The following is a 114,058-nucleotide window of genomic DNA, read 5'->3' as shown; positions in this document are numbered from 1 at the left end:
GTTGGCGGTCTCGATCTTGATGCCCGCGTTGAACGTCTTGTCGACGACCTTGCCGCTCAGCACGTGCTTGAGCTTGGTGCGCACGAAGGCAGGGCCCTTGCCCGGCTTGACGTGCTGGAACTCGACGACGGTCCACAGGCCGTTGTCGAGGTTGAGGACCATGCCGTTCTTCAGATCGTTCGTGGTAGCCACGGGCGCGCTTACTCCTGCGATATAGCTGTCAAGGAACCAAGGGGTGCGCGCCTGTCCCGGCCGGGAGACCCGGCGGTCACAGGGCGAGGAGCTCCTTGGTGGTGATGGTGAGCAGCTCGGGCCCGCCCTCGGCAACGGGGCGCACGACGAGCGTGTCCTCGATCCGGACCCCGCCGCGGCCCGGAAGGTGAACCCCGGGACCAACGGTGACCGGCACGCGATTGTCCAGTTTACCCGTCTCGCTCGGGCCGAGCTGCGGCGCCTCCCGGGCTTCCAGACCGATGCCGTGTCCGAACGGCCTGGGCCGGTCCTCCTGGTAGCCCGCCGCACCCAGCAGCCGGCGCGCCGCCTGGTCCGGCGCGCTGCACGGCACGCCCGGGGCCAGCGCCTCCCGGGCCGCCCGCTGGGCCTCGAAGACCAGGCGGTGCAGCTCCACCTGCCAGCCGGCCGGCGCCGCGCCGATCACGAAGGTCCGGGTGCTGCGCACGGTGTAGCCGCGGTACTGCGCGCCGAGCGAGACGGTCAGGAAGTCGCCCTCCTCGACCCGCCGGTCGGTCGGCCGGTGGTCCACCCGCCCGGAGTGGCTGCCGGTGCCGACCGAGACCGGGAAGCCGGCCCGGTCCGCGCCGTGGTCCACCATCCGGCGCTCCAGCTCCATCGCCAGGTGCCGCTCGGTGCGCCCCACCAGGATCGACTCCAGCAGCTCGCCCAGCGCCTGGTCGCCGATCTCGGCGGCGATGCGCAGGTCGGCGATCTCGTGCTCGTCCTTGACCACCCGCAGCCGCTCCACGGTGCGGCCGAGGTCGTGCAGCCGCACCCCCGGTGCCCGGTCGGCGACCTCCCGGTACCTGCGCACCGTCAGATCGTGCTCCTCCACCGCCAGCTCGCCCACCCGGGCGGCGGCGGCCGACATCGCGGCCAGCTCGGCGGTGTCCTGGTCGGCGGCCGCACTCTGCTGCGGCAGGTCCACCGGGTAGACGTACTCGCCGGTGTCGTCCGGCGGCAGCTCGGCGGGGAAGGTCAGCAGCGCCCGCTCCCGGGTGACCAGCAGGCTGGCGCCGCAGGGGGTGCAGCCGGTCAGGTAGCGGACGTTGGCCGGGTTGGTGATCAGCGCCGCGTCCATCCCGGCAGCGCTGCAGTGCTCCAGGAGCCGATCCCGGCGGGCCGCGTGCGCATCGGACATGTCTTTCAGCCTACGAAGCCCGCCGCACCGGCGCCTGTCGGGTGCGCCGGGCGGGCGCGGGGCCGGGTGCACCGGGCGTGGTGGCCCGGTCGGTGTGGCGCAGGGTGGTGAGATGGGCGCGTGGAGTGGTTCACCGCGCCCGGGTACGCGCTCAGCCGGCTGGTGCTGCTGCGGCTGCTGGCCGCCGTCTACCTGGTCGGCTTCCTGACGGCGGCCCAGCAGTTCCGGGCCCTGCTGGGCGAGCACGGCCTGCTGCCGATCCCCCGCTACCTGCGCTACCGCGGCTGGCGGGAGGCGCCGAGCCTGTTCCAGTGGCACTACTCGGACCGGTTCTTCGCCACCGTGTCCTGGGGCGGCGCGGCGCTGGCCGCCGCGGTCTGCGCCGGGCTGGCCGACCTGGTGCCGCTGTGGGCCTCGATGGTCCTGTGGGCGCTGCTCTGGGTCCTCTACCTGTCGATCGTCAACGTCGGGCAGACCTGGTACTCCTTCGGGTGGGAGTCACTGCTGCTCGAGGCCGGCACGCTGGCGGTGTTCCTCGGCAACGCCAAGGTGGCGCCGCCGTTCGTGGTGCTGCTGCTGTTCCGCTGGCTGCTGTTCCGGGTGGAGTTCGGCGCCGGGCTGATCAAGCTGCGCGGCGACCCCTGCTGGCGCGACCTCACCTGCCTGAAGTACCACCACGAGACCCAGCCCATGCCAGGCCCGTTCAGCTGGTACTTCCACCACCTGCCGATGCCGCTGCACAAGGTCGAGGTGGCCGCGAACCACGTGGCGCAGCTGGGCTTTCCGGTGCTGCTGTTCACCCCGCAGCCGGTGGCCTCGGTCGCGGCCGGGGCGATGGTGGTGACCCAGCTCTGGCTGGTGGTGTCGGGGAACTTCGCCTGGCTGAACTGGCTGACCATCACCTTGGCCTTCGGTGCCCTGGAGCTGCCGGGCGGGGCCTCGGGCGGCCGGTCGGCGCCGATCTGGTTCGAGGTGCTGGTGCTGCTCTTCACCGCCATGGTGGTGGCGCTGAGCTGGTGGCCGGCCCGCAACCTGCTCTCCCGGGGCCAGCTGATGAACTTCTCGTTCAACCGGCTGCACCTGGTGAACACCTACGGAGCGTTCGGCAGCATCAACCGGATCCGGTTCGAGGTGGTGGTGGAGGGCACCGACGACGCCGTGCCGACGGCCGACAGCGTCTGGCGGGAGTACGGGTTCAAGGGCAAGCCGGGGGACGTGCGCCGGCGCCCGCGCCAGTACGCGCCGTACCACCTGCGGCTCGACTGGCTGATGTGGTTCGCCGGCATCTCGCCCTCCTACGCCCGCCCCTGGCTGCGTGCCTTCGCCCAGCGGCTGCTGGCCGGGGACCCGGCGACGCTGCGGCTGCTGCGGCACAATCCGTTCCCGGACCAGCCGCCTCGCTGGGTCCGGGCGGTGCTCTACCGCTACCGGTTCACCACTCGGGCCGAGCGGCGGGCCAGCGGGGCCTGGTGGCACCGGGAGCCGCTGCAGACGTACCTGGCGCCGATGGGGCGCTCGCTGTCCTGACCGGCCGGCCGGGCCCGGGGTGCTCCGAGCCACCTCGGCCGGGCCCGGGGTGTCCGAACCGCCTTGGCCGGACTCGGGGTTGTCCGATCCGCCTCGGCCGAGCCTGGGGGTCTCCGATCCACCTCGGCCGGGCACGGCCTGTCCGAACCGCCTTGGCCGGGCCCGGGGTGCTCCGATCCACCTCGGCCGGGCCCGGGATGCTCCGAGCCGCCGACCGGGTGCGGGCCGAGCCGGTCAGCTGACGCGTAGCACCGGCTTGCCGAGCACCGCCCGCCACTCCAGCAGGGCCACCGCCTCGGCGGCGCGCTCCAGGGGGAACTCCACCGAGACCGGGCGGATCTTCTCCGCGGCGAGCAGCCGCCACAGCTCGGCGCGCACCTCGGCGACCAACTCCGGGCGGTTCCTGGCGAGTTGACCCATAGACAGCCCCGTGACGGTGGCCATCGAACCGAGCACCGCACCCGCGTCGAGGGTGCCGCCGTACCCCGCCATGGTGACCAGCCGACCGAACGGGCGCAGTGCGGCCAGCGCCCGGGGCAGCACCGCACCGCCGGCGCCCTCCAGCACCAGGTCGACCGGGGCACCCCAGTCCTGCCGGTCGTAGCCGACCACCTCGTCGGCGCCCAGGCCGCGCAGGAAGTCGCCCTTGCGCTCGGGCGCCGATGTCGCGGCCACCACCCGGCTCGCGCCGAGTGCCTTGGCCAGCTGCACCACCAGGTGGCCGACCCCGCCGGCGGCGTTGGTCACCAGCACCTCCTGGCCCGGCTCCAGCTCGCCGACCCGCAGTGCGGCGAGGGCCACCAGGCCGCCGTGCACCAGCCCCAACGCCTCGGCGGCGTCGACCCCTTCGGGCACGGGGGTGATGGTCGCCGGCACCGCCACCAACCGGTCCGCGAACGCGTCGGCCGCGATCCCGCCCACCCGCAGGCCCGCACGGTAGCCGGTCACCTCACTGCCCACCGCCTCGATCCGCCCGACGAACCCTCCGCCGGGCGAGCCGGGCAGCGGGGCGCCGCCGGCCGCGTCGAGCATCTTGAGGATCATCAGGCTGACGCCCGCCACCTCGGTGCGGACCAGCACCTCACCGGGCCCGGGCTGCGGTTCGGCCACCTCGTCCAGCCGCAGCACCCCGGCCCCGCCGTACTGGTGGAACCTGACCTTGCGCATGGCGCGCCCCCTTTCGTTGGTGTGCCCAACGATATCACCAGTCATTGGGATCTCCAACGGTTTTAGGATGGCCGCATGACCGACGCCCCGTTCACCCGCCTGCAGACCCTCCCCAGCTGGTTCCTCGGCCGGGCCGGAGCACTCGGCCACCGGCTGGTCGCCGACGCCCTCGCCGAGGAGCGGCTCAAACTCGGCCACCACGCCGTGCTCTGCGCCGTGGCCGAGTTCGAGCCGCTGGCCCAGGCGGAGCTGTCCCGCACGGTGCGGATCGACCCCAAGGACATGGTCGGGATCATCAACGACCTGCAAGCCCGCGGCCTGATCGTGCGCGGCAAGGACCCGCGGGACGCCCGCAAGAACGCCATCACCCTGGCGCCCGAGGGCGCGGAGTTGCTCGCGCGGGTGCGATCCCGGACGGACGCGGCGAACGAGGAGTTGCTGGCACCGCTCGGCCCGGCGGAACGCGAGACGCTGCTGGCGCTGGTGGCCAGGGTGATCGAGGGGCGCACGGGCTGAACCGGCCCGAGTCGTCGAGGACTCCCGGGCGCCCGTACCGGCCGCCGAGGAGGGCGCCCCCGGGATGCCGGCGGTGCTCCGGGCCAGCCTGGGCCAGGTCTATCTCGATATCAAGTATCTTGACATCGAGAATCTACTCCGGAAGGCTGCTCCGTGAACGATGCGAACGGGGGTAGCCATGCGCGCGAAGAACGAAGGACTGCTGGCCCAACTGCGCCGGCCGCCGGGCGGACGGGACGCCCGGCTGATGCTGACCGCGCAGGCCGTTGACCGGACCGGCACCGGCGTCTGGGCGGCGGCTTCGGTGCTCTACTTCACCTTCGTCGCCCACCTGGGCGCCCGTCAGGTGGGCCTGCTGCTCGGCGTCGCCGCCGTGGCCGGGATAGCCGGCTCCCCCATCGCCGGGCGCCTGGCCGAACGCCAGCCCGTGCGACGGCTGTTGATGGCCGGCCACCTGCTGCGGCTGGGCACCATGGTGCTGCTGCTGGTTGCCCACGGCTTCGGTGCGCTACTCGCCCTGGTGGCGGTCACCAGCCTGGGCGAGCGCTCGGCCAAGACCCTGGAGATGCTCTTCGCCACCCAGGTCGCGGGCGAACGGCGGGCCGTGTACCAGGCCCTGTTCCGCAGCGTCGCCAACGCGGGCTACGCGGTGGGCGCGGGCATCGCGGCGATCGGGCTGGCGGTCGGGACGGTCGGCGCCTACCGGGCGCTGATCCTCGCCAACGGGCTCTCCTACCTGGCCGCGGCGCTGCTGGTGCGGCTCACCAGCGCCAACCCCGGGCTCCGTGCCCACGCCGCCGCCACGCCCGAAGGAACCGCACCGCAGGGCCCCAACCCCTGGCGTGACCGCGGCTACCTGCTGTTCGTGGCGCTCGACATCGTGATGAACCTGGACGACGCGGTGCTGAACGTCGGCCTCCCGCTGTGGCTCATCCACCACACCCGTGCCCCGCACGCGTTCGTCCCGGCGTTCCTCGTCATCAACACCGTCCTGGTGGTCGCCCTCCAACTCCGCTTCTCCACCTGGGCCTCGCGCACCAGCCGCCGCCCCGCCGACTCCGTCGCCCTGATCGGCGTCGCCATGCTGGCCTGCTGCCTGATCCTCGCCCTCACCACGGGCGCCGACGCCTGGACGGCCACCATCGCCATGACGGCCGCCGCCGTCCTCACCACCGTCGCCGAGCTCCTGCGCTCCATCAGCTCCTGGGAGTTGGCCGTCTCCCTCGCCCCCACCCGGTCCCGCGCCACCTACCTCGGCGTCGCCGGCATGGCCCAGTCCATCGAGAAGGCCGCCGGTCCGCTGCTGCTCACCGGCGCCGTCTTCGCCGGCGGCCCGGTCGGGTGGCTCGCCCTGGGCGGTGCGCTCGCCGGACTGGGCGTGGTGCAACGGCGGGCCTGCCTGCGGCGGTTGGGGGCGATGGGCGGGGTGGCCGCGGACCAGCCGGTAGCGGTGCGGGCGTAGCGGTGCGCGCCGGCCGGTCAGGTCGGGGAACGGCTTGCGCAGCGCGTCCGTTCAGTGCGCCGGGCCCCCGCCGCCGCCACGCCTCACCCCGGCAGCGAGTCCATGAACGAGCTGACCGAGAACACCGCCTTGCCCGCACCCGCCGGCCCGTAGCCGGGCGGTGAGGAGAGGCCGAACTCCGCCAGCGTCGCCCGGTAGGTCTGCAGCAGGCGGATGTGGTACTCCAGCGGCGCACCCTGCGGGTTGGCCTTGCCCAGCGGAGTGGTGGGCTCGGGGCACCAGGTGGTGAAGCGCGGCACGATGCCGTGGGACATGAAGAACCGCAGCCCCTCCCGGGTGGAGGCGATGGCCTCGTCGACCGTGGTGAAACCGAAGGGCTGGGCCATCTCCACGCCCGCGACGAAGTTGGGGATCACGTTGGAGGCGCCGAACACCCCGGCCGAGTCGAGGATCCGGCGGTGCCACTCCTCCCGGCCGACGTAGCGCTCCTTGCCGGGGCAGTACAGCTCGAACAGCCGCTTGTCCCACACCTCGAAGTTGGGGTGGTAGATCCGCACCCCGTAGTCGTGGAACCGCTGGACGTCGTCGCGCGGCAGCGCCTGCGCGACCACCTTGCCGATCCACCGCCCGGGGAACCGCTCCTCGATCGCCTTGGCGTACTGGCCGTAGAAGTCCGCCTCGTCGCGGCCCCCGACGTGGGAGGTGATCGAACCGCCGGTGAGGGTGTATGCCTGCGAGGCGCGGGCGGTGTCGTGGCGGTCGATCAACTCCAGGGCCTCCAGCACCTCTTCGACCGGCTTGACCCCGGTGTAGGGGCGGCCGGCCGCCTTGTGCTGGCGCCAGTTGTGGTTGATGTCGCAGTACTGGCACTCCTCCTTGGCGCCGAAGTACTGGCAGACCCGGAAGACGGTCAGGTAGATCAGGTAGCCCCATTGGATGGTCGGGGCCACCTCCATCACCGACTTGCCGTTGGCCAGGGTGTGCCGGTAGTAGCCCGGCATCGGGGGCAGGCCCACGTCGGCGATCCGGACACCGTCGAGGTGGAGGCCGAGCGTGCCGTCCTCCCCCGCCCCCACCCGGTAGGGCGAGGCCGGGTTCACCCGCACCGACACCACCGTGCGGCGCAGCCCGTAGGGCCCGCCGGTGAGCACGATCTCCTCCGGCGGCCGGTTGAGCGCGGCCGCGCCCAGCTCGGGCAGGGTGCGGTGGTCGAAGGAGAAGATGAAGTACGACTTCGGCTTCACGTCGCCCGCGCCGGCCCCGTCGGCGCTGCCGCTGAGCGCGGACTCGTCGAAGGCCATGCCGCCGCGCAGCAGGTCCTCCTTGATGACGGCCTCCCGGGGCACCTCCGGGTAGCGCTCCATCAGGTCCTCGACGAGCGCGGTACGGCTGCGGCCCTGTTCCTCCAGGTGCCCCGGACGGATCTCCATGCGCTGAACTCCCCACTCACAGAACTCGGTTCATCCTGCCGACCAGCACTGCGCCGCGCCTCGGCCGGTGGTCCCGAACCACGCTACGCCCCCGGTCCTAGGCACCCACCGCCAGGGACACGCCGGCGACCAGCATCGTCGTCGCGACCACACCGTCCAGGACCCGCCAGGACGACGCACGGCGGAAGAAGCCGGCGAGCAGGCGGGCACCGAAGCCCAGGGCGGCGAACCAGCAGAGGCTGGCCAGCGCGGCGCCGACCGCGAACTGCCACCGGTGTGCGCCGTAGCCGGCGGAGACGGCGCCGAGCAGCAGCACGGTGTCGAGGTAGACGTGCGGGTTGAGCCAGGTCATCGCCAGGCAGGTCAGCACCGCGCGGCGGCGGGAGCGAACGGCCGGCCCTGCGCTTTCCAGCACGGCGGTGCCCAGCACCCGGCGGGCGGCGACCACCGCGTAGCAGAGCAGGAAGGCGGCGCCCACCACGCGCACCGCCGTCAGCGCGGCCGGCCACGCCGTGACGAGGGCACCGAGCCCGCCCACTCCACAGGCGATCAGCACCGCGTCGGAGGCCGCGCAGATCGCGACGACCGGCAGGACCGCCTCCCGTCGGACGCCTTGGCGCAACACGAAGGCGTTCTGCGCCCCGATGGCGACTATGAGTGACATGCCGGTCCCGAATCCGGCCGCGGCGGCGGTGAGTGTGCTTCCCATGCGGGCCACCGTAAGGAGCAACCGCAGCATAAGACCAGCTGATGTTTTTTACGTATCCTTAGTGCTCGTGAAGACGGAACTGCCCCACGACCTGGTCCGCACCCTGCTGGCGGTGGTCGACGAGGGCACCTTCGACGCCGCCGCGGCCGTGCTGCACGTGACGCCCTCCGCCGTGAGCCAGCGGATCAAGGCCCTGGAGCAGCGCACCGGGCGGGTGCTGCTGACCCGGACGAAGCCGGTCCGGCCGACCGAGTCCGGCCAGGTCGTGGTGCGGTTCGGGCGCCAGCTGGCCAGGCTGGAGGGCGACGCCCGCAGCGCCCTGGGGATGGCCGACGGCGGAGCCGAGGACGAACCGGCGGGCCCGTCCTGGCTGCCGATCGCGGTCAACGCCGACTCGTTGGCGACCTGGTTCGTGCCGGCCCTGGCCGCGCTCGCCCGGCAGGCCCGGGTCCACGTCGACCTGCGCCGGGAGGACGAGGCGCACACGACCACGCTGCTGCGCTCGGGCGAGGTGATGGCGGCGGTCACCTCCTCCCCGGAGCCGGTGGCGGGCTGCTCGGTGCGCCGACTCGGCGCGATGGAGTACCTCCCGCTCGCCACGCCGCAGTTCGCCGCCCGCTGGCTGGACGGCGACCCGGCGCGACTGCTGCCCCGAGCACCCGTGGTCGTCTTCGACCGGCGCGACGATCTGCAGGACGCGTTCGTACGGGAGTTGACGGGCGGTCAGCCGGCCAGCCGGCTGCGGCACTACGTCCCGTCCTGCGAGGGCTTCACGGACGCGGTGACGACCGGACTCGGCTGGGGCCTGGTCCCGCGCATCCACGCCACCCCGCGGCTGCGCACCGGCGCGCTGGTGGAGTTCCTGCCGGGTCGCACCGTCGAAGTCCCGCTCTACTGGCAGCAGTGGCGCCTCGACTCGCCCGCCCTGGCCGCCGTCGCCACAGCGGTCGCGGCGCAGGCGGCACGGGCGCTGGGGTGAGCAGCTGCTCGACCTCTGGGCAGGCGCTCGATCGGTGAGCAGGCGCTCGAGCACTCGCTCACATCAGAAGCGCACCGGCAACGCCAGGACTCCCCGGGCCCGGATCGACGGCCGGTGGCGGACGGCACCGGCCGCCTCGTCCAGGGCCAGCGCCGGGAACCGGGTCAGCAGGGCGGTCAGCGCGACCTCGGTCTCCATCCGGGCCAGCGGTGCGCCCAGGCAGTAGTGGATGCCGTGGCCGAGGGCCAGGTGTGCGTTGTCCGGACGATCCAGTTCGAGCCGGTCCGGCGCGGCGAACCGCGCCGGGTCCCGGTTGGCGGCGGCGATGGCGAGCATGACGGTCTCGCCCGCCGGCACCCGGACGCCGCCGATCTCCACGTCCTCCCGGGGGAACCGCCGGATCGCCAGCGGGGCGGGTCCGTCGAACCGGGCGAACTCCTCCACCGCCGCCCCGATCCGCGTCGGATCGGCACGCAACGCGGCCAGCTGTTCGGGGTGCTGGAGCAGCGCCAGGACGGCGTTGCCGATCAGGTGGACGGTGTTCTCGTAGCCGGCGAAGAGGATCACGAAGGCGAGCGAGGTCAGCTCGTCCTCGCTGAGCCGGTCCTCACCGGTGGCGGTGGTGGCCGCATCCTCGTCCCGGACGGCGATGAGGGCGGAGAGCAGGTCGTCACCGGGCTCCGCGCGCTTGCGGGCGACCAGTGCGGTGAGGAAGTCCAGCAGTGCGACGACGGCGGCCTTGGCGTCCTGCGGCCGGCTCGGGTCAGGTGCGACCAGGCTGTCGGTCCAGCTGCGGAAGTCGGGGCGGTCGTCCACCGGGACGCCGAGCAGGTCGCAGATCACCGTGATCGGCAGCGGTGCGGCGTAGGCGGCGAGCAGGTCGGCCCGGCCGAGCGGTTCGATCGCGTCGAGCAGTCGGTCGGCGATCCGCTCGACGCGGGGACGCAGCCGCTCGATCCGCTTGGCGGTGAAGGTCTGCGAGACCAGGCGGCGGATCCTGGTGTGGTCCGGCGGATCCATGTTGAGCAGGTTGGCGTCGAGTGCGGGCGGCAGCGAGAAGCCGCGGTAGTTGCCGGGCAGCGCGTGCCGCCGGTCGAGCGCGAGCCGCGGGTCGGCGAGCGCCTGCCGGACGTCGGCGTAGCGGGTGACGAGCCAGACCGGCAGACCGTCGGGCCCGGCGATCCGGTGCACCGGGCCGGCCTCGCGCAGCGCGGCGAAGCCGGCGTGCGGGTCGGTGCGTAGCAGCGCGGCGGCGTGCTCGGCCGGACCGGCACCGGCCTGCCCGGCCGGACCGGCGCTTGCCTGCTCAGCCGGACCGGCGGCGGTGCGGTCTCGGATCGGCTCGATGGAGGACATCCCGCCAGCTTACGGGCCGTCAGGAACTCCCCGGCACGGTGACCGCCCCTTGTGCGCCACGGCCTGGCCGAGGCTGTTGGTTCGATACTTCCCGCCGGAGAGCCAGGAAACCGGACCATCCATTCACCTATTGAACACACGGGATGCACCGATGCCCGATTTTCCCGGCTATGCTCAGCTCGATCAGTTGATGGGAACAACGAAGTTGCCTGTTGCGTTCACTGCCTGAACGACATGAACGACATAAGCAGCCTCATGTTCGTCACGCACAAGGAGTTCAGGTGAGCACCAGCAGCGCTCCGGTGCGGTCGGCCGGCAGGCCCGCCGCAACGGACCACCTCGGACACGTCATCTTCATCACGGCGGCGGCCGCGATGGGCGGGTTCCTGTTCGGCTACGACAGCTCCGTGATCAACGGCGCGGTGGCCGCGATCCGCGAGAAGTACCAGGTCGGCTCGGGGACGCTGGCCCAGGTGGTCGCCGTCGCGCTGATCGGCAGTGCGATCGGCGCCGCCCTGGCCGGCCGGATGGCCGACCGGCTGGGCCGGATCCGGGTGATGCAGATCGCCGCACTGCTCTTCACCGTGAGCGCCGTCGGTTCCGCGCTGCCGTTCGCGCTCTGGGACCTCGCGCTGTGGCGAGTGCTCGGCGGCATCGGCATCGGCATGGCCTCGGTGATCGGCCCCGCCTACATCGCCGAAGTGGCCCCGCCCGCCTACCGCGGTCGGCTCGGCTCCTTCCAGCAGGCCGCGATCGTGATCGGCATCGCCGTCTCCCAGCTCGCCAACTACGGGATCCTGCAGGCCGCCGGCGGCGACCAGCGCGGTCATGTGCTGGGCCTGGAGGCCTGGCAGCTGATGCTCGGCGTGATGGTGGTGCCGGCCGCGCTCTACGGCCTGCTCTCCTTCGCCATCCCGGAGTCACCGCGGTTCCTGATCTCCACCGGCCGGATCGACCGTGCCAAGGCCGTCATCGCCGAGGTCGAGGGCGCCGACAGCGACCTGGACGCCCGGGTCGCCGAGATCGAGCACGCGATGCGCAGCGAGCACCGCTCCACCTTCCGCGACCTGCTCGGCGGGCGCATGGGCCTGCTGCCGATCGTCTGGGTGGGCATCGGGCTGTCGGTCTTCCAGCAACTGGTCGGCATCAACGTCGCGTTCTACTACTCCTCGACGCTGTGGCAGTCGGTGGGCATCGACCCCAGCTCGTCGTTCCTGTACTCGTTCACCACCTCGATCATCAACATCGTCGGCACCGTGGTCGCGATGGTCTTCGTCGACCGGATCGGGCGCAAGCCGCTGGCCGTGATCGGCTCCGCGGGCATGGCCGTCTCGCTCGCCCTGGAGGCCTGGGCGTTCTCCTACCGCCACGGCGCCGACGCCGCGCTGCCGCACGGCCAGGGCATGCTGGCGCTGATCGCGGCCCACGCCTTCGTGTTCTTCTTCGCCCTCTCCTGGGGCGTTGTGGTCTGGGTGATGCTCGGCGAGATGTTCCCCAACCGCATCCGCGCCGCCGCACTGGGCGTGGCCGCGGCCGCCCAGTGGATCGCCAACTGGCTGATCACGGTGACCTTCCCCACCCTGTCGGACTGGAACCTCTCGGGCACGTACGTCATCTACGCCGTCTTCGCCGTGCTCTCCATCCCGTTCGTGGTGCGGTTCGTGCGGGAGACCAAGGGCAAGTCGCTGGAGGAGATGGGCTGACCCGCCACCGAGACCGATCCGCCGCCGAGGCTGACGCGCCACCGAGGCTGATCGACCACCGGGCGACGGCAGGCGCTCCGGGCCGGATGCGGCCCGGAGCGCCTTTTCGCTCAGCGCTGCTGGCAGGTGGGGCACCAGAAGAGGTTGCGGGCCGCGTGCGCCTCGGTGCGGACCTCGGTGCCGCAGACCAGGCAGGGCAGCCCCGCCCGGCGGTAGACGTACACCTCGCCGCCGTGGTCGTCGACCCGGGGCGGCCGGCCCATCGCCTCGGGGGTGTGCTCGGGGCGGACGGTGTCGATCCGGCCGATCGCCGCGCCCTCGTGCATCAGCTCGACCAGGTCGCGCCAGATCAGCTCCCACTCGGCGCGGGTCACCTCGCGGCCCGTGCGGAACGGGCTGACGGTGTGCCGGAACAGCACCTCGGCGCGGTAGACGTTGCCCACCCCCGCCAGGACCTTCTGGTCCATCAGCAGGGCGGCTATCGTGCTGCGGCTGCGGGCGATCCGCTGCCAGGCCCGCTCCGGGTCGGCATCGGCGCGCAGCGGGTCCGGGCCGAGCCGGGCGTGCACCGCGTCCTTCTCGGCCGGGGTGAGCAGCTCGCACGTGGTCGGGCCGCGCAGGTCGGCGTAGTGCTCGTCGTTCGCCAGCCGGAGCCGCACCATGCCGACCGGCGCGGGTGCCGGTGCCGCGCCGAACCTGAAGCCGCCGTACAGGCCCAGGTGGATGTGCAGCCAGCCGGCCGGGAAGCCGAGGAAGAGGTGCTTGCCGTCGGCCTCGGCCTGCTCCAGCGGCTGCCCGTCGAGCAGCTCGGCGCCGTCGGCGAACCGCCCCTGCGGGCTGGAGACGTCGACCGGGCGCCCGCCGAACAGCCGCCGGTTCTCGGCGGCGAGGCGGTGCAGGATGTGGCCTTCGGGCATGACGGGCGAAGCTCTTTCGGTCTACGGGTGCGGGTCAGCGGACCGGCTGGCCGGCCAGGCGGGCCGAGATCGCCCGGTCCAGGGCGGTGGCCGTGGCGGCCACGTCCAGCTGCGAGTTGTCGATGATCGGCAGACCGGAGTTGAACCAGCCCGCCATCCGGCCGTGGATCAGCGCCACCTGTTCGTCGCTCAACCGCCGGTTGCCGGAGCGCCGGGCGTTGCGGGCAAGCACCGTGTCCAGGCTGGGCAGCAGCACCACGGGGATCATGCCGGGGCCGATGTGCCGCTTCCAGCCGCCCAGCCCGATCGCCGGCCGGTCCGGGAAGACCGCGTCGTCGATGATGCAGGAGATGCCGTTGGCCAGGTAGTTGCGGCAGGCGAAGCCGCAGGTGCGGCGGGCCAGCCGGTACTGCGCCTCGGTGGCGCTGCTCCAGCCGGACTGCGGGTTGGCGAAACCCGCCTGCACCCATTCGCGGACGTCGTCCAGGCTGATGTGCGCGGTCGGCACCGCCCGGCGCTCGGCCCAGTGCCGGGCCACGGTGGTCTTGCCCGCGCCTGCCGGGCCGATGAGCAGCACGGCGAGCGGCCCCGCGCTCTGCGCCAGGCTGGCCGTGGGGAGTTGCACGGGGGCGCCGGTGGGCAACACGAAGTGGCCGGTACTGCCCGGCGGCACCGCGACGCTGGGCGCGCTGGGGCGGCGGAGGGGGGTGAGCGCCGGGGCGGGCGCGAAGGCGCGGGCGGGCACGGGGGCGAGCGCCGCCGGGGGAGCCGCGGTCCGGGCGGGGGCGGCCGGCCGGGCCGGAGCGGCGACGGGAGCCTGGGGCGCGGCGGCAGCCGGAGCCGGCGGTACGGCAGGAGCCGGGGCTGCGGCAGCAGCCGGGGCTGCGGCAGCAGCCGGCGGCGCAGCGGGGACCGGGGCCGGGGCCCCGGCGACCGGCGGGGCGGGCGCCGCCGCAACCGTAGCGCCCGGGCTCTCGGACGCTGCAGACGCGGTCGGCGCGGTCGGCCCGGTGCCGAGTGGAGGCGGCACCGTCGGCTGACCCGCCGACAGCTGCCCGCCCTCCGAGGGCAGTGCACCGACCGAGGGCGGAGTGGCAGGCGGCGCCGGGGGCACCGCCGGGGCGGCGGGCACGGGAGTCGGCCCCCCGTCGCCGGCGGCACCGGTGGCCAGGGGCAGTACCGGGAGATCGCGCAACGTTGGCGGCCCCTCGTCACGCCCGGCAGCCGGCGCCGGCTGCGGCGGGTTGTTCGGGGCGGGCGGCTGGGGCTCGGCGTCCTTGCGCGGCGGCATCGGCGGCGGACCCGCCGGACGCGGGGGCACTCCCCCGCCGTACTGCTGCGACACGACACGCACCTCCCGGTGGGGAGACTACACGGCGTCACGGCAGCGAGCCCAGTCCGCCTCGGGGCAGCCGCCGTGCCACCGCGGTCGGCGGGCCGCGGGTCCGCCCGGCTCAGCCCCGGCCGACCGCTGCCCGCCGCCGCGCCCGAGCCTCCCGGCTCGGCGTCAACGCTGCGCCGACTTCCCCGTCAACGCTGCGACAGCTGCTCGGCCAGCGCCCGCAGCGCCAGCTCGTAGGAGCCGATGCCGAAGCCGGCGATCGTCCCGGAGGCGATCGCGGCGATCACCGAGGTGTGCCGGAACTCCTCGCGGGCGTACGGGTTGGAGATGTGCACCTCGATCAGCGGGGCGGTGCGTTGGGCGGCGGCGTCCCGCATCGCGTACGAGTAGTGCGTGAAGGCACCGGGGTTGAGGACCACCGGGGTCTTCTCATCGGCCGCCCAGTGCAGCCATTCGATCATCTGCTGCTCGGAGTTGGTCTCCTTGACCTCCACCTCGAAACCGAGCTCGCGGCCGAGCTTGGTGCAGCGCTCGACCAGGCCGGCGTAGGAGGTGGATCCGTAGACATCGGGCTCCCGGCTGCCGAGCCGGCCGAGGTTGGGGCCGTTGAGGACCAGCACCCGCTGACCGAAGGGCTGCGTCACGACGACACCTCCGCGTAGGCGGCGACCAACAGCGACGGGTCCGGCCCCTCCAGCACCGAGGTCTTGGCCAGACCGTCGAGCACGATGAAGCGCAGCAGGTCGCCGCGCGACTTCTTGTCGACCTTCATGGCGTCCAGCAACTTCGGCCAGGCGTCCGCCCGGTAGCTGAGCGGCAGGCCCACCGAGGCCAGCACGGTGCGGTGGCGGTCGGCGGTGGCGTCGTCCAACCGCCCGGCCAGGCGGCCGAGTTCGGCGGCGAACACCATGCCGATCGAGATCGCGGCGCCGTGCCGCCACTTGTACCGCTCGTTGCGCTCGATGGCGTGGCCGAGGGTGTGGCCGTAGTTGAGGATCTCGCGCCGGCCGGCCTCCTTGAGGTCACCGGAGACCACGTCGGCCTTGACCTGGACGGCTCGCCGGATCAGCTCCACGGTGTGCGGCCCGGCGGGGGTCTGGGCGCCCTCGGGGTCGGACTCGATCAGGTCGAGGATCACCGGGTCGGCGATGAAGCCGCACTTGATGACCTCGGCCAGGCCGGAGACGTAGTCGTGCTTGGGCACGGTCTCCAGGGTGGCGAGGTCGGCGAGCACACCCACCGGCGGGTGGAACGCGCCGACCATGTTCTTGCCCTCGGCGATGTTGATGCCGGTCTTGCCGCCCACGGCCGCGTCCACCATGCCGAGCAGCGTGGTGGGCATGGAGATCCAGCGGACCCCGCGCAGCCAGGTGGCGGCGACGAAGCCGGCCAGGTCGGTGGTGGCGCCGCCGCCCAGGCCGACGATCACGTCGCTGCGGGTGAAGCCGGTCTGGCCGAGCACCGACCAGCAGTAGGCGGCGACCTCGGCGCTCTTTGCCTCCTCGGCGTTGGGCACCTGAAGGGTGATCGCCTCGTACCCCTCGGCGGCCAGGTCCTCGCGGATCGCATCGCCGGTGGCGGCCAGCGCCTCCGGGCAGATCACCGCGACCCGCCGGGCCTGCGGGCCGATCAACCCGGCGAGCTCGCCCAGCAGTTGGTGCCCGACCAGCACGTCGTAGGGGTCGTGGCCGGCCGAACCGCCGACGTGGATGGTGACGGTGTCGCTCATGCTCAGTTCAGCTCCAAAGATTCCAGCACGGCCTCGGCGACCTGCTCGGGGGTGCGGCCCTCGGTGGTGACCACCGCGGCGGCGACCTCCAGGTAGAGCGGTCGGCGGCGCTCCATCAGTTCGCGCCACTGCTGGCGCGGGTTGACCGCGAGCAGCGGGCGCGGCGCGTCCAGCCCGACCCGCTTCACGGCGTCGGCGAGCGCGACCTCCAGGTACACCACCGGTCGGCCCTTGAGCAGCGCCCGGGTGGGCTCGGCCATGACGGCCCCGCCGCCGAGCGCCAGCACTCCCCGATGGTCCGTCAGGGCGCCGGCGACGGCGGCCCTTTCCAGCTCGCGGAAGTGCGGCTCGCCGTCGTCGACGAAGATGTCCGCGATCGGCTTGCCCGCGGTGGCGACGATGTCCTCGTCGGTGTCCCGGAAGCCCACGCCGAGATGGTCGGCGAGCAGTCGGCCGACCGTGCTCTTGCCGGCACCGGGCGGCCCGACCAGGACGACAACCGGTCCACCGGTCATCGGATGACCAGGTTCTCGAGGTAGCCCCGCACATTGCGGCGGGTCTCGGTGACGTGGTCGCCACCGAACTTCTCCAGCACCGCGTCGGCCAGCACCAGCGCCACCATCGCCTCGGCGACGATGCCGGCGGCCGGCACCGCGCAGACGTCGGAGCGCTGGTGGTGCGCCTGGGCGGGCTCGCCGGTGCGCACGTCGACGGTGCGCAGGGCGCGCGGCACGGTGGCGATCGGCTTCATCGCGGCGCGCACCCGCAGCAGCTCGCCGGTGGACAGGCCGCCCTCGGTGCCGCCCGAGCGGCCGGAGGTGCGCTTGACGCCCTCGGGGGTCGGGACGATCTCGTCGTGCGCCTGGGAGCCGGGGATCCGGGCCAGCTCGAAGCCGTCGCCGACCTCGACGCCCTTGATCGCCTGGATGCCCATCAGCGCGGCGGCCAGCCGGGCGTCCAGCCGGCGGTCCCAGTGGACGTGCGAGCCGAGGCCCACCGGCACGCCGTAGGCCAGCACCTCGACCACGCCGCCGAGCGTGTCGCCGTCCTTGTGGGCCTGGTCGATCTCGGCGACCATCCGCTCCGAGGCGTCGGCGTCCAGGCAGCGCACCGGGTCCGCGTCGAGCCGGGCCTCGTCGGCGGGCAGCGGCAGCACCCCGGCCGGGGCCTTGGCGGCGCCGAGCTCCACCACATGGGAGACGATCTCGATGCCGCAGACCTCCCTGAGGAAGGCGCGGGCGACGGTGCCGAGCGCCACCCGGGCGGCCGTCTCGCGGGCGCTGGCGCGCTCCAGGATCGGGCGGGCCTCGTCGAGCGAGTACTTCTGCATGCCGGCCAGGTCGGCGTGGCCGGGACGCGGCCGGGTGAGCGCCTCGTTCCGGGCCAGGCCCGCCAGCACCTCGGGGTCGACCGGGTCGGCGGCCATCACCTGCTGCCACTTGGGCCACTCGGTGTTGCCGACCATGACCGCGACGGGGCTGCCCAGCGTCTGGCCGTGCCGGACACCGCCGAGGAAGGTCACCTCGTCCTGCTCGAACTTCATCCGCGCGCCGCGACCATAGCCGAGCCGGCGGCGAGCCAGCGCGTCCGCCACGTCGGCGGTGGTCACCGGCACACCGGCAGGCAGGCCCTCCAGGGTGGCAACCAGGGCGGGACCGTGCGACTCTCCCGCCGTCAGCCAGCGCAACGTACCCAAGGGTGCTCCTTCATCAGCGATCCGAGCCCGAGCCCTACGCCCGGCCGGGCTCCTGCGGGCTCCTGCTCCGAGCCCGGTCCGATCCTTTCACGTTCCCAGGGGCGGAAGTGCGCTGGTCCGGGTGGCGGACGGCTTGTCCGGGTGACGGACGGCCCGGCGCTCATGTGGTGATCAGGCGGGGGCGGGCAGCGGACATCGCCCCGGCGTTCGTCGCACCGTCGGGCAGAATGGGACGTGGACCGCCATCCTGCGGCCACCGGACGAGACGCGCCGTACCCGGACCGACAAGACGACGCACCCGTCGGGAGGATGCCGTATGGAACAGGTCGTTCAGGTCTTCGGGTCGATCCTGATCCTGATCCCGTTCGCGCTCGCCCAGTGGGGCCGGATCAGCGCGCGCTCCAAGCCCTACCTGCTGCTGAACCTGGGCGGTTCGGTGATCCTCGCGGTGCTCGCCGGGCTCACCTCGCAGTGGGGGTTCCTGCTGCTGGAGGGCGTCTGGGCGCTCGTCTCCGCGCACAGCCTGCTGGCGGTGGTGCGCGGCCGGGAGCCGAGCGCACCGCACTGACCGCCGTGGCGTCAGCCCTCCCCCAGCGCCGCCTCGCCCGCCGCGCGCATCGCCGCCAGCGGGCCCCGGGGCACCCCGGTGAACCGCTCGAACTGCAGCACCGCCTGGTGCACCAGCAGGTCGAGACCGCCCAGCACCGTCCCACCGCGGGCCGCGCAGGCCGCGGCCAGCGGGGTCGGCCACGGGTGGTAGAGCACGTCGAAGAGCGCGCCCGGGGTGGCGGTCAGCCGCTCGGCGAAGGGGTCGGTGGCGCCCACCGGAGTGGTGGACACCGTCAGCGGGGAGTCCAGCGCCGCCGCACCGTCCGCCCAGTCCGCGGTCTGCACCGCGAGCCCCAGACGGTCCCCCAACTCCCGCATCTCCCGTGCTCGTTCGGGTGAGCGCAGGTACACCGTCACCGGGCCGTCGGTCAGCTGGGCGAGTGCGGCCAGCGCCGAGGAGGCGGTCGCGCCCGCGCCCAGCACCGCGGCGTGCGTCACCTTGTCGATGCCGCGCTCCCGCAGTGCGGCGACCAGGCCGGGCACGTCGGTGTTGTCCCCGGTGCGCCGCCCGTCGGCCTCCAACACCAGGGTGTTCACGGCGTCCACCAGCAGCGCGGTCTCGCTCACCTCGTCCAGCAGCGGCATCACCGCCCGCTTCAGCGGCATGGTGAGCGAGAACCCGGCCCAGCCCGCCGGCTCCAACCCCGCCACGAAGCCGGGCAGGCCGGCCTCGTCCACCTCGAACCGCCGGTACTCCCAGTCGTCCAGCCCCAGCGCCCGGTAGCCGGCGTTGTGCAGCACCGGGGAGAGCGAGTGCGCGATCGGCGATCCGAGCACGGCGGCGCGGTGGTGGATGGTCACGGTGTGCCCACTTCTGTTCCGGCGTCTGCTACTTGGACTTGCAGGTGGTGCTGCCCGCGTCGAAGGCCATGTTGTTCTGGGCGCAGTACTGCTTGACGTTGTTCGCGAAGTCCGCCTTGTTGTCCGAGAAGCGGGTGTCGGTGGAACTCATCGCGATCCAGTAGACCCAGTTGCCCGCAGGCGGGTTTAGCACCGCCTTGAGCGCGTCCTCGCCGGGGTTGGAGATCGGCGTCGGCGGCAGGCCCGGGTTGATGTAGGTGTTGTACTTGTTGGACCCGTCGTGGATCTGCGCGTCGGTGAGCTTCTTGGAACCCACCGAGTACTGCAGCGTGGTGTCCAGGCCCAAGGTGTGGTTGGGGAAGTTGGTGCCGCTCAGGCGGTTGTCCATGGCCCGGGCCATCTTGCCGAAGTCGGCCACGTTGTTGCCCTCGGCCTGCACGATGCTGGCCTCGGTGATCACGTCGTAGGCCCCCTTCAGGCCGACCTGCTGGGCGCCGGCGTCCAGACCGAGCTGGTTGTACTCGTTGACCGCGTTGGTCACCATCTGCTTCAGCAGGTCCTCGGGCTTCATGCCCTGGCTGACCGAGTAGCGGGTGGGCCAGAGGAAGCCCTCGATGTTGCCGCCGGCGTACTGCGGCAGGCCGAAGTTGTTCATGTTGGCCTTGGCCGCGGCGGCGGTGGTGCCGTCGGCGAGCTTCAGCTTCTTGTCGACCATCTTGTAGATGTCGGCGGCGGTCTTGCCCTCCGGAATGATCAGGGAGTCACCGCCCGCCTCGCTGACCATCTCCGCCACGGCGGCGTCGCCGGACATCTGGCTCGCCATGATGTAGTAGCCGGGCTGCAGCATCTTGCCGGCCCGGTTGTAGGCGGCGGTGAACGCGCCGACGCTCTTCACCACGCCCGCGTCCATGAGCACCTTGCCCATGTCGGAGGCGGTGGCGCCGTCCTGGATCTGGACGTTCACCTTGCCGGTCCCGCTGCCCTTGTAGTCCGGCGCCGGGCCGAAGTTGCTCTGGTAGAAGCCGTAGCCCCACCAACCGGCGCCACCCAGGCCGCCGAGCAGCACCAGGGCGACCAGCAGGCAGGCGCCGCCGTTGCGGCGGCCGGACTTCTTGCCCTTCGCCTTGCGCTTGGCGTCGGCCTCGTCGCTGTCGTCCTCGGCGCCGAAGAACGAGGAGCGCTCCTCGTCCCCGTCCGTGAACTCGCCGTCGACGAACCCGTCCTCGGCGTAGTCGGTGTGCTCGCCGGTGAACTCGCCCGCGGAGTACGCGGCGGCCTCGTCGTACGCGTCGTCGGCCTCGGCCGGGTCGTCCAGGGCGGCGGCCTCGGCCTCCCAGTCGATGCCGTCCGGGCCCGGTCCGGCGGGTGCGGCCTGCTGCTCGGGCAGCTGCTGGTGCTGCGCCGCCTGACCGGGCACCTGGCTGGGCATGCCCTGCTGGCCCGGCATGCCCTGCTGACCGGGCATGCCCTGCTGGCCCGCCATCCCCTGCTGACCGGCCATGGGCAGGTGGCCCGGCATCGGCTGTGGGTGCGTCTGGTCCGGATAACCGGCCGGCTGGGGCTGCATCGGCTGCGGCGGGAACGGACCCTGCGGCGGCAATCCGCCCTGGTGCAGGCCGCTCTGCTGGACCATCGCGTCCTGGTGCGGCATCCCGCCCTGCTGCGGGTAGCCCGGCTGCTGCGGGTAGCCGGCCGGCTGGGGATAGCCGGGCTGCTGCGGATAGCCGGGGACTTCCTGGTACTGCTGGTAGCCGCCCTGCTGCTGCCCCCACTGCTGTTGCTGCTGGGCGTGCGCGTACGGATCCATCGGCACATAGGCCTGCTGCTGCCCGTACGGGTCGACACCCTGGACTGGGTACTGACCACCCTGACCGTACGGCTGCTGCTGCTCCGGCTGTCCCGGGTAGGCCGTTCCGTCCTGGGCCTTCGGCTGCTGTGGTTGCTCACCGTAACCGGGATCCCCGGAGTGCCACGGCTGGGAGCCGTAGCCCCGCCCCAGATCAGTCATCGAATCCCTTAGGCCGACGGAGACGGACGATCCTGATCAGATGATCGGACCGGCCATCCGGGACGGCGTCCCGGCAGTACCTCGAACCGGCGTGCTAGCGCAACGCCTGAGGGGAGACGTTACCGTACCGCACTGGTTGCCCGAATTTCCGTGCACACGGCCATCATTCGGTGTGATCACCGTGTGTCGGTTGTGATCAACATTCGTCGGGTCGCGCGGCACGGCTGTGCGCCCACTGGGAGCTGTTGCTCGCCCCGACTCGCACCGCTGCCGCTCACTGCCCGTGAAGCGCTCCGGTCATCGTCACTCAGCGGAGCCACCCCGGGTGGCGCTCCGTGGAGCGCCGGAAGGGGCCCGGCCGGACGCGTCCGGCCGGGCCCCTCTCCAGCACGCTAGAGCAGGATGATCAGCTGATCGGTTCGACACCCTCACCGGGCGCTCGACCGCTCACCCGTTCGGTCTCCAGTGCGGCCTGGAGGATCACCACGGCGGCGGCCTGGTCGATCGCCGAGCGGCCCTTCTTGGCCTTCACCCCGGAGGCCCGCATGCCGGCGGCCGCGGTGACCGTGGTCATCCGCTCGTCCACCAGCCGCACCGGCACCGGCGCCAGCAGCGCCGCCAGCCGACCCGCGTAGCCGCGCACCTTGGCGGCGGCCGGCCCCTCCTTGCCGCTCAGCGAGCGGGGCAGGCCGACCACCACCTCGATGGCGTCGTACTCCTCGACGATCTCCTTGAGCCGCGCCTGGGAACGGCCCCCGGCGGGGACCGTCTCCACCGGCGTGGCGATCAGCCCGTCGGGGTCGCAGGCGGCGACCCCGATCCGGGCGTCACCGACGTCGACGGCGATCCGGCGCCCGCGCCGGAAGGCCCGCTCCTGCTGCTCCATCAGGCGGCGCGCTCCGCGACCAGGGCCCGCACGGCCGCGATCGCCTCGCCGACGGCGGCCGGGTTGGAACCACCGCCCTGGGCGACGTCGTCCTTGCCGCCACCGCCGCCGCCGAGCGTCTTGGCCGCGGTGCGGACCAGCTCGCCGGCCTTGATGCCGCGGGCCCGGGCGTCCTCGTTGGTGGCGATGACGGTGAGCGGACGGTCGTTCGCCACCGTGAAGGCGGCGACCACGGCCGGGCGCGAGCCCAGTCGCCCGCGGATGTCCAGCACCAGCTTGCGCAGCTCGTCCGCACCGGTGCCGTCGGCCACCTGGGCGGCGACCAGGGCCACGCCCCGGACGTCCTCCGCCGCACCGGCCAGGCCCGCGGCGGCGGCCAGCACCTTCTCGGCGCGGAACCGCTCGATCTCCTTCTCGGCGTCCTTGAGCTTGGCGAGCATCCCGGAGATCTTCTCCGGCAGCTCCTCCGGACGGCCCTTGACCAGCTCGGTGAGCTGGGAGACCACGGTGTGCTCACGGGCCAGGAACCGGTAGGCGTCCACGCCGACCAGCGCCTCGACCCGGCGCACGCCGGAGCCGATCGAGGACTCGCCGAGCAGCTTCACCAGACCCAGCTGGGCGGTGTTGCCAACGTGGGTGCCACCGCAGAGCTCCTTGGAGAAGTCGCCGATGGTCACCACGCGGACCTGGTCGCCGTACTTCTCGCCGAACATCGCGATGGCGCCCTGCTTGCGGGCCTCGTCCATCGTCATCACCTCGGCGGTGACGTCGAGTTCGCGGCCGAGCACCTCGTTGATCTTCTGCTCGACGTCGGTCAGCACGCTGCCGGGCACGGCGGCGGGCGAGCCGAAGTCGAAGCGGAAGCGGCCGGGCGCGTTCTCCGAGCCGGCCTGGGCGGCGGTCGGGCCGAGCGCGTCCCGCAGCGCCTGGTGGGTCAGGTGGGTGGCCGAGTGGGCGCGGGAGACGGCGCGGCGGCGGTCGGTGTCGATGGTGGCGTACGCGGCGGCGCCGAGCACCACCTCACCGAAGAGCACCCCGCCGGAGTGCACGATCACGCCCGGCACCGGCTGCTGCACGTCGCGGATCTCGACGACGGCACCGGAGTCCAGCCGGATCCGGCCGTGGTCGGCGAGCTGGCCACCGCCCTCGGCGTAGAACGGGGTGCGGTCCAGGATCAGCTCGACCTCGTCACCCTCGGTCGCGGCCGGGGCCGGCGAGCCGTTCACCAGCAGGCCGACCACGGTGGCCTCGCCCTCGGTGGCGGCGTAGCCGGTGAAGACGGACGCACCGGCCCGGTCCGCCACCTCGCGGTAGGCGGCGACGTCGGCGTGGCCCATCTTCTTGGCCTTGGCGTCGGCCTTGGCGCGGTCCCGCTGCTCCTGCATCAGGCGGCGGAAGCCGGCCTCGTCGACGGCCAGGCCCTGCTCCTCGGCCATCTCCAGGGTCAGGTCGATCGGGAAGCCGTAGGTGTCGTGCAGCTTGAAGGCCTGGTCGCCGCTGAGCACCACGTGGCCGCCCTGCTTGGCCTCGGTCACGGCGGCGTCCAGCAGGTTGGTGCCGGCCCGCAGGGTCTGGAGGAAGGCGGTCTCCTCGGCGACCACGACGGTCTCGATGCGCTTGCGCTCGGTCTCCAGCTCCGGGTACTGCGGAGCCATCGCCTTGATGGCGACGTCGATGAGCTCCTTGGCCACCGGCTCGGTGGCGCCCAGCAGGCGCATGTTGCGGATCGCCCGGCGCAGGATGCGGCGCAGCACGTAGCCGCGGCCCTCGTTGCCGGGGGTGACGCCGTCGCCGACCAGCATCAGCGCGGTGCGGATGTGGTCGGTGACCACGCGCAGCGAGATGTCCGCCTTGTGGTCGTCGCCGTAGCGGTGGCCGGTCAGTCCGGCGGCCCGGTCCAGGATCATCCGGCTGGTGTCGATCTCGAAGAGGTTGTCGACGCCCTGCAGGATGGCGGCGAGGCGCTCCAGGCCGAGGCCGGTGTCGATGTTCTTGCTCGGCAGGTCGCCGAGGATCTCGAAGCCGTCCTTGCCGTCGCCGTGGCCGCGCTCGTACTGCATGAAGACCAGGTTCCAGATCTCCAGGTAGCGCTCGCCGTTGACCGCCGGGCCGCCCTCCTCGCCGTAGGCCGGGCCGCGGTCGTAGTTGATCTCCGAGCACGGGCCGCACGGGCCGGGCACGCCCATCGACCAGAAGTTGTCCTTCATGCCGAGGCGCTGGATGCGCTCCGACGGCACCCCGATGACGTCGCGCCAGATCTGCTCGGCCTCGTCGTCGTCCTTGTAGACGGTGATCCAGAGCTTCTCCTTCTCCAGGCCGTAGCCGCCGTCCGCGACGGGAGTGGTGAGCAACTCCCAGGCGAACTTGATGGCGCCTTCCTTGAAGTAGTCGCCGAAGGAGAAGTTGCCGCACATCTGGAAGAACGAGCCGTGCCGGGTGGTCTTGCCGACCTCCTCGATGTCCAGCGTGCGCACGCACTTCTGCACGCTGGTGGCGCGCGAGAACTGCGGCTTGACCTCGCCCAGGAAGTACGGCTTGAACGGCACCATGCCGGCGTTGACCAGCAGCAGGGTGGGGTCGTCGGCGACCAGGGACGCCGAGGGAACGACGGTGTGGCCGCGCTCCTCGAAGAAGCGCAGCCAGCGGCGGCGGATCTCTGCCGACTCCATGAGTGGTCCTTCCGGTTTAAGGGTGCTGGCCCCGGCGCTGTTCCAGCCGGCGGGGCGTTGACGCGATGATCTGGGGGGTGGGGGTGGTGCGCGACGGAGGCAGGGCGACCGGCCGGGAGGCTCCCGGGGCCGCCTTGATAGCTCGGCCCTGCAGTGCCCGGTCCTGCTGGGCCCGGCGACGCGGCGGCTCCACCACCGCGGTGCCGTCCAGGCCGAGGTCGGCCCGCAGCTGGTCCTCGCGCTCGGCCATGCCGGCGCGCACGTCCCGGGCGAACCGGCGGGCGGCGTCGCCGAGTTGCAGGGCGCCGCGCGCGGCGGTGCCCGACAGGCTGTCAGGGGTGAGCCGTTGGGCGGCCTCGTTGGCCTTGTTCATGGCCCAGACGGCGGTGCCGGCGCCGACCGCCATCCAGAAGATGCGTCGTACCACGGTGCGTCAGCCCTTCACTGCTCGGCGGACCCGGCTGAGCAGTCCGCGCCTGGGAGCCGTGGCGGCCTTCACCTCGGCACGGATCAGCCGGGCCAATTCCTCACGTTCCGAAGTCTGTTGGGGCAGCGTCAGGGCGCCCTGCCGCCGGTTGACGGCCTTGCGGACGCCGTAGCTGAAGGCGGCCATCTTCACCAGCGGGCCACCCAGGGTGGCGGCGACCGTGGAGGAGAGCGCATTGGCGTTGGCGGCGGCGTCCTGCACATTGGCGGTGATGTCGTCGACCCGGACCAGCTGCTCCTGGGCGCTGTGCACCGCGTCGGCGGCGTCCTGCAGCAGCGGAACCGCCTGCTCGGTGACGGCGCTGACCAGCACCGTGGCCTCGCGGAGCACCTTGGACAGGCGCACCAGCACCACGGCCAGCAGCGTCACCAGGACGACCCAGCCGACGGCCACCAGCAGCCCGGCCAGCTCTGAGACGGACACCGCACGCTCCCTTCACTCCTCAGATGGAAACCCTATCGCGCCCGCGCCCCGACTCCCGACCGGATATATGCGCTGGCGAGGCGGTACGCGGCCCGGCGGCCGGCGTAACCTACCGGCCGGTCACCTCGTTGGGCCGCCCGGGGCACCGGACGGCGGGCCCGGCGGACTTGGAGGGCCGGTGGCACAGCAGAGCACCCTGCGGCGCGGGAACCTGCCCGCGGAACTGACCAGCTTCATCGGGCGGCACGCCGAACTCACGGCCCTGGCAGCGCTGTTGGCCGGTGCGCGGCTGGTCACCGTGACCGGTCCCGGCGGGGTCGGCAAGACCCGGCTGGCGCTGCGCGCGGCGGCCACCGCCGCCGACGACGCCTACCTGGTGGAGGTCGGCGAGCTGCAGGATCCGCTGCTGCTGGGCCATGCGGTGCTTGAGGCGCTCGGGCTGACCGACGGCACCGCCCGTCCGCCGCTGGAGGTGCTGGTGGAGCAGCTGGACGGGCGGCGGCTGCTGCTGGTGCTGGACGGCTGCGAGCACCTGGTCGCGGCCTGCGCGGAGTTGGCGGGCGCGCTGCTGCGGGCGCTGCCACAGCTGCGGGTGCTGGCGACCAGCCGGGAGGCGCTGCGGATCGGCGGTGAGCGCCTGCTGCCGGTGGCGCCGCTGCCGGTGGTCGCGCCGCCGGGGGCGCGGTCGGCGGCGGTGCGGCTGTTCTGCGACCGGGCGGCGGCGGTGCTGCCGGGCTTCGAGCCGCGCACCGAGCAGCAGCGGGCCGAGGTGGGCGCGCTCTGCCGGCGCCTCGACGGCATCCCGCTGGCGCTGGAGCTGGCGGCGGGCCGGCTGCGCTCGCTCTCGGTGGGGCAGATCGCGCTGCGCCTGGACGACCGGTTCGAGGTGCTGACCGGCGGGGACCGCGGCGCGCCGCCGCGGCACCGGACGCTGCGCACCGCGATCGGGTGGAGCCATGAGCTCTGCACCATGCAGGAACGTTTGCTCTGGGCCCGGCTCTCGGTCTTCGCCGGCTCCTTCGACCTGGAGGCGGCCGAGCACATCTGCTCCGGCGACGGGATCGAGGCCGAGGAGGTGCTCGACCTGCTCCACGAACTGGTGGTCAAGTCGGTGCTGCTGCGCGAGGAGCACCTGGGTGCCGTCCGCTACCGGCTGCTGGACACCCTGCGCGACTACGGTGCCGGGTGGCTGCGCGGCGGCGGCGGCGAGTACGGACTGCGCCGCAGGCACCGGGACTGGTACCTGGGGCTGGCCGCCTGGGGCGAGGTGGAGTGGTTCGGGCCGCGCCAGGCCGAGACCGCCGAACGCACCGCCCTGGCGCACGGCAACCTGCGCGCCGCGCTGGAGTTCTGCCTGGGCGAGCCGGGCGAGGAACAGGTGGCGCTGCTGCTGGCCGGCACCCTCTGGTACTTCTGGGTGGGCTGCGGGCACCTCGGCGAGGGCCGGCACTGGCTGGAGCGGGCGCTGGCGCTGGACCGGGCGCCCACCGCGGCCCGGGCCAAGGCGCTCTGGGTCACCGGCCACACCGCCACCCTGCAGGGCGACCGGGCCCGGGCCGAGCCGCTGCTCCAGGAGTGCCGCCGGCAGGCGCTGGCCACCGGCGACGACCGGGCACTGGCCCATGCGCTGCACCGGCTCGGCTGCTCGGCGCTGATCGGCGACGACCCGGCCCGGGCCGCCGAGCTGTTCGAGCAGGCGCTGCGCTACTACGAGACGGCCGGCGAGCTGAACAGCAATGTGCTGATGGCGATGTTCGAGCTGGGCCTGGCGCGGCTCTTCCTGGGCCGGGTGGCCGAGGGCGAGGAGTGCGTGGCCAAGGTCCGGGCGGTCTGCGAGGAGCACGGCGAGCAGTGGGCCTACGCCTACGGCCTCTATGCGCGGGCCTACTCGCGGTGGCTGGTCGGCGAGGCCCGGCAGGCGCGGGCCTTCGCCCGGGAGAGCGTCCGGCTGCACTACGGCTTCCGCGACCTGGTCGGCCTGGTGCTGGGCCTGGAGCTGCTGGCACTGCTGGAGGCGGACCGCGGCGAGTTGCGCGAGGCCCGGGTGCTGCAGGGCGCGGCGCACCGGATCTGGCAGGCGGTGGGGGTGCCGCTGTTCGGCTCGGCGGACTTCAACGCCCCGCACCACGAGTGCGCGCGGCGGGCCCGGGCGGGGCTGAGCGAGCAGGAGTTCGGCGCGGCCTTCGAGCGCGGCGCCCGGCTGGAGCTGGCGGAGGCGGTGCACCGGGCGCTGGACCGGGCCGCCGAACCGCCGACCGAACCGGACGAGGACGGCGGGTCGGACTGCGCGCTGCTCGACCGGGTGAGCGAGCCGCGCGGTCGCCGGTCCTGAGCTCCTGGACGGAACGCGGCGGACCCCTGCCGCCCGGGGGCGGCAGGGGTCCGTGGCGCGAAGGGCGCTACCCGCGGATCAACGCGAGTAGTACTCGACGACCAGCTGCTCGTCGCAGATCACGGGGACCTCACGACGCTGCGGCAGGCGGTCCAGGCGGAAGGCCAGGGCCTTGAGGTTGACCTCGAGGTACTTCGGGGTCTGGCCCTCACCCGCGTAGCCACCCTCACGGGCGACCTGGAACGGGACCTTCTCCTTGGACTTCTCCTTGACCGTGACGACGTAGCCCGGCTTCATCTGGAACGACGGCTTGTTGACCTTGCTGCCGTTGACCTGGATGTGGCCGTGCACGACCATCTGGCGGGCCTGGTAGATGGTCCGGGCGATGCCCGAACGCAGCACCAGAGCGTCGAGACGGGTCTCGAGCTCGGCGACCAGCACCTCACCGGTCTTGCCCTCGGCCTTGCGGGCGCGGTCGAAGGCGCGGGCCAGCTGCTTCTCGCTCAGGTCGTACTGGGCGCGAAGACGCTGCTTCTCGAGCAGACGGACCTTGTAGTCCGAGTTCTGCTTGCGGCCGCGGCCGTGCTGGCCGGGCGGGTACGGGCGGGCCTCGAAGTACTTGACGGACTTCGGGGTCAGCGGAACGCCCAGGGCGCGAGCGATCTTGACCTTGGGGCGCTTCTGGTTCGCCATGGAACCGGAACCTCTTTCGTTCTGTGAATACGGCTGTCACCAGGTGTTGACGGAGGTCGCCTCTCGCGGCCCGGAGAAAACCATCCGGGGATGGTCAGCCGCTCTCCGGGAGCCGGGCACGATGTGCTTGCACACGCACCACCGGGTGGTGCGTGACACCGAAAACGGTGCGCGACGCTCCTGGTGGCACCGCGAACGGGGCCACTGGCCACTGCCCCGCTGGTGCGGCCGGTCGACACGATGGCCGCCGGACCCGGGACATGGCACTTCGAGCGAGTATACCGGCTGTCCGATCACCCTTCAGACCGGCGGCCACCTCGCGCTCCGGCATGGCGGCCACCCGCCCGTCAGGCCGGCCGTCACTCGCCCTTGAGCTTGCCCCTGGTCCAGTCCACGGTGTCCGCGTAGCGGGCCTCGCCGCCGTTCCTGGTCGGGTGGTAGTAGGCCTTGCCGTGCACCGCGTCGGGAGCGTACTGCTGGGCGGCGATCGAGCCGGGCAGGTCGTGCGGGTACTGGTAGCCCTTGCCGTGGCCCAGCTTGCCGGCCCCTCCGTAGTGGGCGTCCCGCAGGTGCGGCGGAACCGGCCCGGCCAGGCCCTGCCGCACGTCGGCCAGGGCACTGTCGATGGCCAGGTAGGCGGCGTTGGACTTGGGCGCCAGGGCCAGCGCGATGGCGGCCTGGGCCAGGATGATCCGTGCCTCCGGGAAACCGATCATGGCCACCGCCTGGGCGGCCGCCACCGCGGTGGGCAGCGCGGTGGGGTCGGCCAGGCCGATGTCCTCACTGGCCGAGATCATCAGCCGGCGGGCGATGAACCGCGGGTCCTCCCCCGCCTCGACCATCCGGGCCAGGTAGTGCAGGGTGGCGTCGACGTCGCTGCCGCGGATCGACTTGATCAGCGCGCTGGCCACGTCGTAGTGCTGGTCGCCGTCCTTGTCGTAGCGGACCGCGGCCTGGTTCACGGCGGTCTCGGTGACCGCGAGGGTGATCTCGGCCAGGCCCTGCTCCAGGGCGGCACCGGCCGCCGCCTCCAGCGTGGTCAGGGCCCGCCGGGCGTCGCCGCCGGCCAGCCGCACCAGGTGGTCCTCGGCCTCCTGGCCCAGCGCCACCGAGCCGTCCAGCCCCCGCTGGTCGGCCACCGCGCGGCGCAGCAGGGAGCGGATGTCGTCGTCGGTGAGCGACTCCAGGGTGAGCAGCAGCGAGCGGGAGAGCAGCGGGGAGATCACCGAGAAGTAGGGGTTCTCGGTGGTGGCGGCGATCAGGGTGACCCAGCGGTTCTCCACGGCGGGCAGCAGCGAGTCCTGCTGGGCCTTGGAGAAGCGGTGGATCTCGTCCAGGAAGAGGACCGTCTCCTTGCCGCTCATGGCGACCGCCCGGCGCGCGCCCTCGATCACGGCGCGGACTTCCTTGACACCGGCGGTGATCGCGGAGAGCTCCACGAAGCGGCCCTGCACGGCCTGGCTGATCACGTGCGCCAGCGTGGTCTTGCCGGTGCCGGGCGGGCCCCAGAGGATCACCGAGCTGGTCGCCGCCGGGCCCTTGGCGCCGGCCACCAGGCGGCGCAGCGGCGAGCCGTCCTTGAGCAGCCGGCGCTGGCCGGCCACCTCGTCCAGGGTGCGCGGGCGCATCCGCACGGCCAGCGGCGCCCGGCCCGGCTCGGCGGCCTGGTGCTGCTCGGCGGCGGCGGTGAAGAGGTCCGGTTCGTCCACCCCGCCACCCTAATGCGCGCCACCGACAGGCCGGGCCCGCTACCTCCCCGCCCGCCGCTCCAGCTCGGCCGCGTGGTCCGGTACGTACTTCTGCAGGTCGCGCGGCGGACGCTGGTAGCCCTTGGAGGCCGGGCGGGGCGGCAGCGAGACCGGCGGCTTGCTGACGTCGGTGTAGGGCAGGGTGGAGAGCAGGTGGGAGATCATGTTGATCCGGGACCGCCGCTTGTCGTCGCTCTCCACCACGTGCCACGGTGAATCGGGCATGTCGGTGTGCTGGAACATCTCGTCCTTGGCCCGCGAGTAGTCCTCCCAGCGGGTGAGCGACTCGGTGTCCATCGGGGAGAGCTTCCAGCGCCGCATCGGGTCGTTCAGCCGGGAGCGGAAGCGTCGCTCCTGCTCCACGTCGCTGACCGAGAACCAGTACTTGCGCAGCTCGATGCCGGCCTCGATCAGCATCCGCTCGAAGGTCGGGCACTGGCGCAGGAACTGCCAGTACTCCTCGTCGGTGCAGAAGCCCATCACCCGTTCGACCCCGGCGCGGTTGTACCAGCTGCGGTCGAACAGCACGATCTCGCCGGCGGCCGGCAGCTGCTCGACGTACCGCTGGAAGTACCACTGCCCGCGCTGCCGGTCGGTCGGGGCGGGCAGCGCGACGATCCGGGCGACCCGGGGGTTGAGGTACTGGGTGACCCGCTTGATGGCGCCGCCCTTGCCGGCCGCGTCCCGCCCCTCGAAGACCACCACCAGCCGCACGCCCTCGGCCCGCACCCACTCCTGGAGCTTCACCAGCTCCTGCTGGAGGCGCAGCAGTTCGCGCTCGTAGAGCTTCTTGGAGAGGCGGGGCTGCTGGGCGGTCACGGCGCCTCCAGACAGACGAATGCTGATGATCTCTCAGGTTAGATCGGATCACCGGTTTCCGCCCACCGTCGGCGCAGCGGCGCCGCAGGTCAGCCGCGCAGCAACCTCGCGGGGTCGAGATCCAGGGGGAACGGATCTGCCAGGCCGCTGGTCTGGCCGACCTGGACCAGGCGGTCGCTGTAGGCGCCGAGCTCCAGCCGCCCCAGGTAGAGGCGCGGTGCGGGGTCGAGTTCCAGGCGCCAGTAGTGCGGGATGCCGGCTGCCGCGTACAGCGAGGGCTTCAGCCGCTTGTCGGCGACCCGGGTCCGGAACAACGACGGCCGGTGATGACCCGTTACGGTCAACGGGTCATCACCGGCCGGTCACTCGAGCGCAGTGGTGGCTCAGGCCTGCTGGTCGGCCGCCTTCGCCTCGCCGGCGGCCTTCGGCTGGGCGTCCACGCCGGCCTCCTTGCGCTGGGCGGCCGTGATCGGGGTCGGCGCGCCGGTCAGCGGGTCACCACCGGTGGACGTCTTCGGGAAGGCGATGACGTCCCGGATGGTGTCGTAGCCGCCGAGCAGCGTGACGATCCGGTCCAGGCCGAAGGCGACGCCACCGTGCGGCGGCGGGCCGTAGTTGAAGGCGTCCAGCAGGAAGCCGAACTGCGAGGAGGCCTCCTCCTCGGAGAGGCCGATCGCGTCGAACGCCCGCTTCTGCACGTCGCGCTGGTGGATGCGGATCGAGCCGCCGCCCAGCTCCGAGCCGTTGAGCACCAGGTCGTACGCGTTGGACAGGGCGCTGCCCGGGTCGGTGTCGAAGGTGGCCAGCGACTCGGCGGTGGGCGCGGTGAACGGGTGGTGCACCGCGTGCCAGCCCTGGAACTCGCCCTTGTCGTCCTCGATCGGCTCGAACATCGGGAAGTCGACCACCCAGAGGAAGGCCCACTTCGACTCGTCGATCAGGTCGCAGCGCCGGCCGATCTCCAGGCGGGCGGCGCCCAGCAGCTCCTGGGAGGCGGTCCGCTTGCCGGCGGCGAAGAAGACGGCGTCGCCGTTCTTGGCGCCCGCGGCGGCGGCCAGGCCGGCCAGGTGCTCCTCGGAGAGGTTCTTGGCGACCGGGCCGCGCAGCTCGCCGGTCTCGGCGTCGATCAGCACGTAGGCCAGGCCCTTGGCGCCGCGCGCCTTGGCCCAGTCCTGCCAGGCGTCCAGCTGCTTGCGCGGCTGCGAGGCGCCGCCCGGCATCACCACGGCGCCGACGTACGGGGCCTGGAAGACCCGGAACTCGGTGCCCTTGAAGTACTCGGTGAGGTCGGTGAGTTCCTGGCCGAACCGGACGTCCGGCTTGTCGGAGCCGTAGCGGGACATCGCGTCGGCGTAGCTCAGGCGGGGCAGCGGGTTGGGGATCTCGTAGCCGTGCACCTCGCGCCAGATGGCGCCGACGATCTTCTCGCCGAGGGCCAGGATGTCCTCCTGGTCGACGAACGAGGCCTCGATGTCCAGCTGGGTGAACTCCGGCTGGCGGTCGGCGCGGAAGTCCTCGTCGCGGAAGCAGCGGGCGATCTGGTAGTAGCGCTCCATGCCGGCCACCATCAGCAGCTGCTTGAACAGCTGGGGCGACTGCGGCAGCGCGTACCAGGAGCCCGGCTGCAGGCGCACCGGGACCAGGAAGTCGCGGGCGCCCTCGGGGGTGGAGCGGGTCAGGTACGGCGTCTCGATGTCGAGGAAGTCGTTCTCCTCCATCACCCGGCGGATGATGTTGTTGACCTTGGAGCGCAGTCGCAGCGCCTTGGCCGGGCCCTCGCGGCGCAGGTCCAGGTAGCGGTAGCGGAGCCGGACCTCCTCGTTGACGGTGCCCGGCTCGTACTCGGCGACCTGGAACGGCAGCGGCGCGGCCTCGGAGAGCACCTCGATCTCGCTGACCACGACCTCGACGGCGCCGGTCGGGATCTCCGGGTTCTCGTTGCCCTCGGGGCGGACCCGGACGTCACCGACCACCTTGACGCAGTACTCGGCGCGCAGGCCGTGCACCGAGTCGAGGTCGCGGACCACGACCTGCACGGTGCCGGAGGCGTCGCGCAGGTCGATGAAGGCCACCCCGCCGTGGTCGCGGCGGCGGGCGACCCAGCCGGCCAGGGTGACGGTCGCTCCGGCGTGCTCCGCGCGGAGGGTGCCCGCGTCGTGCGTGCGGATCACAGCTGCTTCTCCTTCAGGGTGGTGACGAGTGCGTCGAGTGCCACGGCGGTCTGCTCGCCGGTGGTCAGGTCCTTCAACTGCACGACGCCCTCGGCGAGGTCACGGTCGCCCGCGATCAGGGCGAACCGGGCGCCGGAGCGGTCGGCGGACTTCATGGCGTTCTTGATGCCCTTGACGCCGAAGGCCAGGTCCGTGGCGACGCCGGACCGGCGCAGCTCGGTCACCTTGGCGAAGAGCAGGTTCTTGGCCTCCTCGCCGAGCGCCACGGCGTAGACCTCGGTGGTCGGGGGCACCTCCGGGGTGACCCCCTCGGCCTCCAGCGCCAGGTGGATCCGGTCCACGCCGAGGCCCCAGCCGACCGACGGCAGGGTCGGGCCGCCGAGCATCTCCGACAGGCCGTCGTAGCGGCCGCCGCCGCCGATCGCGGACTGGGCGCCGAGGCCGTTGTGCACGAACTCGAAGGTGGTGCGGGTGTAGTAGTCGAGGCCGCGGACCAGCTTGGGGTCGTCGGTGAAGGCCACGCCGGCGGCGGTCAGCAGGGCGCGGACCTGCTCGTCGTAGGCCTTGCAGTCCTCGCACAGGAAGTCGCGGAGCAGCGGCGCGCCGGTCAGCTGGGCCTGCACGGCCTCGCGCTTGTCGTCCAGCACCCGCAGCGGGTTGATCTCGGCACGGTTGCGGGTGTCCTCGTCCAGGTCGAGGCCGCGCAGGAACTCCTGCAGCGCGGCCCGGTAGACCGGGCGGCACTGCTTGTCGCCCAGGCTGTTGACCAGCAGCCGGTAGTCGGACAGGCCCAGCGACTTGAAGGCGTCGTCGGCCAGGATGATCAGCTCGGCGTCCAGCGCCGGGTCCTCGGCGCCCAGCGCCTCGGCACCGACCTGGGAGAACTGCCGGTAGCGCCCCTTCTGCGGGCGCTCGTAACGGTAGAAGGAGCCCGAGTACCAGACCTTGACCGGCAGGTTGCCGGTCTTGTGCAGGTTCGCCTGGAGCACCGCGCGGACCACCGAGGCGGTGCCCTCCGGGCGCAGGGCCAGCTCTTCCTTGCCGCGCTGGGTGAGGGTGAACATCTCCTTGGTGACGATGTCGGTGGACTCGCCGACACCGCGGGAGAAGAGCTTCACGTCCTCGAAGACCGGCGTCTCGATGTAGCCGTAGCCGGCCCGGCGCAGCGGCTCGGCCAGCGCCTGGCGGACCGCCAGGAAGGTCGCGGAGCTGGGCGGCAGCAGGTCGTAGGTGCCCTTGGGGGCGGTGAAGGTGCTCAACGTCTTTTCCGTCACATTCCTCGTCGCGGGGCCGCGGACGGCGTCGCCGCCTCCACTGCCTGCCTGAGGTAGGGGTTGGTGGCGCGCTCGCGGCCGATGGTGGTCTGGGCGCCGTGGCCGGACAGCACCACGGTCGAGTCGTCGAGGGGCAGGCAGACCCGGGCCAGCGACCGCATGATGTCGGTCAGGCTGCCGCCCGGGAGGTCCGTGCGCCCGATGGAGCCGGCGAACAGCAGGTCGCCCGAGAAGAGGACCGGCGGAACCTCTTCGGTCGCGGGCGTCCGGAACGTCACCGACCCCTTGGTATGGCCGGGCGCATGGTCGACGGTGAACTTCAGCCCGGCGAGGTCCAGTTCGGCGCCGTCGGTGAGCAGCCGCAGGTCGTCCGGCTCACCGACGGTCAGCTCGCCCATCAGTGGCATCCCGATGGAGCGGCCGAGCGCCTTCCCCGGATCGGTGAGCATGTACCGGTCGTCGGGGTGGATGTAGGCCGGCACGCCCTTGGCGTCGCAGACCGGGACCACCGAGGCCACGTGGTCGATGTGCCCGTGGGTGAGGACCACGGCGACGGGCTTCAGCCGGTACTCGCGGACCATGTCCTCGACGCCGGGCGCCGCCTGGTGCCCGGGATCGACGATCACGCACTCCTCACCCGCCGCGGGAGCGACCAGGTAGCAGTTGGTGCCCCAGGCTCCGGCGGGGAATCCGGCGATCAACACGGCTGTCCTCAGGTCATCGGGGCCCCCGGCCGGAGGCTGGGGGAGGTCACGGGGGCGGAAGCTCCGTCACCGCAGCCTACCGGCGGTAAGGCACCCGTCGCGAACCGGATTGGCCGCGCGCCGCCGAGGTCTTCCTCCGGAGGCGCCCCGGTGGTGGTTCGTGGGCAGCGCTGCGCGCTTCTCACGGGGTTCTTAGCATCCGGGTCCCTACACTTGGCGGCTGGTGGATGCGATGATCCGCCCGACACATCCACAATTCCGTTCAACACGGCATCCCCTAGGAGAGACGGCCCGGTGGTCAGCAGCGAACAGCGGCGGCGGCAGCTCGCCCGTGAGAAGTACGAGCGGCAGCAGGCCAACCGGGTCGCGGCCGCGGCCAAGGCCAGGCGCCGCAACGCCATCATCGGTGCCTCGCTGGCCGTGGTGGTCGTCGCCGGTGTCAGCCTGGCGGCGTCCGGCGTCTTCTCGTCGAGCAAGAAGTCCGGCGCCAGTGCGGCGCCCAGCGCCTCGGCCGCGGCCGGCGCGGTCAAGGTCCCGGGCTGCGGCGCCCCGGCGTCCGGCTCGCCGAACAACAAGCAGTGGTCGACCGAGCCGGCCATGAGCATCGACCAGAAGGCGACCTACACCGCCACCCTGAACACCAACTGCGGCGCGGTCACCTTCACCATGGACGCGTCCAAGGCCCCGCACACGGTCAACTCCTTCGTCTTCCTGGCCGGGCAGAACTACTTCGACCACACCAAGTGCCACCGGCTCACCACCCAGGGCATCTACGTGCTGCAGTGCGGCGACCCGACCGCGAGCGGTTCCGGCAGCCCGGGCTACAAGTTCACCGACGAGAACCTGACCGGCGCCACCTACCCGGCCGGCACCGTGGCGATGGCCAACTCCGGCCCGAACACCAACGGCAGCCAGTTCTTCCTGGTCTACAAGGACACCCAGCTGCCGCCGAACTACACCCCGTTCGGCAAGATCACCAGCGGTCTGGACATGCTGACCAAGGTCGCCGGCGCCGGTGAGAACGACGCCAACGGCCCGGGCGACGGCACGCCCAACCAGACCGTGGTCTTCAACACGGTGACCACCGCCAAGAACTGACACCCGCGGCGGGAAATCGACCCGGCCCGGATGCGGACAGCACCGGGCCTGGTCGCCTATGTTGCTGTTGTATAGGGTTCCCTGACCCGCTTGCCGTCACCCGCGGCAGCACCGCGAGCACTCAGGGCGGGCAGGAACGGCGGACCATCGGTTCGCCGCAATCAACTGTGGACGACGGACCCGCGCCTCAGGCGGTGGCGGGACGTCATGTGGAGGAGGCGCTGTGAGCAGCGACCCGTGGGGCCGTGTCGACGAGCAGGGGACCGTCTACGTCAGGACGGCCGAGGGCGAACGCGTCGTCGGCTCCTGGCAGGCAGGCTCCCCCGAGGAGGCTCTCGCCTACTTCGAGCGCAAGTACCAGGGCCTGTCCGCCGAGATCGGCCTGCTGGAGCACCGGGTCCGCAAGACCGACCTGGCCGCCAAGGAGGCCCTGACCGCGCTGGAGCACCTGCGCGCCCAGGTGGACGAGCACCACGCCGTCGGTGACCTGGAGGCGCTCACCAAGCGGCTGGACACGCTGGCCGGCGAGATCGAGACCCGCCAGGTGGAGCGCAAGGCGGCCCGGGCCAAGGCCGCCGGCGAGACCCGGTCGGCCAAGGAGGCGCTGGTCGCCGAGGCCGAGCAGCTCGCCGGATCCACCCAGTGGCGCGAGGCCGGCGACCGGCTGCGGGCCCTGGTGGACACCTGGAAGGGCCTGCCCCGGCTGGACCGCAAGAGCGACGACGAGCTGTGGCACCGCTTCTCGCACGCCCGCTCGGTCTTCTCCAAGCACCGCAAGGCGCACTTCGCGCAGCTGGACGCGGAGCGGGAGCAGGCCCGGCAGGTCAAGGAGCGGCTGGTCGCCGAGGCCGAGGCGCTCTCGGACTCCACCGACTGGGGCGAGACGGCGGCCCGCTACCGCGACCTGATGGCGCAGTGGAAGGCCGCCGGGCGCGCTCAGCGGGACGCCGAGGACGAGCTGTGGGCGCGGTTCCGCGGCGCCCAGGACGTCTTCTTCCAGGCCCGTTCGGCGGTGTTCACCGAGCGGGACGCCGAGCAGTCGGCCAACCAGAAGCTCAAGGAGGCGCTGGCGGCCGAGGCGGAGGCGATCCTGCCGGTCACCGACGTCAAGACGGCCAAGGCGGCGCTGCGTGACATCAGCGAGCGCTGGGAGGCGATCGGCCATGTGCCGCGCGACGCCAAGCCGAAGCTGGACGGCCGGCTGAACGCGGTGGAGCGGGCCATCCGCGAGGCCGAGGACGCCGAGTGGCAGCGCTCCAACCCGGAGGCCAGGGCGCGGGCCACCGGCATGACCGCGCTGCTGCAGTCGGCCGTGGACAAGCTGCAGGGCGAGCTGGACAAGGCCCGGGCCGCGGGCAACGCCGGCAAGGTCGCCAAGCTGGAGAGCGAGCTGGCGGGCCGTCAGGCGCTGCTCGACCAGGCGCTCAAGAGCCTGCAGGAGTTCAGCGACTGACACCGCGTCGGTACTGACGACGGAGGGGGCCCCGCCGCGGCGGGGCCCCCTCCGTCGTCCGGTCGCTACTTGCGGGCCGAGGTGACCCGGTAGACGTCGTAGACGCCCTCGACGCTGCGCACCGCCTTGAGCACGTGCCCCAGGTGCTTGGGGTCGCCCATCTCGAAGGTGAAGCGGCTCATCGCCACCCGGTCGCGGGAGGTCTGCACGGCCGCCGACAGGATGTTCACGTGCTGGTCGGAGAGCACCCGGGTGACGTCGGAGAGCAGGCGGGACCGGTCCAGCGCCTCGACCTGGATGGCCACCAGGAAGACCGAGGACTGGGTCGGCGCCCATTCGACCTCGATCATCCGCTCCGGCTGCTGGGTCAGCGAGTCCACGTTGACGCAGTCGGCGCGGTGCACCGAGACGCCGTTGCCGCGGGTGACGAAGCCGACGATCGGGTCACCCGGCACCGGGGTGCAGCAGCGGGACAGCTTGACCCACACGTCGTCGACGCCCTTGACGATGACTCCGGGGTCGCCCTTGGCCCGGCGGCGGCGCTGGGCCCGGCCGTCGTGGCTGGGCACGGTGGCGGTCTCGGCGAACTCCTCGGTGGCGCCCTCCTCGCCGCCGAGCGCCTGGACCAGCTTCTGCACGATCGACTGGGCCGACACATGGCCCTCGCCGATCGCCGCGTAGAGCGAGGAGATGTCCGGGTAGCGCATCTCGTGCGCCAGGGTGACCAGCGAGTCGCCGGTGAGGATCCGCTGGATCGGCAGGTTCTGCTTGCGCATCGCCCGGGCGATGGCTTCCTTGCCCTGCTCGATCGCCTCCTCGCGGCGCTCCTTGGAGAACCAGGCCTTGATCTTGTTGCGGGCCCGGGGGGACTTGACGAAGGTGAGCCAGTCGCGGGACGGTCCGGCGCCCTCGGCCTTGGAGGTGAAGACCTCCACCGTGTCGCCATTCTCCAGGGTGGACTCCAGCGGCACCAGGCGGCCGTTGACCCTGGCGCCTATGCAGCGGCAGCCGACCTCGGTGTGCACCGCGAACGCGAAGTCCACCGGGGTGGCCCCGGCGGGCAGGGCTATCACGTCGCCCTTGGGGGTGAAGACGAAGACCTCGTTGTTGGAGAGGTCGAAGCGCAGCGACTCCAGGAACTCGCTCGGGTCCTCGGTCTCCTTCTGCCAGTCGAGCAGCTGGCGCAGCCAGGCCATCTCGTTGACCGCGCCGGCCTTGTCCTCCTTGCGCACCTGGGTCGGGGTGTCGGTGCGGACCTTGGAGGCGCCGGCCACCGCGCGCTGCTTGTACTTCCAGTGCGCGGCGATGCCGTACTCGGCGCGGCGGTGCATGTCGAAGGTGCGGATCTGCAGCTCGACCGGCTTGCCCCCGGGCCCGATCACCGTGGTGTGCAGCGACTGGTACATGTTGAACTTGGGCATCGCGATGTAGTCCTTGAACCGGCCGGGGACCGGGTTCCACCGCGCGTGGATGGTGCCGAGCGCCGCGTAGCAGTCGCGGACCGTGTCGACCAGGACCCGGATGCCCACCAGGTCGTAGATCTCGGCGAAGTCGCGACCGCGGACGATCATCTTCTGGTAGACCGAGTAGTAGTGCTTCGGTCGGCCGGTGACGGAGGCGGAGATCCGGGCGCCGCGCAGGTCGTGCTGCACCTGGTCGATCACGGTGGCGAGGTACTCGTCGCGCTTGGGGGCGCGCTCGGCGACCAGCCGGACGATCTCGTCGTACATCTTGGGGTAGAGGATGGCGAAGGCCAGGTCCTCCAGCTCCCACTTGATGGTGTTCATGCCCAGCCGGTGCGCCAGCGGGGCGTAGATCTCCAGGGTCTCGCGGGCCTTCTTCTCCTGCTTCTCCCGCTTGAGGTAGCGCATGGTGCGCATGTTGTGCAGCCGGTCGGCGAGCTTGATCACCAGGACCCGGGGGTCCTTGGCCATCGCGACGACCATCTTGCGAACCGTTTCCGCTTGCGCGGCCTCGCCGAACTTGACCTTGTCCAGCTTGGTGACGCCGTCGACCAGCAGCGCGACCGAGTCCCCGAAGTCCTGGCGCAGCGTCTCCAGGCCGTAGTCGGTGTCCTCGACGGTGTCGTGCAGCAGGCCGGCCATCAGGGTCGGGGCGTCCATGCCCAGTTCGGCCAGGATGGTGGCGACGGCCAGCGGGTGCGTGATGTAGGGGTCGCCGCTCTTGCGCTTCTGCCCGCGGTGCCAGCGCTCGGCGACGGTGTAGGCGCGCTCGATGTCACGCAGCAGGGCCGGGTCGGCCTTGGGGTCGTTGGCCCGGATGGTCCGGAACAGCGGCTCCAGCACGGGGTTGTGCGTGGCGGTGCGCTGGCCGCCGAAGCGGGCCAGCCGGGCGCGCATGCCGCCGCTGGTGGAGGCCTGGCGCAGGGCGGGTCCGACCGCGCGCGCCAGACCCGAGGGGGGCGTCGGCCGTGCCGGGGTGGCGCCGGACGGCGTGGTCTGCTGACCCGCCGACTGACTGGTGGGCGCGGCGGCCGTGGGCACAACCTCGTCGGGCAAGGACACTCCTCGGTACGACCGGATGAACCTTCATGGTACCGAGCGCGCCGGGCCGATGTTCGGTCGGCCGACCCCGGATGTGCCGAGAGCGGCGGCCGCTCGTCGCGGCCGCCGCTCTCGGTCACCCGGGTGTGTCAGACCGTGACCAGGGTCTCCAGCGGGGCGCCTGCCAGGTGCGTGGCGAGCCGCTCGCGCCCGTCCAGGAACCCCAGCTCCATCAGCACCACCACGCCGACCAGCCGGGCGCCGGCCCGCTGGACCAGGTCCAGCGAGGCGGCGATGGTGCCCCCGGTGGCGAGCACGTCGTCCACCACCAGCACCGGCTCGCCCGGCTCGAAGGCGTCGCACTGCACCTCGAGGGTGGCGGAGCCGTACTCCAGGTCGTAGGACTTCTGGAACACCTCACCGGGCAGCTTGCCCTTCTTGCGGATCGGCACGAAGCCGAGCCCGGCCGCGAAGGCCGCCGGGGCGGCCAGCACGAAGCCGCGCGCCTCCAGGCCCACCACCTTGGTCGCCCCCAGCTCGTTGGCCCGCGACGCCAGCGCCCGGGTGAGCGCGCCGAAGGCCTCGGCGTCGGCGAGCAGCGGGGCGATGTCCTTGAACAGCACCCCGGGCTTCGGGTAGTCGGGGACGTCCCTGATCCGGCTGTTGAGCAGGTCGGCCAGGGCGGCGGTGTCGGTCACGGGATTCCTCTGTTCAGCGCTTGCCGGACGGTCGGCCCTTGCCACGGGCCCGGCTGACCGGCTGGTTACGCTGACCGACCATACCGGCCGTGACGCTGTCCTCGACGACCTCGTCGGCCTGCTCCACCGCATCGACGGTCTTGCCGGCCGCGGCCGCCGCCTTGGCGTCGGCGGCGCGCCGCTGCGCGACCCGCTTGGCCAGCGCCCGCATCTGCGGGGTCTGCTCCTTGAGCTGCGCCAGCAGCGGGGTGGCGACGCAGATCGAGGAGTAGGCACCGGCCGACAGACCGATGAACAGGGCCAGCGAGATGTCGTTCAGGGTGCCCGCGCCGAGGATGCCGCCACCGATGAAGAGCAGCGCCGCCACCGGCAGCAGGGCCACCACGGTGGTGTTGAGCGAGCGGACCAGGGTCTGGTTGAGGCCCGCGTTGGCCGCCTCGCTGTAGGTGCGCTTGTTCTGCTTCTCGATGTCCTTTGTGTTCTCCTTCACGGTGTCGAAGACGACGACCGTGTCGTAGAGGGAGTAACCGAGGATGGTGAGGAAGCCGATCACGGTACCCGGGCTGACCTCGAAGCCGACCACCGCGTAGACACCGATGGTGATCACCAGGTCGTGGATCAGCGCGACCAGTGCGGACAGCGCCATCCGCCACTCGAAGGCGATCGCCAGGTAGGCGGTGACCAGGACCATGAAGATGACCAGGCCGAGCAGCGCCTTCTGGGAGATCTCGTGGCCCCAGCTCGGGCCGACCACCTGGGCGTCGATGTTGGCGGCCGGCACGTCCAGGTCACTGGAGAGCTGCTTGACGACGGTGTCCGAGGACGTCTTCTCCTGCGAGCTGACCTGGATCCGGATCTTGCCGTCACCGGTGGACTGCACCTGCGAGGTGGAGTCACCGACGATCTTGTTGATGTCGTCCTGCGCCTGGCTGACCGTCAGGCCGGGCTTGGAGACGGTGTAGACCGAACCGCCCTTGAACTCGATGCCCAGGTGCAGCCCGACCGTCGACAGTCCGACGATCGCCACCAGCGCGATGATCCCGGAGATGCTGTACCAGAGCTTGCGGCGGCCGACGAAGTCGAAGCTGACCTCGCCCTGGTAGAGACGGTGGCCGAGAGTGCTGAAGCGTGACATTGCGTCAGGCCTCCTTGACGGCGGCGGAGGTGGTGGAGCGACGACGGCTGCTGCGCAGCGGCGGGCGGGCGCCCAGGCGCTTCGGGTCGAGGCCGGACCACGGGTGGCCGTTGGCGAAGAACTTCCGCCGCGCCAGCAGGGTGATCAGCGGCTTGGTGAAGAGGAAGATCACCACGATGTCCAGCAGCGTGGTCAGGCCCAGCGTGAACGCGAAGCCCTGCACCTTGCCGACCGAGACGACGTAGAGCACCGCGGCGCACAGGAACGAGACGAAGTCCGAGACCAGGATGGTGCGCCGGGCCCGCGGCCAGGCGCGCTGCACGGCCGGGCGCAGCTGGGCGCCCTCGCGGACCTCGTCGCGGATCCGTTCGAAGTAGACGATGAACGAGTCCGCTGTGATGCCGATCGCCACGATGGCACCGCAGACGGCCGGCAGGTCGAGTGCGAAGCCGATGCTGGCGCCGAGCAGCGTCATGATCGAGTAGGTCAGGATGGCGGAGACCACCAGGCCGGCGATCGAGACCAGGCCCAGGCCGCGGTAGTAGACCAGCGAGTAGAGCACCACCAGGGCCAGGCCGATCGCACCGGCCAGCAGGCCCGCGTGCAGCTGGTCGCCGCCGAGCGCGGCGGAGACGGTGGTGACGTCGCTCTTGGTGAAGTCCAGCGGCAGTGCGCCGTAGCTGAGCACGTTGGACAGGCCGGTGGCCTGGTCCTGGGTGAAGGAGCCGGAGATCACCGCGTTGCCGCTGATCGACTGCTGCACGTAGGGGTGCGAGACGACCTTGCCGTCCAGCACGATGGCGAACTGGTTGGCCGGCGCCTGCAGGCCGGCCAGGGTGCCGGTGGTGGTGGCGAAGTCCTTGGAGCCCTTGTCGTTGAAGCTCAGCTGGACCTCCCAACCCTGGGCGCGCTGGGTGTCGTAGCCGGCCTGGGCCTTGGAGACGTCGGCACCGTTCACCGCGACCGGGCCGAGGGCGAACTTGTACCAGACCTTGTCTTCGGCGTCGTAGGAGCAGGCGACCGCGTTCTTGGTCGGGTCGGTCTGGTAGTCCTTGCGCTGGTCGGCCTGCGAGCAGTCGAGCGCGTCGAACTGCTGCTGCAGCTCCGGCGGGACGGTGCCCTCGGTCGGGCTGGTCGGCACCGGCGGCTGGGCCGGGGCGCTGGCGGCGGCGGAGCCGGAGGCGGCGGCCGACGGGGCGGCGGAGCCGGAGGCGGCGGCGCTGCCGCTCGCGTTCGGCGAGGCGGCGGCGGAGGTGTCGGCGGCCTTCAGGGCGTCCGAGACCGCCCGGCCGGCCTTGGTGGCACCGGCGCTCGCGGAGGCGCTACCGCTGGCACTCGCGCTCGGGGAGGCGCTGCCACCGGCGCTCGGCGAGGCGCTGCCACTCGGGGAGGCGCTGCCGGAGGGGTTGGCGCTGGGGCTGGCCGGCGGCACCTGGACTCCGGTCGGCGCGAGCGCCAGCACCGGGCGGAAGTAGAGCTTGGCCGTGGTACCGACCTGCTCGGCGGCCTGCTGGCTGTTGGTGCCCTTGGGGATGTTGACAACGATGTTGTTGTTCCCCTGGGTCTGCACCTCAGCCTCGGAGACACCGAAGGCGTTGACCCGCTTCTGGATGATCCCGACCGCGATGTCCATGTTGGACTGGTTGATCGCGTTCTTGTCCTTGGAGCTGGCAGTCAGCGTGATGCTGGTGCCGCCCGCGAGATCGATCCCGAGGCGAGGCGTCCTGTGGCCCGTCCCGAACATGAGGGCGACCAATGCGACGGTGACCACCAGGATGAGGGCCAGAGCCCGCCCCGGATAACCGTCGCGCGGACGCGACTTGGGTGTTGCCACCTTGCTCGTTTCTCCCTGTCCCATGCCGCTGATCGGCACCGCCCGCCTGCTTGCGGGCAGGTGGGCGGAGCCGGCCGCGGACAACCGTGAAGTGGTGCAGCCGTCGGTGCTGCGTGGGGTGGTGGTGCTACTTGGCTGCGGCCCGGTCGCCGGCCTTCTCCAGGCTGACGCTCTCCTCCGCAGCCTCCTCGGCGGCCTCGTCCTCGACGACCGCGTCGGCGACGACCTCGGCCTCATCGGCCTCGTCGGCCTCGTCGACCGCCACGGCCTCGTCCTCGGCGGGACGGCCGTTGATGATCTCGTCGTACTCCTGGGGGTCGATCACCGCGGCGACCGCGCTCTTGGCGAAGTGGGTGAAGACGCCCGGGGCGATCTCCAGCTCGACGGTGGAGTCACCGATCGACTTCACGGTGGCGTACAGGCCACCGATGGTGCGGACGGCAGCGCCCGGCTCCATGCTCGACTGCAGGTGCTGGGCCTGCTGCTGGCGCTTCTTCTGCCCCCGGAACATCAGGAACACCAGGGCGATCGGGACGACGAAGAAAATGAGGCTCACAGCAGAAAAGTCCTTCTATTGCCCGGCCGATGGGCTGGCCAGTGGCGATGGTCGGCCCGCCAGGCAAGACGGGACGGTCCGGCGAAGTCTAGGAGACCCGCTGAGATCGGACAACGCCAAGCATCGCATCCTGCTGCCAAAGGTGGCGAGTCTGCGACAAGGTCAGTTCTGCGTGCCGCCATCGGCGGCTCGCTCCGGCCCGAAGAACTGCTGCTGTCCCGGGACGGCGCCGCGCCCCCCGGGGGGCTGGACCGGCGGCGTCAGGCCCAGGTGGTGCCAGGCGGCGGCGGTGGCGATCCGCCCGCGCGGGGTCCTGGCCAGCAGGCCCTCGCGGACCAGGAACGGCTCGGCCACCTCCTCCACGGTTTCGGCCTCCTCCCCCACCGCGACGGCCAGCGTCGACAGGCCCACCGGCCCGCCGCCGAACAGCCGCAGCAGCGCGTCCAGCACGGCCCGGTCCAACCGGTCCAGACCGCGCTCGTCGACCTCGTAGACCTGCAGGGCGCGCGCCGCGATCCGCTGGTCCACCACCCCGTCGTGCTCGACCTGGGCGTAGTCGCGCACCCGGCGCAGCAGCCGGTTGGCGATCCGCGGGGTGCCCCGGGAGCGGCCGGCGATCTCGGCGGCGCCGGCCGGGTCGATCTCCACGTCGAGCAGCGCGGCCGAGCGGTGCACCACCCGCTGCAGCTCGGCGGGGGCGTAGAACTCCATGTGGCCGGTGAAGCCGAACCGGTCGCGCAGCGGAGGCGGCAGCAGGCCGGCCCTGGTGGTCGCGCCGACCAGGGTGAACGGCGGCAGCTCCAGCGGGATCGCGGTGGCGCCCGGGCCCTTGCCGACGATCACGTCGACCCGGAAGTCCTCCATCGCCATGTAGAGCATCTCCTCGGCGGGCCGGGACATCCGGTGGATCTCGTCGAGGAAGAGCACCTCGCCCTCGGTGAGCGAGGAGAGTATCGCCGCCAGGTCGCCGGCGTGCTGGATGGCCGGCCCCGAGGTGATCCGGATCGGTGCGTTCAGCTCGGCTGCGATGATCATCGACAGGGTGGTCTTGCCGAGTCCGGGCGGGCCGGAGAGCAGCACGTGGTCCGGGGCGGCGCCGCGCATGCGGGCGGCCCGCAGCACCAGCGACAGTTGCTCGCGGACCCGCTCCTGACCGATGAACTCGTCGAGCAGCTTGGGGCGCAGCGCCGCCTCCACCGCCTGCTCCGCGTCGTCGGCGACGGCGCCCACCAGGCGGTCCGCGGGGTCGGAGTCATACGGGGTCATCGGGATGCGGCTCCATGTCGACACATTGACGAATCCTCAGGTCATCTTTCGGCGGGCCGGCCGGCCACTCAGCGGGTCCTGCTGAGGCTGCGCAGCGCGGACTTCAGCAGGGCGCCGACGTCGGTGCGCTGCTGGGCCTCGGCCTCCGGGGTGACCGCGGCCACCGCCTCGTCCGCCTCGCGCGGCGCGTAGCCGAGGCCGACCAGCGCGGCGTGCAGCTGCTCGCTCCAGGGCGCGGGACCGGCGGCGACCGGGGCGCTCTGGGCGGGCACGGTGCCGTGCGGGGCGCCCAGCTTGTCCTTGTACTCCAGCAGCAGTTTGGCGGCCTTGGCCTTGCCGATCCCGGGCACCTTGATCAGCGCCCGCTCGTCGCCCTGCGCCACCGCGATCCGCAGCGCCTCGGGGCTGTGCACCCCGAGCATCGCCTGCGCCAGCCGGGGGCCGACGCCCGGCGCGGCCTGCAGGACCTCGAAGGTGGCCCGCTCGTCGTCGTCGGCGAAGCCGTAGAGGGTGAGCGAGTCCTCCCGGACCACCAGTGAGGTGGCGAGCCTCGCCTGCTCGCCGAGGCGCAGGGTGGCCAGCGTGGTCGGGGTGCACTGCACGGCCATGCCGACCCCGCCGACCTCCACCACGGCCGTGCTGGCGGTGAGGGCCGCCACCGGGCCTTGGACGAACGCGATCACGGGCGGTACTCCTTGCGGACGTTGGTGGTCGGATTGGTGCGGTCGGCCAGGGCCGCGGCTATCCGGCCGGTGGCGCTGCCGCGCCAGATGTGGCAGATCGCCAGCGCCAGCGCATCCGCCGCGTCGGCGGGCCTGGGCGGTTCGGCGAGCCGCAGCAGCCTGGTGACCATGGTGGTGACCTGGGCCTTGTCGGCCCGGCCCGACCCGGTCACGGCGGCCTTGACCTCGCTGGGCGTGTGCAGCACCACTGGCAGTCCGCGCCGGGTGGCGCACAGCATGGCGACGGCGCTGGCCTGCGCGGTGCCCATCACGGTCGACACGTTGTGCTGGGCGAAGACCCGCTCGATGGCGACCAGGTCGGGGCGGTGCTCGTCGAGCCAGCGCTCCAGGCCGTCCTCGATGGCGAGCAGCCGGTGCGGCACCTCGTGCTCGGCGGGGGTGCGCACCACGCCCACCCCGAGCATCCGCAGCGGCCGGCCGGGCGCGCCCTCGACCACCCCGACGCCGCACCTGGTCAGCCCCGGGTCCACGCCCAGTACCCGCACACTCCCACCCTTCGCCTCATGCCTGGTCAGACCCTAACGAACGGCACCGACAGGCCGCACAACGACACCGGCCCGGCGGTCCGTCAGGGACCGCCGGGCCGGTAGGACCGTCGAATCACTCGGCGTCGAGCTGCGCGCCGACCTCGTCCGGGATGTCGAAGTTGGCGTAGACGTTCTGCACGTCGTCGCTGTCCTCGAGGGCGTCGATCAGCTTGAGGATCTTGCGGGCCCCGTCGACGTCCAGCTCGACCTGCATGCTGGGCACGAAGTTGGCCTCGGCCGAGTCGTAGTCCAGGCCGGCGTCGACCAGCGCGGAGCGGACCGCGACCAGGTCGGTCGCCTCGGACAGCACCTCCAGGGTGTCGCCCAGGTCGTTGACCTCCTCGACGTCCAGACCGGCCTCGAGCACCACCTCGAGCACCTTGTCCTCGTCCACGCCGTCGGCCTTGGGGACGATCACCTGGCCCTTGCGGGAGAACAGGTAGGAGACCGAGCCCGGGTCGGCCATCGAGCCGCCGTTGCGGGTCATCGCGACGCGCACGTCGGAGGCGGCGCGGTTGCGGTTGTCGGTGAGGCACTCGATCAGCACCGCGACGCCGTTCGGACCGTAGCCCTCGTACATGATCGTGGAGTAGTCGGCGCCGCCGGCCTCCAGACCGCCACCGCGCTTGACCGCCCGGTTGATGTTGTCGATCGGGACGGAGCTCTTCTTGGCCTTCTGGATGGCGTCGTAGAGCGTGGGGTTGCCGGCCGGGTCGGGGCCGCCGGTCTTCGCCGCCACCTCGATGTTCTTGATCATCTTGGCGAAGAGCTTGCCGCGCTTGGCGTCGATCACGGCCTTCTTGTGCTTGGTGGTAGCCCACTTAGAGTGGCCGGACATCACCAGCTCCTTTACGTCGCCAAAGGGAAATGAAACAGGGGAGATCTTACCGGTGTCGGGACAGCGCTCCGGGCACCGGTCAGGCCCGGGTGCGGACCGCTTCCTCGACCATCCGCACGAAGAGCGCGTGCACCCGGTGATCACCCGTCAGCTCGGGGTGGAAGGAGGTGGCCAGCAGGTTGCCCTGGCGCACCGCCACGATCCGCGACTCGGCACCGTCGGCGGCCGGCAGCTCGGCCAGCACCTCGACGCCCGCGCCGACCGACTCCACCCAGGGGGCGCGGATGAAGACGCCGTGCACCGGCTCGTCCTCGAACCCCTTGAAGGCGATCTCCGACTCGAACGACTCGTTCTGCCGGCCGAAGGCGTTGCGGCGGACCACCATGTCGATGCCGCCCACGGTCTGCTGGTCGTCCCGGCCGTCCAGGATCTTGTCGGCCAGCATGATCATGCCGGCGCAGGAGCCGTAGACCGGCATGCCCGCCGCCACCCGGGCGCGCAGCGGCTCCATCAGGTCGAAGGCCAGCGCCAGGTTGGACATGGTGGTGGACTCGCCGCCGGGGATCACCAGGCCGTCGACCTCGGCCAGCTCCTCGGCCCGGCGGACCGGACGGGCCAGCGCGTCTGCCTCGGCGAGCGCTATCTGGTGCTCGCGGACGTCGCCCTGCAGGGCCAGGACGCCGATGGTGGGAATGCTGGTGGACACGGGTGACAACCTCTTCACTTCAACGGGTACGGGGGCTTGGGACACCTCCCGGCCCAGGGTCGGGGGGAAGCAGGGCGGCCCGTCGCGCCGTGGTTGCGCGCGACGGGCCGACGGAAGCGCGGGCCGACTACCAGCCGCGGTTGGCGTAGCGCTCGGTCTCCGGCAGGGTGTCGCAGTTGATGCCGACCATGGCCTCGCCCAGGCCGCGGGAGACGTCCGCGATCACCTTCGGGTCGTCGAAGAAGGTGGTGGCCTTCACGACGGCGGCGGCGCGCTTGGCCGGGTCGCCGGACTTGAAGATGCCCGAGCCGACGAAGACGCCCTCGGCGCCGAGCTGCATCATCAGCGCGGCGTCGGCCGGGGTGGCCACGCCACCGGCGGAGAACAGCACGACCGGGAGCTTGCCCAGCTGAGCGACCTCCTTGACCAGCTCGTACGGGGCCTGCAGGTTCTTGGCCGCGACGTAGAGCTCGTTCTCGTCCAGGGTGGTGAGCCGGCGGATGTCGGCGTTGATCTGGCGCATGTGGCGAACGGCCTCGACCACGTTGCCGGTGCCGGCCTCGCCCTTGGAGCGGATCATGGCCGCGCCCTCGGCGATCCGGCGCAGCGCCTCACCGAGGTTGGTGGCACCGCAGACGAACGGGGTGGTGAAGGCCCACTTGTCGGAGTGGTTGACCTCGTCGGCCGGGGTCAGGACCTCGGACTCGTCGATGTAGTCGACGCCGAGCGCCTGCAGGACCTGGGCCTCGACGAAGTGGCCGATGCGGGACTTGGCCATGACCGGGATGGAGACGGCGTTGATGATGCCCTCGATCATGTCCGGGTCGGACATCCGGGCCACGCCGCCGTCCTTGCGGATGTCGGCGGGCACCCGCTCGAGCGCCATGACGGCGACGGCACCGGCGTCCTCCGCGATCTTGGCCTGCTCGGCGTTGACCACGTCCATGATCACACCGCCCTTGAGCTGCTCGGCCATGCCGCGCTTGACCCGGGCGGTACCGATCTGCGGCTGGTCGGCGGAAGCGGGAGTGCTGCTGGACACGTAAGACCTCACTCGAAGACGAACCGGTGTGCTATCGCCCCATGGTAGGCGGTGCACCTGGCGTGTTGATGTGCCACCCAGTCCAGGCCGCACTACTGCAACCTTACAAAGAGGCCGATAGCACCCGGCACTACGCGGGCGAACCTTGCGGCGCCAGCGCGGCCGGAACCTCGTCGTCCATCTCGAAGGCCATCGGGAACGGCGCCCGGCCGGCCAGCCGGAAGTAGCGGACGATCCGGTGCGTGCGCAGGGCCCGCGCCGCCCGCACCGCGTCGTTGTGGAAGCGCCTGGCCATCGGCACCCGGCGCACCGCCGAGGTCAGGTCGCGCAGCACTTCCTCACCGCCCGGCACCGCCCGCAGCTGGGCCACCTGCGCCGGTTCGCCGAAGACCGCGCGCAGCGCCTGGCTCAGCTCGCTCTCCGCCACCTCGCGCTGCTCTTCGTCGGCCTGGCGGGCCGCGTGCGAGGCCTCGTAGAGCAGGATCGAGGCGGCCGGGTCGAGCAGCGAGGAGGTGGCCAGCTCCTGCGCCACCGAGGCCCGGCGCAGCAGTTGGGCGTCCAGCGCCGCCCGGGCGGTGTCCAGCCGGGTGTGCAGGCGGTCCAGCCGCCCGGCCGTCCAGCTCAGGTAGACGGCGAACAGCACCACGGCCACGGCGGCCCAGATCCAGTCAGTCACGAGGGGCCACGCTACCGGCCGCCGACCTGCCGCTACGCCATCCGGGGCGGTTCCCCCGAATGGCGCCTGGCTGATGATCCGTCAATCTGATGATCTGTGAGAGGGGTCACAGAGATGAAGAGAGGATCTGCATGAGCACCGCCCTGCTCCGCCGCGGCGCGATCGGTGGCCTGCGCAGTGCCGCCGTCGCCGCACTCGCCTTCGCCACCGTGCTCGGCGGCGCCGTCGCCGCACGCGCCGACGCACCCGGCCACACCGGGTTCGTCCTCAACGTCAAACTCAGCACCTCCGGTGTCGTCGAGGCACCGGACCAGCACCCCGGGGGCACCGTCACCTTCCGGATCGCCACCGACGACCCCAACGGGCGCCAGCTGCAGATCTTCCGCCCGCACGCCGGCGTCAGCATGGACCAGGTCCTCAAGGACCTCGCCAACGCCGTCAGCCAGGACCCGCCCACCGCGGCCGCCGGGGTCACCGCGGTCAACAACGAGGCCGAGGCGCTCGGCGGCGGTCTGGCCACGCCCGACGTCCCGATGATCGTCTCCGAGGACATCGATCCCGGTCCGATCTACCTGCTCGACTTCACGGCGTTCTTCGCCCACCCGAACACGCCGCCGCCGGTCAAGGAGATCGACCTCTGCGAGGACAAGGGCTTCCACATCCCGCACTTCCCGCACGAGATCGTCATCCAGAAGGACACCCCGGCCGGCCCGCGGTTCCAGACGGAGAACGTCGACAGCGCCAGCGGCGCCATCTTCGTGCACAACGGCTCCCCCGAGCTGCACGAGATGCAGATGCTGCCGGTGGTCCCCGGCACCACCGACGAGCAGATCCAGGCCTACTTCGACGCCATCGCCGCCGGCCAGACCCCGCCCTCGCCCTTCACCGGCCCGGCGGTCGGCCTCGGCGTCATCTCGCCCAACCGCGACGCGGTGGTCCACGCCGACAAGCTGCCGCCCGGCGACTACGCACTGCTCTGCTTCGTGCCCGACGACAAGACCGGTGTGCCGCACGTCTTCCTCGGCATGCACAAGGTGGTCCACCTGGCCTGACCTCGCGGACGCCGGCGGGTCCGGACCGGGCTTTCGACCCCGGGCCGGACCCGCCGCCGTGCGCTCAGGTGAAGCGCGAGTTGCGGTCGTCCTCCCGCACCTTCGGCGCGGCGCCCAGGGTGCCGCCCATCCCGTCCGCCACCGTCTCGTAGACCGCCAGGATGTCCGCGCCCACCACCGACCAGTCGAACCGCGTCACGTGGTTCGCGGCCGCCGTCCGCAGTTGGGCCAGCCGGGCCGGGTCGTCCAGCAGCCGCACCGCCGCCCGGGCCAGCGCCGCCGCGTCGCCCACCGGGAACAGCTCCCCGGCCCGCCCGCCGTCCAGCACCTGCGCGAACGCGTCCAGGTCGCTGGCCAGCACTGCGGCCGCCGCCGACATCGCCTCCACCAGGATGATCCCGAAGCTCTCGCCCCCGGTGTTCGGCGCCACGTAGAGGTCCACGCTGCGCAGCAGCCGGGCCTTCTCCTCGTCACTGACCATGCCGAGGAACTCCACCCGGTCCCGCACCTCGGGCGCGAGCGCGGCGGCCGCCTCCTCCTCGTCCCCCTTCCCGGCCACCAGCAGCCGCACGTCCGGATGCGCCGCGAGGATCTGCGGCAGCGCCGCCAGCAGCACCGGCAGGCCCTTGCGCGGCTCGTTGATCCGGCCGATGAACCCGATGGTCCGGCCGGTCCAGCGCGGCTCCGGCTCGGCCCCGGCGAAGAACCCGACGTCCACGCCGTTCGGGATCACCACCGCGTCGCCGCCCAGGTGCTCCACCAGGGTGCGCCGCGCGTACTCGCTCACCGCGACCCGGGCGCTGATCTTCTCGAAGATCGGCTGCAGGATCGGCGAGGCCGCGATCATCACCCGCGAACGCGGGTTGGAGGTGTGGAAGGTCGCCACCATCGGACCGGTCGCCGCCCAGCCCGCCAGCATCGACAGGCTCGGCGAGGCCGGCTCGTGCACGTGCAGGATGTCGAACTCGCCGTCGCGCAGCCAGCGTCGCACCCTGGTCGCCGAGATGATCCCGAAGCTCAGCCGGGCCACCGACCCGTTGTACGGCACCGCCACCGACCGGCCCGCCGACACCACGTAGGACGGCAACCGGGAGTCGTCGTCCGCCGGGGCCAGCACCGAGACCTTGTGCCCCAGGTCGATCAGGTGCTCGGCCAGGTCGCGGATGTGGAACTGCACCCCGCCCGGCACGTCCCAGTCGTAGGGGCAGACGATCCCGATCCTCACGACGCGGCCTCCCCAGCCGCCTCGGGCGCCCCCGCCGCCTTGGCCCGGCGGGGCAGGTCCGCCAGCCAGAACTTCTGCAGCATGTGCCAGTCCTGCGGGTGCGCGGCGATCTCGGCGGCCCAGATGTCGGCCATCGCCTGCGTCATCCCGGCCTTCGCCGCCTGCCGGTCCGCCCCCTCGGGCACCTCGATCGGCGGGTGGACCACCGCCCTCATCACCGGGCCCTCGTACCAGAGCGAGACCGGCAGCAGCGCCGCCCCGGTCCGCTGCGCCAGCGCCGCAGGGCCGGCCGGCATCCGGGTGGTCTCACCGAAGAACCGCACCGGGATCCCGGCCTCCGACAGGTCCCGGTCGCCCACCAGGCAGACCAGCTTGCCGGCCCGCAGCCGCTTCGCCAGCGTCGCGATCACCGACATGTCGCTGCCGGTCAGCGCCAGCACCTCCATGCCCAGGCCCTCGCGGTAGGCCACGAACCGGTCAAACAGCGACTCCGGCTTCAACCGCTCCGCCACGGTGGTGAAGGTGTAGCCGAGGTGCCGCACCACCCAGGCCCCGGCCAGGTCCCAGTTGGCCATGTGCGGCAGCGCCAGGATCGCCCCCCGGTTCGCCTCCATCGCGGTCACCAGGTGCTCCAGGCCCTCCACCCGCACGCTGTCGGCGATCTTCCGGTCGTTCCAGGCCGGCAGCCGGAACGCCTCCATCCAGTACCGCAGGTAGGAGCGCATGCCGGCCCGGGACAGCTCCCGCAGCTCCAGGTACGAGGCCCGCGGCCGGATCCGGGCCAGGTTCGCCTCCAGCTGCCGCACCCCCTTGCCCTGCCGCCGCCAGGTGAAGTCCGCCAACGCGTCGCCCAACCGCTTCACCAGCGGCTCGGGCAGGCCCTTCAGCACCGCCCAGCCCGCCGCGAACGCACCGTCGACCATCCGGTCCCGCAGCCTGGTCCGGTCCGCCTGGGACACCTCGGCCATCCGTCAGCCCTCCCGACCGGCCGCGGCCGCCTCGAAGGCCTCCCGGCGCACCGTCAGCATCCGCTGCAGCACCGTCACCAGGCTGCCCGCCGCGACCAACCAGAGCGCGATCGGCAGCAGCCACTCGATGTACGGCACCCCGAACTTGTGCAGCCCGGCGAAGCCGGCCGCCACCAGGGTGATCACCAGCCGCTCGGCCCGCTCCACCAGCCCCGACACGTCGCACGGCAGCCCCAGGCTCTCGGCCCGCGCCTTGGTGTACGACACCACCTGCCCACTGGCCAGGCAGAACACCGCCACCGCGCACAGCAGGTTGTTGTTCCCCGAGCCCGAGTACCAGAGCGCCAGCCCACCGAAGATCGCCGCGTCCGCCACCCGGTCCAGCGTCGAGTCCAGGAACGCCCCCCACTTGTTGGAGGTGCCCGCCTGCCGGGCCATGTTCCCGTCCACCAGGTCCGAGAAGATGAACAGGGTGACGGTGATCACGCCCCAGAAGAACTCACCGCGCGGGAAGAACACCAGCGCACCCGCCACCGAGCCGGCCGTACCGATCAGCGTCACCGCGTCCGGGCTCACCCCCCAACGCAGCAGCAGCGCGGCGAACGGGGTCAGGACACGTGTGAAGAAGGCACGCGCGTATTTGTTGAGCATGGCCTTCCGGACCGCTCCGATCTCACTACCGGGTTCGAGCACCGGCGGCCATCAGCGGCAGCGCCGGGCGGCCGGGCGGATCAGCCCGCCCGGCGTGACCCATGGTATCCAGCCTGACGACGGCGCTCGGCCGCCCCGGGCGTGATCGGCGGGGTCGTCCTCGGCAACCCCGCCGAGGCGGCCGCGAGCCCGAGCCGCGAGCCCGAGCCGCGAGCCCGGCTCAGCCGCGGTGCGGCAGCGCACAGGCCGGGGTGCCACCAGGCATCCGGTGCCGGTTGGCCGCCACCCAGCGGTACACCGCCGCCGCCACCGGCCGCACCGGCGCCAACCGCAGCACCCCGCCCAGGTAGGCCCACCCGCCCCCGGCGCGCAGCAGCAGCTTCGCCACCGCCTGCGCCCCGCCGTGCACCTCCCCCATGGGAGTGATCCACAACACCTCGCGGGCCGCCCGCTCCTCGGTCACCCCCAGCGCGGCCAGATCGGCGAACTGGAACGCCTCGACCGTCCACCCGCCGGCCCGCGGGCCGCGCAGCCACCGCTCGGCGGCCCGCGCGCAGGAGCTGCAGAACGCGCAGTCCCCGTCGAAGACCAACACCGGCTCCGGACCGCTCATCCGACTGATCCCCCTTGCCTGGATCGAAGCTGGTCACCCCTGGGAATGAACCTGGCGAAAACTCGTCACCGCCAGGTGACGGTACTTCAGACGACCGTCGCCGCAGGGGCCCGTGAGCACGATAACCTGCCGCTGACACGGAGGGAGGGGAGGCCGCCATGGCAAAGCTCGACATGACTCCGGGGGCACAGATACCCCTTACGGACGCCGCCGGGCCGCAGACCGCGGTCACCCAGGCGCTCTCGTCGGTCGCCTACCGCGACACCGAGCTGGACGACTTCGTCGAAGCGGTGGAGGGCGTCAGCAGGAAGACCGGCTGGCACGACCTCTTCCGGCCGAATCTCGGAGAGGCCTGGAGCAAGGCCATCATCACCCGCACCCTCGGTGCCAAGCGCAAGCCACTGGTGCCCGCGTTCGGCACCGAACCTCGGATGGTGGTCGAACACTGCCTCGCCGCCGAGGAGTTGCGGGCCGCCCGGGACAAGCGGCTGATGCTGGTCACGCTGGTCTTCGGGCTGCTCTTCCTGCCCGGCACGCTGATCTGGCTGGCCGCCTACGAGCTGCGCCGACGCACCCAGCGCGGCAAGTGGGACAAGGCGTTCGGCCCGCTGATCTGGCTGATCCCGGCCGCGCTCACCCTCTTCCTCGCCCTGAGGCCCCCGTTCCACGGGTTCGCCTCGCTCTACACCCGCGTCGTCATGCTCGCCCCGATCGCCGGCTGGTTCATCGCCAAGCAGGTCGTGATCAGGTCGGTCAAGGACCTGCGGGCCCGCTGGGCCGACGTGCTCGACGGCAACCTCAGCGCCGCCGTGCTGCCCACCGCCGTCCCCAAGAGCGAGAACGACAAGAAGGCCACCGCCCTCAAGCAGGGCCTCACCCAGCTGATGCTGGAGCAGGACACCAACGTCCTGCACTACGCCGGCGCCAAGGGAATACTCGGCCTCGGCCGCCGCTGGGGCTCCTGGGAGATGGTCGAGGACCTCAAGCCCGCCGAGGGCTTCGAGGAGTTCCGCTCGTTCCACGTCTGGGACCTGGTCAAGAAGATCACCGACCGGATCAACGGCACCATGGGGCGCAGCCAGGTCGCCAACGGCGCGGTGCCGGGCGCCTCGGTGGAGCAGTGGGTGATCCAGGCCATCGGTGCCGGCGCCGACGAGATCAGCCGCCCCGGCGGCCCCGACATGGACGGCCCCCGGATGCGCGACCACGCCGTGGTCACCATCGCCAACCAGCAGGACTTCGGCAAGGGCGGGCTGCGCCACTACCTGGGCACCCAGTTCGTGCTCAACAGCGGCCAATTGGTCGTCAGCGTCACGGTCACCGTCACCGTGCTCGCCAACACCCTGCGGGTCTCGGTGGCCGGGCACACCCTGCCTCCGCTCAAGGGCCCGTTCGCCGACAAGCCCAAGCCGCGCGAGGAGTCGAGGCCCAAGCCCGGCAAGTTCTGGGAGGAACGCACCGTCCAGCTTCCGCTGGTCACCAACATCGAGGTGGTCCGGCAGGCGCTGCGGGCGCCGTTCCTGTGGTCCCCCGGGCTGCTCGACTGGCTCGGCGGCACCATGAAGCTCCCGGAGCCGTTCGGTCTGCGCACCGCGTGGGTCGGCCGGACCTGGGACAACCGGTTCATGGCCGACGACTCGATGCGGATCGCCAGCCCCGTGGTCAGCGCGGTGCAGAGCGCCACCCTGGAGTTCCTGGCGGACCACGACGTCAACATCGACCGCTTCACCAACCGCGGCCTGATCCTCAAGGCCGAGATGCAGGGCGCCCGGCCGTTCGACGCGGACGAGTACGGCGCCTCGTGACCGGCTGCCGGTCGTGACGTCGCAAGGGCCCGCTCCGAGGGAGCGGGCCCTTGCGACGTGGCGGCTCAGCCCTGCTGCGGCCAGGCCTCGGCGAGCATCTTGCGGGTGTCGGCGAGCAGTTGCGGCAGCACCTTGGTGTGGCCGACCACCGGCATGAAGTTGGTGTCCCCGCCCCAGCGCGGCACCACGTGCTGGTGCAGGTGCGCGGCGATCCCGGCGCCGGCCGCACCGCCCTGGTTCATGCCGATGTTGAACCCGTGGGCACCCGAGGCCGCCCGCAGTGCGGTCATCGCCTGCTTGGTGAGCGCCGCGAGCTCGACGGTCTCCTCGTCGGTCAGCTCGGTGTAGTCGGCCACGTGCCGGTACGGGACCACCATCAGGTGGCCGCCGTTGTACGGGTAGAGGTTGAGCACCGCGAAGACGTGCCGGCCGCGGGTGACGATCAGCCCGTCCTCGTCGCTCAGCGAGGGGATCGTGCAGAACGGGCAGCCGTCGTCCGGGGCCGGCCCGGTCGGCTTGTTCTCTCCCTGGATGTACGCCATCCGATGGGGGGTCCACAAACGCCGGAAGCCGTCCGGCTCCCCGACACCCTGCTGCAGTACCGGCTCACTCGTCATGCTGATCAGCATATTCGGCCGGGGCACCCGGCTGACAGGCGTGGGCCGGACTCCCAGCTGGGAAGCCCGGCCCACAGGTCGGTACGACGTCGATCAGACCTGGATCCGGCGCTGCACCGCGTCCACGATCTCGGCGACGGCCTCTGCCGTCGGCACACCGTTCTTCTGCTCACCGCTGCGGTAGCGGAAGCTCACCGCGCCGGCCTCGACGTCGTCGTTGCCAGCGATGATCATGAAGGGCACCTTGCTCTTCTGAGCGTTCCTGATCTTCTTCTGCATCCGGTCGTCCGAGGCGTCCACCTCGACCCGGATCCCGTGCTTCCTGAGCTCCGCCGCGACCTCCTGGAGGTACGGCACGTGCTCGTCGGTGATCGGGATGCCGACCACCGTGACCGGGGCCAGCCACGGCGGCATGGCGCCCGCGTAGTGCTCCAGCAGCACGGCGAAGAACCGCTCGATCGAGCCGAACAGGGCGCGGTGGATCATCACCGGCCGCTGGCGGTTGCCGTCGGCGCCCTGGAACTCCAGGTCGAAGCGCTGCGGCAGCTGGAAGTCGACCTGGATGGTGGACATCTGCCAGGTGCGGCCGATCGCGTCCCGCGCCTGCACCGAGATCTTGGGGCCGTAGAACGCCGCACCGGCCTCGTCCAGGACGAGTTCGAGGTTCTGCTTCTCGGCCGCCTTGCGCAGCGTCTCGGTGGCCTCCTCCCACTCCTCGTCGCTGCCGATGAACTTCTCCGGGTCCTTGGTGGACAGCTCCAGGTAGAAGTCGGTCAGGCCGTAGTCGCGCAGCAGGTCCAGCACGAAGGTGAGCAGCGAGTCCAGCTCGCCGGCCATCTGCTCCTTGGTGCAGTAGATGTGCGCGTCGTCCTGGGTGAAGCCGCGGGCGCGGGTCAGGCCGTGCACCACACCCGACTTCTCGTACCGGTAGACCGTGCCGAACTCGAAGAGCCGCAGCGGCAGTTCACGGTACGACCGACCGCGCGAGCGGAAGATCAGGTTGTGCATCGGGCAGTTCATCGGCTTGAGGTAGTAGTCGTTCTCGCCGTCGAGCTGCATGGGCGGGTACATGCCGTCGGCGTACCAGTCCAGGTGACCGGAGAGCTCGAACAGGGTGCCCTTGGTCGCGTGCGGGGTGTAGACGAACTCGTAGCCCGCCTCCTCGTGCCGCTTGCGCGAGTAGTCCTCCATGGCCCGGCGCATCACGCCGCCCTTGGGGTGGAAGACGGCCAGACCGGAGCCGATCTCCTCGGGGATGGAGAAGAGGTCCAGCTCGGTGCCCAGCTTGCGGTGGTCGCGCTTGGCGGCCTCCTCCAGGAACTCCAGGTGGGCCTTGAGCTCGTCCTTCGTCGGCCAGGCGGTGCCGTAGATGCGCTGCAGCATCGGGTTCTTCTCGCTGCCGCGCCAGTAGGCGCCCGCCGAACGCATGATCTTGAACGCCGGGATCATCCGGGTGCTCGGCAGGTGCGGACCGCGGCAGAGGTCGCCCCAGCAGGTCTCGCCGGTCTTGGCGTCCACGTTGTCGTAGATGGTCAGCTCGCCGCTGCCCACCTCGACGTCGGCGCCCTCGCCGGCGGTCGCGGCGGAGCCCTTGAGGCCGATCAGCTCCAGCTTGTACGGCTCCTTGGCCAGCTCCTCGCGGGCCGCCTCGTCGGTGACCACGCGGCGGGAGAACTTCTGGCCCTTCTTGATGATCTCCTGCATCCGCTTCTCGACGGCCTTCAGGTCATCGGGGTGGAACGGCTTCTCGACGTCGAAGTCGTAGTAGAAGCCGTCCTTGATCGGCGGACCGATGCCGAGCTTGGCCTCCGGGAAGATCTCCTGCACGGCCTGGGCCATCACATGGGCGGTCGAGTGGCGCAGGATGTTCAGGCCGTCCGGGCTGGTGATCTCGACCGGCTCGACCTCGTCGCCGTCCTCGAGCTGGTAGCTGAGGTCCTTGAGGGCCCCGGCCACCCGGGCGGCGATCACGCTGCGGTTGTCGGCGAACAGCTCGGCGGCGGTAGTGCCCGTGGTCACCACGCGCTCTTCCCGATCGGGTTCGCGGTTGATGATTACCCGGACGTCCGTCACCGGTCTCTCCTGACGTGCTGGATCTGATGGCCGCAGCTGCTGCTGCTTGCCCCCGATGGTACCGATCCGACCGGTCCCACCGTGCACCCTGCCCCACGGTCCCCGGTCGGCCCGCCCCGGCCGGGCCGACCGCCCCGGCCGACTTCCCGAACCGGCTGGTCACCCGGGGTTGAGCCGGTACGTCCCCGGGGTATCACCTGCTCGGAACCCCGCGCCGGGAATTGACGGACCGCCAGCGGTGCGCGCGGGGAGCATCCGGGGCTTCTCCCAGGGGATGTGAGGGGTGGTCATCATGCAGGACCCGCAGTGGTACGAAGGTCCGCTCGCCTCCTTCGACACCGAGACCACCGGCGTGGACGTGGAACGGGACCGGATCGTCTCCGCCGCCCTGCTGCTGCAGCCCGCGCCCGGCGCCCCGGTCGAACGGCTGACCTGGCTGGCCGACCCGGGAGTCCCGATCCCCGACGGTGCCCGGGCCGTGCACGGCATCACCGACGAGCGGGTGCGGGCGCACGGGCGCCCGCCGCGGCAGGTGACGGCGGAGATAGCGGACGCACTGGCCGCTCAGGCCAGGGCCGGCGTGCCGCTGGTGGTGATGAACGCGCCCTACGACCTGACGCTGCTCGACCGGGAGTTGCGGCGCCACCACCAGAGCACGCTGGCCGCTCGGCTGGCCGGCGCCGAGCTGCTGGTGGTCGACCCGCGGGTGCTGGACAAGCACGTCGACCGCTACCGCCGGGGCCGCCGCACCCTCACCGACCTATGCGCGCACTACGGGGTGGTGCTGGAGGGCGCGCACGACGCGGGGGCGGACGCCCTGGCCGCCATGCAGCTGGTCCGGGTGCTGGGTGAGCGGCACCGCGCCGCGCTCGGCCGGTTCTCCCCCGCCGAACTGCACCTGCGGCAGACGGTCTGGCACGCGGCCCAGGCCCGTGGGCTGCAGGACTGGTTCGACCGGTCCGGCGCCCATGAGCAGGTCGACCGCTCCTGGCCACTGCGCCCGGCCGCCTGACCGGCGGCACTGCGCCGGCCGCTCACGAGAGCCGCCTGAGCAGCCGTCAGCACAACACATCGGGCCCGACTGCCTTGGCAGTCGGGCCCGATGTTGTCCGGTGGGCGATACTGGGATCGAACCAGTGACCCCTTCGGTGTGAACGAAGTGCTCTCCCGCTGAGCTAATCGCCCGGGCAACGAGAAGAACGATAGCACCCTCCCGGGGGCCTCCCGCAAACCCGTTGGTGTTCGGCGGCCCGACGCCCCGACAGCACCGTTGCCGGCACTGACGGGTGACGGCCGCTCAGTTCGCGCCGGGCACTTCCGGCGAGGCACCGGCCCCTTCGAAAAGTGCCCTCGGGACGGAACCGGAAAAAAAGCGTAGGACCCTGGTCGAAAAACCAGGGTCCTACGCCTTGCTGTGCAATCCGGTGGGCGATACTGGGATCGAACCAGTGACCCCTTCGGTGTGAACGAAGTGCTCTCCCGCTGAGCTAATCGCCCGGGTGCAGGGAAAACATTACCGCATCGCGAGGAGTGCTCCGAACCAGCTCTCCCGTCCCCCTCCCGAGTGACCCGTCACCGGCCCGACCTGCCCGGCTCCCCACTCCGACCATGATCGTCGGGCAATCCGCCGGAGCGCCCGGCAACAGCAGCGGCACCCACCGCTATCCACCCGGTGCGACCGTTCCGGAGGCAATCTCCGGGCCCTTCCCGGCTTTGCGCGGCCGTTCCGGGGCTTCGGGCAATGCGCCGGACGAGTTACCACCGGACCCCGAATCGGGACAGACGGGTTTACATCGCCGCCGGAGGTGGGATGGTCCGTTCGCCGACGTGCGATTCCCCGAGCGCACACTGAGCGAAAGGCCATGGCGCTTATGAACACCACGGTCAGCTGCGAGCTGCACCTGCGCCTCATCGTGTCGAGCGAGTCCTCACTGCCCGTCCCCGCGGGTCTGCGCTACGACACCGCCGACCCCTATGCCGTGCACGCCACCTTCCACACCGGTGCCGACGAGACCGTGGAGTGGGTGTTCGCCCGCGACCTGCTCGCGGAGGGGCTGCACCGACCCACCGGGACGGGCGACGTCCGGGTGTGGCCGTCCCGCAGCCACGGACAGGGTGTCGTCTGCATCGCACTGAGCTCTCCCGAGGGAGAAGCCCTGCTGGAAGCACCTGCCCGGGCGCTTGAATCGTTCCTCAAGCGCACCGACGCCGCCGTGCCGCCCGGCACCGAACACCGCCACTTCGACCTGGACCGGGAGCTGTCGCACATCCTCGCTGAGAGCTGACGGCCGAGGGCACCCCCTCGGCGCGCTCGATACCAACGGATGGCCGTCCTACTCGGGGGCACGGCCATCGGCTCGACCGCGCACCGGCGCGGCCCGTGCGTGCGCCGCACCCGCACGCGCGGGCCGCGGTGTGCGCCGGGTCCGTCCGCTCCACCGGCCCACCAGGCAACCGGCGCCCGGCGCCCTGCCTCGCCCGCCCACTGCGGCGCAGCGATGGCGGCGGCTCCGGGCGCCTTCCGGCGTCCGCGGGGCGCAGCCCGGTATTGTTCGGCGGTGATGACCGGCCCCCGGCCTTCGGGCGGGTGGTCTCCCCAGCGGGCGGGTCCGACCGCCCCCCGGCGCACGCGAGGAGTTCCCACGTGCTGATCACCCATGACACCGAGTGCGCCCTCGGCATCCTTGTCGAGCTGCTGAACACCGCACCGGAAGTGGCGGGCCAGGAGCAACTGTCGGATGTGGCCGCCGTCGACGCCTTCGTGGTGCGCTGCGACATCGGCGAGGTGGACGCGGTGGGTCCGGACGACGTGGTGGCCGTGCAGCGGCTGCGCGGGCAGCTGCGGGAGATCTTCACCGCGCCGTCCACCGAGGTCGCCGCCGAGCTGGTGAACAGCCTGGTCGCGGACGTCAACGCGACGCCGCGGCTGACCAACCACGACGGCCACGGCTGGCACATGCACTACTTCGCTCCGCACTCGACGCTGGCCGACCACCTGGCGGCCGAGCTGGGCATGGCGCTGGGGCTGATCCTGATGGCCGGCGAGCGGGAGCGGCTGCGACGCTGCGAGGCGCCGGACTGCGCGCGGGTCTTCGTGGACCTGTCGCGCAACCGGTCGCGGCGCTACTGCGACAGCCGGACCTGCGGGAACCGGATGCACGTGGCCGCGTACCGGGCGCGGCAGCGCTCCGCGGCCGACGCGGAGGACGCGGGCGTGCCGGTGGGGGCGTGACGGCCTAGATCCCCCGCTTGCGGAGGATCTCCTCGATGTCCGAGAAGTCGCCCAGGTCGTCGGCCGCGCCCTTGCCCGGTGCGGCTTTGCCCGGTGCGGCCTTGCCCGGTGCGGCCTTGCCCACGGCGGGCCGCGGGGCGGCGCCGGTACCGGTGGCGCGGGGCTGTGCCGCGGTGCCGGCCTCCGGGCGGTCACTCGACGACCTGCGGCCCACACCGGTGGCGACCAGCAGCAGCACGGCCAGGCCGAGCAGGCCGATGCCCGTCCAGACACCGGGGTCGAGCACCAGCTTGGCGGCCCAGTTGCCGAGGGCTCGGCCGATGGCGCTGCCGACCGGGATCAGACCGGTGAGGTAGAGGCCCGCGGGCACCAGGGCGGCGGCGGTCCAGCGGACCGCGGTGCGCCAGCGGCGGCGCCACCCGTGCAGACCGGCGATCACCAGGCCGGCCGCGGTGAGCAGGAAGCAGAGGGCGCCGCTCAGCATGGCCGGTCCTGGGCGGTGCCGCGATCGGTGCGGGACATGGCTCCTCCGAAGCTGGTGTCGGTACGCGCTCCCCCGTAGTGGAACACTGGGCGCATGATCGAAGGTTCCCTCCCCCCGGTGGAGTTCTGGTGCGAGCTCCAGTGCCCGGACTGCCGCACCGCGCTCGACGACGTCCGTGCCCTGCGGGCGCGCTTCGGTGACGCGCTGACCATCACGCTGCGGCACTTTCCCCTGGAGAAGCACAGGCATGCCTATCCGGCGGCGGAGGCGGCCGAGGAGGCGTTCGCCCAGGGCAAGGGCTGGGAGTACGTCGAGGCGGTGCTGGCGCGGGTGGCGGAGCTGGACCGGCGCGGACCGGAGCTGCTGGTGGAGGTGGCCGCCGAGCTCGGCCTGGACGCCGAGGAGGTCGACACCGCACTGGTCGACGGCCGGCACATGCTCGTGGTGGACGCGGACCAGGCGGAGGGCAAGGCGATCGGCGTGACGGGTACGCCGACGTATGTGGTGGCCGGCCGGCGCCTGGACGGCGGCAAGAGCCAGGAGGGCCTGCTGGAGGAGATCATCGCGCTGCTGGAGGCGTGAGCAGCTGTTGAAGCTGCGTTCTGAGCAAGCGCTTGGTCAATCACGGTTATGACTAAGCGCTTGCTCAACCACGGCCAAGCGCTTCGTCAACCCGATTGACCATCGGCCTGGACGGTCATGAGCGCACCACCATCCGGTGCACCGCCTTGCCGGACGAGGCGCTGGTCGACTCCTCGTCCAGCAGCGACTCGCAGCCTTCCAGCGCATGGTGGACCGCCCGCAGGTCGACCGGGGCGTACAGCCGACCGTGCTGGTCCCGCTGGGCCCCGCCGGGGACGACCCGCCAGCTGAGGTAGAGCGTGCCACCCGGCTGGAGCAGCTCGCGCAGGCGCCGCACCGCAGCGGGCACCACCTCGGGCTCCAGGTGCATGAGGACCGTCTCGCACAGGACGTTGGCGAAGCTGCCGGCGGGTACGCCTTCGAGCCCGGGCAGCGCAGCGCGTCGGAACGAGACCTCCGGGTACCGCTTGCGGGCCTCCACCAGCAGCCCTTCCGAGGGGTCGTACCCGATGGCGGGGAAGCCGTTGGCACTGAGCCACGCCGCATCCCGGCCACTGCCGCAGCCGATGTCCGCCGTCGGTCCCGGCCGGAACCAGCGCAGCAGTGCGGACCGCAGGTCGTCCGGCACGGGCTGGTCATGCCACTGGACGGCGAAGGCGGTGGCCTCGCGGTCGTAACCGTGCAACGTTTCCAGGTCCATCGATGTCGCCCCCTGCGATTCTCTGATGCGGTGTCAGTCCGCCCGGCCGCCACCGTACCGGCCACGGCGATGACCCTGCCGGAGCCGTGGGGCCGGCCGCAGGGGCGCCGAGCGCCTGCCCGACGATCAGCCCGTCCTCACAGCGGCTTTGCGAAGTCCCGCCTGGCCGGCCGGTATCCGAGCGACGCGTACAGCCGCCTCGCCACCTCGTTGGCGACATACACATTGAGCCCGATGTCCCGGACTCCCGCCGCCAGGCACTGCCGCTCGGCGGCGAGCATCAGCTCCCGCCCGTAGCCGTGCCCCCGGCGCTCGGGGGCCACCTCGAGGTTCATCACCCAGCCGCGCGGGCGGCCGTCCGGCTGCCGCCGGTCGCCCAGGGCGAGCCAGAGGCTGCCCACCGGCTCCCCGTGGGCGAGCAGCCGGTTCAGGACCATCCCCGGGGTGCGGTGGCCCGCCGGCAGCAGCCGGGCGTCATCGACGGCGACCCGTTCGACGGCCTGACGCTGCGTCATGCCGACCCGCACCAAGTGCGCGCGGTAGTCCTCGTTGATCCCGTCCAGCCAGCCGCGGAACTCGTCCTCACCGATCGGACGGAGCGTCAGGCCGGGTGCAGCGGGCGGCAGTTCGGCAAGCTTCTTGGCGAGCTTGTGGCTGGTCTCGGTGTAGCCGAGCGCCACGGCCAGGGCCTGGCCGGCCGCCGACTCGACCGGCACCGAGATCTCGACCCGGGTGCAGCCCCAGCCACGCAGCACCTCCTCGGCGGCGAGCGCCGCGACGGTGCCCCGCCCGCGCCGCAGCCCCTCGGTGATCTCCAACGCCTCGATCCGGCCGATCCGGAAGCTGTCGTAGCGGCTGTCGGAGGTCACCACCGAGCCCACCGCCCGTCCGTTCACGCAGACTTGCCAGCGCCGGGTGCGCCCGCCGTCGGGCAGGCCGGCTTCCGGTCCATCGGGACGCAGCGTCGTGGTCACGTCCTCCCCCTTCCCCGCCGCTCCGGGCGGCTAACGATGACGACCAACTGGTGCGGCACGGCGGCGAACCGGGGCGGCGAACCGGCGCGGTGCGGCTAGCGCGGGTCCGGGTCCTCGGCGGCGCGGACGGTGAAGGTGGCCATGGCACGCGCGGTGATCGGCCCGGGCACGTCGCCGAGTCGGCGTCCGTCGACCCGGGTGACGGCCTGGACGTCGCGCAGCGAGGAGGTCAGGAAGACCTCCTCCGCGCGTTCGAGCACGTCGAAGGGCAGCTCGGCCTCCTCGGCGCCGCACCACTCGACGACCAGGGCGCGGGTGACGCCGGCCAGGCATCCGGAGGTCAGCGGCGGCGTGAGCAGCTTGCCGTCCAGCACCACGAAGACGTTGGAGCCGGTGCCCTCGCAGAGGTGGCCCGCGGTGTTGGCGAAGAGGGCCTCCGAGGCTCCGGCCCGGTGGGCGGCGGCGAGCGCGATGACGTTCTCCGCGTACGACGTGGTCTTGAGGCCGGCCACCGCACTGTGCTCGTTGCGGGTCCAGGGCACGGTGGCGACCGCGGTGGTGTCGGGCCGCACCTTGACCGCGCTCTGCGCGATGACCAGGGTGGGCGGGGCGTCGCCGCGGTCGGAGCCGAGCGGGCCCAGGCCACCGGTGTAGGTGATCCGCAGGCGGCCGAGCGGCAGCGGGTCGGCTGCGGTGACCGCCTCGCAGCCCTTGCGCACCGCTTCCGGGTCGGGGGCGGGCAGGCCGAGGCCCACGGCCGACCGGGCCAGCCGTTCGAGGTGGCGGGTGAGGGCGAAGGTCCTGCCGTACACGGTCTTCACGGTCTCGAAGACGCCGTCGCCGACGGTCAGCCCGTGGTCGAGGACGGAGATCTCGGCGCGGCTCTCGTCGACCAACTCGCCATTGAGCCAGATCATGGGTCACTCCTCACGCAAGAGTGGTTGGAGTGGCCCGGCACGGACCTACTCCACGTGCTGCCCAGACGCTATCGCGACCAAGCGGGCGGCCTTGAGCTCCGTCTCGTCCCACTCGCGTTCCGGATCGGAGCCCCAGGTTATGCCGGCGCCGGTGCCGAACCGCAGCACCGGGCCCGCCGGGTCGGCCCGGTCGATCCAGAACGTGCGGATGCCGACCGCGAGTTCGGCCCGCTGCCGGTCGGCGTCGACCCAGCCGACGGCACCGCAGTAGGGGCCGCGCGGGGCGGTCTCCAAGGCGTCGATGATCCGCAGCGCGCTGGACTTGGGAGCGCCGGTGACCGAGCCGGGCGGGAAGCTGGCGGCGAACAGCTCGGGCCAGCCGGCGCCGTCGCGCAGCCTGCCCGCCACGGTGGAGACCAGGTGGACGAGCCCGGGGTGCTTCTCGACCACGCAGAGGTCGGGCACCGTGATGCTGCCGGTGGCGCAGGCCCGGCCGAGGTCGTTGCGGACCAGGTCCACGATCATCACGTTCTCGGCGTGGTCCTTGTCGAGCAGGTCGTGCTCGGTGCGGCCGGTGCCCTTGATCGGTCCGGAGGAGACGGACCGGCCGTCCCGGTGCAGATAGAGCTCCGGGGAGGCGGTGGCGATCTCGATGCCGTGCTCGGGGAGGCGAATCGTTCCGGCGTAGGGGGCCGGGTTGCCGAGGGCGAGCAGGGCGGTGAGGGCGTCGATGTCGCTGCGTGCGGGGTCGGGGTCGGGCAGCGGCGCGCTGAGCACCCGGCACAGGTTGGCCTGGTAGACCTCGCCCGCCGCGATGTGCTCGCGGATCCGGCGGACTCCGGCGGTGTAGGCGGCGCGGTCCAGCGAGCTGTGCCAGCTGTCCGGCCGCGGGCCCTGCCAACGCGGGCCGGCGGGCACGGGCACCGGGTCGGGGCGCACCTGTGCGAACCGGGCGCAGGTCAGGCGCCCCTCGAAGTCGTGCGCGACGGCCCACCAGCCGCCGGTGTCCAGGGCCGCGGGGTCGTGGCTGACCTCGAGCAGCCCGGTGGCGAGTCGGCCGCCGAAGCGGGCCATCGGCTGGTCGGGACCGATCGGGGCGCTGGCGTGGGACACGGTGCTCCTGCGGGCGGGTGGGGGTGGGGGTGATTCGAAGTCTAGGGCGGTGACCAGGCCCGGAACGGTGGGGTGGGCGGCACGCTGCGGGAACGGAATTTGAGCTGGCCGAGGTTTCCGCTAAAGTTCAACACGTCGCCGGGAAACGGAGCCGCAGAAAAGCGGTGAAGGGCCTGGAAGACAGGCGGACGTGGCTCAGTTGGTAGAGCATCACCTTGCCAAGGTGAGGGTCGCGAGTTCGAATCTCGTCGTCCGCTCGACGGAGGAACAGCAAGATCGTTCTTCCTGATATGGTTCAGCTGCGGTTCGGCTGAACCGCGTTGCCTGGTGGAGTGGCCGAGAGGCGAGGCAACGGCCTGCAAAGCCGTGTACACGGGTTCAAATCCCGTCTCCACCTCTGACAGTCCTCGGTTCGCCGAGTGACTGCCCGCGCGATTAGCTCAGCGGGAGAGCACTACCTTGACACGGTAGGGGTCACTGGTTCAATCCCAGTATCGCGCACTGCAGCCCAATGCGGGTGTTGAGCAGGACAGTTGAACAGGCGCGATTAGCTCAGCGGGAGAGCACTACCTTGACACGGTAGGGGTCACTGGTTCAATCCCAGTATCGCGCACGGTCACCCACCCAGGGTGACGGGCACCACAGTTGAACAGGCGCGATTAGCTCAGCGGGAGAGCACTACCTTGACACGGTAGGGGTCACTGGTTCAATCCCAGTATCGCGCACGGTCGCTCGACTCAGAGTGACGGGCACGACGGTTCAACTGGCGCGATTAGCTCAGCGGGAGAGCACTACCTTGACACGGTAGGGGTCACTGGTTCAATCCCAGTATCGCGCACCACGAGAGGCCGGATCCGCACTGCGGGTCCGGCCTCCGGCGTTTCCGGGGCCCGCGCGGGGCTCCGCAGGGGTCCGCCAGGGCGGGTCGGCCGACGGTGCCGTGGTCGGGCGCCCTCACCGACGTCCGACCACGGCACTCGTGGCCGCCGGAGCCCGACGCCCGCCGCCGGGCCGGGGCGTGCCCGGCCCGCCCGAGGTCGGGTGGCGTACCCGCGCGGCGGCGTCCGTCTCCGGCCGGCACCCGCTCCCTGTCCCCTGGGAGCCGGCGCCCTTCTCACAGCGGCTGCCGTCCGGCCGGTCGCTGTCCCTGTGATCAACAGTAGGGCGGGGCACGGCCGGTGGCGTCATGCCTCGGTGCCGTCCTGGAGGGGTCCGCGAGGATGACGGTCGCCCCCTGGGGCTACGCCTCAGGATGGAGCACCCGTTGCGGAGCCCCTGAGGGGGAACCCTGAGCCGGAGAGTCGGACAATCCCATTGGCGGTTCGCGTGTTGCGTATCAGCACACCGCAGCAGACGTTCCGTAAGCTGTGCCCTGTAGGAACTGACGACGCCCCAACACCCGGGGCCCTTCTCACGGGTTGCCCACCTGACGGGCCGACGGGACAGACATGGGCATGATGCGGCTGAGGCGTGAGGACCCCCGCATCGTCGGCCCGTACCGCCTGCACCGGCGACTCGGCGCCGGCGGGATGGGCGTGGTGTACCTGGGGTCGGACCGCAAGGGCCAGCGGGTGGCCCTGAAGCTGATCCGGGCCGAGCTGGCCGAGGACTCGGAGTTCCGCACCCGGTTCGCCCGCGAGGTCGCGGCCGCCTCCCGGATCCGGGCCGGCGCCACCGCGCGGGTGGTCGGCTCGGACATCGAGGCGGACCGCCCGTGGCTGGCCACCGCCTACGTGCCCGGCCCGTCGCTCTACAAGCGGGTGGGCGACGAGGGCCCGCTGGCCTGGCCCGAGGTGGCCCGGATCGGTGCCGCCCTGGCCGACGGCCTGGTCAAGGTCCACGAGGCCGGTGTGGTGCACCGGGACCTGAAGCCGTCCAACATCCTGCTCTCCCCCAAGGGTCCGCGGATCATCGACTTCGGCATCGCCTGGTCGCGCGGCGCCAGCACGCTCACCCACGTCGGCACCGCGGTCGGCTCCCCCGGGTTCCTCGCGCCGGAGCAGGTGCGCGGCGCCGCGGTCACCCCCGCCACCGATGTGTTCGCGTTCGGGGCGACGCTGGCCTATGCGCTCACGGGCGACACGCCGTTCGGCTCGGGCGCCTCGTCCGAGGTGATGCTCTACCGGGTGGTGCACGAGGAGCCGGACCTCTCCGAGGTCCCGCCGGTGCTGGCCCCGCTGCTGCGGGCCTGTCTGGCCAAGGAGCCGCTGGACCGCCCCGGCGCGGCGCACCTGCACGACCGGCTGAGCGAGCTGGCGGCCCGGGCGGGGGGCGGTGCACGGCCCCGGAGTGCCTCGCCGGTGCCGACGCCGGCGCCGCGGCCCCGGGAACAGGGCCTGACGCCCGCCGAGGCGGCGGCCCGGGAGGCGGCCCGGGCGGAACGCGTGGCCAGGGAGTCGGAGGAGGCCCGGGCACTGGGTCGGCCCCGGTTCGCGCGCTCGCAGCCGGAGCCCGGCCAGGCGCAGTCGGCGGGCCAGGCCCGGCCGGGGGCGCGAGCGGTCCGCCCGGCGGGTGCCGAGGCTACCGCGCGCCTGACTCGGCCACGGCCCGAGGGCGCGGCCCGGCCCCGGCCCGAGGGCGCCGTCCGGTCGACCCCGGCCAGGCCGGCGCCGGCCCGGGAGCGCCAGCACACTCCGCCGCCCGGTCGCGGGCCTGCCGCCCGCCGACGGCTGCTGCGGCAGCGCCTGGTGGTCTTCATCACGGTGACCATCGGGGTGGCGCTGGCGATCGCCGCCGCCCAGGGCTGCGAGGACCGGCATTCGCGCGGACTGCCACCGCCGGTGGTCGGCACGGCCCCGAGTGCGTCGTCCGGTGCGGCCTCAGCGGGTCAGGCGGGTGGCGTGGGTCAGGCCGGTGGCGCGGGTCAGGCGGGTGGCGCGGCCCCGGCGATCGGGCTGTCGGCCGACGGTGCCCAGCCCTCGGCGCCGGGTGCCGCGCCGATCGCGCGGACGAGCGGCGGCACCGGGAGCCCGAGCAGTCCGCCGGCGGGCGGGTTCGGACCGGCCGGCGGCCCGGTGCCGGCGGTGGACTGGCCGAACCGCAGCTACCCGGACCCGGCGGGCGGCCCCGCGATCCAGTTGCAGGACGGGCAGTCCACGGGCCGGCCGCCGGTCGGCCTGACCGCCGTGATGCCGGCCCGCTACCGCGGCGCGCCCGCGGCGGCGGTGGTGCTGCGGCGGACCGAGGGTTCGGTGCCGGTCGACCTGGTGGAGCTGTTCACCTTCAACGGCGACACCCCCACGCCGGCCACGGCCCGCGCCTCGGCCGCCGACCCGGCCTCGACGGCCACCTGGCGGCTGGAGGAGGGCGCGCTGGTGCGGGAGGAGCGGGTGCCGCAGACCGGTGCCACGGCCACCACGCGGTACGCCCTGCGCGGCGACGGGTCGCTGGATGAGTCCTGGCCGGGTGCCGGGATCTCGGGCGGCACCGGGCTGGGGTCGGCGAGCGGCGCGCCGTAGGTTCACCGGCGGCGAGGTGCCCCTGCTGAGCGGACCGACGGCGAGGTGCCCCTGCTGAGCGGACCGGCGGCGAGGTGCCTCTGCTGAGCGGACCGGTGGCGAGGACGGACGGCTCAACGGATGGCGGCGTTCACCGGAGCAGAGCTGCCAGCGCCTCTTGAGGTATTGGCGCCGGGGGTTGTGCGCCCGGCGGATTCGCCAACCGGTCCGCCGGTCTCCCGGCCGAACCGCGCGGTGCGGAACCGGCGGCGCGGAGGGCGACGGCGTCGGGGGCGTACTCCCGGTTCGCGGCGCTCGCGCTGGTGGAGGGCCGGGTGGGGCGACTGCCGGCACCGCACGGGGCGCTGTCGGCGGCGCTGCGCGTCGAGGTCGCCGACGGGATGGCCACGGGAGGGCGGCGGGCTGCGAAGCGGTCGCCGGTCCGACCGGGCCGGCGCGGCTGTCGTCAGGGGTGCTGCCCGGCCGCCGATCCGCCACCTTCTGACTGTCAGTCATGAGTGGCACACTCTGCGGCATGGAACGGATGCCGCCCGACCCTGCCGCCCACCCGGAGCAGCCCCACCGCGACCGGCCCGGCGCCGACCAGCCCACCCCCGACCGGTCCAGCGCCGACCAGCCCACCCCAGACCGGTCCGGCGCCGACCTGCCCGGCGCCGAAAGCCGGCGCCGGATGCGCGAGTTCGCCGAGAGCCCGCCCTATCCGGTGCACGGCCTGCGGCGCCCGGTCGTGGTGCCCGCGATCCTGGGCGGCTGGGAGGCAGCCGACGGCCGCACCACCGCGGTGCGCCTGTCCTACGGCTGGTGCCCCGAGGCCGAGGCCGCGGAGCCTCCGGCAGCCCTCGGCCGGGGGTGCCCCCAGCTCCGGGTCGACACCGGCCCACCGGGCAGCGCGGGGGAACCGGCCGACCTCAGGGGCGTGCTGCTGGACTGGCTGGGCGGGCAGGCCGGGGCCGAGCCGGTTCACGGGCGGTCGGCGCGGGGCGAGTTGTGCGTCCTGGGTGACGCCTGGGCGTTGCGGCTGGCGGTCGACGGACAGGCGGTCACGGTGCTCGGGCGGGGCGTCGACCCGGCGGACGTGGAGCTGGGGCCGGTGGGCGACCTGCTCCCGTACGTGGTCGAGCGCGACCGCCTGCTGGCGCAGCTCTGCGCGTCGCGGTCGGCGCTGCCGGAGCCGGAGTTGGCGCCGGCCCATGGGATCGCGGCGGTGCGGGCCTTCCTGGAGACCTTCGTGCCGGGCGGCCCGGATGCCGCCGAGTCCTATGGCGCGCTCGGGCGGCGGGCCGTGGCGGAGCTGGACGGGGTGCTGCGCTGCGGCCCGGCCCGGGCCACGTACCTGGTCTACTCGCTGGTCAACCAGATCACCGAGCTGCGCCGGTCGATGCCCTGGTTCAGCGCCCCGCACGGACCGCGGGCGGCGGCCGTGGAGGAGTTGCTGCGCCATCTGGTGCTGGGGCAGCCGGTGGACAGCGAGTCGGCCCAACTGCTCTGGGAGCAGTACTGGTCGGTCCAGCAGCGGGCCGCCGACGCGGACTTGGACTGGCTGCACGGTCTCTGGGTCGAGGCCTGGACGGATTGGGCCCAGCGGCGCAGCAGCCCTGACTGATGGTCAGGTATGACAGCCCGTCATCTCCTGTTGGCGCGGTGTTCGCCCGGACAACTGTTCCGGCGGTTGTACTGGCGCGTAACATCCGGGCGACCCGATCAGCGGAACCACCGGCCACCAGAAAGGGAACTTCCATGTCCTCGATCAACCGCCGCAGGTTCCTGACCGGCCTGTCCGCCGGGGCGGCACTGTCGCTGACCGGCGGCGGGTTCGCCTCCGCCGCCGGCCTCGACCGGGCGCTCGACCTGAGCACCCGCCGGGCCGTGCGGATCGGCGGCACGACCCTGGAGCAGGTCGCCACCCCCAGCGGCGGTGCGGGCGGCTACCAGCGGCTGGCGGCCGGCCCCGGCTGGCCGCTGGTGGTGCGCGACGAGCTCGCCACCGCGCAGTCCGGCCGGGACGACCGCCGCACCGGTCTGGCCGGCTTCGTCCAGTTCACCGACATGCACCTGACCGACACCGAGTCGCCGATGCGCTTCGAGTTCCTGGGCCACCTGGACGACGCGGCCTGCCGCCCGCAGGAGACGCTGACCGTGCGCGGCGCCTCCGCGCTGGTCGAGCGGGTCAACGCACTCGGCTCCGGCCCGTACACCGGCCTGCCGTTCAGCCTGGTGGTGACCACCGGCGACAACACCGACAACCACGAGCAGATCGAGCTGGACTGGTACCTGTCGGTGATGAGCGGCGGCCTGATCACTCCCAACAGCGGTGACCCGAGCCGCTACGAGGGCGTGCAGAACTCCGGCGACCCCGCCTACTGGAACGCCGAACTGGCCTTCCAGGACGCCTACAAGCAGGCCGGGTTCCCCCAGATCCCCGGCTTCCTGACGGCCGCCGGCCGCACCTTCCGCGCCCCCGGCCTGACGATCCCGTGGTACACCACGGTCGGCAACCACGACGACAGCATCGTGGGCACCCTGCCCGACCTCGGCCTGGTCAACGACATCTACACCGGCAACCGCAAGCTCGAGGGGGTCGACGCGGCGGACGCGGCGCAGCTCTTCGCCCAGTTCAAGTCCGACCCGGCGGGCGCGCTGCTGAAGGTCGGCCAACTGCTGGGCGACGCGAGCCTGGTGCGTCAGGTCACCCCGGACGACCGGCGCAGGCCGTTCACGCCGAAGAGCTTCGCGCAGGCCCACCTCAACCCCGCCGTCACCGGTCCGGGTCCCTTCGGTCACGGCTTCACCGCCGACGCCGCCGCCAGCGGCGACCTCTACTACACCTTCCGGATCGCGGACGGGGTGGTGGGCATCAGCGTGGACACCACCAACCTGGCCGGATGGGCGGACGGTTCGATCGGCACCGCCCAACTGCACTGGTTGGAGCAGCAGTTGCAGGCGCACAGCGGCCACTGGTACGACACCGACGGCAATGTGGTGCGCGGCGGGGCGGGCGGCGACTACGTCATGGTCTTCAGCCACCACACCAGCACCACGATGGGCAACCTGCTGCCCGACCCGCGCAACGTCTTCGAGCGGCGCCACAACGGCAGTGAGCTGGTGGCCCTGCTCCAGCGCTATCCGAACGTGGTCGCGTGGGTGAACGGCCACACCCACATGAACCAGATCACCGCGCACGGCCACGCCGTGCCCGAGCGGTCGTTCTGGGAGGTCAACACGGCCTCGCACATCGACTTCCCGCAGCACGCCCGGGTCCTCGAGCTCGCCGACAACGGCGACGGCACCATCTCGCTCTTCACCACGCTGATCGAGTCCGCCGCGCCCTACGCCACGAGCTTCGACGACACCTCGGACGCCAACCTGGCCGCGCTCAACCGCGAGCTGTCCTACAACGATCCGTTCGCCAAGCCGGCTGCCAAGATCGGCACGTCGCTCGACCACAACACCGAGCTGCTGCTGGCCAAGCCGAGCCGCTGACGAGTCGCCGGGGCTCCGGGCGGCGGGCAGGGCACCGCCCCCGGAGTCCTTCAGCTGTTGCGCGGCCGGGTCGCGTAGAAGGCCACGGCAGAGGCGGCCGCCACATTGAGGGAGTCGACGCCGGCGTCCATCGGGATGCGGACGTGCTCGTCGACCGCGGCGAGCGTTCCGCGGGCGATGCCGTCACCCTCGGTGCCGAAGACCAGGGCGAGCCGGTCGTCGTCGCGCGCGGCCAGCTCGTCGAGGGTGATGGCCTGCTCGCTGAGGCAGAGCGCGGCGACCGTGAAGCCCGCCGAGTGGAGGGTCCCGACGGCCCCGGGCCAGGACTCCAGCCTGGTCCACGGCACCTGGAAGACCGCGCCCATCGAGACCTTCACCGACCGCCGGTAGAAGGGGTCGGCGCAGCGCGGGGTGAGCAGCACCGCGTCGACGCCGAGGGCGGCCGCGTTCCGGAAGGCGGCCCCGATGTTGGCGTGGTCGACGATGTCCTCGAAGACCGCGACCCGCCGGGCGCCGACCAGCAGCTCGGCGGCGGCGGGCAGCGGCCGGCGGGTCATCGAGGCGAGCGCGCCGCGGTGCACGTGGTAGCCGGTGACCTGTTCGGCCAGCGCCGGCTCCACCACGTGCACCGGGGCGTCGGCCTCGGCGATGACGTCCGCCATCACGGTCAGCCACTTGGGAGTGAGCAGCATCGACCGCATCAGGTAGCCGGCCGCCAGTGCCCGCCGGATGACCTTCTCGCCCTCGGCGATGAAGAGGCCCTCGGCGGGCTCGCGGCGGCGGCGCAGCTCGACGTCGGTCAGGCCGGTGTAGTCGGCGAGCCGGGGGTCGGCGGGGTCGGTGACGGTGCGGGGCTGGGACATGGCGGGCTTCCGGTCGGTCAGGCGGTCAGTCGCGCGGGGTGGCGGGTTCGAGGATTCCTACCACCTCGCCGATCACGATCACCGCCGGCGGGCGGACGCCTTCGGCGGCGACGGTCTCGGCGACGGTGCCCAGGGTGGCGTCGATCCGGCGCTGGGCCGCGGTGGTGCCCTCCTGGACCACGGCGACGGGGGTTTCGGCGGGCCGGCCGGCGGCGACCAGCCTGGCCGCGATGGCGCCGATCCGCTCGACCGCCATCAGCAGCACCAGGGTGCCGCCGAGTTGGGCTGCGGCGTCCCAGTTGACCAGCGAGCGCGAGTCCTCGGGTGCCACGTGACCGGAGATCACGGTGAAGTCCTGGGTCAGCCCGCGGTGGGTGACCGGGATGCCGACCGCCGCCGGGACGCTGATCGAGCTGGAGATGCCGGGCACCACGGTGACCGGGATCCCGGCCTCGACGCAGGCGAGCAGCTCCTCGCCGCCGCGGCCGAAGACGTACGGGTCGCCGCCCTTGAGGCGGACCACGAACTTGCCGGCCCTGGCGTGCTTCACCAGCGCCCGGTTGATCGCCTCCTGGGCCATCTGCCGGCCGTAGGGGATCTTGGAGGCGTCGATCACCTCGACCTGCGGGGGCAGCTCGGCGAGCAGCTCGCGGGGGGCGAGGCGGTCGGCGACCACCACATCGGCGTCGGCGAGCAGGCGGCGGCCGCGCACCGTGATCAGGTCGGGGTCGCCGGGGCCGCCGCCGACCAGCGCCACACCAGGAGCCCGGTGGCGGTACTGGCGGGCCGACAGGCTGCCGTCCCGCAGCCCCTCCACGATGGCGTTGCGCAGCGCGGCCGAGTGCCGGGGGTCGCCGGTGAGCACCGCGACGGTGGTGCCGGCGTCGTCGTGGCCGCTGGCCGGGGTCCAGGCGGTGGCCGCGGCGGCGTCGTCACTTCGGGAGCAGAAGATCCGGGCCGCCTCGGCCTCGGCGCTGACCGCCTCGTTGACCTCCTGGTCGGAGCTGGCGACCAGCACGTACCAGGCGTCGGCGAGGTCCCCGGACCGGTAGCCGCGGCGGTGCCAGCTGATCTCCCCGGCGTCCGCCATCGCCTGCACGGCCGGAGTGGTGCTCGGCGAGACCAGGTGGACGTCGGCGCCGGCGGCTATCAGCGCGGGCAGACGGCGCTGGGCGACCTGGCCGCCGCCCACCACGACGACCCGGCGGCCGGTGAGCAGCAGGCCGACGGGGTACGGGGTGAGGCCGGCGGTGCTCGGGTGCGGGCTGGGCGCGTTCATGTGGGTAGCTCCTGGGGGCTGGGGGCTTTTCGGGTGCAGCAGGGCCCCGTACCGGCGCGCCCTCGGGCCGGTACGGGACCGCAGCGGGGTGGCGGACGGGTGTCAGCCCTTCTCGGTGACCCCGGCGGAGTCGAAGGTGGCTACATCGTGCATCGCCCGGGCGGCACTCTGCACCAACGGCAGGGCCAGCAGGGCGCCGGTCCCCTCGCCGAGCCGCAGATCGAGGTCGATCAGCGGGCGCAGTCCGAGCTTGGCGAGGGCCGCCTGGTGGCCGGGTTCGGCCGAGCGGTGCCCGGCGATGCAGGCGGCCAGCACCTCGGGGGCGATCGCCTTGGCGACCAGCGCCGCCGAGCCGGCGATGACGCCGTCCAGGATCACCGGGGTGCGCAGCGAGGCGGCACCGAGCAGGAAGCCGGCGATCGCCGCGTGCTCCAGACCACCGACGGCGGCCAGCACGCCGATCGGGTCGGACGGGTCGGGCTGGTGCAGCTCCAGGGCGCGGCGGATCACGTCGACCTTGCGGGCGTGGGTCTCGTCGTCGATGCCGGTGCCGCGGCCGGTCACCTCGACCGGGTCGGCGCCGGTGAAGACGGAGATCAGCGCGGCGGAGGCGGTGGTGTTGGCGATGCCCATGTCACCGGTGATGAGGATCTTGTTGCCGGCCGCGACCAGGTCGCGGGCGGTCTCGATGCCGACCTCCAGCGCCTTGAGCGCCTGGTCCCGGCTCATCGCCGGGCCCTCGGTCATGTCGTTGGTGCCCGGCATGACCTTGCGGGGCAGCAGGCCGGTGGTGCGGCCCTGCTGGATCGCTTCCGGCAGCTCGGCCTTGACGCCCACGTCGACCACGCAGACCTCGGCACCGACCTGGGCGGCGAAGGAGTTGACCACCGCTCCGCCGGCCAGGAAGTTGGCCACCATCTGCGCGGTGACCTCCTGCGGCCAGGGGGTGACGCCCTGGGCATGCACACCGTGGTCGCCGGCGAAGATCGCCACGCAGCCGGGCTCGGGGATCGGCGGCGGGCACTTGCGGGACAGGCCGGACAACTGCGCGGAGATGATCTCCAGCATGCCGAGCGAGCCGGCCGGCTTGGTCATCCGCTTCTGCCGGTCCCAGGCCTCGCCGAGCGCCTTGGCGTCCAGCGGGCGGATGGTGCGCAGCGCCTCGGAGAGCACGCTGTGCGGCTCCTCGCCGGGCAGTGCGCGGTTGCCGTACTGCTCCTCGTGGACCACCCAGGAGAGCGGGCGCTTCTTGGCCCAGCCCTGCTGCTGCAGCTCGGGCTCGTCCGGGAACGCGTCGACGTAGCCGATGCAGAGGTAGGCGACGACGTCCAGGTGCTCGGGAAGACCGAGCTCGCGGACCATCTCCTCCTCGTCGAAGAAGCTCACCCAGCCGACGCCCAGGCCCTCGGCGCGGGCCGCCAGCCAGAGGTTCTCGACGGCGAGGGCGGCCGAGTAGGGGGCCATCTGGGGCTGGGTGTGCCGGCCGAGGGTGTGGCGGCCGCCGCGGGTGCGGTCGGCAGTGACCACGATGTTCACCGGCGTGTCGAGGATGGCCTCGATCTTGATTTCCTTGAACTGCTTGGCGCGCGCCTTGGGCAGCGAGTCGGCGAACGCCTCGCGCTGCCTCTCGGCCAGCGCGTGCATCCTGCGGCGGGTCTCCGAGGAGCGGATCACCACGAAGTCCCAGGGCTGGGAGTAGCCGACGCTGGGCGCGGTGTGGGCGGCCTCCAGGACGCGGAGCAGCACCTCGTGCGGGACCGGGTCCGGGCGGAAGCCGTTGCGGATGTCACGGCGCTCGCGCATCACCTGGTGGACGGCCTCCCGCATGGCGTCGTCGTAGCCGGGGGCCGCGGGGGCGCGGGGGGTCTCGGGCTCGGCGGGCAACTCGGCCTCGGCGGGCTCCTGGGCCGCGTCGGCTGCCGGGGCGGCGGCGGGCGCCGGGGCTTCGGGGGCGGCCTGCGCTATCGAGGCGGCGAGGTCGGGCTCGGCGGCGGGCTCGGCGGCGGGCTCGGCAGTGGGCGCCGGCGCGGGGTCGGCGGCAGGGGCGGGCTCCACCGCGGTGGTGTCCTGCTGGTCCTGCGGGGGCGCCGCGTCCGTCTGGTGGTCCTGCTGGTCCTGGGGGGCCGCGACGGGCGGCTCGCCGGCGGACTGCTCGGTGGCGGGCTGCTCGGCGGCTCCCTGGGGGGCGGCCGGGGCCTCGGCGGGTTGGGCGGCGGCGGCATGAGCCTCGGCCTCGGCCTCGGCGGGCTGCTCGGCGGCGGGCTGCGACTCGACGGCGGGCTCCGGCTCGACGGCGGTGGGCTGCTGGGCCTGGGCCTGGGCCTGCTGCTCGGTGGGCTGCTGGGCGTGGGCGGGCTGCTCGGCGACCGGGGGCTCGGCGACCGGGGGCTCCGCGCCGGGCTGGGCAACGGCGGCGAGGCCCAGCGCGGCCGGGTCGGCGAGGAAGGCGGCGATCCGGCGCGGGGTACCCGGGGGCAGCTGCGGCGCGGCGGCCTCCGGGCCGGCGGCCTGCTGTGCGACGGCCTCCGGGCCGGCACCCTCCTGCACGGGGGCCGGGGTGGCGGCCGCAGCCTCCGGGGCGGGGGCTTGCTGCGCTTCGGCGCTCGGTGCGACGGCGGCCTCCGGCTGCGCCTCGGTCATCGGCTGGGCCTCGGCGGCCTGCTGGGCCGGTGCCTGTGCGGGGGCCTCGGCGGCCTGCTGGGCCTCCGCCACCGGCTGGGCCTCCGCCACCGGCTGGGTCTCGGCGACCGGCTCCACAGCCAGGGCCTCGGCGCCGGGGGCGGCAGCCTGCTGCGCGGCGACCTGCGGGACGGCCTCGGCGACGACCGGTTCCACGGCAACCGCGGCCTCGGGCGCGGCAACCGCCTCGGGCACCGCGACGGCGGCGACTGACACACCGTCAGCGGGCGCACCGGCCATGCCGGCCACCTGCTCGACCGCGACCGGGGCGACCGGCTGCTCGGCCGGCGCCTGCTGCACCGGCAGCGCCAGCGTGACGTCCACTTCCGCCTCCGCGGGCGGCACCGGCTGTGCCGCTGCCGGCACCTCGTGCACCGGCGCGCCGCCCGGCGTGGAGGGCCCGCGGTCGGCGAGTGAGCGGACCGGCACCTGACCGGTCATCATCGAGGGGTCCGGGATCGGCGGACCGGCGTGCAGCGGACGCCGCTGCGACGCGGCGGCCGGCACCGGCTGCGGCGGCACCGGAGCGGGAGCCGCGACCGCGTCGGCGACCGGTGCGACGGGTGCCACCGGCACGGCGGCCGGCGCCTCGGCGTACCCGGGCGGGGCCACCGGCGGCCAGGAGGGCTCCACCGGCACCCCGGCGGCCGGCTGCTCCACCGGCGCGCCCGGCGCGGGCTGCCCCGGCACCGGCGCGACCTGCTCGGCGCCCTGGTAGCCGGCCGGCGCGGCGAAGGCGCCGGGCGCGGGCGGCGTGAGGGCCTCACCGAGCGGCATGACGGGCGTGGTCGCCGGGTCGGCCCAGGCGCTCTGCGGCCCGGGCATCAGCAGCACGTCCTCCTCGTCGTCCGGCTGGTCGATGAAGTGGTAGGTGGATCCGCCCACCGGTGCCGTCTGGCCGACGAGGTCGCCGCCCCACCCGCCACCTCCCTGGGCCGGATCGCTCCCGGTCTCGGGGAGCAGGTGCTCCGGCCGTCCCTCGGCGGGGACGTGACCACCGTCGGTCATCTCAACACTCCTTCCGGGCCGCTTCCGCGACCTTGGCGACCCGGTCGCCGACCGAGGCACACCGCCCGCTCCGGGTCCAAGCCGGGTACCGGCCCACCCCACCGTTCAACCTGCCGACCGCCGCGTGCCGACGGCCGTGGGCCGTCCGACCGGTCACGGTGGACGACGCCCGCGCCCGGGCGCCCCCTCGGGACGCTCGCACGACGGACACCGTCACCTGGACTAACGACAGCCCGGGGCATCCGGCACGACCGGCCCGAGCCCCGGGTCATTCTTCCGGTCAGGCGTGCGTCAGTCGAATGCCCACGCACCGATCTCCGTGTGCGTTGCACCACGTCGGCACGGCCCGCGCCGCACTGGCAAGGGCAGCAGGCAGATCGTCAGACTACCGGCCAACACGATCCATCCGGACCCCCACTGTCCGAATCATCCTCATTTGCCGACCCGTCACCAGCGACTTCACGGCACCTCCCCAGCATGCCCGGGTCAGGAGGCGGGCTCGGCCCAGAGCAGCATGGTGCTCTCGAACGGCCCGATGGCGACCTCGGGCTCCGGGTCCAGCGGCGCGGACTGCAGCACCGTGCCCTCGATCCGGTAACCGGCGGCGGTCACCACCGCGCGGATCGCGTGCGCCTCGGCGACCGTGCCGGCCAGTGCCACCAGCCGGGCCGGACGGCGGGTCAGCACCGCGGCGACCACCTCGGCCCCGCCGCGCTCCACTACCACGGCGTCCGGCTCGGGCAGCCCGCCCAGTACCTCCGGCGCCCGCCCGGCGGCGGTCTCCAGTTCGACGCCGTACCGGCGCGCGTTGACGGCGATCCGGGCGCAGGTCGCCGCGTCGTCCTCGATCGCGACCACCGCGGCGCCGAACCGGGCGGTCTCCACCGCCAGCGCGCCACTGCCCGCGCCCACGCACCAGACCAGGTCGCCCGCGCCCGGGCCGAGCCTGGCCAGCACCACCGCCCGGGTCTGCGGCGAGAGGGTGAGCGGTGAGTCGCCGTCATAGGCGTCGCCCGGCAGCGCCCAGCCGCGCTCGGTGCCCGGGTAGCCGACCGGGCGGCCGGCCAGCCAGCCGGAGGTGGCGTCCGCGCCCTGGCCCTGCGGCGTGGAGCCGCCGATCACCAGCACCACGTTGGGATCGCGCCAGTCGTGGTCCGGCACCCGGTCCGAGGTGAGCACGGTGACGTCCTCGTCCTCGGTGCCCAGCGCCTCGCAGACCACGAAGGTGCGGTGCACCCCGCGCAGCATCAGGGCCAGCTCGCTCGGCCCGGCGTCGGCGCTGGTCAGCACCGCGACCTTGGGGTGGGCCCGGCAGATGTTCGCGGCCCGGCGCAACCGTCCGCCGTGCGTGGAGACCACCTGGGCGTCCTCCCAGGGCATCCCGGCGCGGGCGAAGGCCACCGCGACCGAGGAGACCGCCGGCAGCACCTCCAGTTCGAGTCCGTACTCGGGCCGGCGCAGCGTGCGCACCACGCCGAAGAACCCCGGGTCCCCCTCCGCGACCACCACCACGGCGCCCCGGTGCTCGGCGATCCGACGGGCCGCCACTTCCACGCTGCCCAGCGCGATCCGCTCGGCCGCGGCCGGCACCGGCAACGCGTTCAGCTGGTACGGCGCTCCCGCCACCAGGGTGGCGGCGGCGAGCGCGGCGGCGGCCGCCTCGGTCAGCGGCGTTCCGTCCCACCCGATGACCGTGATCCGGTCAGCCATCGCGGCTGCTCTCCCTCGAAGATCCTGGGCGGGAGGCGCTGCGCCCCCGCTGCCTGGGCCGTCCGCCCAGCAGCAGAGGTTACCTGGTGGTCGGGTCGGTGCCGCAGCAACCAAGTGTTCTTGATCGCCGGCGTTGCGGCGGTGGTGCCGCGGCGGCTCAGTCCTGCAAGGCGTAACGGTCCTGCAGGTACGCGTCGACCGGTTCGAGGTCCTCGGGCAGCAGGCTCCAGAGGATCAGGTCGCTGCGGCTCTCCTCCCCCGGCGAGCCCACCTCGCCGGTGCGCACTATCCAGGCGCTGCGCAGCACGCCCTCGCTGATGCAGCCGATCTTCTGGGCCACCTGCTGCGCGGCGGTGTTGCCGGCGGCGGTGCGCAGCTCCAGGCGCAGGAAGCCGCGGTCCTCGAAGAGCCACTGGGCCACGCCGAGCAGCGACTCCACCGCGTATCCCTCGCCGCGCGCCCAGGGCGCGGTGACGTAGACGGCCTCGGTGCTGAGCAGCCGCCAGTCGGTGTGGCGCAGCTCGACCAGGCCGACCAGCCGGCGGGTCAGGTGGTCGGTGACGGCGAACGCGATGCCCCGGCCCTCGGCCCGGACGGCGGGTGCCTGCCGGCGGATCCAGTCCAGCGCGTGCTGGAGGGTGTAGGGCTGGGGCACGTCGGTCCAGCTCAGCACCAGGTCGTCGGCCATCATGGCGACCAGCTCGGGCGCGTCGCCCTCCGCCAAGGGGCGCAGCAGCAGCCGTTCGGTGCTGATCGCGGTCTCGGGGAAGCTCGCTGGCATACCGTCTCTCCTCGCCGGGTCGTGGACCCACGGTACGCCCCGTTCGGCCCAACCGTTGCCACGGGGCGACGGTGCGTCAGCTGAGGGGGCATCGGGGTCGGCCCGGTGACCCGGTGTGCGGCGCGGCCGGACAGAGGGCCGCCACCGGAAGGCCGGGGCCGTCCCGGCCGGGACCACCGCCGTGCGCGGTCAGGGGTTCCTGCCGGTGGCGGTGGGCCGGCGCGGCACCACCTGGCACGAGTGGTCCGGCGCCGAGCCAGGGCGGGGCCCCCGTCAGCGGGTTCGCGGACGGGGACCCGGCCCTGGCTGCGGTCGGCCGGATCAGAAGGACGGGATCACCGAGCCCTGGAAGGTCGTCTGGATGTACTTCCTGACCTCGTCGGAGTGGAGCAGCTGGGCCAGCTTCTGCACTCGGGGGTCGTTCTCGTGGCCCTTCTTCACGGCGAGCACGTTGGCGTACGGGTTGTTGTCCGCCTTCTCCAGCACGATGGCGTCGGTGGCGGGCTTGAGGCCCGCGCCGACCGCGTAGTTGCCGTTGATCACGGCGGCGTCCACGTCGTCCAGTGCGCGCGGCAGCTGGGCGGCGTCCAGCTCCTTGAACTTGAGGTGCTTCGGGTTGCCGGTGACGTCGTGGATGGTCGCGGTGGTGCCCGCGCCGTCCTTGAGGGTGATCACCTGGTTGTCGGCCAGCAGCTTGAGCGCGCGGCCCTCGTTGGTGGCGTCGTTGGGCACCGCGACCTGGGCGCCGTCGGGCAGGTCGGCGACCTTCTTGACCTTCTTGGAGTAGACGCCCAGCGGCTCCAGGTGGACGGCCTCCACCGGGACGATGTCGGTGCCGTGGGTCTTGTTGAAGTCGGTCAGGTAGGGGACGTGCTGGAAGAAGTTGGCGTCGGCGGAGCCGTCCTGCACGGCGGGGTTCTGCAGCGTGTAGTCGCTCACCTCGCGGACCGTCAGCTTGAGGCCCGCCTTGGCCGCCAGGTTGTCCTTGATGTAGTCGAGGATCTGGGCGTGCGGGGTGGGGCTGGCGACGACGACCAGCGGCTTGTCCGCGCTGTCCGAGGAGGACGAGGAGCCGGAGCAGGCCGTCGCGGACAGGGCGAGGCCGGTGGTTGCGAGGGCTGCGGTGGTGAACTTCAGGACGGTACGCACGAAAAGTGCCTTTCTCCGTTTTCGGTGAACCGCGCACCCGGGGTTCCGGGGGCGGAAGTCTGCGGGGGTGGGTCAGGCGCGGTCGGTCTGCGGGGGGGGTGGTTCAGGCGCGGCGCAGTCGGGCGAGCAGCCCGGTGGCGGCTCCGCGGTGGCTCAACCGGCGCACGACCAGGTCGCCGATCAGCTGGACCAGGGTGACCAGCACCACCAGCTCGATCACGATCACGATCATGAAGCCGGTCTCGAAGCGCATGTAGCCGTAGGTGATGGCCAGGTTGCCGAGTCCGCCGCCGCCGACCGTGCCGGCCATGGCGGAGTAGCCGATCAGCGCGATCACGGTGGTGGTCAGCGCGGAGACCAGGTCGGGCAGCGCCTCGGGCAGCAGGGCCTTGCGGACCACCGCCCAAGTGGAGCCGCCCATCGCCTGCACCGCCTCGACAAGTCCGCCGTCGACGCCGCGCACCGCGGTCTCCACCAGGCGGGCGTAGAACGGGATGGCGCCGACGGCCAGCGGCACGGTGGCCGCCTGCCAGCCGATCGAGGTGCCGACCACCCAGCGGGTGAAGGGGATCAGCGCGACCAGCAGGATCACGAACGGCAGCGAGCGGCCGACGTTCACGATCGCGCCGACGACCTTGTTGACGGGCCGGTTCCGCAGCAGGCCGCCCCGGTCGGTGAGCACCAGCAGGATGCCGAGCGGCAGGCCGAGCAGCAGGGTCACCAGGGTGGCGATGCCGACCATCTGCAGCGTCTCGATGGTCGCGTCGTGCAGCAGCGGCTGCATGTCGTCCCAGGTCATGCCAGAACTCCCTTGCTGCCGAAGGCATTTGCGCCGGTCTCGGTGATGACGTCGACCTGGAGGCCCTGCTCGCGCAGGTAGCCGATCGGGACGACGTTGTCCTGGTGGAAGCCGGGCAGCTGGACCCGCATCCGGCCGACTTGGCGACCCCCGATGGTCTCCACCGCGGCCCCCAGGATGTTGAGGTCGATCTGGTAGGTGCGGGCCAGCTGGGAGATGAACGGCCGACCGGAGCTGTCGCCCTGGAAGGTGATCTCCAGGACGGTGCCGTCCGGTCCTGCGGAATCACCGAGCGGGAACAGTTCGCGGGCCAACTCGGAGGTGCCGTCGGAGAGCAGGTCGGTGAGGGTGCCGGACTCGACGATCCGTCCGTCGCGCATCAGCGCGGCCGAGTCGCAGACCGACTTGACGACGTCCATCTCATGGGTGATCAGCAGCACGGTCAGGCCGAGTTCCTGATTGAGGGTGCGCAGCAGACCCAGGATCGAGCGGGTGGTCTCCGGGTCGAGCGCCGAGGTGGCCTCGTCGGAGAGCAGCACTTTGGGGTCGCCGGCCAGCGCGCGGGCGATGCCCACCCGCTGCTTCTGGCCTCCGGAGAGCTGGCCGGGATATGCGCCCGCCTTGCCGCCGAGGCCGACCAGTTCGAGCAGTTCGGCGGCCCTGCGGCGGCGCGCGGCACGGTCCAGTCCGGTGATCTCCAGCGGCAGTTCGACGTTCTCCTGCACGGTGCGCGAGGAGAGCAGGTTGAAGTGCTGGAACACCATGCCGATCCGGCGGCGCGCCTCGCGCAACTCCCGGCCGGCCCGGTGCTCGCTGCCGCGCAGTGCGGTCAGCTCGACGCCGGCCACGGTGACGGTGCCGGAGGTGGGGCGCTCCAGCATGTTGACGCAGCGGATCAGGGTGCTCTTTCCGGCCCCGCTGGTGCCGACGACGCCGTACACCTCGCCTTCGCGCACATGCAGGTCGACGCCGCGCAGGGCGCTGACCTGACGGCCCCGTGAGGTGTAGACCTTGGTGAGGTCCTTGGTGGTGATCACAGCTGCTTCCGTTGCTCGGGGACGGTGTTGGCAACCGGTTGCCCGGCGCCAGGGTTCGAATACGAATGACGCAGCTCGAATTCCCGTGGGCCGACGTGAAAAGCGCCGGGGATTCGGCCTTGCGGAGGGGGGAGGGCCGATGGTCGGCCAGGGGGGCTGGGCGCGCGGGCGGGTCCGTTCGGGGCGACCGTGCAGGTCGACGGGACCGCGGGGAGCCGCGTGCCGGGCTGGAGCGGCGGGCGGTGGACCCGCGGCGCGCTATCGCCCGATCAGTACTGACACATTCGACAACACATGCCACGCACACCTGCCGGCGTGGTGCCGGTGGCGGTGGTCTTCGTCGTCGCAGTCATGGCAGCTAGTAAAACAGATGAGCTGGATTAATCCCAGTGAATAGGATGTGGCGTCCATATCGTGGACACCAGCCAGTCGCCGCAAGGCTTTCAGGGGTGGTGGTAAAACAGCGGACGACCCCACCCGAAGGATGGGGCCGTCCGGCACGACGGGTTCAGACCGCGGTGGCCAGCGGGTTCAGACCGCGGTGGCCAGCGGCTCGTGCACCGCCTTCTCCAGCGTGACGTAGCTGAGCTCCCGGCTCACCTGGCGCACTCCGGTCTGCTCGTAGCCCTGGCTGGTGTACAGCCGCAGGTTGCCGAGGCTGCGGTGGCCGGTGAAGAGCTGGAACGCCCGGACCGGGCCCTCCGCGAGCATCCGCTGCTCCACGGCGCGCAGCAGGCGGCCACCGAGGCCGTGCCGCTGCATCCGCGGGTGCACCACCAGGCGCCCTATCCGGCCGACGCCGTCCTCGTCCACCCAGCCGCGCACCGTGCCGACCACCTCGTCGCCGAGGCGGGCGACCAGCACGTGACGGTCGGCCAGCTCCGCGCGCAGGCTCTCCAGGGTCTGGGTGAGCGGCTCGATCGACCAGTCGCCGTAGAGCTCGGCCTCGCTCTGGTAGCCGAGGTACTGGAGTTTGAGGATCTGTTCGGTGTCCTGCTCGGTCGCGACCGAGATGATCACGCTCATGCCCATGTGCGGGGGCCTCCCATCGTCAATGCCCGGCGCGCGCAGTGAGGGTTCACGTCGGGCGGTGTGCCGGAGGTCTGCCCGGCCGGGGATCGGCCCAGACCGGGAGTAGCGCAAGACCGTAGCAGCCGGCGAGGGCTGTCACGTTCGCCAGCGCTCTACCCAGCCTTCAGCTTCCCTCAACCGGCCCGCACCCAGCAGGTGGCGGAAATCACGCGGAAGGCCGCCGTCGCTCACGGTCGGCACGGCGCGCGGACGGCGCGGCCCGCCCGCCGCGGCACCCGGAACCACGGGCCCGGTGCGGGGCACGCCCACGTGGCTCAGCCGGTGGGCGAGGCCCACTCGCGCTGCGCCGCCAGGTCCGCCTTCACCTCGGCCAGCTGCACCGCCACCGCGCTGGGCGCCGTGCCGCCGCGGCCGTCGCGCGCCGCGATCGCCCCGTGCACGCTCAGCACCTCGCGGACCTCGGGCGTCAGGTGCGGCGAGATCCCGGCGAACTGCTCGTCGGTGAGGTCCCACAGCTCGATGCCCTGGCTCTCGCAGAGCTTGACGCAGGCGCCGGCGACCTCGTGCGCGACCCGGAACGGCACCCCGCGCTTGACCAGCCACTCGGCGATGTCGGTGGCCAGCGAGAAGCCCGCCGGGGCCAGCTCCTCCAGCCGCTCCCGATGGACCGTCAGGGTGGCCATCATGCCGGTGAAGGCGGGCAGCAGCACCTCCAGGGTGTCGCAGGAGTCGAAGACCGGCTCCTTGTCCTCCTGAAGGTCCCGGTTGTAGGCCAGCGGCAGGGCCTTGAGGGTGGCCAGCAGGCCGGTCAGATTGCCGATCAGGCGGCCGGACTTGCCGCGCGCGAGCTCCGCGATGTCCGGGTTCTTCTTCTGCGGCATGATCGAGGAGCCGGTGGAGAAGGCGTCGTGCAGCGTGATGAAGCCGAATTCCTTGGTGTTCCAGATGATCACCTCCTCCGCGATCCGGGAGAGGTTGACGCCGATCATCGCGGTGACGAAGGCGAACTCGGCGACGAAGTCGCGGGCGGCCGTGCCGTCGATGGAGTTGCCCACCGAGCCGTGCTCGAAACCCAGGTCGGCGGCGACCGCCTGCGGGTCGAGGCCGAGCGAGGAACCGGCCAGTGCCCCCGAGCCGTACGGCGAGACGGCCGTGCGGGCGTCCCACTGGCGCAGCCGCTCGGCGTCCCGGCCGAGGGCCTGGACGTGGGCGAGGACGTGGTGCGCGAAGAGCACCGGCTGGGCGTGCTGCAGGTGGGTGCGGCCGGGCATCGCGGTGTCCGGGTGGGCCTCGGCCAGACCGACCAGGGCCTCCTGGAGGTCCAGGATCAGCGCGCCGATGATCCTGGCGTGGTCGCGCAGGTACATCCGGAAGAGCGTGGCGATCTGGTCGTTGCGGGACCGACCGGCCCGCAACTTGCCGCCCAGCTCGGGGCCGAGGCGCTCCAGCAGCCCGCGCTCCAGCGCGGTGTGCACGTCCTCGTCGGCAATGGTGCCGGTGAACGCACCGGACTCGACGTCGGCCAGCAGCTGGTCCAACCCCGCGTGCATCGCCGCGAGTTCGTCGTCCGTCAGCAGGCCGGCCCGGTTCAGCACCCGGGCGTGGGCCTTGGAGCCGGCGATGTCGTACGGTGCCAGCCGCCAGTCGAAGTGGACGGAGGCGGACAGCTTGGCCAGCGCCTCGGAGGGGCCGTCGGCGAAGCGGGCGCCCCACAGGCGCACGTCTGCGGGCTGGGCGGCGGGCTTGTCGGCGGTCATCGCGTGGCTCCTGGCTGGGTTGAGGTGAGCCCCGGCCGTGGGGGGGAACACGGCCGGGGCTCGGGGAGGAGGTGGTCAGGGGGTGGCGGGCGGCGGGCGGCCTCAGCCGATGTCGCGGCGGGCGGCGATCTTCGAGGACATCCCGAAGATCTCGATGAAGCCCTTGGACATCGACTGGTCGAAGGTGTCACCGGTGTCGTAGGTGGCGAGGTTGAAGTCGTACAGCGACTGGTCGGACTTGCGGCCGTTCACCACCGCGCGACCACCGTGCAGCACCATCCGGATGTCGCCCGAGACGTGCTGGTTGGCCTCGTTGACGAAGCCGTCCAGTGCCCGCTTGAGCGGCGAGAACCACAGGCCGTCGTAGACGAGTTCGGCCCAGCGCTGCTCGACCTGCCGCTTGTAGCGGGCGAGTTCGCGCTCGACGGTGACGTTCTCCAGGGCCTGGTGGGCGGTGATCAGGGCGATCGCGCCCGGAGCCTCGTAGATCTCACGGGACTTGATGCCGACCAGCCGGTCCTCGACCATGTCGAGACGGCCGATCCCCTGCGCGCCGGCCCGCCTGTTGAGCTCCTCGATCGCCTGGAGCACCGTCACCTTGCGCCCGTCGACGGCCACCGGGACGCCGGCCTGGAAGGTGATGACTACCTCGTCCGCCTCGCGCGGGGTGGCCGGGTTCTGGGTGTACTCGTAGACGTCCTCGATCGGGGCGTTCCAGATGTCCTCCAGGAAGCCGGTCTCGACGGCCCGCCCGAAGACGTTCTGGTCGATCGAGTACGGCGACTTCTTGGTGGTCGCGATCGGCAGGCCCTTGGCCTCGGCGAAGGCGATCGCCTTGTCCCGGGTCATCGCGTAGTCGCGCACCGGGGCGATGCACTTCAGCTCGGGGGCGAGCGACTGGATGCCGACCTCGAACCGGACCTGGTCGTTGCCCTTGCCGGTGCAGCCGTGCGCGACGGTGGTGGCGCCGTGCTTCTTGGCGGCGGCGACCAGGTGCTTGACGATCACCGGCCGGGAGAGCGCCGAGACCAGCGGATACTGGCCCTGGTAGAGCGCGTTGGCCTTGACGGCCGGCAGGCAGTACTCGTCGGCGAACTCCTCGCGCGCGTCCGCGACCTCGGCCTCGACCGCGCCGCAGTCCAGCGCGCGCCGGCGGATCACGTCCAGGTCCTCGCCGCCCTGGCCGACGTCGACCGCGACGGCGACGACCTCGGCGCCGGTCTCCTCGGCGATCCAGCCGATGCAGACGGACGTGTCCAGACCGCCCGAGTAGGCGAGTACGACGCGCTCGGTCACGGCTTTCTCCTTCTTCACGGTACGAGTTCTTCACGCGTACGAGCGGGGCGAGCGAGAGGGGTCTCATGCGCTGGTAGGCATAATTATGCACAACACCGCATGAAACTCCAAGCCCGCCCCGGGGCGTTCCGGGGACGGGCTCGGGCAGGGACTCCGCGCTACCAAGCCACCGGCAGCTCGTGCAGCCCGTAGATCAGTGCGCTGCTGCGGAACCGCACCTCCTCGAACGGCACGGTGAGCCGCAGTCCGGGCAGCCGCCGCAGCAGGGTCGCCAGCGCGACCTGCAGCTCGACCCGGGCCAACGGCTGACCCAGGCACTGGTGGACACCGAAGCCGAAGGCCAGGTGCCGGCGGGCGTCCCGGCCGACGTCCAGCTGGTCGCCGCTGGCGAACAGCTCCTCGTCGCGGTTGGCCGCGCCGAGCATGACGAACACGCCCTCCCCCGCCCCGATCCGCAGGCCGTCGTCGAACTCCACGTCCTCCAGGGCGACTCGGGGCAGGCCGGCGTGCACGATCGTCAGGTAGCGCAGCAACTCCTCGACCGCGCCCGGGATCAGCTCCGGCTCGGCACGCAACCGGGCCAGCTGGTCCGGGTGCTGCAGCAGGGCGAGGGCCGAGAGCGAGGTCATGTTGGCCGTGGTCTCGTGGCCGGCCAGCAGGAGCAGCACCGCGTTGGCGGCGACCTCCTCGGGGGTGAGGTCGTCCCGGGCCGCCAGCCGTGCCACGATGCCGTCCGGCTCGCCCTGCTTGGAGGCGGCCAACCCGGCCATGTAGTCGGTCAGTCCGTCGAGCGCCTCGGAGACCGCCGCGGGCCCCGCGGTGGAGTCCAGCAGGCGGCGGCTCAGCTCCTGGAAGTACTCGTGGTCGTCGTACGGGACGCCGAGCAGTTCGCAGATGACCAGCGACGGCACCGGGAAGGCGAAGTCGGTGACCAGGTCGGCGGGTTGGCCCTTGGCGACCATCGCGTCGAGCGCCTCGTCGACGATCCGCTGGATCCGCGGGCGCAGCTGCTCGATCCGCTTCACCAGGAAGTCGCCGGTCATCATGCGGCGCAGCCGCTGGTGCTCCGGGTCGTCCAGGCGCAGGAAGCTGGGCTGCTCGCCGACCAGCTCGCGGCGGCCCGGGGAGAGGAACGGGAAGCCGGGGTGGCGCACGTCGGCGCTGAACCGGCGGTCGGACAGCACCGCGCGGACGTGCCGGTAGTCGGTGAGCACCCAGCAGGGCGTGCCGTCCCAGAGGGTGACGCGGCCGGCCGGCTGCCGGTAGGCGGGCGGCGGGTCGAAGGGGCAGCCCTCGGCCCGGGGCTCCGGGAAGCGGAGCGCCGCGAGCTCGGAGGGTTCGTGGAGGCTGGTCACCGGTCCGCCTCCGTGAGCGTGATGGCGCCGCCCGGGCAGAGGGCGGCGGCGGTGCGGAGCTGGGAGTGGAGGGCGGGGGCCGGGTCGGCCTGGAGCAGCAGGACGACGCCGTCCTCGTCGCTCTGGTCGAAGACCGTGGGGGCGGTCAGCACACACTGCCCGGAGCTGCAGCAGCGATCCTGATCAACAGTCACGTGCATGGCGGGACCTCGTTGGACGTGAAGGGGATCGGCTGCCCAGGCCTGTTGCCTCGGGCAACCAACGTTCCGTAAGGCCAACCTAACGCCGCGCTGCAGTGCGCACGAAGGACCAGTGGACGATCGTATGAGAATGGCCGATTCACGACGCCGAGCAGGCGCCCGGTCAGCATCCGGTACCGGTGCCAAGGCGCCCGGAACGACCGCGGGGTGGCCGGGCAGGCACCCGGCCACCCTCGTCGCAGGCCGTCCTCAGCGCTCCGAGCGGGACTGGGCCAGCTGCATCAGGTGGTCGGCGAGGGCCTGGCCACCGGCCGGGTCACGGCTGATCAGCAGCACCGTGTCGTCGCCGGCGATGGTGCCGATGATCTCGTGCACCCCGGCCGTGTCGATCGCCGAGGCCAGGAACTGCGCGGCACCAGGTGGCGTGCGCAGCACCACCAGGTTTCCGGACGCCGTCGCCGAGACCATCAGCTCACCGGCCAGCCGGGCCATCCGGCCCTCTGTGGCCGACTCCCCCATCGGAGCGCGCGGCGTGGGATCGCCGCCCTCCGCCGGAACGGCGTAGATCAGCGCGCCGTCCCGGTTGCGGATCTTCACCGCGCCCAGCTCGTCCAAGTCCCGGGAGAGCGTGGCCTGGGTGACCACCAGCCCGTCGTCGGCCAGCAGTTTGGCCAACTGGCTCTGCGAACGGACGGGTTGACGGGTCAGCAGATCCACGATCCGCCGGTGGCGCGCGGTCCGGGTCTGCGGTACCTGCGGCGTCGGGCCGGCGGGGGTCTGGTCGGATGGGGGAACGCTCATGATGATGATTCTTCCGGACTACTCCGCAGGCTGCGCGGCCGGGTCGTCCTGCCGGGCGTCCGGCTCGGCCTCGAGCCCGGCCCGGACCTCCTCCAGGACGCCCGGCAGTGCGGCCAGGAACCGGTCGGCCTGCTGCTCGGTCAGCACCAGCGGCGGCACCAGCCGCACCGCGTCCGCCACCGCCGCGTTCACCAGGAAGCCGGCCCGCTGCGCGGCCGCCTGCACCTGCGCCGCCACCGGCCGGGTCAGCACGATGCCCAGCAGCAGCCCGGCGCCCCGCACGTGCGAGACCAGGGGGTCGCCGATCGCCTCGATGCCGGCGCGCAGCCGGTCGCCGACCTTCTGCACCCGGGTGAGCAGGCCCTCGGACTCGATGGTCCGCAGCACCGCCAACGCCGCTGCCGCGACCACCGGATTGCCGCCGAAGGTGGTGCCGTGCTGGCCCGGCTGGAGCAGGTCGGCCGCCGCGCCGTACGCGATCACGGCGCCGATCGGCAGGCCGCCGCCGAGACCCTTGGCCAGGGTCACCACATCGGGCTCGATGCCGGGCTCGGCCTGGTGCGCGAACCAGTGGCCGGTCCGCCCGATGCCGGTCTGCACTTCGTCCAGGACCAGCAGCGCCCCCGCCGCCCGGGTGATCTCCCGGGCCGCCCTCAGGTAGCCGGGCGGCAGCGGGACCGCCCCGTTCTCGCCCTGGACCGGTTCCAGCACCACGGCGGCGGTCGCGGTCGACACCGCGGCCCGCAGCGCCTCGACGTCGCCGAACGGCACGTGCGTGACACCGGGCGGCAGCGGCCGGAACGGCTCCTGCTTGCCCGGCTGCCCGGTGAGCGCGAGCGCGCCCATGGTCCGCCCGTGGAAGGCGCCCTCCAGCGCGACCAGCTGGGTGCGACCGGTCAGCCGGCTGATCTTGAAGGCGGCCTCGTTGGCCTCCGCACCGGAGTTGCAGAAGAACACCCGGCCGGGCCGGTCGTCCAGGGCGAGCAGGCGCTCGGCCAGCTCGATGGTGGGTTCCGCCGTGAACAGGTTGGAGACGTGCCCGAGCTGCCCGAGCTGCGCGGTGACCGCCTCGACGATCGCCGGGTGCGCGGTGCCCAGGGAGTTCACCGCGATGCCGCCGACCAGGTCGAGGTACTCGTTGCCGTCGGCGTCCCAGAGGAGCGCGCCCGCGCCCTTGACCAGTGGCAGCCGCGGGGTGCCGTAGTTGTTGGTGAAGGCCCGCCGGTACCGGGCCGTCAGCTCGCTGTTGTCGCTCATGCCAGGCCCCCCAGGACAGCGGCGTCGTCGTCCGGCACCACCATGGTGCCGATCCCCTCGTCGGTGAAGATCTCCAGTAGCAGGCTGTGCGGCACCCGTCCGTCCAGCACGCGCGCGGTGCCCACACCGGAGCGGACCGCGCGCAGGCAGCCCTCCATCTTGGGCAGCATGCCGCTGGCCAGGTCCGGCAGTATGGCCTCCAGTTCGCCGGCGTTCAACTGGCTGATCACGTCGTCGGATTCGGGCCAGTCGGCGTAGAGGCCCTCGACGTCGGTCAGCACCACCAGCATCTCGGCGCCCAGTGCGCTGGCCAGCGCGGAGGCGGCGGTGTCGGCGTTGACGTTGTAGACGTGGCCGTCGGATCCGCGTGCGATGCTGGAGATCACCGGGATCCGGCCGTCGGCGATCAGCGCCTTCACCGCGCCGGCCTCGACGTTGACGATCTCGCCGACCAGGCCGATGTCCACCTGCTCGCCGTCGACCACTGCGTACCGCTTGACCGCGGTCATGGTGTGCGCGTCCTCACCGGTCATGCCGATCGCGAACGGCCCGTGCTCGTTGAGCAGTCCGACCAGGTCGCGCTGGACCTGGCCGGCCAGCACCATCCGGACCACGTCCATGGTCTCCGGGGTGGTGACGCGCAGCCCGTTGGTGAACGAGGACTCCAGGCCGAGCTTGTCCAACTGGGCACTGATCTGCGGGCCGCCGCCGTGCACCACGACCGGGTGCAGGCCGGCGTAGCGCAGGAACACCACGTCCTGGGCGAAGGCGGCTTTGAGGGACTCGTCGACCATGGCGTTGCCGCCGAACTTGATCACCACGGTCTTGCCGTGGAACCGCTCCAGCCAGGGCAGCGCCTCGATCAGCGTCATCGCCTTGGGCAACGCGGTGTTGTTGCGGGCAAGTTCGCCCTTGGGTGCGATCTGCACGGTGGGTCCCCCGGGATCAGGTGGAGTAGGCGCTGTTCTCGTGCACGTAGTCGGCGGTCAGGTCGTTGGTCCACACGGTGGCCGCGGCCTGGCCGGCGTTCAGCCGGGCGGTGATGACGACCTGGCGGTCCGCCATGCTGACCAGCGAGCGGTCCTCGCCGACCGCGCCGCCGCGGCAGACCCAGACCCCGTTGATCGCGACATCCAGCCGGTCCGGGTCGAAGGCGGCGTCAGTGGTGCCGATCGCGGCCAACACCCGCCCCCAGTTGGGGTCTTCGCCGTGGATGGCGCACTTGAGCAGGTTGTTGCGGGCGATGGTGCGGCCAACCTCGACCGCCTCATCCTCGGTGGCGGCGTCGGTGACGTCGATCCGGATGTCCTTGCTCGCGCCCTCCGCGTCGCCGATCAACTGACGGGCCAGGTCGGCGCAGACCTGCTGCACCGCGTCGGCGAACTCGGCCGCCTGCGGGGTGATTCCGGAGGCGCCGGAGGCCAGCAGCAGCACCGTGTCGTTGGTGGACATGCAGCCGTCGGAGTCGACCCGGTCGAAGGTGGTGCGGGTGGCGCCGCGCAGTGCGGTGTCCAACTCGGCGCTCTCCACGGCCGCGTCGGTGGTCAGCACGACCAGCATGGTGGCCAGGCCGGGGGCCAGCATCCCGGCGCCCTTGGCCATGCCGCCGACCGTCCAGCCGCCGACGCTGACCTGGGCGGTCTTGTGCACCGTGTCGGTGGTCTTGATGGCGATCGCCGCCGCCTCACCGCCGGTGTCGCTGAGCTGCTGAACGGCCAGCTCGACGCCGGGCAGCAGGATGTCCATCGGGAGGCGCTCGCCGATCAGGCCGGTCGAGCAGACCGCCACCTCGCCCGCGCTGACACCGAGTTCGGCGCCGACCCGCTCGGCGGTGGCGTGGGTGTCCTGGAAGCCACCCGGGCCGGTGCAGGCGTTGGCACCACCGGAGTTGAGGATCACCGCCGCCAACTGGCCGCCCTTGAGCACCTGCTGGGACCAGAGCACCGGCGCCGCCTTGACGCGGTTGGAGGTGAAGACGCCGGCCGCCGCCAGCGACGGCCCGTCGTTCACCACCAGGGCCAGGTCCGGGGTTCCGGAGGCCTTGATGCCGGCCGTCACGCCGGCGGCGCGGAAGCCCTTGGCCGCCGTGACGCCGAGGTTGCTGCTGCTCATGGTGCGACTCCGTTCACGGGAAGGCCCAGCTCCTCGGGCAGGCCGAGGGCGATGTTCATGCTCTGCACCGCACCACCGGCGGTGCCCTTGACCAGGTTGTCGATCGCGCTTACCGCGATGATCCGCCCGGCTCGCTCGTCCAGGACCACCTGGACCACCGCGCTGTTGGAGCCGAAGACCGACTTGGTCTGCGGCCACTGGAGTTCGGGCAGCAGATGGACGAACTGCTCGTCGGCGTAGGCCGATTGGTAGGCGGCGCGCAGGTCGCCCGAGGTGACGCCGGGCCTGGCCCTGGCGCTGCAGGTGGCCAGGATGCCGCGGGACATCGGCACCAGGGTCGGGGTGAAGGAGATGGTCACCGGCTCCCCGGCGACCGGGCTGAGGTTCTGCGACATCTCCGGGGTGTGCCGGTGCACGCCGCCGACGCCGTACGGGCTGACCGAGCCCATCACCTCGCTGCCGAGCAGGTGGGTCTTGACCGCCTTGCCGGCGCCCGAGGTGCCGCTGGCCGCCACGATCACCGCCTCCGGCTCGGCGAGCCGCGCCGCGTAGGCCGGGAAGAGCGCGAGGGTGACGGCGGTCGGGTAGCAGCCCGGTACGGCGATCCGCTTGGCGCCCTTGAGCGCAGCGCGGTGGCCCGGCAGCTCCGGCAGGCCGTACGGCCAGGTGCCGGCGTGCGCGGAGCCGTAGAACCGCTCCCAGTCGGCCGCGTCCTTGAGCCGGAAGTCCGCGCCGCAGTCGACGACCAGCACGTCCTCGCCGAGTGCCTCGGCCACGACCGCCGACTTCCCGTGCGGCAGCCCGAGGAAGACCACGTCATGCCCGGCCAGGATCTCGGGGCTGGTCGGCTCCAGCACCCGGTCCGCCAGCGGCAGCAGGTGCGGCTGCACCTCCCCCAGCCGCTTGCCCGCGTTGGAGTCGCCGGTCAGTGCCCCGATCTCCACCTCCGGGTGCCCCAGCAGCAGACGCAGCACCTCACCGCCCGCATACCCGCTCGCCCCGGCTACGGCAACCCGCAAGGCCATGACTGCTTCCTCCCTGGTGCACGACGATGTGGCATGACTATACGGATCGCCGAACATCCATGCAAGAAGCCCGCCCAGCCCCCGATGACGGCTCGGCGCCGTGCGCCCACCCGACTGCGGCCGGCGGCGCACGGCCGTGGCAGGCAGCACCGGGCGGCATTTCGCGCGCCGCCCGATTCACCGGCCGACCTCCGTCCACAGGACCGCGGAATTCGCAGTACCCAGCGTTCCAGCCAATAGTTGTCAACTATGCATACTCGGTTTCACTCGTTCGAGTGACAGGCCAGGGAACTGCTAGCCCGGAACGCATCGGATGCGATGTTCTCGGAGCCGACCCCGATCGGGTCATGGGGGAATTCAGTTGTCCGACGGCGGCCATTCCACCGGTACTGCCACCACGAACCACGAGGCATACCGCCCGACCGTTCATTTCATCCTGTGCTGCGAAACGTTCCCTGCCACACCGGAAGGAGGCCTGTCGTCATGGCCAACACGAGCATGAAGAACGATGTCGGCCGAGCTTATCTGGGCGACGTGTTCATGCGTCACCCGCTCACCACGCGAAACCAGGAGGAGCTCGGAATCGCCGCCAAGGCGGACGCCATCCTGGGCCGCCAACTGAACGCACTGAAGCGCTCTCCCGAAGGCGGCGGCGACCCGATCGCCCCCATCGGATTCTGCCTGAACCAGGTCCGCTACGGCGGCTTTCCGCAGACCGAACAGACGGCCTACGACCGCGGCTGGCGCGCCTACCTGAACGTCGGCGTACCGGTCATCGAGGAACTGAGCGACATAGAGCAGCCACCCCCGGACGTCATCTCCAAGCAGACGTACATCAACGGCACCGACCCCGTCACCGTGACCGCGACGGACACCGTCGAGTTCTCGATATCCAACACCATCAGCTGGTCGCTCCAGGGCCAGGTGCAACTCACCTTCGGCGCCAAGACCACCGCGTCCCTGCAGCAGCAGTTGCAGAAGAGCATGGCGGCGAAGGGTTCCCAGAAGACCACTGTGCTCAACAGCAAGGACCGGCAGGGCGTCGACTCGGAATCGCTGACCGAGAACACGAACACCACGACGGCCACCGGCACCGCCACGGGCACCGGCGAGCTGTGGGGGCAGCTGATGCTCGGGGTCGCGGCTTCCGTCAGCGGTTCGGTGACCACCCAGTGGAAGCACACCTCCACGCTCAGCCTGCAGGTCAACAGTCGGGTCGACGTACTGGCCACGGTCCGCCGCCAGATCAGGAAGTTCGAGTACGAATTCCCGGTCACTTTCGGCGGCTGGGTCGCCCTCTACTACCCGCAGCCGGTGGAGGTCAAGGAAACTCCCCCGCAGTCGAACAACCCGAGGTACGCCCAGGTGATCGCCTGGAAGCTCGGCGAGGTCGCCGACGACGGCAGCAACTTCGACATGGCCGACCCGGGCAGGCGCTTCATGCAGAAGGGCACGGCCGAAATCGTGACCGTCCGAGTCGGCGAGCACCGGGTCTTCCAGCCCGAGACGCTCGACTACGCGAGCCAGAAGCAGCCCTACTACAAGGCGTGAAGTCAAGCTCCACCGGAACCCGTGAAGCGGAAGACCAGGAGAGAAGCTCATGACGTTCAAGAACATCTTCGACAGCGGCGGCAACGAGGCCGATTCCGCCAAGCAGGCTGCCGAAGCACTCAGTGGCAACACCCCGGGTGCCGGGGACGTCTCGGGCGCGGTGCGCAACCTCGAGAGTCAGCGGGACCCGTGGCTGGTGCGCCAGACGGCGCACGGGGCGTTCGATGTCATGGGTTTCCTCAATCCGCTCTTCCAGAAGCTCCATGACGCCTCCGCCGATCAGCTCACCGCCTCCCAGGACCCCGCTTCGACCTTCGACATGGCCTCGTCGGCCATGAACAAGGCGGCTGCGACGATGAAGGTGGAGATCCGCGAGGAGGACCTGCCGAGCGCCTCGAGCACCAGCGAACGGCCCAGCCTGCTGCTCGCCACCGATCTGGGATCCTCCGAAGGGCTCGCGGTGGACCCGACGCAGGGCAAGGCGTACGTCGCCGACCGCCCCGGCCAGAAGCTGACCGCCGTCGACCTCGCCACCGGCGCCAAGCGGGTGACCGCGAGCGGCCTGGGCGACCTCGGCGATGTGGCGCTGGACGGAAACGGCACGGCCTACGGCGCGGTCTACGCCGGCGCACAGCTGATCGCGGTGGACCTGGCCGCCGGCACCTTCCGCAAGGTCGCCGACGTGCCGGGCGCCTACGGCGTGGCACCGGACGGGACGGGCAAGGCCTACCTCGCCGACTGGGCCAACGCGCAGCTGGTCGCCGTCGACCTGAAGAGCGGGCAGCGGACGACGGTCACCACCGGCCTCACCTACGCCTCCGGAGTGGCGCTGGACGGCTCCGGAAAGGTGTACGTGAGCCTGAAGGAGAGCGGCATCCTCTACGAGGTCGACCTCGCGTCCGGCACCAAGCGCGTGGTGGTCACGCTGCCGGCCGGGGCGTGGGCCACCCGGGTCGCGTTGGACGGCGCCGGCGGCGCCTACGTCACCGACTCCGCCGGCGGGCGCCTCTACCTGGTCGGCCTGGCCGACGGTGCCCAGCGCGTGGTGGCCGCCGGGCTCGGTCACCCCTACGGCGTCGCCCTGGACCGCGGCAACGGCCGGATCTACGTCGGCAACCAGGAGGGTCAGCTGTGGCGGCTCTCCCAGCGCGCCGCCACGGCCCTCGGGGGCATAGGCAAGGTCGTGGCATGACGGGCCGGGAGGAACATTCGGTGCTGCGACGGAAGGGGCCCTGACGCCGTGGGCGACACCAGCATGAAGAGCGATGTGGGCCGGGCCTATCTCGGCGACGTGTTCATGCGTCACCCGCTCACCACGCGCAACCAGCAGGAGCTCGGGATCGCCGCCAAGGCGGACGCCATCCTGGCCCGGCAACTGAACGCGCTGAAGCGCTCTCCCGAAGGCGGCGGCGACCCGATCGCCCCCGTCGGGTTCTGCCTGAACAAGGTGCGCTACGGCGGCTTTCCCGAGACCGAGCAGACGGCCTACGACCGCGGCTGGCGCGCCTACCTGAACGTCGGCGTACCGGTCGTCGAGGAACTGGGCGACATCGAGCAGCCGCCGCCGGACCTGGTCTCCAAGCAGACGTACATCAACGGCACCGACCCCATCACCGTGACCGCGACGGACACCGTCGAGTTCTCGGTGTCCAACACCATCGGCTGGTCGCTCCAGGGCGACGTGCAGCTCACCTTCGGGGCGAGCGCCGGCGCCGCCCTGCAGCAGGAGCTGCAGAAGACCATGGAGCTGACGAGTTCCCAGACGACCACCCAGCTCAACAGCAAGGACGACCAGGGCGTCGACACCGCGGCCACCACGGAATCGACGAGCACGACGACGGCCACCGGCAGTGCCACCGGCACCGGGGAGCTGTCGGCGCAGCTGATGCTCGGGGCCTCCGCCGCCGTCAGCGGTTCGGTGACCACCGAGTGGAACCACGTCTCGTCGGTCAGTGTGGAGTTCGGCAGCCGGGTGGACGTGCTGGCCACGGTCCGGCGCGAGCTGCGGCAGTTCGCCTTCGAGTTTCCGGTCACCTTCGGCGGCTGGGTCGCGCTGTACTACCCGCGTCCGGTGGCGGTCAAGGAGACTCCCCCGCAGGCGAACGACCCGAGGTACGCCCAGGTGATCGCCTGGAAGCTCGGCGAGGTCGCCGACGACGGCAGCAACTTCGACCTGGCGGACGAGGGCAGGAGGTTCCTGCAGAAGGGCACGGCCGAGATCGCCGGGGCCCGGATCGGTGAGCACCGGGTGTGCCAGCCCGAGGCGCTCGACTACTCGAGTCAGAAGCAGCCCTACTACAAGGCGTGACGCCGAGGCTGCCCCGGCCCACCACGGGGACGACCGGACCTCGAGCCGCTGAGCCCCCTCGGGCGTCTCCTCGTGCTGGTGCACGTGGCGACCACGGCGGTGTCCAAGCCCGTGGTGGGCGCGCCGCCGGAGTTGGGCGGAGAAGCCGACGACCGGGCAGGTCCCTGGTGGTGGCCGTGGCAGTCGATCGGCCTGGCCGGCGTCAGCGCTTGACGGCGCGCAGCACCACGAACTTGGGATTGCCCGCCACCGTCTGGCAGTTGCCGAAGAGGCGGCGGAGCTTGGTGTGGTAGCCGAGGTGGCGGTTGCCGACGACCCAGAGTTCGCCGCCGGGGCGCAGGGCGCGGCGGGCGCCGGTGAACATGCGCCAGGCGGTGGCGTCGGTGGTGGCCTGGTGGGAGTGGAACGGGGGGTTGTTCAGCACCAGGTCGACCGAGCCGGGTGGGACGGCCGCCAGGGCGTCGCCGGCGAGGAACTCGGCGCGGGCGTCCGGCCCCGCGTTGTCCCGGAAGGTGGCCTCGGCGGAGGCGACGGCCTGGTAGGACTCGTCGATGAAGGTGACCTCGGCGGCCGGGTTGGTCAGCGCGGCAGCCGTGCCGACCACACCGTTGCCGCAGCCCAGGTCGACCACGCGCACGGGCCCCTGGCGCTCCGGCAGGTGCTGCAGGAAGAAACGGGTGCCGATGTCGAGCCGGTCGGCGCAGAAGACGCCGGCGTGGTTGGTGACGGTGCGCCCTGAGAGCACGCCGATGTCGTCGGGCAGCCGGTAGCGCAGCGGCCACGGGTTGCCGGGGGCTGGCAGCTGCTGCGGCCTGCTCTGCGGCGTGCTGAAGATCAGCCGCGCCTTCTTCGCCGCCAGTGAGGTCCGGGTCGGTCCGATGATCCGCTCGAACAGCTGGAGCGTCGACGTGTGGATCTCGGTGACCATGCCTGTGCCGATCACCGCGCTCCCGGCGTGCAGCGCGGGCGCCAGCCGGTGCAGCTGGTCCTCCAGGAAGGCCAGGCTCTTGGGCACCCGGACCAGCAGCACGTCGATCCGCTCCGGCGGTGGCTCCACGCTGGTCAGCAGGCGCACCGCGTCTGCGGCCAGGCCGTTGCGGGCCAGGTTGGCGCGGGTCGCCTCGCGTCCGAGGTAGGAGTCGCCGACCTGCGTCACCCGGGCCTTTCCGGCCAGCGCCGTCACCAGGGCGCCCCAGCGGTCGCCCAGCACCACCACGGTGCCGTCCAGCGGCACGGCCGGAGCGTCGGTGTCGCCGTGCAGGTGGCGCAGCAGGTACTCGTCGGCGGCGTCCCAGGCGCGCAGCTGCTCGCGCGGGTTCTCGGGGAAGCGGGTGAGCCGGTACTCGCCCCATGACGTGGTGAAGCAGTTCATCGTGCGCCCAGGCTATCCGCTCCCGGCCCGGCGCCGCGCCGGTGCCGCCGACGCCGGCCGGGCGGGCCGTGGTTGCCCGGTTTTGTCATGGTTTCCTGCGAGGATCGTGCCGAGGCCGGACGGCCGTCACCGGGAGCAGGTCGAGCTGAGCGAGCGGAGCACGGCATGGGACACGGCATGGGACACGGCGTGGGATTCGACACCGAGCGGTTGACCAGGCTGCACGACACCCTGGCCGGCCACGTGGAGCGGGGCGGGGTGCCCGGTCTGGTCGCCCTCGTCGCGCACGGCGACCAGGTGCACGTGGAGGCGCTCGGCAAGCGGTCGCTGCGCGGCGGGCCGGTCGGGCGCGACACGATCTTCCGGGTCGCCTCGATGACCAAGCCGATCACCGCCGCCGCCACCCTGATCCTGCTCGAGGAGTGCCGGCTGCGGCTGGACGACCCGGTGGACGAGCTGCTGCCGGAGCTGGCCCACCGCCGGGTGCTGCGCCGCCCGGACGGTCCGCTGGACGACACGGTCCCGGCCAACCGCCCGATCACCGTGCGCGACCTGCTGACCTTCCGGATGGGCACCGGGATCCTGATGGCCCCACCCGACAGCTTCCCGATCCAGCAGGCGATGGAGGTGCTCGAACTCGGGCAGGGCGTGCCCCGGCCCGCCTCCTTCCCCGAGCCGGACGACTGGCTGGCCCGGCTCGGCACCCTGCCGTTGATCCACCAGCCGGGCGAGCGCTGGCTCTACAACACCGGCACCGATGTGCTCGGGGTGCTGATCGCCCGGGCCGGCGGCATGCCGTTCGAACGGTTCCTCCAAGAGCGGCTGTTCGACCCGCTGGGCATGACGGACACCGGGTTCGCCGTCCCCGCCGACCAGCTCGACCGGTTCACCACCGCCTACTGGCGGGACCCGGAGAACGGCACCGAGCTGAGCGTGTTCGACGAGGCGGACGGCGGCGAGTGGTCGACTCCCCCGAAGTTCGCCAGCGGCAGCGCCGGGCTGGTCTCCACGGCGGACGACTTCCTCGCGTTCGGCCGGATGCTGCTGGCCGGCGGCCGGTACAGCGGCCGGCGGATCCTCTCCAGGGCAGCGGTCGAGTTGATGATGAGCGACCAGACGAGCCACCTGGCGACGAACGAGCAGCAGGCGAACTCCGAACCGTCGCCCGACTTCTTCGCCACGCACGGCTGGGGACTGGGTGGGGCCGTGGTGACCCGGGCCACCGAAATCGGCCATCCGGTCGGCCAGTTCGGCTGGGACGGCGGCCTGGGCACGTCCTGGGCGGTGGATCCGGCGCGGGGCGTCACCGGTGTGCTGCTCACCCAGCGGCTCTGGGACTCGCCCGTGCCGCCGCCGGTCTGCCGGGACTTCTGGGTGGGCGCCTACCAGGCGCTGGACGAATGAACTGCCCCCGCCCTCAAGGCAGCAGGAGGTTGACGTCGCCGAACTCGTGCCAGAGGTAGCGGTGCTCGAGCGCCTCGCGGTAGCAGAGTTCGAGCAACGGCCGGCCGGCGATCGCCTGGAGCATCAACAGGTGCGAGGCGCGCGGCTCGTGCCAGCCGGTCAGCAGTCCGTCGACGACCCGTGCGCCTCGCTCGGGTGTGATCACCAGGTCGGTCCAGCCGTCGGCGGCCCGCACCCCGCCGTCCGCGCCGGTGGCCGACTCCAGCGCGCGCACCACCGTGGTGCCCACCGCGATCACCCGCCCGCCCTCACCGCGGACGTGCTCGACCAGCCGGGCCGTGGCCGCCGGCACCCGGAAGCGCTCCGGGTACGGCGCCTCGTGCAACTCCGGTGAGGCGACGCCGGTGTGCAGGGTGATCGGCGCGAGCAGGACCCCGCGCGCCACCAGGGCGCTGACCAGCTCGGGCGTGAACGGCCGGGCCGCGCTGGGCATTTCACTGCTGCCCGGCTCGGCGGCGAAGGCGGTCTGGTAGGCGGCGAGCGGCCAGTCCCGGTCCACGTAGGCGTAGCGGATCGGCTTGCCGTAGCGGGTGAGGTAGCCGGTCACCGGACCGGGCAGGCTGAGCCGCGCGTACCAGAGCCGCGCGGTGAACGGCGCGGTCAACTCGGCCTCGCCGCCCGCCGGCAGCGTCAGCCGCAGGCCGGGGCGGGCGGGGTTCTGCTCGGGCGGGAGGTACGCCGGGGCGCCCGATGCGGTCGGCCGGCGCAGCTCCACCAGGTGGGCGCCGCGCGGATCGGGGTCGGCGCAGGAGAGGTGCAGGGCGACCGGTCGGCCGTCGGGCAGCAGGGCCGGCAGGGCGGCGGGCACGGTGGCCGAGTTATTGACCACCAAGAGGTCGCCCGGGCGCAGCACGTGGGGCAGCTCGGCGAAGACCCGGTGCTCCGCGGTGGGTCCGCACTCGGCGGTGCCGCCGCGCCCGACCAGCAGCCGCACCCCGTCCCGGGCCAACCCGCGCGCCTCGGCCGGGGCGTGGGCGGAGGGTTCGGGCGGCACGGTGAACTCGAACCCGGTCTCCAACGACGGTGACGCCATCTCAGGCCCCCACCGGACCAGCGACAGCGGCCGCGAGCAACTCGGCTGCTCGGTAGCGACCGGATGCCGGCCGGTCGCGCAGCAGGGCGCGGAACGCGGGCACGACCGTCTCGGGCAACGGCAAGCCCGAGATGTCCTCGCCGGGAGCGGCTTCCTGGTAGAGCCGGGTGCGCATGTCGCCGGGGTCGACCGACCACACCCGCAGCCGCGGCTCCTCCCGTGCCAGCGTCCCGGAGGCGTGGTCGAGGGCCGCCTTGGCCGCGCCGTAGCCACCCCACCGCAGGTAGTGCTCGACGGCCGCGTCGGAGCTGAGGTTGATCACCACGCCCTCCCGCTCGCGCAGTTGGGGCAGCAGCAGCTGGGTGAGCGCGATCGGGCCGAGCACATTGACCTCGAAGGTCTCCAGCAGGCCGGGCAGCGGGAATTCGGCGAGGGCGGGCATCGGGCCGCCATCGAGGTCGTAACCGGCGAGCGTGGACGCATTGTTGACCAGCAGCGTGGCACCGCCGAGTTCGGCGGTCGCGTGTGCGAGGTGGGCGCGGTGGTCGTCGTCGACCACGGTGCCGGGCAGCGCGACGACGGTGGTCAGTTCGCGCAGGCCGTCGGCAGCGGCCGCGAGTTCGACCGCGTTGCGGGCGGTGATCACCAACTGCCAGCCGTCCGCCGCGAGGCTGCGCGCAAGGGCGAGGCCGAGCCCGCGGGAGGCTCCGGTGATGACGGCGACCTGGTCGGCGGGGGCGGAGGCTGCGGTGCTGTTCAGGCTCGAGTTCATGCCTGAACTGTCCCGCCGCACACGGCACCGACGGATCGGGCGCGAGGTCCGGGCCGGGGCGGACATTGGGCCTAGGGCGACGGGTCGGGGCCGATCGACCTAGTACCACAGCGGTGCTCATCGTGACCGGCGTGGCCGGAGCGTCCGGGCCCGTCCGAGATCGATGCTCGTGGCTGGTCGGATGGGCCGGCTGAGCTGCGTGAGCGGTTTGCCGATCGATGCCCACGGAGCGAGCCGCCGGAGTCGGCGCCGGCCCAAATCCGCGAGTCGCCGGCGCCGTTGGAGGGCAAGTGCGCCTCCCCGGTGCCGGGGACGGCCCGCACGGTCAGTCGGTGGCTCGGACCCCGCTGGGGGCGCTCATGGACGTCCTCATTGTCAGCGGGCGATCCCGACCGTGTGCCCGATCGTGTCCGGTTCGCCAACCGTGCGCAGCATGAAGTGCGCCACCGAGGCGCGGGAGATCGCGGTGCCACCCCGGAGGTTGCGGTCCAGCGCGGTGCGGTAGGTCGTGGTCAACGGGCCGTCGGTCAACCGCGGCGGTCGCACCGCCGTCCAGGCGAGGCCGGAGGCGCGCAGGGCATCCTCCATCCGGGCCAGGTCGGCGTAGTGCGCGCGCAGCACCGCCTTGACCGCGGGGCCGAGCAGGTGGCGGATCAGGAAACCGTCGCCCGGATCGTGACGCGGCGGGTGCGGGCGCCCAGGGGACGGAACGGTGCCGATCGGCGCGGCGCTGACCACGACGAGGCGCTCGACTCCGGTGGCCCGCATGGCGTCCAGCACGGCCTTGGTGCCGTGCTCGGCCACGCCGACACCCGACTTGCCCACCGCGCCGAGCGCCGAGAGCACCGCGTCGACACCGAGGACGGCGGGCCGCAGCGCGGCTCCGTCGGCGGTCGCCAAGTCGGCCTGGACGATCCGGACACCGGTGGTGCCGGCCAATTTGGCGGGTGTCCGGACCACGGCGGTCACGTCGTGGTCCGCCGCCACGGCCTGGTCGAGCAGCTGACGGCCGATGCCGCCGCTCGCGGCGAGGATGGTGAGCTTCATTCTGACTCCTCTCGGCTGATGCCGTGGTGCGCTCGTGCGCTGACGCACGGTCAGTGCACGCGGCTCAGCTTGTCGGGGTTGGTGACGAAGTAGACGCCGGCGATCCCGCCGTCCTCCGGTGCCAGGTCGAGGACCAGCACGCCGAACGGCATCTCACCGACGAAGAGCAGCGCCGAGGGGTCGCCGTTGGTGTGGGCCCAGCGCACCCGCACGTCCCGCGGGGCCCGGCTCGCTCCACCGAGCAGCACCCGGGCGACCTCGTCGCGGCCGTGCACCGGGCGGGCGCCGGCTGCCGTGGCCTTGCCGCCGCCGTCGGCCCACAGCGTCACGTCGGGCGCCAGCAGGTCGAGCAGCACGGCCAAGTCGCCACCGGCCACCGCCGCGGTGAACCGCTCGGTCACCTGCTGCCGCACCTGCGGGTCGGCGCGGAACCGCGGTCGGCGCGCCTGTACGTGCTCCCGGGCGCGGTGCGCCAGCTGGCGTACGGCTGCCGGACTGCGGCCCAGCACTTCGGCCGTCTCGGTGTGCTGGTAGCCGAACACCTCGTGCAGCACGAAGACGGCGCGCTCCAGCGGGGTGAGTGTCTCCAGCACCACCAGCAGGGCGATCGAGACCGCCTCGGCGTGTTCCGCCGCGTCCTCGCCGGCCCCGGTCAGGCCTTCGGCGTCCAGCTTGGCCACCAGGGGTTCGGGCAGCCAGGGGCCGAAGTAGCTCTCCCGTCTGCGGCTCACCTCGGCCTGCCGGGCCAGCGCCTTGTTGACGGCCACCCGGACCAGGTAGGCACGCGGGTGCTCGACCGGTCCGAGCCCCGGCTCACGGGTGCGGGCCACCCAGGAGAGCCAGGCGTCCTGCAGCACGTCCTCGGTGTCGGCGACCGTGCCGAGCAGGTTGTAGACCATCGAGAACAGCAGTTCGCGATGGTCGCTGAAGACGCGCGTCGCGGCATCGATGCCGTCGCTCGGCGTGCTGTCGGTCATGGGGGGCTCCTCTCCCGGCCGCATCCTGAGAGTGGCAGCGCCAGGAGAGTGTGACATCGGGAGCGAGCCGATTTCCGGAACGCCTCGCGACCACCCGGCGTGTCTGGTGCAGTGGTTGTTGATCACCTGGGGAAAGGGACTGATCTGTTTGTCGGCCCAGTCGGCCCAGTCGCCCCTGATCCCGGCCACCGGCCATCGGGCGCGCACGAGTTCACCGGGTTGACGGGTGCGGTGGGCTGGCGCGGCGACGGCGCAGCGGCCACAGTGGCAGCTGGTGGCGCGTCAACCGAAGGGCGGAGGCACGATGACCGAGCTGGCGGCGATCCTGCGGGATCTGCGCGACGAGGGCGATGAGTTGGACTCACTGGTCGCCGGGCTCGACGCCGCGGGGTGGCGGGCGGCGACCCCTTCCCCGGGTTGGGCGATCGCGCACCAGGTGGCCCATCTGGCCTGGACCGATGAGTGGACGCTGCGAGCCGTGCACGAGCCGGCCGGCTTCCACTCGGCAGCGGCCGAACTCCTCTCTGGAGCCGATGAGTTCGAGAGCCTGGTCGACGAGGGCGCGGAGGCCGGCGCCGCGCTGCCGCCCGCTCGGCTGCTGGCCTGGTGGCGGGACGGGCGGGCCCGGGTGCTGGAGGGGCTCGCCGAGGTGCCGGAGGGCGTCAGACTCCCCTGGTTCGGCCCGCCGATGAAGGCGACGTCGATGGCCACTGCTCGGATCATGGAGACCTGGGCGCACGCTGAGGACGTGGCCGACGCGCTGGGCGTCAAGCGGGTTCCGACGGCTCGGCTGCGGCACATCGCCCATCTCGGAGTGCGGACCATGGGGTTCGCCTTCTCGGCTCACGGCCTGCCGGTGCCCACTCAGTCGGCGCGGGTCGAACTGACCGGTCCCGCAGGGGAGCTGTGGACGTGGGGACCGGAGGACGCGGCAGACCGGATCGCCGGGCCGGCGCTGGACTTCTGCCTGCTGGTGACCCAGCGACGGCACCGCGACGATCTGGCACTGGAGGTGACCGGGGCGATGGCGACGGCCTGGGCGCCGATCGCCCAGGTCTTCGCCGGGCCGCCCGGCGCAGGGCGCGCGCCGCTCGGCGCAGGGCGCGCGCCGCTCGGGACGTGACGCACACCCCGGGCGGGCAGCGCGCCGCTCGGGGCACCACCGGCGCCACCGTCGGCGCTCACCTGCCCGCAGTCCGTCAGCGTACCGCGAAGCGCCCGGTGCCCGGACCGGATTCGGCGACTCCCCGCTCCCCCGCTGAACACGCGCTTGCATGGCGGGCGGAAAGGACTCGCCTTGATACTCAGCCGACTTCGCTCCCGCGGCAGCACTCCTCGCGTCGCCCCCGTCCCCGCCCCGACCACCTCCGACCCGGCGGGCTGCCCGTTCGGCCACGGCGCCGCGCCGTCCGGTCCCACCCGGGCGGCCGCTGCGCAGGCCGGGCCGTTCACCGATCCCGCCCAGGCCGCCGCCTTCCTGCGCCAGTTCCACGCCGAGCAGCCCGGAGCGGACGACCCCGAGCCGAGGGTCCGCCAGGTGCTGGACGAGATCGAACGCACCGGGACGTACCGCCACACCCCGCAGGAGCTGTCCTTCGGCGCCCGGCTGGCCTGGCGCAACTCGGCGCGCTGCATCGGCCGCCTGTACTGGCGCAGCCTGGTGGTGCGCGACCTGCGGGAGTGCGGCAGCGCCGACGAACTCGCCCGGCACTGCTTCGACCACCTGCGCCTGGCGACCAACGGCGGCCGGATCCGCCCGGTGATCAGCGTCTTCGCCCCCGACCGGCCGGGCCGCCCGGCGCCGCGCATCCTCAACGCCCAACTCGTGCGGTACGCCGGGCACCCCAGGCCCGGCGGCGGCTGGATCGGCGACCCCGCCGGTGGCCGGCTCGCGGCCCGCGCCGCGGACCTGGGCTGGAAGCGCGGCGAGGGGAGGTTCGACGTGCTGCCGCTGCTGGTCCAGGAGCGGCCGGGCGAGCCGCCGCGCTGGTACGAACTGCCGGACGACACCACCCTGGAGGTGCCGCTCAGCCACCCGGACCACGCCTGGTTCGCCGGGCTCGGGCTGCGCTGGTACGCGGTGCCCGCGATCAGTGACCTCACCCTGGAGATCGGTGGCATCCGCTACCCGGCGGCCCCGTTCAACGGCTGGTACCTGGGCACCGAGATCGGCGCCCGCAACCTGGCCGACGCCGACCGCTACGACCTGCTCGGCACCGTGGCCGAACGGCTCGGCCTGGACACCTCCAGCGAGCGGACCCTGTGGCGGGACCGGGCGCTGGTGGAGCTGAACCTCGCGGTGCTCCACTCCTTCGAGGCGGCCGGGGTCACGATGGCCGACCACCACACCGAGTCGGACCGGTTCCTGCGGCACGTCGCCCAGGAGAAGCGTCTCGGCCGGCCCACTCCGGCCGACTGGAGCTGGATCGTCCCCCCGGTGTCGGGCGGCGTGACCCCGGTCTTCCACCGCTACTACGACCCGGTCGACCCCGACCTGCGCCCGGCCTTCGTCCCCCGCACCCCGTGGTGACCCCGGTCAGCCCCCCGTCGGCACCCAGAACCGGAGCTTGGCCCCGACCCGGTCGATGAACTCCCCGCCGGCCAGCTCGATCACCCGGCGCGACCCGGTGTTGGTCGCGTCGCACATCAGCAGCGCCCGGTGGATGCCGAGCGCCGCGGCCTCCGGCAGCGCCGCCGCCAGCATCGCCGTCGCATGCCCGCGGCGGCGCATGCTCGGCCGGACGTCGTACCCGATGTGCCCGCCGACCCTCTCCAGCGCCGGGGTGAGCTGGTGCCGGATCGCCAGCCGGCCGATGAAGTCGTCACCCCCGGCCCACCAGAGCGTGGTCATCGGCACGATCCCCGCCGGCCGGGCGGTCCGTTCGTCCCGTTCCGCCAGCACTCGCGCGACATAGCGGTCGAACGCGGCGGGGTCGGTGAGCGCCGCCGGCTCGATGTCCTCGACGAACCAGGACGGCGGGTTCGCCCGGTCCGCCCGGAACTCCGCGACGGCCGCCACGAACGACGCCCGCAACCGCCCTGTGGGATCGATCAGTCGAGTCATCGCCCCAGCATGCCCGGGATCCGGTCAGCCGGCTCCCGGATATCGTCCGGCCAGCCCGGCGAGCAGCGACTCCAGCCCCAGCTCGAACGCCCCCTCGTCCACCGCCGCCCGGTGCTCGGCCAGCCGGTGCGCCTCACTGAGGTGCGGGTACTCCGATCGGTAGACCGCGGCGTCCTCGGGGAACCCCGAAGCGAAGGACCCCAGCGCCGAGCCGGTCACGAAGTACCGCATCAGCGCGCCGATCCGGGTGGCCTGCCCGCGCGGCCAGCCGGCGGCGACCAGGCAGCCGAAGACGGCGTCGGCCAGGCGCAGCGCGTTGGGCCGCCGGCCGGGCCCCTGGGCGAGCACCGGCACCACGTGGGGGTGGGCGGCGAGCGCGGCCCGGTAGGAGCGGGCCCAGTTGCGCAGTGCCGTCTGCCAGTCGGCGCCGGCCTTGAACATCGACAGGTCGACTTCGCCCATCACGCTGTCGGCGACCGCGTCGAGCAGTTCGTCCTTGGTGCCGAAGTGGTTGTAGAGGGAGGGGCCGCTGACGGAGAGTTCGGCGGCCAGCCGCCGGGTGGAGAGCGCCTCCAGGCCCTCGGCGTCCACCATCGCCAGCGCCGCGGTGACGATCCGCTCGCGGCTGAGCAGCGGGGTGCGCGGGCGGGCCATGAACGGTTCTCCTCCGGTCGGGTGGCAGATCAGGCATTCTCGCAGGCCGCCCCTTCCCAGGCGCGGCTCGGGCGGACTAGAGTCGAGAAAACTTGCACCGCTAGTTTAAGCGCCCGCCGGCCTTCGGGCCGAGAAGGCGTCGGCCCCGGAAGCCGCCGGACCGAGAAGCCCCCGGCCCCGGAAGCCGCCGGACCGAGAAGCCCCCGGCCCCGGAAGCCGCCGGACCGAGAAGCCGCTGGACCGAGAAGGAAAGGGAGTGCCGATGAACCTGGAACTCTCCGAGGAGCAGTCGGCCGTCCGCGCCCTGGCCGCCGAGTTCACCGACCGCGAGATCGTTCCGTTCGCCGCCGCGTGGGACCGCGCCGAGTCGGTGGACCGGGCGATCATCGGCAAGCTCGGCAAGCTCGGCTTCCTCGGCCTGACCATTCCCGAGGAGTACGGCGGCAGCGGCGGCGACCACCTGGCGTACTGCCTGGTGCTGGAGGAGCTGGGCCGCGGCGACTCGGCCGTGCGGGGCATCGTCAGCGTCTCGCTCGGCCTGGTCGGCAAGTCCATCAACAGCTACGGCACCGAGGAGCAGAAGCGGTACTGGCTGCCCCGGCTCTGCTCCGGGGAGGCGCTGGCCTGCTTCGCGCTCACCGAGCCCGGCACCGGCTCGGACGCCGGCAACCTGACCACCAGGGCGGTCCGCGATGGCGACGATTGGCTGCTCAGCGGCGCCAAGATGTTCATCACCAACGGCACCTGGGCCGACGTCGCACTGGTCTTCGCCCGCACCGGCGGCAGCGACCCGGACGAGCAGGGCCACAAGGGCATCACCGCGTTCCTGGTCCCGACCGACACGCCCGGCTTCGAGCGCCGTGAGATCCACGGCAAGCTCGGGTTGCGCGGCCAGGCCACGGCGGAGCTCACCCTGGACGGGGTCCGGGTGCCGGACAGCGCGCGCCTCGGCGCGGAGGGCGAGGGCTTCACGGTCGCGATGGCGGCCCTGGCCAAGGGCCGGATGTCGGTGGCGGCCGGCTGCGTCGGGATCATCCAGGCGGCGCTGGACGCCGCCGTGCGCTACGCCACCGAGCGCGAGCAGTTCGGCAAGCCGATCGCCTCCCACCAGCTGGTGCAGGAGCTGCTCTCCGACATCGCCGTCGACCTCGACGCGGCGCGGCTGCTCACCTGGCGGGTCGCCGACCACATCGAGCGCGGCCTGCCGTTCGCGACCGAGTCCTCGGTGGCCAAGCTCTACGCCGGCGAGGCAGCGGTGCGCTGTGCCAACAACGCGCTGCAGGTCTTCGGCGGCTACGGCTTCATCGACGAGTACCCGGTCGGCAAGCTGCTGCGCGACGCCCGGGTCATGACCCTCTACGAGGGGACCACCCAGGTGCACAAGCTGCTGATCGGCCGCTCGCTCACCAACATCAACGCGTTCTAGAACGGAGCCCAACCAAGTGCGTCCCGTCTATTTCGCCGCCGCCCGCCGCACACCCATCGGCAGGCTGCGCGGCGCGCTGGCCACCGTCCGGCCCGACGACCTGTCAGCCGCCGTGATCCGGCAGCTGCTCACCGACGTCCCGGGCCTCGACCCGGCCCGGATCGACGACGTCTACTGGGGTGCCGCCAACCAGGCCGGCGAGGACAACCGCAATGCCGCCCGGATGGCGGTGCTGCTGGCCGGCCTCCCGGAGACCGTGCCCGGCGCCACCGTGAACCGGCTCTGCGCCTCCGGCCTGGAAGCGGTCACCACCGCTGCCCGCACCATCGCCGCCGGTGAGGCGGACGTCGTGCTGGCCGGCGGCTGCGAGTCGATGACCCGGGCGCCGTTCGTGCTGCCGCGCCCGGACGAGGCGCTGCCGCACGCCATGCAGACCTTCGACACCCGGCTGGGGTGGCGGCTCACCAACCCCCGGATGGCGGAGCTGCACGGTGTGCTGAGCATGGGCGAGACCGCCGAGGAGGTGGCCGCGCGCTACGGGATCACCCGCGAGCGCCAGGACGCCTTCGCCCTGCGCAGCCACCAGCGGGCCGCGGCCGCCCGCAAGGACGGGCACTTCGACGCCGAACTGTTCCCGGTGGTCCGGCCCGACGGGGTGACGGTCGACCAGGACGAGTCGATCCGCGAGGACACCAGCCTGGAGCGGCTCGCCAAGCTCCAGCCGGTGTTCCGCAAGGACGGCACGGTGACGGCCGGCAACGCCTCCCCGATGAACGACGGCGCGGCCGGTCTGCTGCTGGTGAGCGAGGCCGCGCTGCACGAGCTGGGGCTGGAGCCGCTGGGCCGCTACGTGGCCGGCGCCTCGGCCGGCGTGCACCCGGACGTGATGGGGATCGGGCCGGTGCCGGCCACCCGCAGGGTGCTCCAGCGGGCCGGCTGGTCGCTGGCCGACCTCGACGAGGCGGAGTTCAACGAGGCGTTCGCCGCCCAGGCGCTGGCCTGCCTGGACCAGCTGGAGATCGACCCGGAGCTGGTCAACCCGACCGGCGGCGCGATCGCCCTGGGGCACCCGCTGGGCGGCTCCGGCGCCCGGATCCTCACCACCCTGCTGCACCGGATGCGCCGCACCGGCGCCCGCCGCGGCCTGGCCACCATGTGCGTCGGCGTCGGCCAGGGCACGGCCGTGCTGGTCTCCAACGACTGACGATCCGACCACCCGCTGATCCGACCACCTGACAGGAGAGCAACACCCATGGCACGTTTCACCGGCAAGGTCGCCGTCGTCACCGGCGCCGCCCAGGGCATCGGCGCGGCCACCGCCCGGCGGCTGGCCGAGGAGGGCGCCGCGGTCGCGGTGGTCGACCTGAGCGCCGAGCGGGCCCAGGCCACCGTCGACGAGATCACCGCCAAGGGCGGCACCGCGCGCGCCTACGGCTGCGACGTCTCCGACTACGACGCGGTCGAGGCCGTCTTCGCCCAGCTGCACGAGGAGTTGGGCGGCCTGCACATCCTGGTCAACAACGCCGGCATCACCCGGGACAACCTGTTCTTCAAGATGCCCAAGACCGACTGGGACCTGGTGCTGTCCGTCAACCTCACCAGTGCCTACAACTGCAGCCACGTGGCCCAGAAGTACCTGGTCGCGCAGAAGTACGGCAAGATCGTCTCGCTGAGCTCGCGGTCCGCGCTCGGCAACCG

The 114,058-nt window shown here is 72.4% G+C and carries 100 protein-coding genes, 8 tRNA genes, 1 pseudogene and 1 riboswitch (2 of these 110 cut by a window edge); of the genes and pseudogenes, 34 read left to right on the top strand and 75 right to left on the bottom strand.

Going from position 1 to position 114,058, the window contains the following annotated elements; translation table 11 throughout:
* Window positions 1–192, bottom strand: partial view of an elongation factor P gene (gene efp / locus LN042_RS01060; RefSeq protein WP_230047798.1) — the beginning only. It extends 372 nt beyond the left edge of the window; 192 of the gene's 564 nt are visible here — the first part of the coding sequence; it begins with the start codon at window positions 190–192; its stop codon lies off the left edge, out of view.
* 76 nt (window positions 193–268) lie between these two features.
* Window positions 269–1,375, bottom strand: coding sequence for a M24 family metallopeptidase (locus LN042_RS01055; protein ID WP_230047797.1), 1,107 nt, complete (start codon window positions 1,373–1,375; stop codon window positions 269–271).
* A gap of 120 nt (window positions 1,376–1,495) precedes the next feature.
* On the opposite strand from LN042_RS01055, the gene LN042_RS01050 reads away from it, so the two are divergent.
* Complete coding sequence (locus tag LN042_RS01050) at window positions 1,496–2,902, top strand: lipase maturation factor family protein (RefSeq protein WP_230047796.1); 1,407 nt, start codon at window positions 1,496–1,498, stop codon at window positions 2,900–2,902.
* Window positions 2,903–3,136: 234 nt separating this feature from the next.
* On the opposite strand, the gene LN042_RS01045 is transcribed toward LN042_RS01050, so the two are convergent.
* On the bottom strand, window positions 3,137–4,069 hold the full coding sequence (locus LN042_RS01045) for a quinone oxidoreductase family protein (RefSeq protein WP_230047795.1): 933 nt from the start codon (window positions 4,067–4,069) through the stop codon (window positions 3,137–3,139).
* Window positions 4,070–4,144: 75 nt separating this feature from the next.
* Here LN042_RS01045 and LN042_RS01040 point away from each other — a divergent pair, with 75 nt between their 5' ends.
* Together LN042_RS01040 and LN042_RS01035 are read left to right on the top strand one after the other, a co-directional pair.
* On the top strand, window positions 4,145–4,585 hold the full coding sequence (locus LN042_RS01040; RefSeq protein WP_230047794.1) for a MarR family winged helix-turn-helix transcriptional regulator: 441 nt from the start codon (window positions 4,145–4,147) through the stop codon (window positions 4,583–4,585).
* 178 nt (window positions 4,586–4,763) lie between these two features.
* Window positions 4,764–6,047, top strand: a complete 1,284-nt coding sequence (locus LN042_RS01035; protein WP_230047793.1) for an MFS transporter — start codon at window positions 4,764–4,766, stop codon at window positions 6,045–6,047.
* Window positions 6,048–6,130: 83 nt separating this feature from the next.
* Here the strand turns inward: LN042_RS01035 and LN042_RS01030 are convergent, their stop codons facing one another.
* Window positions 6,131–7,477: a radical SAM protein gene (locus LN042_RS01030; protein ID WP_230047792.1), complete on the bottom strand. Its 1,347-nt coding sequence runs from the start codon at window positions 7,475–7,477 to the stop codon at window positions 6,131–6,133.
* A 97-nt stretch (window positions 7,478–7,574) separates the two neighbouring features.
* Complete coding sequence (locus LN042_RS01025) at window positions 7,575–8,186, bottom strand: LysE/ArgO family amino acid transporter (protein WP_230047791.1); 612 nt, start codon at window positions 8,184–8,186, stop codon at window positions 7,575–7,577.
* 67 nt (window positions 8,187–8,253) lie between these two features.
* Here LN042_RS01025 and LN042_RS01020 point away from each other — a divergent pair, with 67 nt between their 5' ends.
* Window positions 8,254–9,165, top strand: a complete 912-nt coding sequence (locus LN042_RS01020) for a LysR family transcriptional regulator ArgP (RefSeq protein WP_230047790.1) — start codon at window positions 8,254–8,256, stop codon at window positions 9,163–9,165.
* 63 nt (window positions 9,166–9,228) lie between these two features.
* Here LN042_RS01020 and LN042_RS01015 read toward each other — a convergent pair whose 3' ends face one another.
* Entirely contained in the window at window positions 9,229–10,521 is a 1,293-nt protein-coding gene (locus LN042_RS01015) for a cytochrome P450 family protein (RefSeq protein WP_230047789.1), read from the bottom strand.
* Window positions 10,522–10,802: 281 nt separating this feature from the next.
* On the opposite strand from LN042_RS01015, the gene LN042_RS01010 reads away from it, so the two are divergent.
* Complete coding sequence (locus tag LN042_RS01010) at window positions 10,803–12,224, top strand: sugar porter family MFS transporter (RefSeq protein WP_230047788.1); 1,422 nt, start codon at window positions 10,803–10,805, stop codon at window positions 12,222–12,224.
* 110 nt (window positions 12,225–12,334) lie between these two features.
* Here LN042_RS01010 and LN042_RS01005 read toward each other — a convergent pair whose 3' ends face one another.
* The 6 genes from LN042_RS01005 to aroC all read right to left on the bottom strand — a co-directional run bounded on the left by LN042_RS01005 (window position 12,335) and on the right by aroC (window position 17,908).
* Window positions 12,335–13,141, bottom strand: a complete 807-nt coding sequence (locus LN042_RS01005) for an Fpg/Nei family DNA glycosylase (RefSeq protein ID WP_230047787.1) — start codon at window positions 13,139–13,141, stop codon at window positions 12,335–12,337.
* 34 nt (window positions 13,142–13,175) lie between these two features.
* Window positions 13,176–14,213 carry an ATP-binding protein gene (locus LN042_RS01000; RefSeq protein ID WP_230048074.1) on the bottom strand — a complete coding sequence of 346 codons (1,038 nt, stop codon included), beginning with the start codon at window positions 14,211–14,213 and terminating at the stop codon, window positions 13,176–13,178.
* Between the two features lie 458 nt (window positions 14,214–14,671).
* Window positions 14,672–15,127, bottom strand: a complete 456-nt coding sequence (aroQ, locus tag LN042_RS00995) for a type II 3-dehydroquinate dehydratase (RefSeq protein WP_230047786.1) — start codon at window positions 15,125–15,127, stop codon at window positions 14,672–14,674.
* Window positions 15,124–16,212 (bottom strand): 3-dehydroquinate synthase, encoded by a 1,089-nt coding sequence (gene aroB, locus LN042_RS00990; RefSeq protein ID WP_230047785.1) that lies wholly within the window; start codon window positions 16,210–16,212, stop codon window positions 15,124–15,126. Before aroB ends, aroQ begins: the two co-directional genes overlap by 4 nt.
* 2 nt (window positions 16,213–16,214) lie before the next feature.
* Window positions 16,215–16,727 (bottom strand): shikimate kinase, encoded by a 513-nt coding sequence (locus tag LN042_RS00985; RefSeq protein ID WP_230047784.1) that lies wholly within the window; start codon window positions 16,725–16,727, stop codon window positions 16,215–16,217.
* Window positions 16,724–17,908 carry a chorismate synthase gene (gene aroC / locus LN042_RS00980; RefSeq protein ID WP_230047783.1) on the bottom strand — a complete coding sequence of 395 codons (1,185 nt, stop codon included), beginning with the start codon at window positions 17,906–17,908 and terminating at the stop codon, window positions 16,724–16,726. The genes LN042_RS00985 and aroC overlap by 4 nt, the downstream gene beginning before the upstream one ends.
* A 234-nt stretch (window positions 17,909–18,142) precedes the next feature.
* Window positions 18,143–18,207: riboswitch (guanidine-III (ykkC-III) riboswitch) on the top strand.
* A gap of 17 nt (window positions 18,208–18,224) precedes the next feature.
* On the opposite strand from aroC, the gene LN042_RS00975 reads away from it, so the two are divergent.
* A complete protein-coding gene (locus LN042_RS00975) occupies window positions 18,225–18,476 on the top strand; it encodes a CBU_0592 family membrane protein (protein WP_230047782.1) in 252 nt (83 codons plus the stop codon).
* Window positions 18,477–18,487: 11 nt separating this feature from the next.
* Here the strand turns inward: LN042_RS00975 and LN042_RS00970 are convergent, their stop codons facing one another.
* From LN042_RS00970 to LN042_RS00945, 6 genes are all read right to left on the bottom strand, one after another.
* Window positions 18,488–19,318 carry a shikimate dehydrogenase gene (locus LN042_RS00970; RefSeq protein WP_230047781.1) on the bottom strand — a complete coding sequence of 277 codons (831 nt, stop codon included), beginning with the start codon at window positions 19,316–19,318 and terminating at the stop codon, window positions 18,488–18,490.
* A gap of 28 nt (window positions 19,319–19,346) precedes the next feature.
* On the bottom strand, window positions 19,347–21,326 hold the full coding sequence (gene mltG, locus LN042_RS00965) for an endolytic transglycosylase MltG (RefSeq protein WP_230047780.1): 1,980 nt from the start codon (window positions 21,324–21,326) through the stop codon (window positions 19,347–19,349).
* A 406-nt stretch (window positions 21,327–21,732) separates the two neighbouring features.
* Entirely contained in the window at window positions 21,733–22,212 is a 480-nt protein-coding gene (gene ruvX / locus LN042_RS00960) for a Holliday junction resolvase RuvX (protein WP_230047779.1), read from the bottom strand.
* Window positions 22,212–24,881, bottom strand: coding sequence for an alanine--tRNA ligase (gene alaS / locus LN042_RS00955; RefSeq protein ID WP_230047778.1), 2,670 nt, complete (start codon window positions 24,879–24,881; stop codon window positions 22,212–22,214). Before alaS ends, ruvX begins: the two co-directional genes overlap by 1 nt.
* A gap of 16 nt (window positions 24,882–24,897) precedes the next feature.
* On the bottom strand, window positions 24,898–25,308 hold the full coding sequence (locus tag LN042_RS00950) for a DUF6167 family protein (RefSeq protein ID WP_230047777.1): 411 nt from the start codon (window positions 25,306–25,308) through the stop codon (window positions 24,898–24,900).
* A 6-nt stretch (window positions 25,309–25,314) separates the two neighbouring features.
* Window positions 25,315–25,791 carry a DUF948 domain-containing protein gene (locus LN042_RS00945; RefSeq protein ID WP_230047776.1) on the bottom strand — a complete coding sequence of 159 codons (477 nt, stop codon included), beginning with the start codon at window positions 25,789–25,791 and terminating at the stop codon, window positions 25,315–25,317.
* A 178-nt stretch (window positions 25,792–25,969) separates the two neighbouring features.
* Between LN042_RS00945 and LN042_RS00940 the strand changes: the two genes are divergently transcribed.
* A complete protein-coding gene (locus tag LN042_RS00940) occupies window positions 25,970–28,123 on the top strand; it encodes an ATP-binding protein (RefSeq protein ID WP_230047775.1) in 2,154 nt (717 codons plus the stop codon).
* A gap of 78 nt (window positions 28,124–28,201) precedes the next feature.
* Here LN042_RS00940 and rpsD read toward each other — a convergent pair whose 3' ends face one another.
* From rpsD to LN042_RS00905, 7 genes are all read right to left on the bottom strand, one after another.
* Window positions 28,202–28,816: a 30S ribosomal protein S4 gene (gene rpsD, locus LN042_RS00935; protein ID WP_230047774.1), complete on the bottom strand. Its 615-nt coding sequence runs from the start codon at window positions 28,814–28,816 to the stop codon at window positions 28,202–28,204.
* Between the two features lie 359 nt (window positions 28,817–29,175).
* Window positions 29,176–30,525: a replication-associated recombination protein A gene (locus LN042_RS00930; protein WP_230047773.1), complete on the bottom strand. Its 1,350-nt coding sequence runs from the start codon at window positions 30,523–30,525 to the stop codon at window positions 29,176–29,178.
* Window positions 30,526–30,564: 39 nt separating this feature from the next.
* Complete coding sequence (ppk2, locus tag LN042_RS00925) at window positions 30,565–31,383, bottom strand: polyphosphate kinase 2 (RefSeq protein ID WP_230047772.1); 819 nt, start codon at window positions 31,381–31,383, stop codon at window positions 30,565–30,567.
* An 89-nt stretch (window positions 31,384–31,472) separates the two neighbouring features.
* Complete coding sequence (locus tag LN042_RS00920; RefSeq protein WP_230047771.1) at window positions 31,473–31,697, bottom strand: PDDEXK family nuclease; 225 nt, start codon at window positions 31,695–31,697, stop codon at window positions 31,473–31,475.
* A 69-nt stretch (window positions 31,698–31,766) separates the two neighbouring features.
* Window positions 31,767–33,554, bottom strand: coding sequence for an aspartate--tRNA ligase (aspS, locus tag LN042_RS00915; RefSeq protein WP_230047770.1), 1,788 nt, complete (start codon window positions 33,552–33,554; stop codon window positions 31,767–31,769).
* Window positions 33,551–34,813, bottom strand: a complete 1,263-nt coding sequence (gene hisS, locus LN042_RS00910; protein WP_230047769.1) for a histidine--tRNA ligase — start codon at window positions 34,811–34,813, stop codon at window positions 33,551–33,553. The genes aspS and hisS overlap by 4 nt, the downstream gene beginning before the upstream one ends.
* Window positions 34,814–34,824: 11 nt before the next feature.
* The gene (locus tag LN042_RS00905) at window positions 34,825–35,532 is read right to left on the bottom strand and encodes an MBL fold metallo-hydrolase (RefSeq protein WP_230047768.1); all 708 of its coding nucleotides are present in this window, start codon (window positions 35,530–35,532) and stop codon (window positions 34,825–34,827) included.
* A gap of 294 nt (window positions 35,533–35,826) precedes the next feature.
* Here LN042_RS00905 and LN042_RS00900 point away from each other — a divergent pair, with 294 nt between their 5' ends.
* Window positions 35,827–36,630 (top strand): peptidylprolyl isomerase, encoded by an 804-nt coding sequence (locus LN042_RS00900; protein ID WP_230047767.1) that lies wholly within the window; start codon window positions 35,827–35,829, stop codon window positions 36,628–36,630.
* Between the two features lie 223 nt (window positions 36,631–36,853).
* A complete protein-coding gene (locus LN042_RS00895; protein ID WP_230047766.1) occupies window positions 36,854–38,083 on the top strand; it encodes a DUF349 domain-containing protein in 1,230 nt (409 codons plus the stop codon).
* 65 nt (window positions 38,084–38,148) lie between these two features.
* Here the strand turns inward: LN042_RS00895 and LN042_RS00890 are convergent, their stop codons facing one another.
* The 12 genes from LN042_RS00890 to LN042_RS00835 all read right to left on the bottom strand — a co-directional run bounded on the left by LN042_RS00890 (window position 38,149) and on the right by LN042_RS00835 (window position 50,608).
* Window positions 38,149–40,587, bottom strand: a complete 2,439-nt coding sequence (locus LN042_RS00890) for a RelA/SpoT family protein (protein WP_230048073.1) — start codon at window positions 40,585–40,587, stop codon at window positions 38,149–38,151.
* A 149-nt stretch (window positions 40,588–40,736) separates the two neighbouring features.
* Complete coding sequence (locus LN042_RS00885; protein WP_230047765.1) at window positions 40,737–41,285, bottom strand: adenine phosphoribosyltransferase; 549 nt, start codon at window positions 41,283–41,285, stop codon at window positions 40,737–40,739.
* A 13-nt stretch (window positions 41,286–41,298) separates the two neighbouring features.
* Complete coding sequence (secF, locus tag LN042_RS00880; RefSeq protein WP_230047764.1) at window positions 41,299–42,420, bottom strand: protein translocase subunit SecF; 1,122 nt, start codon at window positions 42,418–42,420, stop codon at window positions 41,299–41,301.
* A 4-nt stretch (window positions 42,421–42,424) separates the two neighbouring features.
* A complete protein-coding gene (gene secD / locus LN042_RS00875) occupies window positions 42,425–44,254 on the bottom strand; it encodes a protein translocase subunit SecD (RefSeq protein ID WP_372495651.1) in 1,830 nt (609 codons plus the stop codon).
* Window positions 44,255–44,381: 127 nt separating this feature from the next.
* Window positions 44,382–44,810, bottom strand: a complete 429-nt coding sequence (gene yajC / locus LN042_RS00870; protein ID WP_230047763.1) for a preprotein translocase subunit YajC — start codon at window positions 44,808–44,810, stop codon at window positions 44,382–44,384.
* A gap of 162 nt (window positions 44,811–44,972) precedes the next feature.
* A complete protein-coding gene (gene ruvB, locus LN042_RS00865) occupies window positions 44,973–46,076 on the bottom strand; it encodes a Holliday junction branch migration DNA helicase RuvB (RefSeq protein ID WP_230047762.1) in 1,104 nt (367 codons plus the stop codon).
* Between the two features lie 68 nt (window positions 46,077–46,144).
* A complete protein-coding gene (gene ruvA, locus LN042_RS00860; protein WP_230047761.1) occupies window positions 46,145–46,759 on the bottom strand; it encodes a Holliday junction branch migration protein RuvA in 615 nt (204 codons plus the stop codon).
* Window positions 46,756–47,304 carry a crossover junction endodeoxyribonuclease RuvC gene (gene ruvC / locus LN042_RS00855; protein ID WP_230047760.1) on the bottom strand — a complete coding sequence of 183 codons (549 nt, stop codon included), beginning with the start codon at window positions 47,302–47,304 and terminating at the stop codon, window positions 46,756–46,758. Before ruvC ends, ruvA begins: the two co-directional genes overlap by 4 nt.
* A 115-nt stretch (window positions 47,305–47,419) precedes the next feature.
* The gene (locus LN042_RS00850) at window positions 47,420–48,184 is read right to left on the bottom strand and encodes a YebC/PmpR family DNA-binding transcriptional regulator (RefSeq protein ID WP_230047759.1); all 765 of its coding nucleotides are present in this window, start codon (window positions 48,182–48,184) and stop codon (window positions 47,420–47,422) included.
* A gap of 79 nt (window positions 48,185–48,263) precedes the next feature.
* Window positions 48,264–48,890 (bottom strand): pyridoxal 5'-phosphate synthase glutaminase subunit PdxT, encoded by a 627-nt coding sequence (gene pdxT, locus LN042_RS00845; RefSeq protein WP_308191743.1) that lies wholly within the window; start codon window positions 48,888–48,890, stop codon window positions 48,264–48,266.
* A 127-nt stretch (window positions 48,891–49,017) separates the two neighbouring features.
* Window positions 49,018–49,932: a pyridoxal 5'-phosphate synthase lyase subunit PdxS gene (gene pdxS / locus LN042_RS00840; protein ID WP_308191742.1), complete on the bottom strand. Its 915-nt coding sequence runs from the start codon at window positions 49,930–49,932 to the stop codon at window positions 49,018–49,020.
* A gap of 130 nt (window positions 49,933–50,062) precedes the next feature.
* On the bottom strand, window positions 50,063–50,608 hold the full coding sequence (locus tag LN042_RS00835; RefSeq protein WP_230047758.1) for a LemA family protein: 546 nt from the start codon (window positions 50,606–50,608) through the stop codon (window positions 50,063–50,065).
* A 131-nt stretch (window positions 50,609–50,739) separates the two neighbouring features.
* Between LN042_RS00835 and LN042_RS00830 the strand changes: the two genes are divergently transcribed.
* Window positions 50,740–51,660 carry a hypothetical protein gene (locus tag LN042_RS00830; RefSeq protein ID WP_230047757.1) on the top strand — a complete coding sequence of 307 codons (921 nt, stop codon included), beginning with the start codon at window positions 50,740–50,742 and terminating at the stop codon, window positions 51,658–51,660.
* A gap of 64 nt (window positions 51,661–51,724) precedes the next feature.
* On the opposite strand, the gene LN042_RS00825 is transcribed toward LN042_RS00830, so the two are convergent.
* From LN042_RS00825 to LN042_RS00810, 4 genes are all read right to left on the bottom strand, one after another.
* The gene (locus tag LN042_RS00825; RefSeq protein WP_230047756.1) at window positions 51,725–52,885 is read right to left on the bottom strand and encodes a glycosyltransferase family 4 protein; all 1,161 of its coding nucleotides are present in this window, start codon (window positions 52,883–52,885) and stop codon (window positions 51,725–51,727) included.
* Window positions 52,882–53,853, bottom strand: coding sequence for a phosphatidylinositol mannoside acyltransferase (locus tag LN042_RS00820; RefSeq protein ID WP_230047755.1), 972 nt, complete (start codon window positions 53,851–53,853; stop codon window positions 52,882–52,884). Before LN042_RS00820 ends, LN042_RS00825 begins: the two co-directional genes overlap by 4 nt.
* A gap of 3 nt (window positions 53,854–53,856) precedes the next feature.
* Entirely contained in the window at window positions 53,857–54,504 is a 648-nt protein-coding gene (gene pgsA / locus LN042_RS00815; RefSeq protein ID WP_230047754.1) for a phosphatidylinositol phosphate synthase, read from the bottom strand.
* A 220-nt stretch (window positions 54,505–54,724) separates the two neighbouring features.
* A complete protein-coding gene (locus LN042_RS00810) occupies window positions 54,725–55,117 on the bottom strand; it encodes a thiol-disulfide oxidoreductase DCC family protein (protein WP_230047753.1) in 393 nt (130 codons plus the stop codon).
* 158 nt (window positions 55,118–55,275) lie between these two features.
* Between LN042_RS00810 and LN042_RS00805 the strand changes: the two genes are divergently transcribed.
* Window positions 55,276–56,922, top strand: coding sequence for an AbeC-like domain-containing protein (locus tag LN042_RS00805; protein WP_230047752.1), 1,647 nt, complete (start codon window positions 55,276–55,278; stop codon window positions 56,920–56,922).
* A 65-nt stretch (window positions 56,923–56,987) separates the two neighbouring features.
* Here the strand turns inward: LN042_RS00805 and LN042_RS00800 are convergent, their stop codons facing one another.
* Both LN042_RS00800 and thrS read right to left on the bottom strand, forming a co-directional pair.
* Window positions 56,988–57,551 carry an HIT family protein gene (locus LN042_RS00800; RefSeq protein WP_230047751.1) on the bottom strand — a complete coding sequence of 188 codons (564 nt, stop codon included), beginning with the start codon at window positions 57,549–57,551 and terminating at the stop codon, window positions 56,988–56,990.
* A gap of 81 nt (window positions 57,552–57,632) precedes the next feature.
* A complete protein-coding gene (gene thrS / locus LN042_RS00795) occupies window positions 57,633–59,612 on the bottom strand; it encodes a threonine--tRNA ligase (protein WP_230047750.1) in 1,980 nt (659 codons plus the stop codon).
* A gap of 292 nt (window positions 59,613–59,904) precedes the next feature.
* Between thrS and LN042_RS00790 the strand changes: the two genes are divergently transcribed.
* Window positions 59,905–60,624 (top strand): 3'-5' exonuclease, encoded by a 720-nt coding sequence (locus LN042_RS00790; RefSeq protein WP_230047749.1) that lies wholly within the window; start codon window positions 59,905–59,907, stop codon window positions 60,622–60,624.
* A gap of 101 nt (window positions 60,625–60,725) precedes the next feature.
* Here the strand turns inward: LN042_RS00790 and LN042_RS00785 are convergent.
* Together LN042_RS00785 and LN042_RS00780 are read right to left on the bottom strand one after the other, a co-directional pair.
* Window positions 60,726–60,797 (bottom strand) — tRNA-Val (locus tag LN042_RS00785).
* Between the two features lie 240 nt (window positions 60,798–61,037).
* Window positions 61,038–61,109, bottom strand: a tRNA-Val gene (locus tag LN042_RS00780).
* 374 nt (window positions 61,110–61,483) lie between these two features.
* Here LN042_RS00780 and LN042_RS00775 point away from each other — a divergent pair.
* Together LN042_RS00775 and LN042_RS00770 are read left to right on the top strand one after the other, a co-directional pair.
* A complete protein-coding gene (locus LN042_RS00775) occupies window positions 61,484–61,897 on the top strand; it encodes an SsgA family sporulation/cell division regulator (RefSeq protein WP_030056266.1) in 414 nt (137 codons plus the stop codon).
* A 359-nt stretch (window positions 61,898–62,256) separates the two neighbouring features.
* Window positions 62,257–62,844, top strand: coding sequence for a CGNR zinc finger domain-containing protein (locus LN042_RS00770; RefSeq protein ID WP_230047748.1), 588 nt, complete (start codon window positions 62,257–62,259; stop codon window positions 62,842–62,844).
* Between the two features lie 4 nt (window positions 62,845–62,848).
* Here the strand turns inward: LN042_RS00770 and LN042_RS00765 are convergent, their stop codons facing one another.
* A complete protein-coding gene (locus LN042_RS00765; protein WP_230047747.1) occupies window positions 62,849–63,328 on the bottom strand; it encodes a hypothetical protein in 480 nt (159 codons plus the stop codon).
* 93 nt (window positions 63,329–63,421) lie between these two features.
* Between LN042_RS00765 and LN042_RS00760 the strand changes: the two genes are divergently transcribed.
* Entirely contained in the window at window positions 63,422–63,910 is a 489-nt protein-coding gene (locus tag LN042_RS00760) for a DsbA family protein (RefSeq protein ID WP_230047746.1), read from the top strand.
* Between the two features lie 115 nt (window positions 63,911–64,025).
* On the opposite strand, the gene LN042_RS00755 is transcribed toward LN042_RS00760, so the two are convergent.
* From LN042_RS00755 to LN042_RS00740, 4 genes are all read right to left on the bottom strand, one after another.
* Window positions 64,026–64,610, bottom strand: coding sequence for a class I SAM-dependent methyltransferase (locus LN042_RS00755; RefSeq protein WP_230047745.1), 585 nt, complete (start codon window positions 64,608–64,610; stop codon window positions 64,026–64,028).
* A gap of 137 nt (window positions 64,611–64,747) precedes the next feature.
* Entirely contained in the window at window positions 64,748–65,584 is an 837-nt protein-coding gene (locus LN042_RS00750; RefSeq protein ID WP_230047744.1) for a GNAT family N-acetyltransferase, read from the bottom strand.
* A gap of 95 nt (window positions 65,585–65,679) precedes the next feature.
* The gene (locus LN042_RS00745; protein ID WP_230047743.1) at window positions 65,680–66,501 is read right to left on the bottom strand and encodes an aminotransferase class IV; all 822 of its coding nucleotides are present in this window, start codon (window positions 66,499–66,501) and stop codon (window positions 65,680–65,682) included.
* A 45-nt stretch (window positions 66,502–66,546) separates the two neighbouring features.
* On the bottom strand, window positions 66,547–67,575 hold the full coding sequence (locus LN042_RS00740) for a chorismate-binding protein (RefSeq protein WP_230048069.1): 1,029 nt from the start codon (window positions 67,573–67,575) through the stop codon (window positions 66,547–66,549).
* Between the two features lie 223 nt (window positions 67,576–67,798).
* Here LN042_RS00740 and LN042_RS00735 point away from each other — a divergent pair.
* The 9 genes and pseudogenes from LN042_RS00735 to LN042_RS00695 all read left to right on the top strand — a co-directional run bounded on the left by LN042_RS00735 (window position 67,799) and on the right by LN042_RS00695 (window position 74,552).
* Window positions 67,799–67,871, top strand: a tRNA-Gly gene (locus LN042_RS00735).
* A 69-nt stretch (window positions 67,872–67,940) separates the two neighbouring features.
* A tRNA-Cys gene (locus LN042_RS00730) sits at window positions 67,941–68,011 on the top strand.
* Between the two features lie 32 nt (window positions 68,012–68,043).
* Window positions 68,044–68,115 (top strand) — tRNA-Val (locus tag LN042_RS00725).
* Window positions 68,116–68,155: 40 nt separating this feature from the next.
* A tRNA-Val gene (locus tag LN042_RS00720) sits at window positions 68,156–68,227 on the top strand.
* Between the two features lie 40 nt (window positions 68,228–68,267).
* Window positions 68,268–68,339 (top strand) — tRNA-Val (locus LN042_RS00715).
* Between the two features lie 41 nt (window positions 68,340–68,380).
* Window positions 68,381–68,455 (top strand) — tRNA-Val (locus LN042_RS00710).
* 607 nt (window positions 68,456–69,062) lie between these two features.
* Window positions 69,063–70,313, top strand: a pseudogene (locus LN042_RS00705) (serine/threonine-protein kinase); the annotation flags it as partial.
* 1,273 nt (window positions 70,314–71,586) lie between these two features.
* Window positions 71,587–72,675 carry a hypothetical protein gene (locus LN042_RS00700; RefSeq protein WP_230047742.1) on the top strand — a complete coding sequence of 363 codons (1,089 nt, stop codon included), beginning with the start codon at window positions 71,587–71,589 and terminating at the stop codon, window positions 72,673–72,675.
* Window positions 72,676–72,809: 134 nt separating this feature from the next.
* Window positions 72,810–74,552, top strand: coding sequence for a TIGR03767 family metallophosphoesterase (locus LN042_RS00695; RefSeq protein ID WP_230047741.1), 1,743 nt, complete (start codon window positions 72,810–72,812; stop codon window positions 74,550–74,552).
* Window positions 74,553–74,602: 50 nt separating this feature from the next.
* Here the strand turns inward: LN042_RS00695 and LN042_RS00690 are convergent, their stop codons facing one another.
* The 18 genes from LN042_RS00690 to argC form a co-directional block, all read right to left on the bottom strand.
* Window positions 74,603–75,415, bottom strand: a complete 813-nt coding sequence (locus LN042_RS00690) for a TrmH family RNA methyltransferase (protein WP_230047740.1) — start codon at window positions 75,413–75,415, stop codon at window positions 74,603–74,605.
* Window positions 75,416–75,440: 25 nt separating this feature from the next.
* Complete coding sequence (cobA, locus tag LN042_RS00685) at window positions 75,441–76,694, bottom strand: uroporphyrinogen-III C-methyltransferase (protein ID WP_230047739.1); 1,254 nt, start codon at window positions 76,692–76,694, stop codon at window positions 75,441–75,443.
* Window positions 76,695–76,796: 102 nt separating this feature from the next.
* Window positions 76,797–80,381, bottom strand: a complete 3,585-nt coding sequence (gene cobT / locus LN042_RS00680; protein WP_230047738.1) for a nicotinate-nucleotide--dimethylbenzimidazole phosphoribosyltransferase — start codon at window positions 80,379–80,381, stop codon at window positions 76,797–76,799.
* A 486-nt stretch (window positions 80,382–80,867) separates the two neighbouring features.
* Entirely contained in the window at window positions 80,868–82,091 is a 1,224-nt protein-coding gene (cbiE, locus tag LN042_RS00675) for a precorrin-6y C5,15-methyltransferase (decarboxylating) subunit CbiE (protein WP_230047737.1), read from the bottom strand.
* A gap of 157 nt (window positions 82,092–82,248) precedes the next feature.
* Window positions 82,249–82,872 carry a GNAT family N-acetyltransferase gene (locus tag LN042_RS00670; protein WP_230047736.1) on the bottom strand — a complete coding sequence of 208 codons (624 nt, stop codon included), beginning with the start codon at window positions 82,870–82,872 and terminating at the stop codon, window positions 82,249–82,251.
* A 321-nt stretch (window positions 82,873–83,193) separates the two neighbouring features.
* Window positions 83,194–84,021, bottom strand: a complete 828-nt coding sequence (locus LN042_RS00665; RefSeq protein ID WP_230047735.1) for a MetQ/NlpA family ABC transporter substrate-binding protein — start codon at window positions 84,019–84,021, stop codon at window positions 83,194–83,196.
* Between the two features lie 103 nt (window positions 84,022–84,124).
* Window positions 84,125–84,820 carry a methionine ABC transporter permease gene (locus LN042_RS00660; RefSeq protein ID WP_230047734.1) on the bottom strand — a complete coding sequence of 232 codons (696 nt, stop codon included), beginning with the start codon at window positions 84,818–84,820 and terminating at the stop codon, window positions 84,125–84,127.
* Window positions 84,817–85,857, bottom strand: coding sequence for a methionine ABC transporter ATP-binding protein (locus tag LN042_RS00655; protein WP_230047733.1), 1,041 nt, complete (start codon window positions 85,855–85,857; stop codon window positions 84,817–84,819). The genes LN042_RS00660 and LN042_RS00655 overlap by 4 nt, the downstream gene beginning before the upstream one ends.
* A gap of 531 nt (window positions 85,858–86,388) precedes the next feature.
* Window positions 86,389–86,889: a GNAT family N-acetyltransferase gene (locus LN042_RS00650; protein WP_230047732.1), complete on the bottom strand. Its 501-nt coding sequence runs from the start codon at window positions 86,887–86,889 to the stop codon at window positions 86,389–86,391.
* A gap of 314 nt (window positions 86,890–87,203) precedes the next feature.
* Window positions 87,204–88,646, bottom strand: a complete 1,443-nt coding sequence (argH, locus tag LN042_RS00645) for an argininosuccinate lyase (protein WP_230047731.1) — start codon at window positions 88,644–88,646, stop codon at window positions 87,204–87,206.
* A gap of 102 nt (window positions 88,647–88,748) precedes the next feature.
* Window positions 88,749–89,942: an argininosuccinate synthase gene (locus LN042_RS00640; protein ID WP_230047730.1), complete on the bottom strand. Its 1,194-nt coding sequence runs from the start codon at window positions 89,940–89,942 to the stop codon at window positions 88,749–88,751.
* Between the two features lie 158 nt (window positions 89,943–90,100).
* Window positions 90,101–91,297 (bottom strand): cytochrome P450, encoded by a 1,197-nt coding sequence (locus LN042_RS00635; RefSeq protein WP_230047729.1) that lies wholly within the window; start codon window positions 91,295–91,297, stop codon window positions 90,101–90,103.
* Window positions 91,294–91,497 (bottom strand): ferredoxin, encoded by a 204-nt coding sequence (locus LN042_RS00630; protein ID WP_230047728.1) that lies wholly within the window; start codon window positions 91,495–91,497, stop codon window positions 91,294–91,296. The genes LN042_RS00635 and LN042_RS00630 overlap by 4 nt, the downstream gene beginning before the upstream one ends.
* A 249-nt stretch (window positions 91,498–91,746) precedes the next feature.
* Window positions 91,747–92,298 carry an arginine repressor gene (locus tag LN042_RS00625; protein WP_230047727.1) on the bottom strand — a complete coding sequence of 184 codons (552 nt, stop codon included), beginning with the start codon at window positions 92,296–92,298 and terminating at the stop codon, window positions 91,747–91,749.
* 18 nt (window positions 92,299–92,316) lie between these two features.
* Window positions 92,317–93,555: an acetylornithine transaminase gene (locus LN042_RS00620; protein ID WP_230047726.1), complete on the bottom strand. Its 1,239-nt coding sequence runs from the start codon at window positions 93,553–93,555 to the stop codon at window positions 92,317–92,319.
* Window positions 93,552–94,427: an acetylglutamate kinase gene (gene argB, locus LN042_RS00615; RefSeq protein WP_230048068.1), complete on the bottom strand. Its 876-nt coding sequence runs from the start codon at window positions 94,425–94,427 to the stop codon at window positions 93,552–93,554. Before argB ends, LN042_RS00620 begins: the two co-directional genes overlap by 4 nt.
* A gap of 73 nt (window positions 94,428–94,500) precedes the next feature.
* The gene (gene argJ / locus LN042_RS00610) at window positions 94,501–95,667 is read right to left on the bottom strand and encodes a bifunctional glutamate N-acetyltransferase/amino-acid acetyltransferase ArgJ (protein WP_230047725.1); all 1,167 of its coding nucleotides are present in this window, start codon (window positions 95,665–95,667) and stop codon (window positions 94,501–94,503) included.
* Window positions 95,664–96,692: an N-acetyl-gamma-glutamyl-phosphate reductase gene (gene argC, locus LN042_RS00605; protein WP_230047724.1), complete on the bottom strand. Its 1,029-nt coding sequence runs from the start codon at window positions 96,690–96,692 to the stop codon at window positions 95,664–95,666. The genes argJ and argC overlap by 4 nt, the downstream gene beginning before the upstream one ends.
* Window positions 96,693–97,175: 483 nt before the next feature.
* Between argC and LN042_RS00600 the strand changes: the two genes are divergently transcribed.
* The 4 genes from LN042_RS00600 (at window position 97,176) to LN042_RS37090 (ending at window position 100,764) form a co-directional block, all read left to right on the top strand.
* Window positions 97,176–98,243: a gluconolaconase gene (locus LN042_RS00600; protein WP_230047723.1), complete on the top strand. Its 1,068-nt coding sequence runs from the start codon at window positions 97,176–97,178 to the stop codon at window positions 98,241–98,243.
* A 49-nt stretch (window positions 98,244–98,292) separates the two neighbouring features.
* Window positions 98,293–99,435, top strand: coding sequence for a Vgb family protein (locus tag LN042_RS00595; RefSeq protein ID WP_230047722.1), 1,143 nt, complete (start codon window positions 98,293–98,295; stop codon window positions 99,433–99,435).
* 48 nt (window positions 99,436–99,483) lie between these two features.
* The gene (locus tag LN042_RS00590) at window positions 99,484–100,551 is read left to right on the top strand and encodes a gluconolaconase (RefSeq protein WP_230047721.1); all 1,068 of its coding nucleotides are present in this window, start codon (window positions 99,484–99,486) and stop codon (window positions 100,549–100,551) included.
* 78 nt (window positions 100,552–100,629) lie between these two features.
* Entirely contained in the window at window positions 100,630–100,764 is a 135-nt protein-coding gene (locus LN042_RS37090; RefSeq protein WP_283843512.1) for a hypothetical protein, read from the top strand.
* Here the strand turns inward: LN042_RS37090 and LN042_RS00585 are convergent.
* A complete protein-coding gene (locus tag LN042_RS00585; protein ID WP_230047720.1) occupies window positions 100,754–101,923 on the bottom strand; it encodes a methyltransferase in 1,170 nt (389 codons plus the stop codon). The genes LN042_RS37090 and LN042_RS00585 overlap by 11 nt on opposite strands.
* Window positions 101,924–102,088: 165 nt before the next feature.
* Here LN042_RS00585 and LN042_RS00580 point away from each other — a divergent pair, with 165 nt between their 5' ends.
* The gene (locus tag LN042_RS00580; protein WP_230047719.1) at window positions 102,089–103,327 is read left to right on the top strand and encodes a serine hydrolase domain-containing protein; all 1,239 of its coding nucleotides are present in this window, start codon (window positions 102,089–102,091) and stop codon (window positions 103,325–103,327) included.
* Between the two features lie 13 nt (window positions 103,328–103,340).
* On the opposite strand, the gene LN042_RS00575 is transcribed toward LN042_RS00580, so the two are convergent.
* From LN042_RS00575 to sigJ, 4 genes are all read right to left on the bottom strand, one after another.
* Window positions 103,341–104,420 (bottom strand): S-adenosylmethionine:tRNA ribosyltransferase-isomerase, encoded by a 1,080-nt coding sequence (locus LN042_RS00575; RefSeq protein ID WP_230047718.1) that lies wholly within the window; start codon window positions 104,418–104,420, stop codon window positions 103,341–103,343.
* 1 nt (window position 104,421) lies between these two features.
* Entirely contained in the window at window positions 104,422–105,192 is a 771-nt protein-coding gene (locus tag LN042_RS00570) for an SDR family NAD(P)-dependent oxidoreductase (RefSeq protein ID WP_230047717.1), read from the bottom strand.
* Between the two features lie 375 nt (window positions 105,193–105,567).
* Window positions 105,568–106,239 carry an NAD(P)-dependent oxidoreductase gene (locus LN042_RS00565; RefSeq protein ID WP_230047716.1) on the bottom strand — a complete coding sequence of 224 codons (672 nt, stop codon included), beginning with the start codon at window positions 106,237–106,239 and terminating at the stop codon, window positions 105,568–105,570.
* A 50-nt stretch (window positions 106,240–106,289) separates the two neighbouring features.
* On the bottom strand, window positions 106,290–107,216 hold the full coding sequence (sigJ, locus tag LN042_RS00560) for an RNA polymerase sigma factor SigJ (RefSeq protein WP_230047715.1): 927 nt from the start codon (window positions 107,214–107,216) through the stop codon (window positions 106,290–106,292).
* 304 nt (window positions 107,217–107,520) lie between these two features.
* Between sigJ and LN042_RS00555 the strand changes: the two genes are divergently transcribed.
* Complete coding sequence (locus LN042_RS00555; RefSeq protein WP_230047714.1) at window positions 107,521–108,339, top strand: TIGR03084 family metal-binding protein; 819 nt, start codon at window positions 107,521–107,523, stop codon at window positions 108,337–108,339.
* Window positions 108,340–108,513: 174 nt separating this feature from the next.
* Window positions 108,514–109,746 carry a nitric oxide synthase oxygenase gene (locus LN042_RS00550; RefSeq protein WP_283843511.1) on the top strand — a complete coding sequence of 411 codons (1,233 nt, stop codon included), beginning with the start codon at window positions 108,514–108,516 and terminating at the stop codon, window positions 109,744–109,746.
* 6 nt (window positions 109,747–109,752) lie between these two features.
* Here the strand turns inward: LN042_RS00550 and LN042_RS00545 are convergent, their stop codons facing one another.
* Window positions 109,753–110,280, bottom strand: a complete 528-nt coding sequence (locus tag LN042_RS00545; RefSeq protein ID WP_230047713.1) for a GNAT family N-acetyltransferase — start codon at window positions 110,278–110,280, stop codon at window positions 109,753–109,755.
* A gap of 24 nt (window positions 110,281–110,304) precedes the next feature.
* Window positions 110,305–110,934: a TetR/AcrR family transcriptional regulator C-terminal domain-containing protein gene (locus LN042_RS00540; protein WP_230047712.1), complete on the bottom strand. Its 630-nt coding sequence runs from the start codon at window positions 110,932–110,934 to the stop codon at window positions 110,305–110,307.
* A 262-nt stretch (window positions 110,935–111,196) separates the two neighbouring features.
* On the opposite strand from LN042_RS00540, the gene LN042_RS00535 reads away from it, so the two are divergent.
* The 3 genes in view from LN042_RS00535 to fabG are tightly spaced (at most 48 nt apart) and all read left to right on the top strand, a layout consistent with a single transcriptional unit that may run on beyond the window.
* Window positions 111,197–112,360 carry an acyl-CoA dehydrogenase family protein gene (locus LN042_RS00535; protein ID WP_230047711.1) on the top strand — a complete coding sequence of 388 codons (1,164 nt, stop codon included), beginning with the start codon at window positions 111,197–111,199 and terminating at the stop codon, window positions 112,358–112,360.
* Between the two features lie 16 nt (window positions 112,361–112,376).
* Window positions 112,377–113,564: a thiolase family protein gene (locus LN042_RS00530; RefSeq protein WP_230047710.1), complete on the top strand. Its 1,188-nt coding sequence runs from the start codon at window positions 112,377–112,379 to the stop codon at window positions 113,562–113,564.
* 48 nt (window positions 113,565–113,612) lie between these two features.
* Window positions 113,613–114,058 carry the 5' portion of a 3-oxoacyl-ACP reductase FabG gene (gene fabG, locus LN042_RS00525; protein ID WP_230047709.1) on the top strand. 313 nt of this gene lie beyond the right edge of the window, so only the first 446 of its 759 coding nucleotides appear in the window; it begins with the start codon at window positions 113,613–113,615; the stop codon falls past the right edge of the window.

The organism is Kitasatospora humi (assembly GCF_020907985.1).
GTDB classification, from domain to species: Bacteria; Actinomycetota; Actinomycetes; order Streptomycetales; family Streptomycetaceae; genus Kitasatospora; species Kitasatospora humi.
The sequence above is the reverse complement of the archived record's forward strand: the minus strand, read 5'-3'. Positions and strand labels throughout refer to the sequence as shown.

Coding starts and splice junctions, on each gene's coding strand:
- LN042_RS01055 (WP_230047797.1), bottom strand. CDS start 1,375: ATGTCCGATGCGCACGCGGCCCGCCGGGATCGGCTCCTGGAGCACTGC.
- LN042_RS01045 (WP_230047795.1), bottom strand. CDS start 4,069: ATGCGCAAGGTCAGGTTCCACCAGTACGGCGGGGCCGGGGTGCTGCGG.
- LN042_RS01040 (WP_230047794.1), top strand. CDS start 4,145: ATGACCGACGCCCCGTTCACCCGCCTGCAGACCCTCCCCAGCTGGTTC.
- LN042_RS01035 (WP_230047793.1), top strand. CDS start 4,764: ATGCGCGCGAAGAACGAAGGACTGCTGGCCCAACTGCGCCGGCCGCCG.
- LN042_RS01030 (WP_230047792.1), bottom strand. CDS start 7,477: ATGGAGATCCGTCCGGGGCACCTGGAGGAACAGGGCCGCAGCCGTACC.
- LN042_RS01025 (WP_230047791.1), bottom strand. CDS start 8,186: ATGGGAAGCACACTCACCGCCGCCGCGGCCGGATTCGGGACCGGCATG.
- LN042_RS01015 (WP_230047789.1), bottom strand. CDS start 10,521: ATGTCCTCCATCGAGCCGATCCGAGACCGCACCGCCGCCGGTCCGGCT.
- LN042_RS01005 (WP_230047787.1), bottom strand. CDS start 13,141: ATGCCCGAAGGCCACATCCTGCACCGCCTCGCCGCCGAGAACCGGCGG.
- aroB (WP_230047785.1), bottom strand. CDS start 16,212: ATGAGCGACACCGTCACCATCCACGTCGGCGGTTCGGCCGGCCACGAC.
- LN042_RS00985 (WP_230047784.1), bottom strand. CDS start 16,727: ATGACCGGTGGACCGGTTGTCGTCCTGGTCGGGCCGCCCGGTGCCGGC.
- LN042_RS00975 (WP_230047782.1), top strand. CDS start 18,225: ATGGAACAGGTCGTTCAGGTCTTCGGGTCGATCCTGATCCTGATCCCG.
- mltG (WP_230047780.1), bottom strand. CDS start 21,326: ATGACTGATCTGGGGCGGGGCTACGGCTCCCAGCCGTGGCACTCCGGG.
- ruvX (WP_230047779.1), bottom strand. CDS start 22,212: ATGGAGCAGCAGGAGCGGGCCTTCCGGCGCGGGCGCCGGATCGCCGTC.
- alaS (WP_230047778.1), bottom strand. CDS start 24,881: ATGGAGTCGGCAGAGATCCGCCGCCGCTGGCTGCGCTTCTTCGAGGAG.
- rpsD (WP_230047774.1), bottom strand. CDS start 28,816: ATGGCGAACCAGAAGCGCCCCAAGGTCAAGATCGCTCGCGCCCTGGGC.
- secF (WP_230047764.1), bottom strand. CDS start 42,420: ATGTCACGCTTCAGCACTCTCGGCCACCGTCTCTACCAGGGCGAGGTC.
- ruvB (WP_230047762.1), bottom strand. CDS start 46,076: ATGACCCCGTATGACTCCGACCCCGCGGACCGCCTGGTGGGCGCCGTC.
- LN042_RS00850 (WP_230047759.1), bottom strand. CDS start 48,184: ATGTCCGGCCACTCTAAGTGGGCTACCACCAAGCACAAGAAGGCCGTG.
- LN042_RS00830 (WP_230047757.1), top strand. CDS start 50,740: ATGAGCACCGCCCTGCTCCGCCGCGGCGCGATCGGTGGCCTGCGCAGT.
- LN042_RS00820 (WP_230047755.1), bottom strand. CDS start 53,853: ATGGCCGAGGTGTCCCAGGCGGACCGGACCAGGCTGCGGGACCGGATG.
- pgsA (WP_230047754.1), bottom strand. CDS start 54,504: ATGCTCAACAAATACGCGCGTGCCTTCTTCACACGTGTCCTGACCCCG.
- LN042_RS00810 (WP_230047753.1), bottom strand. CDS start 55,117: ATGAGCGGTCCGGAGCCGGTGTTGGTCTTCGACGGGGACTGCGCGTTC.
- LN042_RS00805 (WP_230047752.1), top strand. CDS start 55,276: ATGGCAAAGCTCGACATGACTCCGGGGGCACAGATACCCCTTACGGAC.
- LN042_RS00800 (WP_230047751.1), bottom strand. CDS start 57,551: ATGCTGATCAGCATGACGAGTGAGCCGGTACTGCAGCAGGGTGTCGGG.
- LN042_RS00790 (WP_230047749.1), top strand. CDS start 59,905: ATGCAGGACCCGCAGTGGTACGAAGGTCCGCTCGCCTCCTTCGACACC.
- LN042_RS00775 (WP_030056266.1), top strand. CDS start 61,484: ATGAACACCACGGTCAGCTGCGAGCTGCACCTGCGCCTCATCGTGTCG.
- LN042_RS00765 (WP_230047747.1), bottom strand. CDS start 63,328: ATGCTGAGCGGCGCCCTCTGCTTCCTGCTCACCGCGGCCGGCCTGGTG.
- LN042_RS00760 (WP_230047746.1), top strand. CDS start 63,422: ATGATCGAAGGTTCCCTCCCCCCGGTGGAGTTCTGGTGCGAGCTCCAG.
- LN042_RS00755 (WP_230047745.1), bottom strand. CDS start 64,610: ATGGACCTGGAAACGTTGCACGGTTACGACCGCGAGGCCACCGCCTTC.
- LN042_RS00745 (WP_230047743.1), bottom strand. CDS start 66,501: ATGATCTGGCTCAATGGCGAGTTGGTCGACGAGAGCCGCGCCGAGATC.
- LN042_RS00740 (WP_230048069.1), bottom strand. CDS start 67,575: ATGGCCCGCTTCGGCGGCCGACTCGCCACCGGGCTGCTCGAGGTCAGC.
- LN042_RS00700 (WP_230047742.1), top strand. CDS start 71,587: ATGGAACGGATGCCGCCCGACCCTGCCGCCCACCCGGAGCAGCCCCAC.
- LN042_RS00695 (WP_230047741.1), top strand. CDS start 72,810: ATGTCCTCGATCAACCGCCGCAGGTTCCTGACCGGCCTGTCCGCCGGG.
- LN042_RS00690 (WP_230047740.1), bottom strand. CDS start 75,415: ATGTCCCAGCCCCGCACCGTCACCGACCCCGCCGACCCCCGGCTCGCC.
- cobA (WP_230047739.1), bottom strand. CDS start 76,694: ATGAACGCGCCCAGCCCGCACCCGAGCACCGCCGGCCTCACCCCGTAC.
- cobT (WP_230047738.1), bottom strand. CDS start 80,381: ATGACCGACGGTGGTCACGTCCCCGCCGAGGGACGGCCGGAGCACCTG.
- cbiE (WP_230047737.1), bottom strand. CDS start 82,091: ATGGCTGACCGGATCACGGTCATCGGGTGGGACGGAACGCCGCTGACC.
- LN042_RS00670 (WP_230047736.1), bottom strand. CDS start 82,872: ATGCCAGCGAGCTTCCCCGAGACCGCGATCAGCACCGAACGGCTGCTG.
- LN042_RS00660 (WP_230047734.1), bottom strand. CDS start 84,820: ATGACCTGGGACGACATGCAGCCGCTGCTGCACGACGCGACCATCGAG.
- LN042_RS00650 (WP_230047732.1), bottom strand. CDS start 86,889: ATGGGCATGAGCGTGATCATCTCGGTCGCGACCGAGCAGGACACCGAA.
- argH (WP_230047731.1), bottom strand. CDS start 88,646: ATGACCGCCGACAAGCCCGCCGCCCAGCCCGCAGACGTGCGCCTGTGG.
- LN042_RS00630 (WP_230047728.1), bottom strand. CDS start 91,497: ATGCACGTGACTGTTGATCAGGATCGCTGCTGCAGCTCCGGGCAGTGT.
- LN042_RS00625 (WP_230047727.1), bottom strand. CDS start 92,298: ATGAGCGTTCCCCCATCCGACCAGACCCCCGCCGGCCCGACGCCGCAG.
- LN042_RS00620 (WP_230047726.1), bottom strand. CDS start 93,555: ATGAGCGACAACAGCGAGCTGACGGCCCGGTACCGGCGGGCCTTCACC.
- argB (WP_230048068.1), bottom strand. CDS start 94,427: ATGACGCTGATCGAGGCGCTGCCCTGGCTGGAGCGGTTCCACGGCAAG.
- argJ (WP_230047725.1), bottom strand. CDS start 95,667: ATGAGCAGCAGCAACCTCGGCGTCACGGCGGCCAAGGGCTTCCGCGCC.
- argC (WP_230047724.1), bottom strand. CDS start 96,692: ATGGCCTTGCGGGTTGCCGTAGCCGGGGCGAGCGGGTATGCGGGCGGT.
- LN042_RS00600 (WP_230047723.1), top strand. CDS start 97,176: ATGGCCAACACGAGCATGAAGAACGATGTCGGCCGAGCTTATCTGGGC.
- LN042_RS00595 (WP_230047722.1), top strand. CDS start 98,293: ATGACGTTCAAGAACATCTTCGACAGCGGCGGCAACGAGGCCGATTCC.
- LN042_RS00585 (WP_230047720.1), bottom strand. CDS start 101,923: ATGAACTGCTTCACCACGTCATGGGGCGAGTACCGGCTCACCCGCTTC.
- LN042_RS00580 (WP_230047719.1), top strand. CDS start 102,089: ATGGGACACGGCATGGGACACGGCGTGGGATTCGACACCGAGCGGTTG.
- LN042_RS00575 (WP_230047718.1), bottom strand. CDS start 104,420: ATGGCGTCACCGTCGTTGGAGACCGGGTTCGAGTTCACCGTGCCGCCC.
- LN042_RS00570 (WP_230047717.1), bottom strand. CDS start 105,192: ATGAACTCGAGCCTGAACAGCACCGCAGCCTCCGCCCCCGCCGACCAG.
- LN042_RS00565 (WP_230047716.1), bottom strand. CDS start 106,239: ATGAAGCTCACCATCCTCGCCGCGAGCGGCGGCATCGGCCGTCAGCTG.
- sigJ (WP_230047715.1), bottom strand. CDS start 107,216: ATGACCGACAGCACGCCGAGCGACGGCATCGATGCCGCGACGCGCGTC.
- LN042_RS00555 (WP_230047714.1), top strand. CDS start 107,521: ATGACCGAGCTGGCGGCGATCCTGCGGGATCTGCGCGACGAGGGCGAT.
- LN042_RS00545 (WP_230047713.1), bottom strand. CDS start 110,280: ATGACTCGACTGATCGATCCCACAGGGCGGTTGCGGGCGTCGTTCGTG.
- LN042_RS00540 (WP_230047712.1), bottom strand. CDS start 110,934: ATGGCCCGCCCGCGCACCCCGCTGCTCAGCCGCGAGCGGATCGTCACC.
- LN042_RS00535 (WP_230047711.1), top strand. CDS start 111,197: ATGAACCTGGAACTCTCCGAGGAGCAGTCGGCCGTCCGCGCCCTGGCC.